Source organism: Curtobacterium sp. 320 (genome assembly GCF_031455235.1).
Classification (GTDB): domain Bacteria; phylum Actinomycetota; class Actinomycetes; order Actinomycetales; family Microbacteriaceae; genus Curtobacterium.
Genome location: NZ_JAVDSI010000008.1, coordinates 1 through 112,333 on the forward strand (window position 1 = coordinate 1; position 112,333 = coordinate 112,333).

The 112,333-nt window shown below is 71.3% G+C and carries 110 protein-coding genes and 1 pseudogene (1 of these 111 cut by a window edge); 70 read left to right on the forward strand and 41 right to left on the reverse strand.

The annotated features are described in order from the left end of the window. Positions 1-103: 103 nt before the first annotated feature. The 5 genes from J2X60_RS11770 to ppk2 form a co-directional block, all read right to left on the reverse strand. Entirely contained in the window at positions 104-868 is a 765-nt protein-coding gene (locus tag J2X60_RS11770) for a carboxymuconolactone decarboxylase family protein (RefSeq protein ID WP_309887673.1), read from the reverse strand. A 98-nt stretch (positions 869-966) separates the two neighbouring features. Next, positions 967-1,590: a hypothetical protein gene (locus J2X60_RS11775; protein ID WP_309887675.1), complete on the reverse strand. Its 624-nt coding sequence runs from the start codon at positions 1,588-1,590 to the stop codon at positions 967-969. Continuing rightward, positions 1,587-2,423 (reverse strand): endonuclease/exonuclease/phosphatase family protein, encoded by an 837-nt coding sequence (locus J2X60_RS11780; protein WP_309887677.1) that lies wholly within the window; start codon positions 2,421-2,423, stop codon positions 1,587-1,589. The genes J2X60_RS11775 and J2X60_RS11780 overlap by 4 nt, the downstream gene beginning before the upstream one ends. Then, the gene (locus J2X60_RS11785) at positions 2,420-3,235 is read right to left on the reverse strand and encodes a glycosyltransferase family 2 protein (protein WP_309887679.1); all 816 of its coding nucleotides are present in this window, start codon (positions 3,233-3,235) and stop codon (positions 2,420-2,422) included. Before J2X60_RS11785 ends, J2X60_RS11780 begins: the two co-directional genes overlap by 4 nt. Positions 3,236-3,307: 72 nt before the next feature. Next, positions 3,308-4,216, reverse strand: coding sequence for a polyphosphate kinase 2 (ppk2, locus tag J2X60_RS11790; RefSeq protein WP_070416884.1), 909 nt, complete (start codon positions 4,214-4,216; stop codon positions 3,308-3,310). Between the two features lie 141 nt (positions 4,217-4,357). Here ppk2 and J2X60_RS11795 point away from each other — a divergent pair, with 141 nt between their 5' ends. The 3 genes from J2X60_RS11795 (at position 4,358) to J2X60_RS11805 (ending at position 8,149) form a co-directional block, all read left to right on the forward strand. After that, on the forward strand, positions 4,358-4,759 hold the full coding sequence (locus J2X60_RS11795) for a hypothetical protein (RefSeq protein ID WP_071295331.1): 402 nt from the start codon (positions 4,358-4,360) through the stop codon (positions 4,757-4,759). 125 nt (positions 4,760-4,884) lie between these two features. Beyond that, positions 4,885-5,772, forward strand: coding sequence for a serine hydrolase domain-containing protein (locus J2X60_RS11800; RefSeq protein ID WP_309887681.1), 888 nt, complete (start codon positions 4,885-4,887; stop codon positions 5,770-5,772). A gap of 415 nt (positions 5,773-6,187) precedes the next feature. Then, positions 6,188-8,149, forward strand: a complete 1,962-nt coding sequence (locus tag J2X60_RS11805; RefSeq protein WP_261645740.1) for a potassium transporter Kup — start codon at positions 6,188-6,190, stop codon at positions 8,147-8,149. A 15-nt stretch (positions 8,150-8,164) separates the two neighbouring features. Here J2X60_RS11805 and J2X60_RS11810 read toward each other — a convergent pair whose 3' ends face one another. Beyond that, the gene (locus J2X60_RS11810) at positions 8,165-8,848 is read right to left on the reverse strand and encodes a cation diffusion facilitator family transporter (RefSeq protein ID WP_071301769.1); all 684 of its coding nucleotides are present in this window, start codon (positions 8,846-8,848) and stop codon (positions 8,165-8,167) included. After that, complete coding sequence (locus J2X60_RS11815; protein ID WP_071295328.1) at positions 8,845-9,198, reverse strand: helix-turn-helix transcriptional regulator; 354 nt, start codon at positions 9,196-9,198, stop codon at positions 8,845-8,847. The genes J2X60_RS11810 and J2X60_RS11815 overlap by 4 nt, the downstream gene beginning before the upstream one ends. A gap of 187 nt (positions 9,199-9,385) precedes the next feature. Between J2X60_RS11815 and J2X60_RS11820 the strand changes: the two genes are divergently transcribed. After that, the gene (locus tag J2X60_RS11820) at positions 9,386-10,225 is read left to right on the forward strand and encodes a glycoside hydrolase family 16 protein (protein ID WP_070416879.1); all 840 of its coding nucleotides are present in this window, start codon (positions 9,386-9,388) and stop codon (positions 10,223-10,225) included. Positions 10,226-10,276: 51 nt separating this feature from the next. Here J2X60_RS11820 and J2X60_RS11825 read toward each other — a convergent pair whose 3' ends face one another. Both J2X60_RS11825 and J2X60_RS11830 read right to left on the reverse strand, forming a co-directional pair. After that, entirely contained in the window at positions 10,277-11,152 is an 876-nt protein-coding gene (locus tag J2X60_RS11825) for a DUF808 family protein (protein WP_309887684.1), read from the reverse strand. A gap of 9 nt (positions 11,153-11,161) precedes the next feature. Continuing rightward, the gene (locus J2X60_RS11830; RefSeq protein ID WP_070416877.1) at positions 11,162-12,130 is read right to left on the reverse strand and encodes a helix-turn-helix transcriptional regulator; all 969 of its coding nucleotides are present in this window, start codon (positions 12,128-12,130) and stop codon (positions 11,162-11,164) included. Positions 12,131-12,296: 166 nt separating this feature from the next. On the opposite strand from J2X60_RS11830, the gene J2X60_RS11835 reads away from it, so the two are divergent. Beyond that, positions 12,297-13,250, forward strand: coding sequence for a manganese catalase family protein (locus J2X60_RS11835; protein WP_092384462.1), 954 nt, complete (start codon positions 12,297-12,299; stop codon positions 13,248-13,250). A 6-nt stretch (positions 13,251-13,256) separates the two neighbouring features. Here the strand turns inward: J2X60_RS11835 and J2X60_RS11840 are convergent, their stop codons facing one another. Both J2X60_RS11840 and J2X60_RS11845 read right to left on the reverse strand, forming a co-directional pair. Continuing rightward, complete coding sequence (locus J2X60_RS11840; RefSeq protein WP_309887687.1) at positions 13,257-13,694, reverse strand: VOC family protein; 438 nt, start codon at positions 13,692-13,694, stop codon at positions 13,257-13,259. Between the two features lie 76 nt (positions 13,695-13,770). Beyond that, positions 13,771-14,499, reverse strand: coding sequence for a GntR family transcriptional regulator (locus tag J2X60_RS11845; protein WP_022907943.1), 729 nt, complete (start codon positions 14,497-14,499; stop codon positions 13,771-13,773). A 254-nt stretch (positions 14,500-14,753) separates the two neighbouring features. Here J2X60_RS11845 and J2X60_RS11850 point away from each other — a divergent pair, with 254 nt between their 5' ends. From J2X60_RS11850 to J2X60_RS11900, 11 genes and pseudogenes are all read left to right on the forward strand, one after another. Continuing rightward, positions 14,754-15,884 (forward strand): ABC transporter permease, encoded by a 1,131-nt coding sequence (locus J2X60_RS11850; protein ID WP_022907944.1) that lies wholly within the window; start codon positions 14,754-14,756, stop codon positions 15,882-15,884. Then, positions 15,884-16,789, forward strand: coding sequence for an ABC transporter permease (locus J2X60_RS11855; protein ID WP_309887690.1), 906 nt, complete (start codon positions 15,884-15,886; stop codon positions 16,787-16,789). The genes J2X60_RS11850 and J2X60_RS11855 overlap by 1 nt, the downstream gene beginning before the upstream one ends. An 85-nt stretch (positions 16,790-16,874) precedes the next feature. Next, complete coding sequence (locus tag J2X60_RS11860; protein WP_309887692.1) at positions 16,875-18,497, forward strand: ABC transporter substrate-binding protein; 1,623 nt, start codon at positions 16,875-16,877, stop codon at positions 18,495-18,497. Between the two features lie 19 nt (positions 18,498-18,516). Next, on the forward strand, positions 18,517-19,365 hold the full coding sequence (locus J2X60_RS11865) for an ABC transporter ATP-binding protein (protein WP_309887694.1): 849 nt from the start codon (positions 18,517-18,519) through the stop codon (positions 19,363-19,365). Then, positions 19,362-20,138, forward strand: coding sequence for an ABC transporter ATP-binding protein (locus tag J2X60_RS11870; protein ID WP_092384453.1), 777 nt, complete (start codon positions 19,362-19,364; stop codon positions 20,136-20,138). Before J2X60_RS11865 ends, J2X60_RS11870 begins: the two co-directional genes overlap by 4 nt. Before the next feature lie 42 nt (positions 20,139-20,180). After that, the gene (locus J2X60_RS11875) at positions 20,181-21,515 is read left to right on the forward strand and encodes an NtaA/DmoA family FMN-dependent monooxygenase (RefSeq protein ID WP_022907949.1); all 1,335 of its coding nucleotides are present in this window, start codon (positions 20,181-20,183) and stop codon (positions 21,513-21,515) included. Beyond that, positions 21,515-22,783 carry an NADH:flavin oxidoreductase/NADH oxidase gene (locus J2X60_RS11880; protein ID WP_309887696.1) on the forward strand — a complete coding sequence of 423 codons (1,269 nt, stop codon included), beginning with the start codon at positions 21,515-21,517 and terminating at the stop codon, positions 22,781-22,783. Before J2X60_RS11875 ends, J2X60_RS11880 begins: the two co-directional genes overlap by 1 nt. After that, positions 22,762-23,937: pseudogene (locus J2X60_RS11885) on the forward strand (NtaA/DmoA family FMN-dependent monooxygenase); the annotation flags it as partial. The gene J2X60_RS11880 and the pseudogene J2X60_RS11885, both read left to right, overlap by 22 nt. Before the next feature lie 159 nt (positions 23,938-24,096). Beyond that, positions 24,097-24,615, forward strand: a complete 519-nt coding sequence (locus J2X60_RS11890; RefSeq protein WP_092384449.1) for an NADPH-dependent FMN reductase — start codon at positions 24,097-24,099, stop codon at positions 24,613-24,615. After that, positions 24,612-25,115, forward strand: coding sequence for a flavin reductase family protein (locus J2X60_RS11895; RefSeq protein ID WP_071295318.1), 504 nt, complete (start codon positions 24,612-24,614; stop codon positions 25,113-25,115). The genes J2X60_RS11890 and J2X60_RS11895 overlap by 4 nt, the downstream gene beginning before the upstream one ends. Before the next feature lie 25 nt (positions 25,116-25,140). Next, positions 25,141-25,410, forward strand: a complete 270-nt coding sequence (locus J2X60_RS11900; RefSeq protein ID WP_309887701.1) for a hypothetical protein — start codon at positions 25,141-25,143, stop codon at positions 25,408-25,410. Between the two features lie 15 nt (positions 25,411-25,425). Here the strand turns inward: J2X60_RS11900 and J2X60_RS11905 are convergent, their stop codons facing one another. Genes J2X60_RS11905 through J2X60_RS11915 form a run of 3 tightly spaced genes read right to left on the reverse strand, consistent with a single transcriptional unit; the run spans position 25,426 to position 26,851 of the window. Then, entirely contained in the window at positions 25,426-25,821 is a 396-nt protein-coding gene (locus J2X60_RS11905; RefSeq protein WP_070416866.1) for an arsenate reductase ArsC, read from the reverse strand. Continuing rightward, positions 25,818-26,234 (reverse strand): VOC family protein, encoded by a 417-nt coding sequence (locus J2X60_RS11910; RefSeq protein WP_175495971.1) that lies wholly within the window; start codon positions 26,232-26,234, stop codon positions 25,818-25,820. The genes J2X60_RS11905 and J2X60_RS11910 overlap by 4 nt, the downstream gene beginning before the upstream one ends. A gap of 17 nt (positions 26,235-26,251) precedes the next feature. Then, positions 26,252-26,851, reverse strand: a complete 600-nt coding sequence (locus J2X60_RS11915; RefSeq protein WP_309887704.1) for a TetR family transcriptional regulator — start codon at positions 26,849-26,851, stop codon at positions 26,252-26,254. 105 nt (positions 26,852-26,956) lie between these two features. Between J2X60_RS11915 and J2X60_RS11920 the strand changes: the two genes are divergently transcribed. Continuing rightward, a complete protein-coding gene (locus tag J2X60_RS11920; RefSeq protein ID WP_309887706.1) occupies positions 26,957-27,904 on the forward strand; it encodes an aldo/keto reductase in 948 nt (315 codons plus the stop codon). A 77-nt stretch (positions 27,905-27,981) separates the two neighbouring features. Here J2X60_RS11920 and J2X60_RS11925 read toward each other — a convergent pair whose 3' ends face one another. Next, the gene (locus J2X60_RS11925) at positions 27,982-28,560 is read right to left on the reverse strand and encodes a TetR family transcriptional regulator (RefSeq protein ID WP_309887708.1); all 579 of its coding nucleotides are present in this window, start codon (positions 28,558-28,560) and stop codon (positions 27,982-27,984) included. Between the two features lie 68 nt (positions 28,561-28,628). Here J2X60_RS11925 and J2X60_RS11930 point away from each other — a divergent pair, with 68 nt between their 5' ends. Continuing rightward, entirely contained in the window at positions 28,629-29,396 is a 768-nt protein-coding gene (locus J2X60_RS11930; RefSeq protein ID WP_309887710.1) for an SDR family NAD(P)-dependent oxidoreductase, read from the forward strand. A 28-nt stretch (positions 29,397-29,424) separates the two neighbouring features. Here the strand turns inward: J2X60_RS11930 and J2X60_RS11935 are convergent, their stop codons facing one another. After that, positions 29,425-30,573, reverse strand: a complete 1,149-nt coding sequence (locus J2X60_RS11935) for an ATP-binding protein (RefSeq protein ID WP_309887712.1) — start codon at positions 30,571-30,573, stop codon at positions 29,425-29,427. Positions 30,574-30,787: 214 nt separating this feature from the next. On the opposite strand from J2X60_RS11935, the gene J2X60_RS11940 reads away from it, so the two are divergent. The 14 genes from J2X60_RS11940 (at position 30,788) to J2X60_RS12005 (ending at position 43,231) form a co-directional block, all read left to right on the forward strand. Beyond that, positions 30,788-31,393 carry a nucleotidyltransferase domain-containing protein gene (locus J2X60_RS11940; RefSeq protein WP_309887714.1) on the forward strand — a complete coding sequence of 202 codons (606 nt, stop codon included), beginning with the start codon at positions 30,788-30,790 and terminating at the stop codon, positions 31,391-31,393. Continuing rightward, on the forward strand, positions 31,390-31,812 hold the full coding sequence (locus J2X60_RS11945) for a hypothetical protein (protein ID WP_309887716.1): 423 nt from the start codon (positions 31,390-31,392) through the stop codon (positions 31,810-31,812). The genes J2X60_RS11940 and J2X60_RS11945 overlap by 4 nt, the downstream gene beginning before the upstream one ends. A 21-nt stretch (positions 31,813-31,833) precedes the next feature. Beyond that, the gene (locus tag J2X60_RS11950; protein WP_070416859.1) at positions 31,834-32,247 is read left to right on the forward strand and encodes a hypothetical protein; all 414 of its coding nucleotides are present in this window, start codon (positions 31,834-31,836) and stop codon (positions 32,245-32,247) included. A gap of 175 nt (positions 32,248-32,422) precedes the next feature. Then, complete coding sequence (locus J2X60_RS11955; protein ID WP_309887718.1) at positions 32,423-33,250, forward strand: ABC transporter ATP-binding protein; 828 nt, start codon at positions 32,423-32,425, stop codon at positions 33,248-33,250. Positions 33,251-33,263: 13 nt separating this feature from the next. Then, positions 33,264-34,109 carry an ABC transporter permease gene (locus J2X60_RS11960; RefSeq protein ID WP_309887720.1) on the forward strand — a complete coding sequence of 282 codons (846 nt, stop codon included), beginning with the start codon at positions 33,264-33,266 and terminating at the stop codon, positions 34,107-34,109. A 227-nt stretch (positions 34,110-34,336) separates the two neighbouring features. Further along, on the forward strand, positions 34,337-35,479 hold the full coding sequence (locus J2X60_RS11965) for an ABC transporter substrate-binding protein (protein ID WP_309887722.1): 1,143 nt from the start codon (positions 34,337-34,339) through the stop codon (positions 35,477-35,479). A gap of 80 nt (positions 35,480-35,559) precedes the next feature. Further along, complete coding sequence (locus tag J2X60_RS11970; protein ID WP_309887724.1) at positions 35,560-36,624, forward strand: LLM class flavin-dependent oxidoreductase; 1,065 nt, start codon at positions 35,560-35,562, stop codon at positions 36,622-36,624. Further along, on the forward strand, positions 36,621-37,328 hold the full coding sequence (locus J2X60_RS11975) for an isochorismatase family cysteine hydrolase (RefSeq protein WP_309887726.1): 708 nt from the start codon (positions 36,621-36,623) through the stop codon (positions 37,326-37,328). Before J2X60_RS11970 ends, J2X60_RS11975 begins: the two co-directional genes overlap by 4 nt. Before the next feature lie 5 nt (positions 37,329-37,333). Continuing rightward, on the forward strand, positions 37,334-38,659 hold the full coding sequence (locus tag J2X60_RS11980) for an NtaA/DmoA family FMN-dependent monooxygenase (RefSeq protein WP_309887935.1): 1,326 nt from the start codon (positions 37,334-37,336) through the stop codon (positions 38,657-38,659). A gap of 1 nt (position 38,660) precedes the next feature. Continuing rightward, complete coding sequence (locus J2X60_RS11985) at positions 38,661-40,382, forward strand: MFS transporter (protein WP_309887728.1); 1,722 nt, start codon at positions 38,661-38,663, stop codon at positions 40,380-40,382. Positions 40,383-40,435: 53 nt separating this feature from the next. Further along, positions 40,436-40,966, forward strand: coding sequence for a flavin reductase family protein (locus J2X60_RS11990; RefSeq protein ID WP_309887730.1), 531 nt, complete (start codon positions 40,436-40,438; stop codon positions 40,964-40,966). Between the two features lie 9 nt (positions 40,967-40,975). Then, on the forward strand, positions 40,976-42,676 hold the full coding sequence (locus J2X60_RS11995) for a DUF4041 domain-containing protein (RefSeq protein ID WP_309887731.1): 1,701 nt from the start codon (positions 40,976-40,978) through the stop codon (positions 42,674-42,676). A gap of 141 nt (positions 42,677-42,817) precedes the next feature. Continuing rightward, on the forward strand, positions 42,818-42,988 hold the full coding sequence (locus tag J2X60_RS12000; protein ID WP_309887733.1) for a hypothetical protein: 171 nt from the start codon (positions 42,818-42,820) through the stop codon (positions 42,986-42,988). 6 nt (positions 42,989-42,994) lie between these two features. After that, positions 42,995-43,231, forward strand: coding sequence for a hypothetical protein (locus J2X60_RS12005; protein ID WP_309887735.1), 237 nt, complete (start codon positions 42,995-42,997; stop codon positions 43,229-43,231). 16 nt (positions 43,232-43,247) lie between these two features. Here J2X60_RS12005 and J2X60_RS12010 read toward each other — a convergent pair whose 3' ends face one another. Beyond that, the gene (locus tag J2X60_RS12010; RefSeq protein ID WP_254790801.1) at positions 43,248-43,820 is read right to left on the reverse strand and encodes a TetR family transcriptional regulator; all 573 of its coding nucleotides are present in this window, start codon (positions 43,818-43,820) and stop codon (positions 43,248-43,250) included. Positions 43,821-43,908: 88 nt separating this feature from the next. Between J2X60_RS12010 and J2X60_RS12015 the strand changes: the two genes are divergently transcribed. Further along, positions 43,909-44,760 (forward strand): SDR family NAD(P)-dependent oxidoreductase, encoded by an 852-nt coding sequence (locus J2X60_RS12015; protein ID WP_309887738.1) that lies wholly within the window; start codon positions 43,909-43,911, stop codon positions 44,758-44,760. 303 nt (positions 44,761-45,063) lie between these two features. Here the strand turns inward: J2X60_RS12015 and J2X60_RS12020 are convergent, their stop codons facing one another. Further along, positions 45,064-45,654: a TetR/AcrR family transcriptional regulator gene (locus J2X60_RS12020; protein WP_070416852.1), complete on the reverse strand. Its 591-nt coding sequence runs from the start codon at positions 45,652-45,654 to the stop codon at positions 45,064-45,066. A gap of 71 nt (positions 45,655-45,725) precedes the next feature. After that, positions 45,726-47,825, reverse strand: a complete 2,100-nt coding sequence (locus J2X60_RS12025) for an MDR family MFS transporter (RefSeq protein ID WP_309887740.1) — start codon at positions 47,823-47,825, stop codon at positions 45,726-45,728. 110 nt (positions 47,826-47,935) lie between these two features. Between J2X60_RS12025 and J2X60_RS12030 the strand changes: the two genes are divergently transcribed. The 3 genes from J2X60_RS12030 (at position 47,936) to J2X60_RS12040 (ending at position 51,875) form a co-directional block, all read left to right on the forward strand. Next, complete coding sequence (locus J2X60_RS12030) at positions 47,936-48,412, forward strand: MarR family transcriptional regulator (RefSeq protein WP_309887741.1); 477 nt, start codon at positions 47,936-47,938, stop codon at positions 48,410-48,412. Between the two features lie 113 nt (positions 48,413-48,525). Next, positions 48,526-50,367: a DEAD/DEAH box helicase gene (locus J2X60_RS12035; protein WP_071303103.1), complete on the forward strand. Its 1,842-nt coding sequence runs from the start codon at positions 48,526-48,528 to the stop codon at positions 50,365-50,367. A 191-nt stretch (positions 50,368-50,558) separates the two neighbouring features. After that, a complete protein-coding gene (locus J2X60_RS12040; protein ID WP_229087022.1) occupies positions 50,559-51,875 on the forward strand; it encodes a fibronectin type III domain-containing protein in 1,317 nt (438 codons plus the stop codon). A gap of 80 nt (positions 51,876-51,955) precedes the next feature. Here the strand turns inward: J2X60_RS12040 and J2X60_RS12045 are convergent, their stop codons facing one another. Next, entirely contained in the window at positions 51,956-52,882 is a 927-nt protein-coding gene (locus J2X60_RS12045; RefSeq protein ID WP_309887744.1) for an NAD-dependent epimerase/dehydratase family protein, read from the reverse strand. 125 nt (positions 52,883-53,007) lie between these two features. On the opposite strand from J2X60_RS12045, the gene J2X60_RS12050 reads away from it, so the two are divergent. From J2X60_RS12050 to J2X60_RS12070, 5 genes are all read left to right on the forward strand, one after another. Beyond that, a complete protein-coding gene (locus J2X60_RS12050) occupies positions 53,008-53,727 on the forward strand; it encodes a TetR/AcrR family transcriptional regulator (RefSeq protein WP_071295306.1) in 720 nt (239 codons plus the stop codon). Between the two features lie 293 nt (positions 53,728-54,020). Next, the gene (locus J2X60_RS12055; RefSeq protein ID WP_396127793.1) at positions 54,021-56,042 is read left to right on the forward strand and encodes a glycosyltransferase; all 2,022 of its coding nucleotides are present in this window, start codon (positions 54,021-54,023) and stop codon (positions 56,040-56,042) included. Then, positions 56,039-56,452 (forward strand): ATP-binding protein, encoded by a 414-nt coding sequence (locus J2X60_RS12060; protein WP_309887746.1) that lies wholly within the window; start codon positions 56,039-56,041, stop codon positions 56,450-56,452. The genes J2X60_RS12055 and J2X60_RS12060 overlap by 4 nt, the downstream gene beginning before the upstream one ends. Then, a complete protein-coding gene (gene opgC, locus J2X60_RS12065) occupies positions 56,449-58,959 on the forward strand; it encodes an OpgC domain-containing protein (RefSeq protein ID WP_309887749.1) in 2,511 nt (836 codons plus the stop codon). Before J2X60_RS12060 ends, opgC begins: the two co-directional genes overlap by 4 nt. A 154-nt stretch (positions 58,960-59,113) precedes the next feature. Beyond that, positions 59,114-59,545 carry a DUF6196 family protein gene (locus J2X60_RS12070; RefSeq protein WP_309887752.1) on the forward strand — a complete coding sequence of 144 codons (432 nt, stop codon included), beginning with the start codon at positions 59,114-59,116 and terminating at the stop codon, positions 59,543-59,545. Between the two features lie 136 nt (positions 59,546-59,681). On the opposite strand, the gene J2X60_RS12075 is transcribed toward J2X60_RS12070, so the two are convergent. Next, on the reverse strand, positions 59,682-60,539 hold the full coding sequence (locus J2X60_RS12075) for a helix-turn-helix domain-containing protein (RefSeq protein ID WP_309887754.1): 858 nt from the start codon (positions 60,537-60,539) through the stop codon (positions 59,682-59,684). Positions 60,540-60,854: 315 nt separating this feature from the next. Between J2X60_RS12075 and J2X60_RS12080 the strand changes: the two genes are divergently transcribed. After that, positions 60,855-63,347 (forward strand): hypothetical protein, encoded by a 2,493-nt coding sequence (locus J2X60_RS12080; protein WP_309887944.1) that lies wholly within the window; start codon positions 60,855-60,857, stop codon positions 63,345-63,347. Between the two features lie 225 nt (positions 63,348-63,572). Here J2X60_RS12080 and J2X60_RS12085 read toward each other — a convergent pair whose 3' ends face one another. Beyond that, positions 63,573-64,148 carry an NTP transferase domain-containing protein gene (locus J2X60_RS12085; protein ID WP_309887756.1) on the reverse strand — a complete coding sequence of 192 codons (576 nt, stop codon included), beginning with the start codon at positions 64,146-64,148 and terminating at the stop codon, positions 63,573-63,575. Next, complete coding sequence (gene pucL / locus J2X60_RS12090; RefSeq protein WP_309887758.1) at positions 64,145-65,089, reverse strand: factor-independent urate hydroxylase; 945 nt, start codon at positions 65,087-65,089, stop codon at positions 64,145-64,147. The genes J2X60_RS12085 and pucL overlap by 4 nt, the downstream gene beginning before the upstream one ends. 284 nt (positions 65,090-65,373) lie before the next feature. On the opposite strand from pucL, the gene J2X60_RS12095 reads away from it, so the two are divergent. Genes J2X60_RS12095 through J2X60_RS12105 form a run of 3 tightly spaced genes read left to right on the forward strand, consistent with a single transcriptional unit; the run spans position 65,374 to position 69,958 of the window. Then, positions 65,374-66,192: an FAD binding domain-containing protein gene (locus tag J2X60_RS12095; protein WP_309778761.1), complete on the forward strand. Its 819-nt coding sequence runs from the start codon at positions 65,374-65,376 to the stop codon at positions 66,190-66,192. Beyond that, positions 66,189-68,966, forward strand: a complete 2,778-nt coding sequence (locus J2X60_RS12100) for a molybdopterin cofactor-binding domain-containing protein (protein ID WP_309887761.1) — start codon at positions 66,189-66,191, stop codon at positions 68,964-68,966. Before J2X60_RS12095 ends, J2X60_RS12100 begins: the two co-directional genes overlap by 4 nt. After that, positions 68,966-69,958 carry an XdhC family protein gene (locus tag J2X60_RS12105; protein WP_309780409.1) on the forward strand — a complete coding sequence of 331 codons (993 nt, stop codon included), beginning with the start codon at positions 68,966-68,968 and terminating at the stop codon, positions 69,956-69,958. Before J2X60_RS12100 ends, J2X60_RS12105 begins: the two co-directional genes overlap by 1 nt. Before the next feature lie 20 nt (positions 69,959-69,978). Here J2X60_RS12105 and J2X60_RS12110 read toward each other — a convergent pair whose 3' ends face one another. After that, on the reverse strand, positions 69,979-71,277 hold the full coding sequence (locus tag J2X60_RS12110) for an amidohydrolase family protein (protein ID WP_309887763.1): 1,299 nt from the start codon (positions 71,275-71,277) through the stop codon (positions 69,979-69,981). 169 nt (positions 71,278-71,446) lie between these two features. Here J2X60_RS12110 and J2X60_RS12115 point away from each other — a divergent pair, with 169 nt between their 5' ends. Further along, positions 71,447-72,844, forward strand: a complete 1,398-nt coding sequence (locus tag J2X60_RS12115) for an amidohydrolase family protein (RefSeq protein WP_309887765.1) — start codon at positions 71,447-71,449, stop codon at positions 72,842-72,844. 9 nt (positions 72,845-72,853) lie between these two features. Here the strand turns inward: J2X60_RS12115 and J2X60_RS12120 are convergent, their stop codons facing one another. Then, a complete protein-coding gene (locus J2X60_RS12120; protein ID WP_309887767.1) occupies positions 72,854-73,807 on the reverse strand; it encodes a PDR/VanB family oxidoreductase in 954 nt (317 codons plus the stop codon). After that, the gene (locus tag J2X60_RS12125) at positions 73,804-74,421 is read right to left on the reverse strand and encodes an XRE family transcriptional regulator (RefSeq protein ID WP_261645714.1); all 618 of its coding nucleotides are present in this window, start codon (positions 74,419-74,421) and stop codon (positions 73,804-73,806) included. Before J2X60_RS12125 ends, J2X60_RS12120 begins: the two co-directional genes overlap by 4 nt. A 187-nt stretch (positions 74,422-74,608) precedes the next feature. On the opposite strand from J2X60_RS12125, the gene J2X60_RS12130 reads away from it, so the two are divergent. The 7 genes from J2X60_RS12130 to J2X60_RS12160 all read left to right on the forward strand — a co-directional run bounded on the left by J2X60_RS12130 (position 74,609) and on the right by J2X60_RS12160 (position 81,742). Continuing rightward, on the forward strand, positions 74,609-75,892 hold the full coding sequence (locus tag J2X60_RS12130) for an amidohydrolase family protein (protein ID WP_309887771.1): 1,284 nt from the start codon (positions 74,609-74,611) through the stop codon (positions 75,890-75,892). Positions 75,893-75,929: 37 nt separating this feature from the next. Then, complete coding sequence (locus J2X60_RS12135) at positions 75,930-76,697, forward strand: ABC transporter ATP-binding protein (RefSeq protein ID WP_309887774.1); 768 nt, start codon at positions 75,930-75,932, stop codon at positions 76,695-76,697. Beyond that, the gene (locus tag J2X60_RS12140; RefSeq protein ID WP_071295296.1) at positions 76,697-77,566 is read left to right on the forward strand and encodes an ABC transporter permease; all 870 of its coding nucleotides are present in this window, start codon (positions 76,697-76,699) and stop codon (positions 77,564-77,566) included. Before J2X60_RS12135 ends, J2X60_RS12140 begins: the two co-directional genes overlap by 1 nt. A 65-nt stretch (positions 77,567-77,631) precedes the next feature. Further along, entirely contained in the window at positions 77,632-78,819 is a 1,188-nt protein-coding gene (locus J2X60_RS12145; RefSeq protein WP_070416834.1) for a nitrate ABC transporter substrate-binding protein, read from the forward strand. Between the two features lie 117 nt (positions 78,820-78,936). Next, positions 78,937-80,301, forward strand: coding sequence for an FAD-binding oxidoreductase (locus tag J2X60_RS12150; RefSeq protein ID WP_309887777.1), 1,365 nt, complete (start codon positions 78,937-78,939; stop codon positions 80,299-80,301). Beyond that, positions 80,298-81,140: a creatininase family protein gene (locus J2X60_RS12155; RefSeq protein ID WP_217637358.1), complete on the forward strand. Its 843-nt coding sequence runs from the start codon at positions 80,298-80,300 to the stop codon at positions 81,138-81,140. Before J2X60_RS12150 ends, J2X60_RS12155 begins: the two co-directional genes overlap by 4 nt. A 29-nt stretch (positions 81,141-81,169) precedes the next feature. Next, positions 81,170-81,742 (forward strand): pyridoxamine 5'-phosphate oxidase family protein, encoded by a 573-nt coding sequence (locus tag J2X60_RS12160; RefSeq protein WP_309887780.1) that lies wholly within the window; start codon positions 81,170-81,172, stop codon positions 81,740-81,742. A 48-nt stretch (positions 81,743-81,790) separates the two neighbouring features. Here the strand turns inward: J2X60_RS12160 and J2X60_RS12165 are convergent, their stop codons facing one another. From J2X60_RS12165 to J2X60_RS12175, 3 genes are all read right to left on the reverse strand, one after another. Then, entirely contained in the window at positions 81,791-83,038 is a 1,248-nt protein-coding gene (locus J2X60_RS12165; RefSeq protein WP_309887782.1) for an MFS transporter, read from the reverse strand. 95 nt (positions 83,039-83,133) lie between these two features. Continuing rightward, entirely contained in the window at positions 83,134-83,763 is a 630-nt protein-coding gene (locus J2X60_RS12170) for a DUF1345 domain-containing protein (RefSeq protein ID WP_309887784.1), read from the reverse strand. Between the two features lie 69 nt (positions 83,764-83,832). Further along, positions 83,833-84,753: a LuxR C-terminal-related transcriptional regulator gene (locus tag J2X60_RS12175; RefSeq protein ID WP_309887785.1), complete on the reverse strand. Its 921-nt coding sequence runs from the start codon at positions 84,751-84,753 to the stop codon at positions 83,833-83,835. A 311-nt stretch (positions 84,754-85,064) separates the two neighbouring features. Here J2X60_RS12175 and J2X60_RS12180 point away from each other — a divergent pair, with 311 nt between their 5' ends. From J2X60_RS12180 to J2X60_RS12225, 10 genes are all read left to right on the forward strand, one after another. Continuing rightward, positions 85,065-86,216, forward strand: a complete 1,152-nt coding sequence (locus J2X60_RS12180; protein ID WP_309778774.1) for a glutathione-independent formaldehyde dehydrogenase — start codon at positions 85,065-85,067, stop codon at positions 86,214-86,216. 2 nt (positions 86,217-86,218) lie between these two features. Next, positions 86,219-86,683, forward strand: a complete 465-nt coding sequence (locus J2X60_RS12185) for a hypothetical protein (protein WP_309778775.1) — start codon at positions 86,219-86,221, stop codon at positions 86,681-86,683. Positions 86,684-86,718: 35 nt separating this feature from the next. Further along, complete coding sequence (locus J2X60_RS12190; RefSeq protein ID WP_309887788.1) at positions 86,719-87,849, forward strand: zinc-dependent alcohol dehydrogenase; 1,131 nt, start codon at positions 86,719-86,721, stop codon at positions 87,847-87,849. A 73-nt stretch (positions 87,850-87,922) separates the two neighbouring features. Then, complete coding sequence (locus J2X60_RS12195; RefSeq protein ID WP_309780410.1) at positions 87,923-88,432, forward strand: AAA family ATPase; 510 nt, start codon at positions 87,923-87,925, stop codon at positions 88,430-88,432. A 23-nt stretch (positions 88,433-88,455) separates the two neighbouring features. Continuing rightward, positions 88,456-88,995: a cysteine hydrolase family protein gene (locus J2X60_RS12200; RefSeq protein WP_309887790.1), complete on the forward strand. Its 540-nt coding sequence runs from the start codon at positions 88,456-88,458 to the stop codon at positions 88,993-88,995. Positions 88,996-89,323: 328 nt separating this feature from the next. Further along, entirely contained in the window at positions 89,324-90,670 is a 1,347-nt protein-coding gene (locus J2X60_RS12205; protein WP_309778778.1) for a TRAP transporter large permease subunit, read from the forward strand. A gap of 31 nt (positions 90,671-90,701) precedes the next feature. After that, positions 90,702-90,971, forward strand: coding sequence for a hypothetical protein (locus J2X60_RS12210; RefSeq protein ID WP_309778779.1), 270 nt, complete (start codon positions 90,702-90,704; stop codon positions 90,969-90,971). Then, complete coding sequence (locus J2X60_RS12215) at positions 90,968-91,582, forward strand: methyltransferase (protein ID WP_309887792.1); 615 nt, start codon at positions 90,968-90,970, stop codon at positions 91,580-91,582. Before J2X60_RS12210 ends, J2X60_RS12215 begins: the two co-directional genes overlap by 4 nt. Before the next feature lie 33 nt (positions 91,583-91,615). Next, entirely contained in the window at positions 91,616-92,371 is a 756-nt protein-coding gene (locus tag J2X60_RS12220; RefSeq protein ID WP_309887795.1) for an IclR family transcriptional regulator, read from the forward strand. A gap of 33 nt (positions 92,372-92,404) precedes the next feature. Continuing rightward, positions 92,405-93,169, forward strand: coding sequence for a DUF1932 domain-containing protein (locus J2X60_RS12225; RefSeq protein WP_309887797.1), 765 nt, complete (start codon positions 92,405-92,407; stop codon positions 93,167-93,169). Between the two features lie 32 nt (positions 93,170-93,201). On the opposite strand, the gene J2X60_RS12230 is transcribed toward J2X60_RS12225, so the two are convergent. The 9 genes from J2X60_RS12230 to J2X60_RS12270 all read right to left on the reverse strand — a co-directional run bounded on the left by J2X60_RS12230 (position 93,202) and on the right by J2X60_RS12270 (position 102,538). After that, a complete protein-coding gene (locus J2X60_RS12230; protein WP_309887799.1) occupies positions 93,202-94,191 on the reverse strand; it encodes a carboxypeptidase-like regulatory domain-containing protein in 990 nt (329 codons plus the stop codon). Positions 94,192-94,307: 116 nt separating this feature from the next. After that, a complete protein-coding gene (locus tag J2X60_RS12235) occupies positions 94,308-95,189 on the reverse strand; it encodes a hypothetical protein (protein WP_309887801.1) in 882 nt (293 codons plus the stop codon). A gap of 85 nt (positions 95,190-95,274) precedes the next feature. Continuing rightward, positions 95,275-95,892, reverse strand: a complete 618-nt coding sequence (locus J2X60_RS12240; protein ID WP_309887803.1) for a response regulator transcription factor — start codon at positions 95,890-95,892, stop codon at positions 95,275-95,277. Then, positions 95,889-97,292, reverse strand: coding sequence for an ATP-binding protein (locus J2X60_RS12245; protein WP_309887805.1), 1,404 nt, complete (start codon positions 97,290-97,292; stop codon positions 95,889-95,891). Before J2X60_RS12245 ends, J2X60_RS12240 begins: the two co-directional genes overlap by 4 nt. 145 nt (positions 97,293-97,437) lie before the next feature. Then, positions 97,438-98,550 carry a Gfo/Idh/MocA family oxidoreductase gene (locus J2X60_RS12250; RefSeq protein ID WP_309887807.1) on the reverse strand — a complete coding sequence of 371 codons (1,113 nt, stop codon included), beginning with the start codon at positions 98,548-98,550 and terminating at the stop codon, positions 97,438-97,440. Next, entirely contained in the window at positions 98,547-99,347 is an 801-nt protein-coding gene (locus J2X60_RS12255; RefSeq protein WP_309887809.1) for a ThuA domain-containing protein, read from the reverse strand. Before J2X60_RS12255 ends, J2X60_RS12250 begins: the two co-directional genes overlap by 4 nt. Positions 99,348-99,405: 58 nt before the next feature. Further along, positions 99,406-100,296: a carbohydrate ABC transporter permease gene (locus J2X60_RS12260; RefSeq protein WP_229086959.1), complete on the reverse strand. Its 891-nt coding sequence runs from the start codon at positions 100,294-100,296 to the stop codon at positions 99,406-99,408. After that, complete coding sequence (locus J2X60_RS12265) at positions 100,293-101,243, reverse strand: carbohydrate ABC transporter permease (RefSeq protein ID WP_396127794.1); 951 nt, start codon at positions 101,241-101,243, stop codon at positions 100,293-100,295. The genes J2X60_RS12260 and J2X60_RS12265 overlap by 4 nt, the downstream gene beginning before the upstream one ends. Before the next feature lie 62 nt (positions 101,244-101,305). After that, positions 101,306-102,538, reverse strand: a complete 1,233-nt coding sequence (locus tag J2X60_RS12270) for a sugar ABC transporter substrate-binding protein (protein WP_309887811.1) — start codon at positions 102,536-102,538, stop codon at positions 101,306-101,308. 155 nt (positions 102,539-102,693) lie between these two features. On the opposite strand from J2X60_RS12270, the gene J2X60_RS12275 reads away from it, so the two are divergent. From J2X60_RS12275 to J2X60_RS12290, 4 genes are all read left to right on the forward strand, one after another. Continuing rightward, entirely contained in the window at positions 102,694-103,710 is a 1,017-nt protein-coding gene (locus J2X60_RS12275; RefSeq protein WP_309778790.1) for a LacI family DNA-binding transcriptional regulator, read from the forward strand. A 248-nt stretch (positions 103,711-103,958) separates the two neighbouring features. Next, on the forward strand, positions 103,959-105,278 hold the full coding sequence (locus tag J2X60_RS12280) for an ABC transporter substrate-binding protein (protein ID WP_309778791.1): 1,320 nt from the start codon (positions 103,959-103,961) through the stop codon (positions 105,276-105,278). Then, entirely contained in the window at positions 105,275-106,246 is a 972-nt protein-coding gene (locus J2X60_RS12285; RefSeq protein ID WP_309887813.1) for a sugar ABC transporter permease, read from the forward strand. Before J2X60_RS12280 ends, J2X60_RS12285 begins: the two co-directional genes overlap by 4 nt. After that, positions 106,246-107,094 carry a carbohydrate ABC transporter permease gene (locus tag J2X60_RS12290; RefSeq protein ID WP_309887816.1) on the forward strand — a complete coding sequence of 283 codons (849 nt, stop codon included), beginning with the start codon at positions 106,246-106,248 and terminating at the stop codon, positions 107,092-107,094. Before J2X60_RS12285 ends, J2X60_RS12290 begins: the two co-directional genes overlap by 1 nt. Before the next feature lie 72 nt (positions 107,095-107,166). Here the strand turns inward: J2X60_RS12290 and J2X60_RS12295 are convergent, their stop codons facing one another. Both J2X60_RS12295 and J2X60_RS12300 read right to left on the reverse strand, forming a co-directional pair. Then, on the reverse strand, positions 107,167-107,322 hold the full coding sequence (locus J2X60_RS12295) for a hypothetical protein (protein WP_309778792.1): 156 nt from the start codon (positions 107,320-107,322) through the stop codon (positions 107,167-107,169). A 160-nt stretch (positions 107,323-107,482) separates the two neighbouring features. Next, positions 107,483-107,929, reverse strand: coding sequence for a MarR family transcriptional regulator (locus J2X60_RS12300; RefSeq protein ID WP_309778793.1), 447 nt, complete (start codon positions 107,927-107,929; stop codon positions 107,483-107,485). 119 nt (positions 107,930-108,048) lie between these two features. Here J2X60_RS12300 and J2X60_RS12305 point away from each other — a divergent pair, with 119 nt between their 5' ends. Next, positions 108,049-109,038, forward strand: a complete 990-nt coding sequence (locus J2X60_RS12305; protein WP_309778794.1) for an AraC family transcriptional regulator — start codon at positions 108,049-108,051, stop codon at positions 109,036-109,038. A gap of 56 nt (positions 109,039-109,094) precedes the next feature. Here J2X60_RS12305 and J2X60_RS12310 read toward each other — a convergent pair whose 3' ends face one another. Further along, positions 109,095-110,129 (reverse strand): LacI family DNA-binding transcriptional regulator, encoded by a 1,035-nt coding sequence (locus tag J2X60_RS12310; protein ID WP_309887818.1) that lies wholly within the window; start codon positions 110,127-110,129, stop codon positions 109,095-109,097. A 148-nt stretch (positions 110,130-110,277) separates the two neighbouring features. On the opposite strand from J2X60_RS12310, the gene J2X60_RS12315 reads away from it, so the two are divergent. After that, on the forward strand, positions 110,278-111,582 hold the full coding sequence (locus tag J2X60_RS12315) for an extracellular solute-binding protein (RefSeq protein WP_309887820.1): 1,305 nt from the start codon (positions 110,278-110,280) through the stop codon (positions 111,580-111,582). A gap of 5 nt (positions 111,583-111,587) precedes the next feature. Continuing rightward, positions 111,588-112,333 carry the 5' portion of a sugar ABC transporter permease gene (locus tag J2X60_RS12320; RefSeq protein ID WP_309778796.1) on the forward strand. Its footprint extends 271 nt past the window's final position, so only the first 746 of its 1,017 coding nucleotides appear in the window; its start codon is at positions 111,588-111,590; its stop codon lies beyond the right edge, outside the window.

Below are 112,333 nucleotides of genomic sequence, written 5' to 3' on the forward strand. Positions count from 1 at the left end.
TGGTCACGACCGAGGCGAACCCCGACGGCACCGACATCTCGGTCTTCGACGGGTTCCGCGAGGCGCTCGCCGCCAACCGCGCCTCCAGTCCGTCACCGGTCCGTCACCGATCCGTCGCGGGCGCCGCGTCGTCGACGACCGCGAGGCCGTTCAGGGTGCGGGGGTACCCGATGAACGGCACCAGGACGGTGAGCACGTCGAGCAGGTCCCGGCGGTGGTTGCCGACGGCGAGGTTCCCGGCGACGTGCCCACGGACCTGTGCGTCGGCGCCACCGAGCGCGACGAGCATCGCGAAGGTGACGAGCTCGCGGGTCCGGAGGTCCAGCCCGCCGCGGGCCACCGTGTCGCCGAAGCAGTTGCCGGAGAGGAACCGCTGGAAGTGCACCGTGTCGGGCGACGCGGCCTCGTACATCCGGTCGACCCGGTCGGCGCCGACGATCCGTCCCTGCACCGCGCGCCCGCGGGCCAGTCGCGTGTCGGGGTCGGTCGTGCGCTGATCAGGCAGGGGGAGCGCGACGCCGCGGGCGACGAGAGCGTCGTGGGTGATCGTGAGGAAGTCGACGGTGCGGGCGAAGCCGACGTAGGCGACGGCCTGGTACACGACCTCCTTCGCCTCGACGGGGGTGACCTCGTTGGCGAGCGCGGCTCCGAGGAGGACGGCGAACTCGGTGTGCGCACCGACGGCGATCGTCGCGCCGAGCTGGACGAGGAGTCGGTCGTGCCGGGTGATCGCGACGTCGCGCAGGGTCTCGTCGAGGGCGAAGTCGGCGAAGGACGCCGCGAACCCCGGGTCGGTCTCGGCGAGGGTCGAGGTGTGGTCCGGGAAGAGCTGGGCGTGCTCGCGCTGGGCTGCTGGGTTCGCTGGCATGCCCTCGACGCTAGGACCGGGGTCGCCTCCGTGGGAGGGGACGCTGGGACACCCTCCGGCAGGGCACCCCTCCGCGAGCGCGAGCGGCCCGCCTGGGCTCAGGACGACGGTCCGGCGGCGACCCGGCGGTCCCGCACGGCCCACGGCAGCAGGAGCCCGGCGAGCACCCCGCCCCCGAGGTCGGCGGCCAGGTCCCCGATGGTGTCCTCGTAGCCGACGTAGATGGTCGGGTCGAGGAAGGTGTGCCCGAGGAACTCGAACATCTCCCAGACGGATCCGATCGCCAGCGACAGCACGCCGGCGACGACGACCGCCTGGACCCGACCGACCCGGTCGCCCGTGCGCAGCACCCCGGTGTCGCTCGCGATCACCCAGAGCACCGCGGTCAACGCGGCGAGCAGCACGAAGTGCACGAACTTGTCCCACAGGAACACCGAGGTGTACCAGCCGAGGACGCTGCTCCACCCGGCGACGAGCGCCAGTGCGCACACGGCGGTGTCGACGGCGGGTCGGAGTCCGAGCACGCGGGGGACGACGACCCCGAGCAGTGCGAGCAGGAGCACGGCGAACGCGATCCAGCCCCACCCGATCGTGGCGACCGGGAGGCTCAGCAGCGTCACCGCACGGACGGCGTCGGCGACCACCTCGGCGCCGCGGGGTCGGCGGAGGAACGTCGCACCGAGCCGGTCGATCACGCGGTGGTCCGCGGTGGTCGTGGTCACGCTGCCTCCCACCGGAGCACGGCCTGCACGGCGGCGTGGTCGGACGGCCACACCCCGCTCGGTCGGCGCGTCGACACGGCCGCCGCCGACACGGAGGCACGCACCCCGTCGGCACCGCGGGCCAGGATCCAGTCGATCCGGCGTCCGCCCCGCCGGGGAGCGCGGTACCCGAGGTGCGTGCCCCACTGCTCGGACGCGTGCGAGGCCGCCGCCGTCCAGGTGTCCGCGAACCCCGCGTCGGTGAGGACCCGGTGCGGAGCACTGCCTGCGGGGGCGTTCGCGTCGCCGAGCACGACGACCGGGAGCCCGGCCTCGTCCGCCCACCGGACGAGGAGCTCCGCCGACCGCCGGCGTGCCAGGGGCGATGCGACGTCGAGGTGCACGGACACGGCGAGGAAGCGCGTGCCGGTGACGCGGTCCTCGAGCTGGAGGCCGACGGCGATCCGGGGGAACAGGGTGCCCCACGACCGGCTCCCGATCCGCTCCGGCCGGCGGGACAGCGCCCGGACGTGCTCGCCGGTGATCCGCAGACGGTCGGTGTCGACGAGCATCCCGACGTGCTCCCCGTCGCCACGGCGCCCGCGACCGCGGAGCACCGCGGTCCACCGGGGCTGCAACCGCTCCGTGAGCCAGCGCTCCTGGTCGGGCAGGACCTCCTGCAGGGCGGCGAGGTGCGGGGACTCGGACCCGAGCAGCTCGAGCACGGCACCGCGGCGGTGCGTCCAGGCGTCGGGGTGGTCGGTCCGACGGTGCGGGACGCGTCGGCGGACGTTGAGGGACAGGACGTGCAGGTCCGGGGCTAACCGCGGCCCGACGAGCGGGGAGTCGCTCACGACGCCGGCACCTCCTCGAGCGGCTCCACGACATCCGGTCCGGGGACGCGCTCGACCACGGCACCGGGCACGGCACGGGGCGTCGCCCAGCAGCGCCGCACGGCCCGGACGACCGGCAGGATCCGGAACCCGCCGAGCGCCAGGGTCCGGAGCGCCTTCCGCGTGCGCACGACCAGGCCGGGCAGATCGCGGACGGGGTCGCCCGACACGGACATCACGAGGGAACGGTCGAGCACCACCGGCCACGCGGGATCGAGCTGCACGGACAGGTCGACGTCGTCGTGGACGTCGGCGTCGTACCGGTGCACGCGGGACCGGACGGCCTCCCAGGCGCGGCGCCGGATGACCAGGTTCGAACCGAACAACGGCGGCCGCCACAGTGCCGCCGTCATCAGGGCGAAGTAGGCGCGCATGTACGCGACGTGCCAGAACGCCCGCTCCAGACGACCGAGCCCGCGGAACTCGCCCGGCCCGGTCACCGCCACGACGCGGTCGTCGTCGAAGTGCCGGAGCGCCCGCTCGAGCCAGTCCGGACCCGGGCAGGAGTCCGAGTCCAGCCGGGCGATCAGGGTCCCCGTCGCCGCGTCGTAGCCCCGGGACGCCGCCGCGGCGATCGCCCGGACGGGTTCGTGCAGCACGCGGGCACCGGCCTGGGAGGCGACGGCCGCGCTGTCGTCCGAACTGCCGTTGTCGACGACGACCACCTCGTCGGGCAGCCGCGTCTGTCGAGCCAAGGCCGCGAGGCACCGGCGGAGCTGGTCCGCGTCGTCGAGGACCGGCACGACGACGGTGACGGTGTCGGGGCGGCGCATGCGACCACCCAACCAGGCCGTGCTCCGACCGTGCCCAGCGCTGCGGGCCGGCACCGCGCCTCCTGGCCGCCCCTACTCCACGTCGACGTCCCGCTTCCCGCGCCGGACGATGAGCGGATCGGGCCGGCCGATCACGTCCACCGCCTTGTCCGGGTAGTCGAACTGCGTCAGGAAGTACCGCATCGCGTTCAGACGAGCGCGCTTCTTGTCGTTCGACCGGACGATCGTCCACGGTGCGTACCGCTTGCTCGTCCGCGCGAACATGGCGGTCTTCGCCTCGGTGTACTCGTCCCACCGGTCGAGCGAGAGCAGGTCGATGTCGGACAGCTTCCATCGCCGCACGGGGTCGAGCTGCCGGATCGCGAACCGCGTGCGCTGCTCGCGGCGGGTGACCGAGAACCAGAACTTCGTGAGGTGGATGCCGGAGTCGACGAGCATCCGCTCGAACTGCGGCACCTGCGTCATGAAGGACTCGTACTCGTCGTCGGAGCAGAACCCCATCACCCGCTCGACACCGGCGCGGTTGTACCAGGAGCGGTCGAACAGGACCATCTCGCCCGCCGACGGCAGGTACTGCACGTAGCGCTGGAAGTACCACTCGCCGCGCTCGCGTTCGCTCGGCTTGCTCAGCGCGACGACGCGGGAGGTCCGGGGGTTGAGGTGCTCCGTGAACCGCTTGATGGTGCCGCCCTTGCCCGCGGCGTCGCGACCCTCGAAGAGGACGACGGCCTTCTGCCCGGTGTCCTCGAGCCAGTACTGGCACTTCAGCAGCTCGATCTGCAGGTGGTACTTCTGGTACTCGTACTCTTCGCGGCCGAGGCGTTCGTCGTAGGGGTAGTCGTCGCGCCAGGTCAGGACCGGGTTGCCGTACGGGTCGATGAGGTCCGGGTCGGCGGTGTGCCCGTCGGCGACGCTGTAGCCCTCGGTCCGGAGCTGCTCGATGTACTCCCGGATGGGCTGCGAGTACTGGGCCTTGTCCACGGGTCCTCCTCGTCGGTGTGCTGCACCCCCATCCTGGCGTGCGTTTCCCGGCTGCGTCCGCAGGGACACCGGACAAACTTCCGTCAGGGCTGTACGTTCACGGTGAGGTCGCTGGACGCGATCGCGGCAGAAGGAGCAAGCATGTCAGGAACAACCCGGTCGGGACGTCCGACCACCGTCACCGTCTCGTTCGTGATCTGGCTGGTGGTCGTCCTCGCGAACATCATCCAGGGCATCATCGGTCTCGTCTCCGGCGGCGGCGCCTCGGCTGCGCAGGGCGTCGGCACGGCTCCGCTCATCGGCGGTGCGATCTTCGCCTTCATCCTCGCGATCATCGAGCTGATCATCGTCTTCAAGATGCGCGACGGCCGCAACTGGGCGCGCATCGTCCTGCTCGTGCTCGCGATCCTGCAGGTCATCGGCGTCGGCGTGGGTGCCGCCTCCGGTGGCAACGCCTTCGGCTGGATCGGTGGCATCGCGGTCATCGTCGCGACCATCCTCATGTTCGTCGGTGGCGCGAACGGCTACTTCCGCCGTCGCTGACGACCGGAGTGCGGGTCGCGACGCGACCCGATGACGGACGGGAGGCGCGGTGCCGGCTGGCACCGCGCCTCCCGTCCGTCTGTGGTCCGGTCCGTCTGCGGTCGTGTCCGCGAGAGGATGGCCGGGTGCGCACCGCGACCGACCTCCTCGACGCCCTCGTCCGTCACGTCGACGCCACCGGCTTCGCCGCCCACGGCCTCCACGTCCTCGTCGGGGACGACGCCGCCGAGCACCACTGGACGCCCGACGTCCGCCGTGAGGTCCACTCCGTCGCCAAGGGGATCGCGGTCCTCGCCACCGGGATCGCCGCCGACGACGGACTCGTCGACGTGGACGTCCCGGTGTCGACCCTCCTGCCCGCCGTCCGCTTCGGGGCGGGCACGGACGCGGTCACGCTCCGGCACCTGCTCACCATGACGAGCGGTGTCGACATGCCGTGGTCCGAGACGGAGCTCACCGACTGGCCGGACCTCGCGGCCGAGTTCCTCGGACGCCCCTCGCGCGGCCGGGTGTTCCAGTACGCGAACGCGAGCACGTACACGGCGATGCGGGTCCTCGAGACCCGGGTCGGCGACGTCGGCGCGTTCGTCGCCCGGCGGTTGTTCGACCCGCTCGGGATCGAGGACGTGCCGTGGGCACGCTGCCCGAACGGGTACGTCGCCGGCGGCGAGGGTCTGACGCTGCGCACCGGCGAACTCGCCCGGATCGGCCGACTGGTGCGCGACCGCGGAGAGTCCGCGGGGCGACGCATCGTGGGCGCACGCTGGTGCGACGCGATGCACACCGACTGGGTCGAGCGCGACGGCACGGGCCCCGGCTACGAGCGGTACGCGATGGCGGGGTGGGACGGCCCCGGCCGGCTCTGGCGGCTGCACGGCGCGTACGGGCAGATGCTGCTCTTCGACGGCGACACGGTCGTCACCGTGACGGCGGACGACCACTTCGGAGCGGACGCCTTCGCGGCGGTCGTCGCGACGGAGCTGGAGTCGGAGGAACGGGCCGACCGGGCCTGAACGCCGCGGGCCGACGGTCGAGAGCCGAGGGTCGAGGGTCGCGGGTCGCGGGCCGAGAACCGGGCGTCAGTGGCGCCGTCGGCTCGAGATCAGTCCGCCGAAGACCAGCACCACCGCCACGCAGAAGACGATCAGTCCCGCGGGGTCGATGCCGTCGAAGTTCATGGTTCCTCCTGGAGTCCTGTCCCGACGGTACGACCGCGATCCTCGACGTGCGCGGTGTCCGGGGACCCCGGGCATTCCGGCCCGCACAGGTTCCTCCGGCCCAGGCGGGTTCGTCCGGGGAACGCACCCGATCCCGCCGGAGTGCGCATGTGCGCCCGCTGCGAGCGCTCCGGCCGAACGGGTGCGATGATGATCCGCGGCCGTCGCCCGACGGCGAAGAAGCCGTCGGACGGACGGTGAAGAGACGGAAGTGACGAGCGTGACCGAGACCCGCTCTCAGACCCCGACGACCGAGACCTCCGATGACGCCGGCACCCACGGCCCCGCGAAGGGCATCGCCGCCCTCGCCCTGGCCGCCCTCGGCGTCGTCTTCGGCGACATCGGCACGAGCCCGCTGTACGCGCTGCGCACCGTGTTCACGATCGACGGCGGCATCGTGCAGGCCAACCAGGAGGACGTCTACGGCGTGATCTCGATGATGTTCTGGAGCATCACGATCATCGTGTCGATCAAGTACGTCCTCGTGCTCATGCGCGCCGACAACAACGGCGAGGGCGGGGTGATGGCGCTCGCCGCACTGGCCCGACGCCTCTACGCGAAGCGCCGCGGGGGAGCGACGATCTTCCTCGTCATCGGGATCGTCGGCGTCTCGCTGTTCTACGGCGACTCCGTCATCACCCCGGCGGTGTCCGTGCTCTCGGCCGTCGAGGGGCTGCAGACCGCCGCTCCGAGCGTCGGCCACCTCATCGTGCCAATCGCGGCGGTCATCCTCGTGGTGCTGTTCGCGGTGCAGCGGGTCGGCACGGGCAAGGTCGGCAACCTGTTCGGCCCCGTGATGCTGCTCTGGTTCGTCGTCATCGCCGCCGCCGGGGTGCCGCACATCCTGGCGCACCCGGGCGTCCTGCAGGGGCTTTCGCCCACGTGGGCCATCGCGTTCCTCATCGCGCACCCGTACATCACGTTCGTCGCGATGGGCGCGGTCGTGCTGGTCATCACCGGCGCCGAGGCGCTCTACGCCGACATGGGCCACTTCGGGCGGACGCCGATCCTCCGCGCCTGGTTCTTCGTCGTCTTCCCGGCCCTCGTGCTGAACTACCTCGGCCAGGCGTCGCTGGTGCTCAACCAGCCCGGGGCGGCGAAGGACCCCTTCTTCCTGCTCTTCCCGAGCGCGTTGCAGATCCCGGTCGTGATCCTCGCGACGATGGCCACCGTCATCGCGAGCCAGGCGGTCATCTCCGGGGCGTTCTCGCTGAGCCGCCAGGCCGTGCAGCTCGGCCTGCTGCCGCCGCTCACCATCCGGCAGACCTCCCGACAGGAGGGCGGCCAGATCTACCTGCCGGCCGTCAACCTCCTGCTGTTCATCGGCGTGATGGCCGTCATGCTCGCGTTCCGTTCCTCGGCGAGCCTCGCCACCGCGTACGGGGTCTCCGTCACCGGTGCGCTCGTCGTCGACACGCTCCTGCTGCTGCTCGTGGTGAAGCCGCTGTGGCACTGGAAGACGTGGAAGCTCGTCGTCGCCGCGGTGGCGTTCGGCGGGCTCGAGCTGACGTTCCTCGCCGGCAACCTGTCGAAGATCCTGCACGGCGGATGGGTCCCGCTGCTGATCGCGCTCGCGGTGATCACGCTCATGACCACGTGGCGTCGTGGCCGGCAGCTCGTGCAGGAGGAGCGCAAGGAGCGCGAGGGGTCCCTCGCCGACTTCATCGAGAAGATCAACACGAAGGGCATCCCGCGCGTGCAGGGTGTCGCGATCTTCCCGCACCCCAACAAGGAGACGACGCCGCTCGCGCTCCGGGCGAACGTGGAGCACAACCACGTGGTGCACCGGACGGTCGTCATCGTGTCCGTCATCACCGCGAACGTGCCCCACGTGCCGCACGCCAAGGCCTTCTTCCGTGACGACCTCGGCTACGAGGACGACGGCATCGACCACATCACGATCAAGTTCGGCTTCTCGGACGACCAGGACCTGCCGAAGGCCCTGCACGCGGCCTGCCTGGCCGAGGTGCTCGACGTCGACCCCGAGGAGATGGCGAACGCGTCGTACTTCATCTCGCGCGGCGCACTCCGGCCGGTGGCGGGGAACCGAGGCATGGTCGGCTGGCGCAAGAAGCTCTTCGTCGGGCTGGCGCACAACGCCGCCGACCCGGCCGCCCGCTTCGGGTTGCCGGCGCACCGCACCGTGACGATGGGCAGCGACGTCGAGATCTGACGGCCGTCGCCCGCGTCAGCAGCAGTCGCAGGCCTCGACCTCGCGCTCGCCGGTGAGCGCGGCGACGGGCTGCTTGCACGCGTCGCCCCGCCAGGCCTCGAGCCCTTCCCGGACCGCGAACACCACGACGACGAGCCCGGCCACCGGGTCCGCCCAGGTCCAGCCGAACAGGGTGTTCAGCAGCAGGCCGACCAGGACGGCGGCGGAGAGGTAGCTGCACACCAGGGTCTGCTTCGAGTCCGCGACGGCCGACGCCGAACCGAGCTCGCGGCCCGTGCGCCGTTCGAGCAGGCTGAGGAACGGCATCACGGCCAGGCTGACCGCGGCGAGCACGATGCCGACCGTGCTGTGCTCCGGCTCGCGCAGTCCGGTGAGCGTCAGCACCGCGTCGACCGAGACGTACAGGGCGAGCCCGAAGAACGAGACGGCGATCACGCGGAGCGCCGTCCGTTCGCGCCGCTCGGGGTCGGGCGCCGCGAACTGCCACGCGACCGCGGCCGCGGAGAGCACCTCGACGATCGAGTCCAGGCCGAAGCCGATCAGGGCGGTGGACGACGCGACCGAGCCGGCGCTGATCGCGACGACGGCCTCGACGACGTTGTACGTGATGGTGGCGGCGACGATCCATCGGATCCGGCGGCGCAGCACCGCGCTCCGGACGGCCGTCGGACGGGGCCCGAGGGGCAGCGCGGCGCTCATGCGCCCGGCCCGCAGCAGAGCGGCACGGCACAGGCGTCGTCGGTGCACGGCGCACCGTCGTCGACCGCCAGCACGACGTCGACGAGCGACTCGAGTGCACGGGCGAGGTGCGCGTCCGCGATCTCGTAGCGGGTCCGGCGGCCTTCCGGGACGGCCACGACGATCCCGCACCCGCGGAGGCACGCCAGGTGGTTCGACACGTTCGCCCGGGTGGTCCCGAGGTCGTCGGCGAGGACGGCGGGGTAGCGGGGGGACTCGAGGAGGCGGAGGAGGATCCGCGCGCGGGTCGGATCGGCGAGGGCGCGGCCGAGGCGGTTCATCACCTCGAGGCGCGGTGCGACGAGCAGCATGCACCCACAGTACAGCGCGGACTGTACTGAACGGGGGTAGACGGGTACGTCGGGTACAGCGAACCTGAACGCCGGGGGATCCAGGCCGGGAATCGACTAACCGACGAGCAGCGACGCCCGATACTCCATCGCACAAGCACCACGGCCATCGCAACACACGCACACCCCCACGCAGGAGGCAGTCAGCATGCGGTCCCCGTCCGTCCTCGTCGCCGCGCTCTCGATCGCACTCGTCGCCGCGACCAGCCTCGCTGCCGGCGCGCCCGCCGGAGCAGCGGCCCTCCCCGCCTCGTCGAAGGCGACCTCGACCGTGCCGGACGGCCGGACGATCCCGAAGACGAACGTCACGACGAACGGCCGGACCTGGAAGCAGACGTTCCGCGCCGGGTTCGACAGTGCCGCGCCGGTCGGCAAGTTCGCGGCGACGTACCCGCGGATCGGTCTCTACGACGGCTTCACGGACACGACCGGCAAGGGGAAGTACGCGCCGTCGAAGGTCCTGAGCGTGAAGGGCGGCGTGCTCGACTTCGCGCTGCACACCGAGAAGGGCCAGCCCCTCGTCGCGGCGATCATGCCCGACGGGTACGCCCCGCACAAGACGGGTCGGGTGTCGATCCGGTACAAGACGACGAAGACCCAGGGCTACAAGTTCTCGACGATCCTCTGGCCGTCGAGCGACGACTGGAACGAGGGCGAGATCGACTGGCCCGAGGCCGACCTCGGTGCCCGCCCCCGCCCGGCCTCGGCGGTCCCGGGCAGCTGGACGCCGCTCGGCATGCGGTTCGAACCGGGCAAGGAGACCTTCGCGCCCTCGGACAGCACCGGCTGGCACGTCGCGACGACCGAGTGGGACAAGGGCATCGTCCGGTTCTACTGGGACGGCAAGCTCGTCTCCTCGACCACCAAGGCGGTGCCGACGACGGCCTTCCGCGTGACCATGCAGGCGGAGACCACCACGAACGGCGGGGCGATCCCGGCGAGCGCGGTCGGGCACGTCAGCGTCGACTGGATCGCGATCTGGAACTGACCGGGCGCCGGCCCCGCTGACCGACGCGGGGACCGGGGCGGCCGCGCCCGCTCAGTGGGTGCGGCCGCGCAGCCGTCCGATGCCCAGCACGACGGCGACGACCACCAGGCCGAGCAGGAGCCCGACCACCGCCGACACCGCGGTGTCCACGATCCACGTGACGACCGGCCCGGTCGCCTCGATGCCGTGCTCGATCGCGTGCAGCAGGTCGTACGGGCCGTGCCAGAACGTCTCCGCCAGGTTCGCGATCACGAGGTGTCCGCCCACCCAGAGCATGGCCACCGTGCCGACGACGCCGATCACACGGAACACGGTCGGCATGCCGCGGACGATCCGCGCGCCCGTCCGTCTCGTGCGACGGACGCTGTTCTTCATCATCTGCAGCCCGATGTCGTCGATCTTCACGAGCAGGGCCACGGCGCCGTAGACCGCCCCGGTCATGACGAGCCCGATGACGATGAGCGCGCCGAGCGTCGGCCAGAACCCGAGGTCGGGGTCCAGTCCGGCGAGGGCGATGAGCATGATCTCGGTGCTGAGGATGAGGTCCGTGCGGATCGCCCCGAACACGAGCTTCGGTTCGGCGACGGTCTCCTCGGACTCGCTGACGTGGTGCGCGCCGAACCACTCGGTGACCTTCTCGGCCCCCTCGAAGCACAGGTAGGTGCCGCCGAGCAGCAGCAACCACGGCAGCACCCACGGCGCGAACGCGGTGAGCAGCAGCGCGAGCGGGATGATGATGACGAACTTGTTGAAGAGGCTGCCGAGCGCGATCCGCCCCACGACCGGCAGCTCGCGCGCGGGCGAGAGCCCCTGCACGTACTGCGGGGTCACCGCGGCGTCGTCGATCACGACGCCAGCGGTCTTGGCGCTGGCCTTGAGGGCCGCGGAGAGCACGTCGTCGACGATGGCGAGCAGACCGACTGACATGCGCTCAGACTAGGGCCTCGGCGCGTCCCGTCGGCGCAGGGTCTGCGAGGGGGACTCCCCGTACACCTCGGCGTAGTACCCGGAGAACCGCCCGAGGTGGTTGAACCCCCACGACAGCGCGACCTCGGCGACCGTCACGCGCTCGGGGTCGCCCGCGAGCAGTTCGGCGCGGACCCCGTGCAGCCGGGCCTCGCGCAGGAACTGCATCGGCCGGACGCCGACGTTCCGCTGGAAGGCCGCCTGCAGTCCCCGTGCGCTCACCCCGGCAGCAGCGCTCACCTGGGCGACCGTGAGCGGCCGGCGGGCGTTCGCGACCATCCACTCCTTGGCGAACCGGATCGTCGACGACCCGACCGCCACCGTGGGCGCCGACGACGGCGTCGCGTCGAACGCCGCCGCCACGGCGTCCGCGATCGACTGGTTCCAGCGTGCGCGGACCGTCTCCGGCGCGGTCGGGTCCAGGAGGCGCGGTGCGGCCTCGCCGATCCGGCTGCGGAGCAGCCGCAGCGCGTCCACCCCCAGCGTGCGGCGGAACGCGAGCTGCCGCGGCTCGTCGTCGCCGCGGCGCGCGGCGGCGATCGACTCGAGGAACGCGCCACCGAACCGGACCGAGTGCTGTCCCGAGGGGAGCCCCTCGAACGTGAAGTCGCGACCGACCGGGTACATCACCGGGATGCCGGGCAGCAGCTGCACCGGGTCGCGGGTCCCGGTGTCGATCGTCATGCCGGGGCCGGTCGCCCACGCCAGGACGTAGTCGTGACCGGGGACGATCGTGCCCCACCGTCGTGCCGCCACGTCCGAGGTGCCCACCACCACGTCCTGGTCGCCGACGGCCCGGAAGCGGAAGGCGAACCCGTCGCGGGCAGCATCGCCGATGTGGATGTCACGGCTGTCGTACACCCGCTCGTACAGCGCCACGGCATCGTCGAGGGAGGACCCCCGGCGATCGACGTGGATCGGCGCGACATCGTGGACCATGTCCGACCAGTGTCGCGCATGTCGTCCCCGATCGGTCACATCGCGACGCAGTTCGCGCACCCGACCACGGACGCGACTGCGTTCGGCGGCTGTTCCGTACGGGCTGCCAGACGCCGCCGAGGACGGTGAGGACAGCGGCGGATCCGTCGCTCGGACGGAGGACCACATGTACTTCCACGCACAGACCTGGATCAACGAGATCGCCGACGGCGAACCGGACCCCGCGGCCGCCAACGCCCTGCAGGAAGGACTCGGCGGGCAGTTCGGCGAGATGCGCACGATGATGCAGTACCTGTTCCAGGCGATGAACTTCCGGGGTCCGGCCGCGAAGCCGTTCCGCGACCTCATCCAGGGCGTCGGGACCGAGGAGATCAGTCACGTCGAGCTCATCGGCACCACGATCTCACGGCTGCTCGACGGTGCTCCCGAGTACTCCGGCACGCCCACCGACCCGCTCGACACTCCCGGGGCGAAGGGGGCGACCCCGCTGCACATCGCGCTCGACACGGGCAACATCCACCACTACCTCGTCGGTGCCCAGGGAGCCCTGCCGGTCGACGCCGCCGGGAACCCGTGGAGCGGCAGCTACGTGTACAACTCCGGCAACCTGCCGCTCGACCTGCTGTACAACCTCATGCTCGAGTCGACCGGCCGCCTGCAGAAGTGCCGGATCTACGAGATGACCGACAACCCGACCGCTCGCAGCACCATCGCGTACCTGATCGTGCGCGACCAGGCGCACGAGAACGCCTACGCGAAGGCGCTCGAGGCCCTCGGCGTCGACTGGGGGAAGCTCCTGCCGATCCCGAAGACCAACGCCGAGGCCTTCCCCGAGGTCAAGGCGCTCGTCGACCTGGGGCTGCAGAGCAAGCAGTACAGCTTCGACCTCGACGGTGCGTCCGAGGCCGCGAAGATCTTCCGCGGCGCCTCCCCGTCGAACGACGGCACCGACCTCGACGCGTCCGAGCAGGCACCCGCCGGGGTGCCGTCGTTCATCGCGCCGGAGCGGCTCGAGGAGTTCGCGCCGGGGCTCGACGCCGATCTGCTCGCACTCATCCAGCAGACCGCGGAGCTCGAGCTCGACCAGGCCGAGACGCCGGTGTACGGCCCCGTCGCCTGACCGGTCTCAGTCGAGGCAGAACTCGTTGCCCTCGACGTCCTGCATGACGATGCACGACTCGTTGACCTCGTCAGCGAGCATGCGGCGGAACTGCGTGGCGCCGAGGGTGACGAGCCGGTCGCTCTCGGCGTCGAGGGCGGCGAGCCGTTCGGCGCCGACGAGCCCGCTGCCGACCCGGACGTCGAGGTGCACGCGGTTCTTCACGACCTTGCCCTCCGGCACGCGCTGGAAGAACAACCGCGGGCCGACTCCGGTCGGGTCCACGCAGGCGAACGCCGAACCGCGGTGCTCCGGGGGCAGCGCCCGGTCGAAGGCGTCCCACGAGTCGAACCCCTCCGGTGGCGGCGGCACCACGTAGCCGAGGACCTCGCACCAGAAGCGCGCCACCCGCTCGGGGTCCGCGCAGTCGAACGTCACCTGCACCTGCCGCACCGTCGCCGTCATGGCGCCACTATACGTCGTGGGCGCCACCACGCGCCGGGCCGCCACCGCCGTCGGGAGGCGCGCCGCGCCTCCTGGGTCAGAGGGTGGAACCCTCGAGCCGCACGCGGTCGCCGCGGTACCGGTCGAAGACGGTCTGGACCGGCACGCCGTCGAGGTCGTGGTACGTGACCTCGCGCACGATGAGGGGCGCGCCGACCTCGGTACCGAGCATCTTCGCCGTGTGGGCGTCGGCCGCCTCGCTGCCGATGGTGACGAGCACCTCGCCGCGCGACGCGTCGAAGAAGTCGCGGAGCACCGTCGTCATGTTGATCGGCCCGGACAGGCTCTCGGGGGAGTGCGTGTAGCGCACCGAGAAGTAGGCGGCGCGGAGCCCGATCACGTCGTCGTCGGTGACGAGCAGGTTCTCGATCATCCGGACGTGGTCCTCGTCGATGCGGAGCCGTTCGCGCACGAGCGGGAAGCTCGGCACGATGCGGTCCTCGAAGCGCTCGACGTAGACGTGCTCGCTGTCGGCGTCGATGTCGGTGAGGGGCACGACGACCCCGCGGTGCGTGACCTTCGTCCCGACGCGCGGCCGGCGCTCGAGGAACCCGGTGTCCCGGAGCTGCGCGAGCGCGGCGCGGACGGACCCGCGGCTGGTGTCGAACAGCGTGACGAGGTCCTCTTCGGCGAGGGGAGCGTCGGGTGCGATGTGCCCCTCGCGGATCGAGGCGGTGATGAGGTCGCGGACCCGTCTCGCCGAGATCTGTCGGCCGCGTGAGGACCCGCCCTTCGCGCGCGGGTGGTCGGACAGCGTGTCGCTCATCGTGACTCCGATCGTCGCAGGATCTCACCGCCACGATGCGGCTCGGGTGCAGTGAGTATACGACGCTCGTCGCGCAGGGCAACGGATTCCTCCGAACCGCGCGAACGGCGTGAACGGTCGGGTGAAGTCGCTCTCACCTGGGCTTTCCTTTCGCCGTTGGTCGCTTAATGATCCGGTTACACCCGGAGCGGTCGGCGGAAACGAACGATCGCGAGCATTGCTGACCACCACCCGATGCGACGGAAGGCCGGCACATGACCGTGAGAGAGCCCGACATCGTCGACGATGCGACCCGTGCGGAGGCCGAGCGTCTCGCCGCCCTCGACACCTCGTTGACGACGAGGCGACGAAGCGTCCGGGAGCGCCTCTGGTTCCTGCGCCCGGCCGGACTGACCGTCGCCAACGTCCTGGTGTTCGTCCTCGTCTCGTTCTTCCTCGTGCAGCTCATCCCCGGTGACCCGGTCGTGTCGGCCACCGGCGGACGCCTGTCCGGCGCCGAGCTCGAGCAGGCGCGGGAGTCCTACGGGCTGACCGGCTCGTGGATCCAGCAGCTCGGCACCTACCTGACGCAGCTCGCCCACCTCGACTTCGGCACGTCGATCGCCACCGGCCGACCGGTCGCGCAGGACCTCGCGACCCGGGTCCCGGCGACGCTCGAGCTCGTGTTCTGGGGGCTGCTCCTCGCCTCGGCGGTGTCGCTCGTGACCGCGCACTTCATCGTCACGCACCGCCGCAACCGCTTCGCGAAGCTGCTCACCGCCTACGCCCGGTCGGCGGGCGCGCTGCCCGAGTACGTCATCGGCATCGCGTTCCTCTTCGTCTTCTACGCCGAGCTGCACTGGGCCCCGGCGCCGAGCGGCCGCCTCGACCCGCTGCTCATCGCGCCGCCCACCGTGACGAACTTCCCGATGGTGGACGCGCTCATCGCCGGGGACCCGGCAGCCTTCGCGTCGTACGCGCAGCACCTCGTGCTGCCCGTCGTCGTGATGGTCGTCGCGCACTCCCCGCTGCTCATCAAGATGCTCATCGTCAACCTGGACCAGGCGATCGACGACCCCGCCACCCGGTTCCGGGTGGCGTCCGGAGCGTCCCGCCGGACGGTCCTCGCGAGCATCTACCGCCGGGCGCTCCCCTCGGCGGTCGCCACGCTCGGCATGCTGTTCGGCCTGTTCCTCGGCGGCGCGGTGGTCCTCGAGTCGCTCTTCGGTCTCGGCGGACTCGGGCAGTACGCCGTGGACGCGGTGAACGCCTCCGACGTCTTCGCGCTGCGGTCGTTCCTCCTCGTCACCGCGGCGATGTGCCTCGTCATCTACCTCGTCACGGACATCGTCACGATGCTCCTCGACTCGAGGCGGCGCGCCGGCGTCGCCGGGAAGGACGCCTGATGGCGCTCGACACCCCCACCGCGCTGCCCGAGCCGACGACCACCGGAGCGGGGAGCACCCGCTCGACGCAGGACGGTCGCGTCGGTCGGCCGGCCGGGCGCACCGGCTTCGTCCTGCGGCTCGTCCCCTTCGCCGTGCTCGTCGTGCTCGCGGTCGTCGGGCCGTTCCTGGTGAACCACCCGGCCACGTCGGTGGTCGGCGGGCAGTCGGAGGCCCCGTCGGGGGAGTTCTGGTTCGGCACGGACGCGAACGGCCTCGACGTCTACTCCCGGGTGATGACCGCGTTCCGCCTCGACATCGTGATCGCGATCTGCATCACGGTCATCGCCACCGTCGTCGCCATCGTGATCGGGCTCGTCTCGGGCATGTACCAGGGCGACCGCACCGTGCTCGGGTTCGTGGCCCGACTGCTGGGCCGCGCCGTCGACCTCGTGCAGTCGATCCCGGTGATGATCGCCGGACTCGTGATCGTGTCGTTCTTCGGACGCAACGCCGTGGTGATCACGCTCGCCCTCGCGATCGTCCTCATCCCGTTCCAGGCGCGGCTGATGCGCACCGAGGTCCTCCGCACGCGGTCGGACGGCTACGTCGACGCCGCCCGGATGTCCGGCGAGTCCGAACTGCGCCTGCTCCTCCGGCACGTGCTGCCGAACTCCGCCCGGACGACGATCGAGAACACCTCGACGATCTTCGGGATGGCGATCATCTTCTGCGCCGCCCTCGGCTTCCTCGGCGTCGGCATCCCGACACCGACCGCGGAGTGGGGCACCATGCTCGCCGCCGGTGCCCCGGACGCCGCGGTGGGGCGGTGGTGGCCGGTGCTCTTCCCGGCAGCCGCCCTCGGCCTCTCCGTCTGGTCCGCCTCGGTCCTGGTCGCGGCCTTCGTCGGCCGATCGCGGGTCTGACGGCGACCACCCGCCCCACGCGCCCCCTCCTCCCCACCCACACCGTCCCTCCCGTCCCATCCCCTTCCCCAGGAGACCCCTGCCCATGCTGAACATGAAACGCACCATCGCCGCCGCCGCGATCGCGGTCGTCGGCGCCCTCGGTCTCGCGGCCTGCAGTGCCGGCGGGAACGCCGCCTCCAGCGCCTTCGTCATCGTCACCGCGGCCCAGCCGCAGAGCTTCTCGTACGAGACCAGCGCCACCGGGTACGAGGCCGCCGAGTTCTTCAAGAACACCGGAGCCTCGCTCATCCGCAACGAGTACGTCGACGGCACCGGCGGTCAGGCCGAGCACGAGGACTACAACAAGTTCGCCCCGGTCCTCGCGAAGAGCTACGACGTCTCGGACGACGGCCTCACCTACACCTTCCACCTCGACACGGACGCGAAGTCGACGGCGGGCAACGCACTCACCGCCGACGACGTGATCTGGAGCATCCAGCGCAAGTTCGCCGTCGAGACGAGCATCGTGCCGTTCATCAGCGCCCCGTTCATCACGAAGCCGGACCAGTTCGCGAAGGTCGACGACGAGACCGTCACCCTCACGCTCGACAAGGCGAGCTACGGCTACACGGCCCTGTCCCTGCTCGCGAACGTCGGCTACAACATCTACGACGCGAAGGTCCTCAAGGAGCACACCACGTCGAGCGACCCGTGGGCCGTGAAGTGGTCGGGCACGCACCCGAACTTCGGCTTCGGGGCCTACAAGGTGGACACCTACACGCCCGGTGAGCAGACGATCTACACCGCGAACGCCGGGTACGCCGAAGGCAAGCCGTCGATCGCCCGGATCGTCCAGCGCGTGGTCGCGGACGCCGGCCAGCGCGCCAACCTGGTGAAGTCCGGCGACGCGCAGATCGCGGCGCAGCTCCGTCCTGCCGACCAGGTCGAGCTCAAGGACGCCGACGCCGCGCAGGTGTTCGACGTGCCGACGAACGCGTACGTGTACATGCCCCTCCTCACCACGAAGGGCACGTTCAAGGACGTCGCCGTCCGCCGCGCACTCGCCGCGGCGATCCCCTACGACAAGATCAACGAGAACGTCTACCACGGTCGGGCCGACTCCATCTCGAGCATCCTCTCCGACGCCGACCCGGGCTTCGACGGCAGCGGGCTCACGGCCAACGAGACCGATCCGGCCGAGGCGAAGAAGATCCTGGCCGACGCCGGGTACACCGACCCGGTGCAGTTCACCCTCACCGTGAACAACTCCGTCCCGGACCTGCAGGAGACCGCCGTCCAGATCCAGACCGCGGTGAAGGACGCCGGCTTCGACATGACCATCGACACGGTCAACTCGTCGACCTTCCAGGCCGGACTCGCCGCGAAGACGTTCGAGGCGTCCCTCGGTCGCGACTACGCGGTCGTGCAGTCGCCGCCCTACGTCCTGTCGCTCTTCTACACGCCGGGCTCCGCCATCAACTGGCCGGACTTCGACAACGCCGAGCTCAACCAGGCCATCGCGGACGGCAACGCCGCGGGCGACCCGACCGGGGCCGAGGCGGGCAAGTACTGGAACGCCGCGCAGAAGGTCCTGCAGGACCAGATGCCGACGATCTACATCAACTACGTGCAGCCGCTCAACGCCTTCGCGAAGGACGTCGACGGGTACGTGTTCCGCTCCGACAACGTCATCGACTACTCGCAGCTGCAGCTCGCCTCGAGCTGAGCGACGACAGGGAGACACCATGAACGACCAGTCGGCCCCGGTCCTCCGGGTCACGGACCTCAACGTCACCTACGGCACGAACCACGCCGTCCGCCACGCCGACCTCGTGGTCCGGCGCGGGGAACGCGTCGCGGTCGTGGGTGAGTCGGGCTCCGGCAAGACGAGTCTCGCGGGCGCCATCGCCGGGTTCCTCGACGCCGGGACCGTCGAGGTCGCGACCCTCGAGCTCGCCGGCAGCTCGATCGAGCGGACCGGGCCGGCCGGTCGGATCCCGGTCCGGACCCCCGGGCTGTCGATGATCTTCCAGGACGCGATGTCGTCCCTCGACCCGGTGTGGACGATCGGCAGCCAGCTGGTCGCCGTGCTCCGGGCCACCGAGCGGGTGTCGAAGCGACGTGCCACCGCCGACGCCCTCGAACGGCTCCGTGCCGTGGGCATCACCGACCCGGACCGGGTCATGGGTGCCGAGCCGCACGAGCTCTCCGGGGGGATGCGGCAGCGCGTGATGATGGCCATCGCGCTCGCCTCGAAGCCCGCACTGCTCATCGCCGACGAACCCACGAGCGCGCTCGACGCATCGCTCGCCGTCGGTGCGATGCAACTCATGGTCGACCTCGCCGAGCAGGAGGGGACGGCGGTGCTCGTGATCACGCACGACATCGAGCTCTGCCGGCGCTTCACCGACTTCGTCGTCGTCATGTACCAGGGCGAGATCGTCGAGCAGCTGCCGTCCTCGCGACTCGACGAGGCCACCCACCCGTACACCCGTGGACTGCTCGAGTGCGTGCCGACCCTGGCGTCCGCACGGCTCGACGAACTGCCGACGCTCGAGTCGGTCCGCGCCCGACTGGAAGGAACGGCGGCATGACCGGCATCCGCATCGAGGCCACCGGGGTCGCCCGGCGCTACGGCCGCAAGACCGCCGTCCGGGACGTCTCGTTCGTCCTCGGCGCGAGCCAGCGCGTCGGCATCGTGGGGGAGTCCGGCTCGGGCAAGTCCACGATGGCGAAGATCGTCACCGGACTCGAGCGGGCCTCCGCCGGCACGATCACCGTGGACGACCGGGACCTCCGGTCGATCATGTCGACGCGTGCCGGTCGGCTCGAGTACCGACGACGGGTGCAGCTCGTCGCCCAGGACACCACCTCGACGTTCGACCCGCGACACCGCATCCGCGAGTCGCTCCGGACACCGGCGCAGATCCTCGGCGGGCACGACGTCGCCGGTGCGGACGCCGCGATCGGCGAGATCACCACGGAGCTCGGCATCGACCCGAGCTGGGTCGACCGGTACCCGTCCGAACTCTCCGGCGGCCAGCGTCAGCGGATGTCGATCGCCCGGGCGCTGGTCGTCCGGCCCGACCTGCTCGTGTGCGACGAGGCCGTCTCGGCGCTCGACGTCTCGGTGCAGGGCGTCGTCCTCAACCTGCTCAAGCGCTACTCGAACGACCACGGCGCCGGCCTCATGTTCGTGTCGCACGGGCTGCCGGCGACCGCGTTCATCACGGGCGAGCTCGTCGTCATGAACCAGGGCGAGGTGGTCGAGTCCGGCCGCACGCTCGAAGTCCTCGAACACCCCAGACACCCGTACACGCAGAAGCTCGTCGACGCCCACCTGGCCGTCGAGGAGCCCGTGGCGTAGTCCCTCCCGGACGCGCCCGCCCTCCCACACGAAAGGCTCCACATGTTCCACCTCGGATGGTTCCTCGGCAACGGCTTCGGCATCCAGGCCTGGTCCGACACGAACGGCGACGGTCCCTGGACCGGCACGAACGTGACCGACTGGATGAAGCCCGACATCTACATCGACCTCGCGAAGAACCTCGAGCGCGGCGGCTTCGACTACATCCTCATCGAGGACACCGCGATGGTCGAGGACTCGTACCGCGGCACCGCCGACACCTCGCTACGGCGCGGGTTCATGGCGCCGAAGAACGACCCCATGCCGCTCGTCCCGCTCATGACGCAGGCCACGAAGCACATCGGCATCGTCCCGACGTTCTCCACGATCCAGTACCCGCCGTACCTCGCCGCACGCCTCGGCACGACGCTCGACCACCTCACCGAGGGGCGCATCGGCATGAACGTCGTGACGAGCGTCACCGACCGCGTCGCCCAGAACTACGGCTACGAGCAGCACCTCGACCACGACGAGCGCTACCGGATGGCGATCGAGTGGGCCGACGTCGTGAAGGCCCTGCAGGGGTCCTGGGAACCGGGGGCCGTGGTCGCCGACCCGGTGGCGGGCGTCTACGCCGACCACACGAAGGTGCACCCGATCGACCACCGCGGCGAGTTCTTCCGCTCGCGCGGGCCGCTCAACACGATCCCGGGGCCGCAGGGCGTCGTCCCGATCTGCTCGGCCGGTGGATCGGAGATGGGCCGGCAGCTCGCCGCGCTCCACGACGACACGATGATCGCCCTGTCGAAGACGCCCGAGAGCGCGAAGGCGTACCGCGACGACATGCGCGCCCGGGTCGCCGCCGCCGGCCGGAACCCGGACGACGTGAAGTTCCTGTTCATCGTCACGCCGACCATCGCCGCCACCGACGCCGAGGCGCAGGCCGCGTCGGAGGCCGCCCGGCTCGCGATGTCGTCGGACAAGGCGATCGAGTACAACCTCTGGAACATGTCGTACACGTCCGGTGGTCGCATCGACTTCGGGGCGATCGACCCGGACACCCGGGTCGAGGACATCGACATCTCGAAGCAGAACGGCGAGTACACCTCGATCGAGAAGCTCTTCGAGGGCCAGCAGGGCCGCACGCTGCGCGAGGTCGTCGCCTCGTCGCACCAGGTGAACGACCTCGGGTTCGTCGGCTCGCCGGACACCGTCGCGGCGAAGATGGGCGAGTTCATGGAGCACGTCGGCGGCGACGGCTTCCTCGTCTACATGCCGACGACCCGCCTCAACATGGCGATGGTGGCCGACGGCCTCTCCCCGGCCCTGCGCCGCCGGGGGCTCATCCGCGACGAGTACACCGGCACGACGCTCCGCGAGAACCTGCGGGCGTTCTGATGCCGGGCGCCCCGGCGCTGTTCGAGGCGATCGAGCTGCGCGGCACCCGGTTCCGCAACCGGCTCTGGGTGCCCGCGCTGACGATGTTCACGGTGGAGGCACGGGACGGCATGCCGACCCCGTTCCACCACGTGCACCTCGGTGGGCTCGCGCTCGGCGGCGCCGGGGCGATCGTGGCGGAGTGCACCGCCGTCACCCCGGAGGGCCGGGTCACGCCGTACGACCTCGGGCTCTGGGACGACGCGCAGCGCGACGCCTGGCGCCCGACCACCGCGTTCGTCCGCGACCAGGGCGTCCGCATCGGCATCCAGCTGAGCCACGGCGGTCGCAAGTCGTCCACCGGGCGGAGCTGGGACCGGGTCCGCGGCACCGTGCCCGTGGCGGACGGCGGGTGGCCCGTCGTGGGACCGTCCACCGTGCCGTACACCGGGTACGCGGCTCCGCGGGAACTCAGCACCGACGAGGTCCGCGGGATCCACCGGGCGTTCGTCGCGGCGGGCGTCCGGGCGCGCGACGCGGGGTTCGAGTTCGTCGAGCTGCACGCCGCGCACGGGTTCCTGCTGCACCAGTTCCTGTCCCCGCTCGCCAACACGCGCGACGACGAGTACGGCGGCTCGCTCCACGGACGCGCCCGCCTCCTGCTCGACGTCGTCCGCGACCTGCGCGCCGCCCTCGGTGACGGGTTCCCGATCCTGGTGCGCTTCTCGGCGACCGACTGGGTCCCCGGGGGCTGGACCGAGCAGGACACGGCGACCACGGCCTCCTGGGCGGTGGCGGCCGGCGCGGACCTGTTCGACGTGTCCACCGGCGGGATGGTCCCGGACGCCGAGATCCCGGTGTTCCCGGGTTACCAGGTCGGGCACGCGGAACGGCTGCGGGCCGCCACCGGTGCACCGGTCGGCGCGGTGGGGCTGGTCACCACCGCCGACCAGGCCGAGGCGGTCGTCGCCGAGGGCCGGGCGGACGTCGTGTTCGTCGGCCGTGAGTTCCTGCGCGACCCGCGCTTCGGACTCCGCGCCGCCGCCGAGCTCGGCGCCTCCATCGACTACCACCCGCTGCCGTACCACCGGGCGCAGCACCGTCCGGCACCACACCACCTCCCACGGAAGGCACACCCATGTTCCACCTCGGTTGGTTCCTCGGCTACGGCTTCGGCGTCTACGGCTGGAACGGGCAGTGGTCCGGCAACGTCCGCCACGACGTCGCCAACCCGCAGCTCTTCGTCGACGCCGCCACCTCGCTCGAGCGGGCCGGGTTCGACTTCATGATGCTCGAGGACTCATCCGTCCTCCCCGACGTGTTCGGCTCCTCGTTCGAGCACTCGCTGCGCTCCGCGATCGTGCGGCACGACCCCATGCCGCTGGTCCCGCTGCTCGCCGCCGCGACGAAGCACCTCGGCATCATCGCGACCGCCGCGACGCCCTTCTACCCGCCGTTCCTCGCGGCCCGGCTGATGTCCACGCTCGACCACCTGACGCACGGCCGTGTCGGCATCAACCTCGTCACGGCCTCACCGCACGCGGCCGCGCAGAACTACGGCTACGACCAGCACTTCGAGCACGACGAGCGGTACGCGATGGCCGACGAGTGGATCGACGCGGTCCGGGCGCTCTGGGACACGTGGGACGCCGACGCCCTCGTGCTCGACGAGGCGACCGGCGTCTTCGCCGACCACACGAAGGTGCGGTACGCCGACTTCGCGGGGAAGTACTACCGCACCCGTGGGCCGCTCAACACGGTCGCCAGCCCCCAGGGACACCCGGTGGTCTGCCAGGCCGGCGGCTCCCCGGCGGGTCGCGACCTCGGCGCGCGCAACGCCGACACGCTCATCGCCTCGGCACCGGGCGTCGACGCCATGCGCGAGTACGTCGACGACATGCATCGACGGATGGTCGGGTTCGGCCGCGAGGAGACGGACGCGAAGATCCTGTTCCTCGTCGAGCCCGTGCTCGCCGACACCGACGACGAGGCCGAGGCGAAACAGGCCCGACAGCTCGCCGCCACCCGGGAGAACATCGACGCGCAGCTGGCGAACCTGTCGTACACGTCCGGGTTCGACTTCGCGCAGTTCGACCTCGACGAACCGCTCCCGGCGGACCTCAAGGGCAAGAGCAACGGGCACCAGAGCGTCATCGAGGCGTTCCTGGCGAAGGCCGACGGCAAGACGCTCCGCGAGGCCCTCCCCGCGCAGCGCGACACCACGGGATCGGTCCGGCTCGTCGGCAGCCCCGAGACGGTCGCCGACCAGATGGAGGAGGCGATCGCCGCCTCGGGCGCCGACGGCTTCCTGGTCGGACTCCCGGTGACCCGGAAGAACCTGACCGAGGTCTGCGACGGACTCGCGCCGGTGCTCCGGCGCCGCGGTCTGATCAGGGACGGCTACGAGCACGAGACGTTCCGCGAGAACCTGCTCGCGTTCTGACACGCGAGTTGCCGGGAGGCGCGGCTCGACTCCGCCCCTGACCTGCGGTTTCCGCGTGGCCACCACCAGGGCGGCTCGCGCAATGAACGGTAACGGCACCTTCACGACGGGGTAACCGCCACGGCGTTGGATGAGATCCGAGAGAGAGGAACGGTCGCCATGATCACCACCGTCGTCGCCGGCAACCCCAAGCCCGGCTCGCACACGCTCGAGGCCGCGACGATCGTCGCCGAACGACTCACCGGGTCCGCGCCCGACCACGTCGTCGACGTCATCGCCCTCGGCCCGGGGATCCTCGGCTGGGGCGACCCCGGAGTGCAGGCCGCGGTCGCGACCGTCGCCGCGTCCGACCTCGTCGTGGTCGCCTCGCCCACGTTCAAGGCCACCTACACGGGCGTCCTGAAGCTGTTCCTCGACCAGTTCGCGACGGCCGACGGGCTCGCCGGGGTGACCGCCGTCCCGCTCATGCTCGGCGCCGGTCCCGCGCACCACATGGCCCCCGAGGTGTTCCTCAAGCCCGTGCTCGTCGAGCTCGGCGCCACCGTGCCCGTGCAGGGCCTGTACCTGAACGACAAGCACTACACCGACGAGTCGTCGACCGAGGGCTGGCTCGCCCGCTGGCGGGACGTCGTCCTCGCCGCCGCATCCGCACCGACCAAGGAAGGCACCAGCGCATGATCAAGCCCTACACCGCCGAGTCCGCGGACCCGACGCTCCTCCGGCAGGCGTTCTCCGGGTTCCCCTGCGGCGTCGCCGCACTCTCCGCGATCGTCGACGGCGCCCCGACCGTGCTCGTCGCGTCGTCCTTCACCGTCGGCGTCTCGCAGGACCCACCGCTCGTGATGTTCGCCGTGCAGCACTCGTCGTCCACGTGGCCGGCGCTCGCCGGAGCGGAGTCGATCGGCGTCTCGGTGCTCGGCGAACGGCACGAGAACGTCACGCGGCAGCTCGCCTCGCGCGACAAGTCCGTGCGCTTCGTCGGCGTGGACACGACGGTGTCCGACACGGGCGCGGTGTTCCTCGAGGGGGCACCGATCTGGATGGAGTGCTCGGTGGAGCACACGTACCCGGCGGGCGACCACGACATCGTCGTGCTCCGCGTGAACGGTCTGATGTCCGACTTCGCGCACAGCCCGTTGGTCTGGCACCGGTCGTCGTTCGCGAAGCTGAGCGCCTGACGCGTGACGTCCGTATGCTCGCCGCATGGCTGACTTCACCGCTGAGCAGGCCGCCGTCGTGCGGATCGAACGTGCCGAGGAAGGCCGCTGGGACCTCACGGTGATCAGCGACTCGGGCGTCCGGATGGGACACGGCGAGTACCTCTTCGACGAGGCGGACGACGACGCGGCGGGGGAGCAGGCAGCGGCCCTCGACTTCGTCCGCGGCTACGGCTTCCGCTTCGAACCGGACGCCGTGGTCGCCGACGGGCCCGATGCGTACTGGGCACCGCTTCTGGCGCTCGGCGAGCGGTAGCGTCGGGGTCCCTGCTCAGAGGGTCGCGATCAGCTGCTCGACCCGCGCGCGGATGGCGTCCCGGACGGGGCGGACGCGCTCGATCGGCTGCCCGGCCGGGTCGTCGAGCTCCCAGTCCTCGTAGCGCTTCCCGGGGAACACCGGGCACGCGTCGCCGCAGCCCATCGTGATGACGACGTCGGACTCCCGCACGGTGTCGGTCTCGAGCACGGCGGGGACGGCAGTCGCGATGTCGATGCCCTCCTCCGCCATGGCCTCGACCGCGACGGCGTTGACGCGGTCGGCCGGTTCGCTGCCGGCCGAGAACACCCGGACGCGGTCGCCCGCGAGGTGCTGCAGGTAGCCGGCGGCCATCTGGGACCGGCCGGCGTTGTGCACGCACACGAAGAGCACGGTGGGGCGGTCGGTCACGCGAGTGCCGCCGCCTCGAAGCCGATCAGCCAGGTGACGCCGAAGACGTCCCGCACGGTGCCGTCCCAGTCGCCCCACGGACGTTCCTGCAGCGGGTCCACGACGGTGCCGTCCGAGGCGAGGTCGTCGAACCAGCCGCGGAGCACGTCGGGTTCGGCGGCGCCGAGCAGTGAGAAGAGCAGCCCGGTCGCCGAGAACGAGGTCTCGCCGGTCGGGGCGTCGGCGGCGAACAGCGTGATGCCGCCGCCGGTGAGCTGCCCGTGCGCGACCGCGTCGGCGGGGCCGTCGGTGCGCGAGAAGTCCGCGAAGGTGGCGATGCTGAGCTCGCCGCCGAAGACGTCCTGCCAGCGCCCGAGTGCCTGGAGCGCGGTGCCGTCGAACTGGAAGTAGGGCGAGGGCCCGTTCACGTTCATGCCCCGGACCCTACCGCTCAGACCGCCGCGGCGAGCGTGTCGAACGTCCGGCGCAGCAGGGCCGGAGCGTCCTCGTCGGTGACGGACCAGGTGGCGATCGCGACGTCGAAGCACCCGAGCGCGGCCTGCACGAGGACGGCCGCACCGAGCTCGGCGCCGCCGGGGTCCCCGGCGCGCAGCCGCTCGGTCAGGATCGGCGTCAGGACGTCCGCCCAGGCGAGGTGCTTCTCGAGGTTGCGGGCGCGGAGCGACGGCGTCGACGTCATGACGCGGACCGACCGCCGACCGGACTCGGGGTCCTCGTCGGCGCGGACCATCATGCCGACGAACGCCTCGCGCAGCGCGGTCCAGGCCGGTTCGTCGTCCGGACGCTCCCGGAGCGCCTCCGCGAGCGAACCCCGGTGTCGCAGTGGATCGCCGATGACGGCGTCCTCCTTCGCCGGGAAGTACCGGTGGAAGCTCCGCGCCGAGATGCCGACCTCGGCCGCGATCTGCTCGACGGTGACGGCGTCGAACCCGTCGCGGTCGAACCGGGCGACGGCGACCGCTGCGATCCGCGCGCGCACGGCTTCACGCGTGATGTCCCGCAGTCCGGTCCGCGCGCTCGTCTCACCCACGACGGCATCGTACCGAGGGAGGCGGAACATGACCAAGTTGTCAGAGACTGACAGAACGGGCGTACAGTGTCATCTGCATCGCCAGACACGACGGAAGGACGGCACATGCAGCAGCGCACTCTCGGGACCCAGGGCCTCACGGTCGGATCCATCGGCTACGGCGCGATGGGGACGGTCTTCGCGTACGGGCCCGCCGACGACACCGAGTCCATCGCGGCGATCCGTCGCGCGCACGACCTCGGCGTCACCCACTTCGACACCGCCGAGATGTACGGGTGGGGTGCCGGGGAACGACTCCTCGGTGCGGCCCTGGCGCCCATCCGCGACGAGGTCACCATCGCCACCAAGTTCGGCTTCACTGCGGACGACTGGGCGCCCGACTCCCGCCCCGAGCACATCCGCGAGGTCGTCGACCAGAGCCTGCGGAACCTCGGCACCGACTCGATCGACCTCCTCTACCAGCACGTCCACGACCCGGCGGTGCCGATCGAGGACGTCGTCGGCGTGATGGCGGAGTACGTGCAGGCCGGCAAGGTCAAGTACCTCGGGCTCTCGAACACCGACGGCGACCAGCTCCGTCGGGCCCACGCCGTGCACCCGATCTCGGCGTTCCAGACCGAGTACTCCGTGTTCGCCCGGGAGTCCGAGGAACTCTTCCCGCTCGTCGACGAGCTCGGCATCGGGCTCGTGGCCTACTCGCCGCTCGCGCGCGGGTTCCTCGGCGGGGCCGTCCAGCCGCGGTCCGCCTACCCCGAGGACGACATCCGGCACATGCTCGAGTGGTGGGCGCCGGAGCACTTCGACCAGAACGTCGCGGTCGTCCGGGCGCTGACCGCGATCGCCGACGAACACGGCGTCTCGCTCTCGCAGCTGTCCCTCGCGTGGATCCTGGCGCAGCGGGACGACGTCGTCCCGATCCCGGGGTCGAAGAACCCCGACCGGGTCGCGCAGAACGTCGCGGCGGCCGGTGTCGTCCTCGCGGCCGACGACCTGGCGCGCATCGACGCGCTCTCGCGCGACGTGCGCGGCAAGCGCATCGAGAGCCGGGTCTGACGGGCGTCGGTGGGCAGTGGGCGCGACCGGTGACGGACGGGAGGCGCGGTGCGGGCCCGCATCGCGCCTCCCGTCCGTCAGCCGAACAGCGCGAGGGCCTCGTCGACGACGTCCTCGGGGCGGCCCTCGCCGTGCGTCGCCCACCATGTGAGCGCCGTGCTCGCCGCCGCCGCGAGGGCGTGCGCGCGGACCCGCGTCGCGAGGTCGTCGACCGACCCGCCGTCCCGCTCGGCCACGAACCGCTCGATCACCCCGGTGAGCGCCGTGGACGCGGCCTCCCCGCCGCGCTCGAGGGAGGGGTTCGCGCGGATGACCCGCAGGCGGTGGCGGGTGATCTCGATCGAGTCGTCCGGGAACGTGGCACCGACCCGGTACGCGGCGCGGAGCGCGACCCACGCGGGCTCGGAGGCCGGGCGGAGGCGGAGCTCGTCGGTGAAGCGCACCGCGAACTCGTCGAGGCCGCCCCACACGAGCGAGGCCTTGCTCGGGAAGAGCCGGAACAACGAGCGGCGGCTGACCCCGGCGGCCGTCGCGACGTCGTCCATCGAGACGGCGTCGAAGCCCTGCTCGTCGAAGAGCCGCAGGGCCACGAGCGACACCGCAGCGGGGTCGATCGTCCGCGGGCGTCCGGTCGGCCGGTCGCTCGTCGAGCTCATGGATTCCTTTCGGCACTGAGTGCTACAACTGTGGTGGCGCAGCGAGCGCCTGTCAGTGAGGAGACGACATGACCGACACCACCGCCGGACGGTTCACCGGCAGGACCATCATCGTCACCGGAGCGGGTTCCGGCATCGGACGCGCCACGGCGACGCGCATCGCGAACGAGGGCGGACGGGTGATCGCCACCGACGTCGTCGCCGAACGGCTCGATGTGCTGCGCGCCGAACTCGTCGACGCCGCCGGCCTCGACGTCGAGACCGTCGTCGGCGACGTCGCCGCGCCGGAGACGATCGACGCGCTCCTCGCCGCCGCGGGCGACCGGGTCGACGGGCTCGCGAACGTCGCCGGCATCATGGACGCGTTCCTCCCGCCGAGCGAGGTCGACGACGCCACCTGGGACCGCGTCTTCAGCGTGAACGTCACCGGGCCGATGCGGCTCACCCGAGCGGTCCTGCCGTTGATGATCGCCGCCGGACGCGGTGCGGTCGTGAACGTGGCGTCCGAGGCAGCTCTCCGGGCGTCGGCCGCGGGTGCTGCGTACACGGCGTCGAAGCATGCGATCGCCGGGTTCACGAAGAGCGTCGCGTTCTTCCACGGGCCGCAGGGCATCCGCGCCAACGCCGTCGCGCCCGGTGCGGTGGCGACGAACATCGAGGCGCCGATGCGCAGCGAGTACGCGGCCGGACGGGTGGGGCCGATCATGCAGACGACGATCCCGCCGGTGGCGCAGCCCGAGCAACTCGCGGCGGCGATCACGTGGTTGCTCAGCGACGACTCGGCCAACGTGAACGGCGCGGTGCTGCCGAGCGACGGCGGGCGGTCGGTGGTCTGAGCGGGGCGGTCGGCGTCGAGGGCGGTGGCTACGTCTCGCTGTCGCGGACGAACGCTGCGAAGCCCGGGATCGTGAACTCGAGCGTGCCGCGGTCGGCGGGCTGGATGAGTCCCTTGTCGATCAGTCGTGCACGGGGCGTGGAGAGCTGGTTGCTGCCCGTGTTCAGCGACGCCGCGATCGCAGCGCGCGACACCGGCCCGTCCCCGTGTTCAGCGATGGCTGCGAGCATGCGTCGTTCCGACGGAGAGCATGCAGACCATCGTGCTCGGAACAAGGCATCGAGGTCCGCCTGCATCGCGTCGCGTCCGTGCTCGACCGCCCTGAGCTCGATGGCGCTTCCCGGATCGGGCCGTCCTGCAGCCGTCCAGGCCGCATCCGCGATGAGTTGGACGAAGTAGGGGTATCCCTGCGCGATCGCGAGCGCACGGTCGACCGCGGGCTGCGTCCAGTGGACCCCGAGTGCGCGAGCGGGTCCGATGAGTGCGATCTCCTCGGCCTCGCGGTGGAGCGGCCCGAGCGGGCGGTACGCAAGCCGTTCGCTGAACGTGACGATCCCGGCGATGGTCTCGGGTGCGTTCGGGAGCCCTGCAGCGAACACGGCCGCCGGGACGTCCGCGCCTTCGGCTTGGAGATGCTGCCAGGCGTACACCAGCGTCCGGAGGCCCGAGGGATCTGCGGACTGGATCTCGTCGATCAGGATCACCAGTGGTCGTTCTGCGACGGCTGCCCGGATCACTGCCTCGAGAGCGCGCGCTCCGGACTGGTCCGGACGGTCACCGTCGGTCGGTGGTCGGAACGTGCTGGTCGCGGTCGCGATGCCGGGGACCCCGACCGAGAGCTGCAGTGTCTCGATCCGTTCCCGCAGCCCGGTCCTGACGTGCTCGGCCAAGCCGTCCGTGATGGTGTGGACACTCGCTGCGATCTGCGCGATGAGTCCTTGCTCCTCGCCCGCGGTCACCCACACCGTCGCCGCGCCGCGGGCCGACACGCGCCGCTGGTACTCGCGGAGCAGCGACGTCTTCCCGAATCCTCGGGCGGCGTGGTCGACGCGGATCCGTCCGACGAGCCGCCCGAGGTCGATGAGCGTCGAGAGGCGTTCGTCGACCTCGGCGAGCTGCCGGGCGCGACCGGGCACGATCCGTGCGACTTCTCCGGGCGTGTACGGACTCGGCTGCATGAATCCTCGATCGATTGTTATGAAACTGCTCTTTCATAACAGTGTATCGGCGCGGGTGACGCCGCCTACACTGCCGACATGACCGAGGTCCCCGACGCCCGCTCCGACTGGGGCCGGTTCGCCCCCGACTCCGTCGAGCGGCGGATGCTGAGGTGATTTACCAACAGGGGGCGGAGTGGTAGAAAACTACCGATTGCGGTAGTTTTCTATCACTATGCAGCTCCAACGCCCGTTCGCCTCCGTGACCACTGCGGTCGACGGCGACGTGCTGATGGTGCTCTCCCGAGCGGCCGGACCGATGACGATCGCGGACATCAGTCGGCTCGTGCCCGATCGCTCGTACGCCGGCGTGCGGAACAGTGCCGACCGGCTGACGGAACAGGGCATCGTCAACGGGTTCCGGACCGGACGGACGAAGGCGTTCGCGCTGAACCCCGACCACCTCGCCGCTAGTGCGGTCCGAGCGCTGGCGGACATGCGGCGCGAGCTCCTCGAGCGGCTCACCGTCGGGTGCGACGGCCTCCCACTCCGGTACGGGGCCGTGTTCGGCTCCGGTGCCCGGGGTGAGATGCGGCCGGACAGTGACCTCGACCTCTGCTTCGTCGTCATCGCCGGGCGTCGTCCCGAGGCGGAGGACGCCGTCCACGCGCTGTGCGAACGCGCGCAGAGGTGGACCGGGAACGTCGTGCGTCCCGTGGTCTTCGACGAGAGCGAGATCGACGCTGCGGATCCGCTCCTCGCGTCCGTCGCCAGGGACGGTGTTCCCATCGCAGGTGATGGTCGTTGGCTGTCCCGGAAGCTCCGTACGCTGGCCGGGTGACACCGCGTACCGGCACCACCGCGCAGGGCGACGAGTCGTTCCGCCGGGGCCGACTCGCGAAGGCCACCGAGTTCCTCGACGCTGCCGACACGCTGCGCGAGCTCGGGGGAGAGTCGGGGGTGCTCACCTCGACGTCGCCGTTCGCGAACGCCTTCGTCGTGCAGTGCGTGCTGAGCGGGATCGCCGCGGCGGACGCGATCTGCGTCGCGAGGACCGGCAGGTACTCGCGGACCGGTGCCCACGACGAGGCCGTTCCGGTGCTCCGAGCGGCGGCCGGGCAGGCGGTCGCGAAGCACCTCGAGGTCCTCCTCGCCGTGAAGAACAAGGCCGAGTACAACGCGAAGTCCGTGAGCGACACGGACATCGTGCGCGCGGGGGCGGCGGCCGAGGCACTGGAGTCGGCGGCGCGCTCGAACTGAGCGGCCGCCTACACTGCCGACATGACCGAGGTCCCCGACGCCCGCTCCGACTGGGGCCGGTTCGCCCCCGACTCCGTCGAGCGGCGGATGCTCGACGACACCGGGACCGCACTCGGGCTCGTCCTCCGTCCCCGCACCGTCGTGCTCGACCGTGCCCGGGTCGAGGTCGAGGGCATCGACGCCGACGACCGCGTGGTGGTGCAGCTCGTGGCGAACCAGGGCGCCTACAAGCCGGCCTGGCGCAACAAGGTGATGGCCGACCTGTTCAAGCTGCTGTGGTTGCGGCAGTCCGTCCCCGGGGCCGAGCGGGCCGTCCTCGTCGTCGCCGAACCGGCAGCGCGGGCGCTCGCCGGGTGGGTCTCGGTGGCTGCCGAGGACCTCGGGATCGAGGTGCTCGTCTGGGACGGGCGGACGGCGGCGCCCTCGCAGCGCTGACCCCGTGCAGTCGTTCACACGTTCGCAACACATGTGGCCAGACTCCGTAACACGAGCGTCCTAACCTCATCACCAGCAGCGGATTTCCGCGTCGCAGACGAACCCGAGCTCGCGACGCACGCTCTCCGCCATACGAGACCGAGCCTGCGTGCTCGCCGACGGTATGGAGGAACGGATGACCACAGCAGCGGTCCGGGTGGACGCGGTGCGCAAGGTGTACGGCAGCGGTCCGAGCGCCATGGTGGCCCTCGACGACGTCGAGCTGACGATCGAGCCCGGGAAGTTCGTGTCGCTCATCGGCCCGAGCGGCTGCGGGAAGTCGACGCTGCTGCGGCTCGTCGCCGGCCTCGAGCCCGCCGACCGCGGCGACGTGCAGGTCCACGGCGTCACCCCGGCGCAGGCGTGCGCGGCGAAGCTCATCGGCCTCGTGCCCCAGACGCCGGCGCTGCTGCCCTGGCTCACCGTGCTGCAGAACGTCTCCCTCGCCGGACGGGTCAACCCCGGTGCCGGTCGTCGGCGCGCCGCGATCGAGGACCTCGCGGAGCGCGGTGCGGACAGCGGCCCGGACATGCGCCAGCTGCTCCGGATGGCCGGGCTCGGCGAGGCGGAGGACAAGCTGCCCGCCCAGCTCTCCGGTGGCATGCAGCAGCGTGCGGCGATCGTCCGGGCGTTCGGCCTGCGCCCCGACGTGCTGCTCATGGACGAGCCGTTCTCGGCCCTCGACGAGTTCACCCGCGAGGCCCTGCAGGACCAGCTGCTCGACCTCTGGGACGAGCTGCGGACGACGGTGCTCTTCGTCACGCACTCCGTGTCCGAGGCGGTCCGGATGTCGGACACCGTGGTCGTGATGGCGCCGCGTCCCGGGCGCATCGTCGACGTCATCGACATCGACCTGCCGCGACCGCGGAACCAGCGTCTGTTCGAGGAACGGCGCTTCCACGAGTACGAGGACCTCGTCCGCGAGCGGTTGCACAACGCGTGGCGTGCGACGGACGCGGCCTGAGGGAGACGACACGATGACCACCACCAGCACGACCTCCACCGCCTCCGCCACGACCACCACCGCCGAGTCCGAGGCCGCAGCGACCCGTCGGCCGCTCCCCGGTTGGATCCGCCCGACGGTCTGGGCGCCCCTCGTCGTGATGCTCGCCGTCCTCGCCGTGCTCTGGCAGATCGGCGCGACGACGATGCCGTACCTGCTGCCGCCGCTGCCCGCGGTGGGGGAGACCCTCGCCACGCAGCTGCCCTACTACCTGCAGAACGCCGGGATCACCCTCGTCGAGTCGCTCGTCGGCCTCGGCATCGGGTTCGTGGCCGCGTTCGTCCTCGCCGTGCTGACGAGCGAGCTGCCGATCGTCCGCCGCGCGGTGATGCCGATCGCGATCGTCCTCAACGTGACGCCGCTCGTCGCGATCGCCCCGGCCCTGGTGGTGGCGTTCGGGTTCGGCCCGCTGCCGAAGCTCGTGATCACTGCGCTCATCTGCTTCTTCCCGATCCTCATCAACACCGCGGCCGGGCTCCGGTCCGTCCCGCAGCCCGTGCTGCAGGTGTACCGGACGATCGACGCGTCCCGCCTCGAGATGCTCGTGCACCTGCGGATCCCGAACGCCCTGCCGTTCGTCTTCGCGGCGCTCCGCATCGTGTTCCCGCTGTCGATCATCGGCGCGGTCGTGGCGGAACTCTCCGCCTCCGGGTCGACGGGCGGGCTCGGCACGGTGATCAGCACGGCGTCGTCGATGAACCAGCTCGCAGTGGTGTACGCCGCGATCGCGATCCTCGCGGTGATGGGCGTGGTCCTGCTCGGACTCATCTCGCTCGTCGAGCGGCGGGTCCTCCGCTGGCACCGCACCGCGAACGAGTGACGGCGACCGCCGCCCGACGCACCGACCCGCCACCGCACCGCCCCGCGACCGCACCGCCCGGCCACCGCACGCCGCCCCGCGGCCCAGCAGCACCACCCGTCGGCGCGAGCCTGCCCACGCGAGGCCAGCCGCGCCTCCAGGCCGACACCCGACGACCACCCCGACCCACACCCCGCGCCCGCCCCGCCCCCGCCCTGCACCACCCATCCCTTCCCACAGGAGTGACCATGCAGCACCGCACCCACCCGCACCGCACCCGCCCGCACCGCACCACGGCCGCGCTCGCGGCCCTCGCCGCCACCGCCGCCGTGGCCCTCGCCCTCACCGGCTGCAGCACCGGCTCGAGCGCGGGCACCGGCTCGTCCGAGGGCAGCGCCATCTCCGCCGAACGGTGCAAGGAGAACAAGGCCGCCGGCCCCATCACCTACCTGTCCGGCTACCAGTACCAGTCCTCGGCGTCGATCCTCGAGTACATCGCGGCCGACGAACTGGGCTACTTCAAGGACCTCTGCCTCGACGTCACCCTCAAGCCCGGGTCGGGCGACACCGCGCAGAACACCAAGCTCCTCGCGAGCGGCCAGGCGACCGTGTCGGCCGTCGCGGAGCAGGACCTCATCCAGGCCCGGGCGAACGGCATCGACATCACCGGCATCTCGTCCTACTCGAACGCCGGGCTCGACATCCTGATGACGAACAAGGACATCACGAAGCTCCCGCAGCTCGACGGGAAGGTCGTCGGCCACAAGGGCTACGTCCCCGCCTCCGTCCGGGCGATGATGGAGAAGGCCGGTGTGGACTGGGACTCGCTCACCCTGGTGAAGGAGGGCTACGACCCCTCGGTCCTGCCGCGCAAGCAGAACGGTCTCGAGGCCCTCACCGGCTTCGTGTCGAACGAGCCGAACCTGCTCAAGGCCGCGGGCGACGACGTCACCGTGTGGCAGCCCGTCGACTACGGGATCCCCTCGTCGATCGGCGCGATGGCCGTGAACCCCGCGTTCGCGAAGGCCCACCCGACCGCCGTCGAGGACGTCCTGCGCGCCGCCCTGCACGCGTACGACTTCTGCGCGTCGAGTGCCGCGAAGACCAAGCAGTGCGTCGGGTACGCCGCGAAGCTCTCCGGCGCGACCTACGACGAGGCGCAGAACGCGAAGATCTGGACGACCGAGACGAAGGTCATCGCGGACAACCCGACGCCGGGCCAGCCGCTCGGGGGGATCGACCCCGAGAACGTGTCGAAGCTCGTCGACATGCTGCACCAGTTCGACATCGTGAAGAGCTCGGTGACCGCGGACGACGCGAAGAGGTGGTTCACGAACGAGTACATCGACGCGATCACGAAGGACGGCGAGACCGTCTGGCCCGCGCCGTGACCACGGTGGGTCGCGCGGACGCGCGACCCACCCGGCACGACGTGACACGCACCGAGCAACGACCAGAGAGGCGGCGCACCATGCCCGCGAAGGAGTACGGGATCTTCCTCCCGATCGGCAACGGCGGATGGATGCTCTCCACCACCGCACCCCACCCCGAGGCGACCTACGCCTGGAACAAGCGCGCAGCCCTGCACGCCGAAGCGATCGGCCTCGACTTCGTGATGTCGATGGCGAAGTGGCGCGGCTTCGGCGGGAGCACCGACCACTGGGGACGCTCCCTCGAGTCGATGACGATGATGGCCGGGATCGCCGAGGCGACCGAGCGCGTGAAGATCTGGGCGACCATGCACGCGAACGTCCACAACCCGGCTGTCGCGGCGAAGATGTACACGACGCTGCAGGACCTCTCCGGGGGTCGGGCGGGCATGAACATCGTCAACGGGGCCTACGCGGCCGAGTTCGAGCAGTTCGGGATCTGGGACGCCGGCCTCAGCCACGCCGACCGCTACCGGATGACCGAGCTCTGGACCGAAGCGGTCACCCGCCTCTGGACCGAGGACAGCGTCACGATGCACACGCCCTACTTCGACCTCGACGCCTGCGAGTCCCGCCCGCACCCGGCCAGCAGACCGACGATCATCAGCGCCGGCAAGTCCGAGGCCGCTCGCGCGTTCCAGGCGAAGTACGCCGACGGTGCGTTCCTCGCGGCGGACAGCCTCGACGAGATGCGCGACCTGTCCCGCGACGTCCACGACCGCGCGGCCGACGAGGGTCGGGTGTGCCGGACCTACTCGATGCTCACCGTCGTGCAGGACGAGACCGACGAGGCCGCGCAGCGGAAGGTGCGTGAGTGGGGTGCCGGCGTCGACCGCGAGGCACTGGCCTCGATGCGGGCGTCGTGGGGCGTCCCCGCCGAGCAGGCCCGTGCGTGGGCGGACGGTGCTGCGGGTGAGGACGCGTTCCAGACCGCGTACGTCGCCGGTTCCGCCGAGACCGTCACGGAGCACATCGAGTACATCGTCGACCGGGGCGAGCTCGACGGCCTCATGCTGATCTTCCCCGAGTACGACCAGGACATGGTGCGCTTCGGCGAGACCGTCCTGCCGGCACTCCGCCAGCACGACGCGGCGGTCGTCCGGTGACCGGCGGCAGCAGCGGGCTCGACCCGCGACTCGCCCGGTTGCTGGACGGACCCTCGTCGTCCGGTGCTGGTGGCCGCACGCCGGCGCTCGTCGTCGTCGACGTGCAGCGCGACTTCGGTGAACCCGCGCGCATCGCCGGCTACGGGCTCGACGACCGTGCGTTCGCCGCGGTGGACGCCGCGATCGTCCGGATCGGCGCCCTCGTCGACGAGGCGCGAGCCACCGGCGTCCCCGTCGTCTGGGTCGAGCTCGGCAGCGACCCGTCCGCCCCGTGGCACAGCAGCACGTGGCTGCGCGGCGGTGCGCTCGACGGACCGATGCCGGAGGACGAGCCCTGCCGCATCGGCACCGCCGGCGCTGAGTGGTACCGCACCGCGCCGGCGCCTGGTGAGACCCGCGTCGTCAAGCGCGGCTACAGCGGGTTCCTCGGCACGGACCTGGAGGCGCGGCTCACCACCGCCGGGATCGGCTGGCTGACCGTCGTGGGACTCACGTCCGAGTGCTGCGTCTTCGCGACGGCGCAGGACGCGATGCAGCTCGGCTGGCCCGTCGTGGTGCCGTCGGACGCCACCGCCGCCTACGACATCGACGTGCACGACGCCGCGCTCACGATGATCGAGCTCAACGTCGGTGTCGTCACGGACGCTGCCGAGACCACCGCGCTGTGGCAGGCGTGGGCGGCGTCGCCAGTGGGTGCCCCGTGAGCGGCATGCACATCGCCTACGACCTGTCCTTCACCCACACCGAGGGGCGCTGGGCCGCACCCGGCAGCTGGGTCGGCCAGGACTTCCCCGACGTCCGCATGTACATGGAGGTGGCCCGCACGGCCGAGCGCGCCGGGGTCGACATGCTGTTCTTCGGCGACGGCTCCGGTGTCCCGAGCACGTGGCGCGGCAGCATCGACCCGGCGGTCGAGTGGGGGATCCAGTGGCCCCGGCAGGACATGTCGCCGGTCATCGCGGCGATGTCGACGGTGACCGAGCACATCGGGTTCGGACTCACCTACTCGTCGACCTTCACGCACCCGTTCTCCACCGCACGGCTGCTCAACTCGCTCGACCACGTCACGGGCGGCCGGATGGCGTTCAACGTCGTCGCGTCCTCGCGGGGTGCGGACGCCGCGAACTACGGCTCCGACCACCTGATCGACCACGACCTCCGGTACGAGCGGATGGAGGAGTTCATCGGCGTCTGCCGTGCGCTCTGGGACTCCGTGGCGCCGGACGCGATCGTCCGCGACCGGGCGACCGGGCGGTTCGCCGACCCGTCGCGCGTGCACCCCATCGACCACGACGGCCGGTTCTTCAAGGTGCGGGGGCCGCTCGCCAGCGTCCCGAGTCCGCAGCGCCACCCGGTCGTCGTGCAGGCGGGCAACTCGCCGCGGGGCATCGCCGCGAGCGCGTCGTTCGCCGACCTCGTGTTCGGGTTCGGGGCGAGCGTCGCCGGGCAGCTCCGGCACCGGAACGCACTCGACGCGGCACTGACGGACGCCGGACGGGACCCCGCCGCGGTCGGGATCCTCTGGGCGACCCAGGTGATCGTCGGCGCGACGCTCGCCGAAGCCCAGGCCCGACGGGACTCGCTCCTGTCGTTCTGGAACCGTGAGGCCGTCGGGACCTTCATCTCGCACAACGCCGGGTACGACTTCTCGACGCTGCCGGCCTCCTTCCGGCTCGGGGACCTGCGCGACGAGATCGTCGCCGCCCAGGCGAGCCCGGCCGGACTCGTCGGCAGCCTGGTCGCCGAGTTCGGGGAGGACCACACGATGGACCGCGACGACTTCTTCGAGCACGGGTGGCGCGCGGCGACCGGCCTCGACCACATGCTCGTCGGCGACGCCGCGGGGGTGGCCGACGCGCTCCAGGAGAACTTCGCCGCGACCGGTGGGCGGGGCGGCTACATGCTGTCCAGTCCGCTCGGGATGCCGTCCGGGTTCGCCGACCTCAGCGAGCTGCTCGTGCCGGAGCTCCGCTGCCGCGGGGCCCTCGCGCCGCGGTACCCGGGGGCCACGCTCCGCGAGAACCTGGCGGTGTGAGGTGACCCCGGCCCGTCGGTGGCTCGCGCTCGGCGGGCTCTGCCTCGGCTTCTTCATGCTGCTGCTCGACGGCACGATCGTGTCGGTCGCCCTGCCCGACCTCGGGCGTGACCTCGGCGCCGACGCGTCGACGTCGGTGTGGGTGAACAGCGCCTACCTCTTCGCGTTCGCCGTCCCGCTGCTCGTGGCGGGCCGGCTCGGCGACCGGTTCGGACACCGGCGCGTGTACCTCGTCGGGCTCGCGGTCTTCACTATCGCCTCGGTCGGGTGCGCGGCCGCGCCCGGGATCGGCGCCCTCGTCGGCTGGCGTGCGGTCCAGGGCCTCGGCGCGGCGCTGCTCACCCCGCAGTGCCTGACCGTGATCCGGTCGCTGTTCGAACCGCCGAGGCTCGCCGTCGCGCTCGCCGTCTGGAGCGCCGGCGGCGGGGCAGCGACGGTCGCCGGGCCGATCGTCGGCGGGCTGCTCGTCGAGGCGTGGGGGTGGCCGTCGGTGTTCCTCGTGAACGTGCCCGTCGGGATCGTCACGGCGATCGCGGTCCTCCGCTTCGTGCCCGTCTCCCGGCGCATCGCGGTCCCGCTGCCCCTGTTCGCCGTCGTCGGCGTGACCGTGGGGGTCCTCGGCGTGGTCGTCGGCGTGCAGGGCACGGACACCGGGCTGCTCGCCGACCCGGTCGCCCGTGGCGGTGCGGTCCTGCTCGGCGCCGCGGTGGTGGCGGCCGTCCTCGTCCGGCAGCGGCGAGCCGGCGACCGCGCCCTCGTGCCGCTCGCCCTCTTCCGCGACCGCGGTTTCGTCACCGGGTCGTGGGGCGCCACGGCCGCGTCGTTCTGCGTCGGGTCCGCCCCGATCCCGCTCATGCTCGAACTGCAGCAGACCCGCGGGCTGAGTGCGGGATCGGCGGCCCTCGTGCTCGTGCCGATGGGGGTCGCGTGCCTCGCCTCGGCGCCGTTCGTCGGCCGCATGACGAACACCGCCGGGCCCCGGGCGACCGCGACGGTCGGAGCCGTCCTGCTCGTCGTGTCGGTGGCACTGACCGCGGTGCTCGTCGGTGCCGCGGCGCCCCTCTGGACGATCGCCGCGGCCTTCACCGGGTTCGGGATCGCGAACGCGTTCGTCTGGTCGCCGTTCTCCCTCGCCGCGGTCCTCGGTGCGGGTCCCGCGACGGTCGGGGCGGCATCGAGCGTCTTCAACACCGTGAAGCAGCTCGGCGCCGTGCTCGGCAGCACCGCGACGGCCGTGCTGCTCGCCACCGCGGGTGACGCGGTCGCGCTCGGTGCGCTCGCGCTCGTCGCCTGCGGTGCCGTGGTCGCCGCGCGTGCGCTGTCCGGCCGTCCGGGTGCCCCGGTCGTCCTGACCGGCGTGATCGTCCACGGTGCGGGGGTCGGGCACGACCTGGGGTTCCCCACCGCGAACCTGCGGCCCGAGGACGAGTCTGCTGCTCCCGTCCCCGCCGACGGGGTCTACGTCGGATGGCTCGCGGCTCCCGTCGGCGCTCCGCCACGGCAGGCCCTCGTGTCGATCGGCAGCAACAGCACCTTCCCCGACCGACCGCGCACGGTCGAGATCCACGTGCTCGACTTCGACGGCGACCTGTACGGCTCGGTCGTCGAGCTCACCGTCGGCCGGCGCATCCGACGCCAGCGCACGTTCCGCGGGCCGGACGCGCTCGTCGCCGCGATGCGGTCCGACGAGCGTCGGGCCCGTGCGGTGCTCGCCCGCTCCTGACCGATCGTCCCTGACCGTTCACCCCTGACCGTTCGTTCCCCGAGGAGGACCCCGTGCACGACCACTTCATCGAGGACCCGCTCGACATCCGTGAGGCCATCGCCGAGGTGCCATCTGTCGTGGCCGCGATCGCCGCGTGCGTCGACGGTTCCCCCGTGGTCATGGTGGCGACGTCCTTCACCGTCGGCGTCTCCTACGACCCGCCGTTGGCGACGATCGCCGTGCAGCACTCGTCCACGACGTGGCCCGACCTCGCAGCAGCGCCGACGCTCGGCATCTCGGTGCTCGGCGACGGACACGGGCCGCACACGGCGCAGTTGGCGTCCCGGGACCGTGCGCGACGCTTGCACGGCATCGAGTACGCCACCGCCGGGTCCGGTGCGGTCTTCCTCGACGGTGCCCACTCGTGGTTCGAGTGCTCGGTCGAGGGTGTCCACCGTGCGGGCGACCACGACATCGTGGTGCTCCGTGTTCTCCGGGTCGCGCGGGATGCCGCCCGGTCTGCGCTCGTCTGGCACCGGCCGGCGCGCTCGGCCGATCACCCCCGGACGGGGGCGCGTGCCGGAGTGAGCACTCCTCCGTAAGATGAAACAATGTCAGCAGCGCCCGCAGGTTGGTACGACGACCGTGACCCAAGGTTCGTCCGCTACTGGGACGGGCAGGCCTGGACCGAGCACGTTCAGCTCAAGCGGTCAACGCAGGGGGACCCCGGTGCCCGTATTCCGGACGCTGACGATACGGCCGCGCCTCGGACCCGTCGGGACGCTCGAGCGGCCGATCGGTCGAGGCGAACAGAATCTCCCGGAGACGGGCCCAAACCGATCGACAAGCTGTCGAAACGTGAGGCGCGAGAGCGGTTGCGCGCCGCGGAGGAGCGAATCGAGGCTGGCGAAGCAGTCGTTGCACGCTACAAGATGCGCGCTTTCGACGATGTTGACGAATACCGGGCCGAGCAGGAACGCCAGATCACCACCCTTCGAGCCCAACTCGCGACTGAGCAAGCGGAAGCGCGCGACCTGTTGGCGAAGGAGCTTGCATCGGCTCGCGAGCGATTTGCGGCTGAAGAGGCGGTGGAGCGGCGCAAATCCGAAGAAGCGGTCACCAGCGCCGAGGACCGTGTCCGCGAGGCTGTTCGACAGGTTGCTGACGCCAAAGCTGCTCAGGAAAGGCTCAACGCGGACATCAGCGTTCGAAGAGCCGAACTCGTGGACCTCGACGCAGCAGTGGAACTACAAGAGGTCGGGCTCTTCGATTTCGACAACCCCGCCGCATCGTCGACGGAACTGGCAGCGAAGCTGGAGGCACTGCGCTACCGCATCAAGAACGCCGTCCGCGACAAGAGAGCGGTGACGACGGCGCCACGCTTCACGTTCAACAGCTCAGAAGCGCAGGGTCGAAAATTCATGACGGACATGGCGAAGGTGCTGCTGCGGGCGTACAACGCGGAAGCCGAAAACGCCGTGAAGGCGACTCGCGCAGGCAACCTGCACGTCGCCCAGACGCGACTGAGTAGGGCTGCGGAGCAGATCGCCAAGAGCGGCACGATGATCGACCTCCGCATCGAGCCGAGCTACCACCGGATGCGGCTTGAGGAAATTGCTCTTGCTAATGAGCACCTCCGGACCGTGCAAGCAGAGAAAGAGCGTGAACGGGAGCGTCGAGCGGACCTCCGCGAGCAGCAACGAGCTGCTGCTGAGTTACAAGCCGAGCACGACCGCCTGGAGAAAGAACGTCAGCACTACTTGTCCACGCTCGCGGCCTTGCAAGCCAACGGTGACACTGAAGGTGCCGCTCGTGTTCGGGCCAGACTGGAGGATGTCGATCGCGCAATCACCGACGTGGACTACCGAGCAGCGAATGTGCGAGCCGGTTACGTCTACGTCATCTCCAACGTCGGCGCGTTCGGAGAACGCATGGTGAAGATCGGCATGACGAGAAGGTTGAAGCCGATGGATCGCGTCATCGAGCTCGGAGATGCATCGGTGCCGTTCCGCTTCGACGTGCACGCGTTGTTCTTCGCTGACGATGCGGTGGGGGTCGAGACGATGCTGCATCAGGCCTTCGCGAAGCAGCGGGTGAACAAGGTCAACCTGCGCCGTGAGTTCTTCTACGTCACGCCGTCGGAGGTTCTCGATGCTCTCAAGAGCCACTCGGTCGAGGTGGTTGAGTACACCGTTGAGCCCGCCGCGGAAGAGTTCCGTACGAGCGAACTTGCGGTGGACGCGTTCACGCCGGCGCTAGTGGAGAACGCGACGATGCGGAATGCAGCGTCAGTCGCTTCCACTGGAGACTGATGTTCGCATTGTGTTGAAGGGAAGTGCTCACCCGCCGATTCTCCCAGCCCCTGTGATGCCTCCGCGAGGTGCCATGAGGAGCTGGCAGGCGCGGGGCGTTGCGTGTCTTTCCGATGGTCCACGAATGAGAACGGAGCCGCATTGAACGCACTCCCACTCGTCCTCGGGCTCGTGCTGGTGGTCGGCGGATTGGCGTGCATCCCGTGGGTGGTGCAGCGGAACCGCAACCACGCGCCCTCCGACCGTGGACGGCTGATCGCAGTCGTGATCGCACTCGTCATGCTCGTCGCCGGCGCGCTGCTCCTCCGGTGAACGTCGTTGACTGACTCGCTGGCGCTCTGGGTCATCGGCGGCGCCTTCGTGCTCCTCGGCTGCGCGACCGCGGTGTCGCCGGAGGCGATGCACGACTTCCTGCAGCGGCAGATGCGCATCGTCCAGGGCAAGAAGGCAGCTGATCGTCACGCCCGGTTGCCCACGGCACTCTTCCGGGCCGTGGGCATCGCCATGCTCTGCGTCGGCATCGTGCTCGGCGTGTTCGCTGCGACGGGCGGCTGAGCGCCGAAGGGCCCGCTCAGCCCCGCACGACCGCCGCCACCGTCGCCACGACGACCTCGCGCCGCCGCGCCGCCCCCACCTCGTCGGTCAGCCGGGCGTACTCCGGCGTCGCACCGCTCCACAGCGCAGCGGTGTGGATCACGATCCCGAGCAGCTCCGCCGCCGAGAACGTCGTCGGCAGCCGACCGTCCCGCTGCGCGTCCTCGATCGCCCGGAGCTTGGCGGCGTTGCTCCGGACGACGGCGTCGATCGGGTGCGAGGTGTCGCCCCGCTCGAGCCGGTACCAGGTCGCCAGGCGCTGCACCCAGGGTCGGTGTGCGTAGGAGTCGTGCAGGCGTCCGGCGTACTCGGGCAGGTCGTCGGCGTCGATCGTGACCTCGTCGAGCGTCTCGGCGACCATCGCGTCGAAGACCGCGTCGAACAGGCCGTCCTTGCTGCCGAAGTAGTGGTAGATCTGCGCCTTGTTGCTCGCGGCGGCGGCGGCGATCCGGTCCACGCGCGCGCCGGCGATCCCGACCGCGGCGAACTCGTCGCGGGCGGCGACGAGGAGTCGGGCGCGGGTGGCGTCGGCGTCGCGGGGCATCGGCATCCGTCCAGGTTATCAACCGGACGGTTGACAAGCGAGTGGCGAAGGTGTTCCATGAGTGCTGTCAACCAACCAGTCAGTTAGGAACACCATGTCTGTCTTCCTCGTCACCGGTGCCTCGCGGGGCCTCGGCCGCTCGATCGTCACCGCAGCCCTCGCCGCCGGTCACCAGGTGGTCGCCGGGGTCCGGGACCTCCACGCCCTCGACGACCTCTCCAGGGCGGAGCTCGTCCCCGTCGCGCTCGACGTCACCGACCCCGACGCCGCTCGTGCAGCCGTCCGCACCGCGGTCGAGCGCTTCGGTCGGCTCGACGTGCTCGTGAACAACGCCGGGTACGCGAACCTCGCCAGCATTGAGGACGTCGACCCCGCCGACTTCCGCGCCCAGGTCGAGACGAACCTGTTCGGCGTGGTGACCCTCAGCCAGGAGGCCGTGCACGTCATGCGCGAGCAGGGCTCCGGGCACATCGTGCAGGTCTCGTCCGTCGGCGGGCGCATGTCGACGCCGGGGCTCGGCGCGTACCAGACCGCGAAGTGGGCCGTCGGCGGGTTCTCCTCGGTGCTCGCGAAGGAGGTCGGCCCCCTCGGCATCCGCGTCACCGTCCTCGAGCCGGGCGGCATGCGCACCGACTGGGCGGGGTCGTCCATGACGGTCGCGCCGGTCCGGCCGGAGTACGAGGCGACCGTCGGGGCGTCCGCACGGATGCACGGGGGCACGAGCATCGGTGCGAGCGACCCGGACCTGGTCGCCGAGGTCGTGCTGCAGGTCGTGGCGATGGACGAGCCGCCGCTCCGCCTGCTCGTCGGCCCGGACGCGTTCGAGCACGGGACGGCCGCCGGCCGCGCGCTCCTGGCCGAGGACGAGCGGCACGAGGCGCTCAGCCGGTCGACGCAGGCGGCCGACGCGACGCCGGAGCAGCTGGACCCGCTGGCACGCGCCTGAGACGCGACCACCTGACGGACGGGAGGCGCGGTGCGAGCCTGCACCGTCCCTCCCGTCAGACGGGCGGTACCGTCTCCACGCGCTGCGCGACAGTCCACGGGCCGGTGGGCGCGTGCACTGTCGGTGAGCGCAAGAACACACCCTGCGTGGTCGCCCCGCGACACGCGCCGTTGCGCGCCGCGGGGCGAGTGGCCGGCCGTCGGGTGCGGCCGGTTCGAGGAGCGTAGGCCGGCTTCGCACCCGGTGGGGGAGTCCTGCGGTATGCCGAACCCGGCGTGCGGGTCCACGCAGGCAGACGTCCGGTCAGGCGGACGCGAGCGCGCCCATCTCGCCGACCACGGCGCGCAGTCGGACCGCGAGCTCGTCCGGGCCGCCGACGGTCTCGCGGTGCGCCACCTCGGACAGCGCGGACATGACGAGGGCCACCGCGGTGCGGGCGGTCTGCTCGTCGGTCCGTGTGCCGACCGTGGCGAGCAGGGACTGCCTGGACTCGGCCATCCACTGCATGACCATCGGGGCCATCTCCGGGCGGAGCACGAGCAGCTCCTTCATCCGACGCCGGTCCTGCGAGAGGGGCACGGTGGCGGCGACGAGGCCGCACAGGTCGTCGATGAAGCGCCCCTCGGCGGTGGCGAACCAGGTCGCGGCGGCCGGCGGGACCTCGACCGTGTCGAGCCCGAGCGCCGCGTGCGCCTTCGAGGAGAAGTAGTTGAAGAAGGTCCGGGGGGAGACGTCGGCGTCGGCGCAGATCTGCTCCACGGTCACCCCGTCGAGGCCGTGCGCCGAGACGAGCGTCAGTGCGGCGTCGTGCAGCGCCGAGCGGGTCTGCTGCTTCTTCCGTTCACGCAGCGAGCACGGCTCCGTCGCCGTCGTCGTCGCGGGGGTGGTGGTCACGGTGGCTCCTGGTGCTGGTGGGGAGGGACGCCCGTCCACGAAGGGGGACAGCGGACGGGCGCCCCGGTCGGTCACCGGCGCTGCGCGGGCTGCGTCGGGGTGGATCCGGTCATCGGGCCGGTGAAGGAGCCCGCCTCGGCGGCGGCCAGGCCGGCGGCCGTCTCGAGCTCGTCCTCCGCCGAGAGCCGGTCGTCGCCGGCGCGCTGCGCACCCGCGGCGTCCGCACGCTCCTGCAGCGCCGAACGCTGACGGAGCGGCGGCACCCGGAAGAACCAGGTGAGGACGAAGGCGAGCAGGATCACACCGAGACCGACCCAGTAGATCGTCACGGACGAGGCGTTGAAGCCCGCCATGAACGGCCGGGTGAGCCGGCTGTCCGCACCGGTCAGGAACGACGTGTCGTTCGTGCTCATGGTGCTCGACCCGGAGCCGCTGCCGTCGGAGACCTGCTTCGCCACGGCCGGGGTGAGCTCGCCCACCCAGTAGGACCGCTGCGCCGCGTCCGACCAGTCGACGACGAGCTTGCCGTCCTGCACCGAGGCGTGGGCCTGGTCGGCTGCCGCGGCGAGGGCCTGGGCCTGCACGGCGGCCGGGGCGCTCGCGGTCGACTGCTGCACCTGGGCGGTGACATCGTCGAGCGAGGCCTGCACGTTCTGCTCGATCGGGGTGACGATCGGCGTCCAGATCTCGTCCATGACGCCCCGGTTCGCGGGCGCGGTGGCCACGGTCGGGTTCGTCGCCGCGTCGAGGGCGGAGCGCAGGTCGGTGCGGTCCGCTGTGGCGTGCAGGATGTTCGACGGCATCGCCGAGAACAGGATCGACAGCAGCACGGCCGTGCCGAGCGTGCCACCGATCTGGCGGAAGAACGTGGCGGACGAGGTGGCGACGCCCATGTCCCGGGCCTCGACCGAGCCCTGCGACGCGAGGGTGAGCGACTGCATGACCGACCCGAGCCCGAGCCCGATGAGGAACATGCCGATCATCAGGAACCAGAGCGGCTTGTCGATGCTCATGAACGTCAGGACGACGTAGCCGGAGGACACCAGCGCCGTGCCGATCACCGGGAAGATCCGGTAGCGGCCGACCCGGGCGACGATCTGGCCGCTCGTGATCGACGCGATCATGAGCCCGCCCACGAGGGGGAGCGTCGCGAAGCCGGACTCGGTCGGGGTCAGGCCGACGACGATCTGCAGGTAGAGGGGGATGGTCAGCATGGCGCCGAACATCGCGAAGCCGACCAGGAACCCGATGACCGTCGCCATCGAGAACGTGCCGGAGCGGAAGAGCTTCAGCGGGATGATCGCGGCGTCGCCCATCTTCGACTCGATGAGCAGCAGCGCGACGAGGCCGACGACGCCGATGACGTAGCAGGCGATCGCGGCGGCCGAGCCCCAGCCCCAGGTGCGGCCCTGTTCGGCCACGAGCAGGAGCGGGACGAGCGTGACGATGACGGCGGTCGCGCCCCACCAGTCGACCTTCGGCTTCGCGGTGTCGCCACCGTGCACCTTCGGCAGGTGCAGGAAGACGAGCACCATGACGAGGGCCGCGATGCCGATCGGCACGTTGATGAGGAGCACCCAGCGCCAGCCGGTGATCCACAGGATCTCGGAGGAACCGGCGAGCAGGCCGCCGATGAGCGGGCCGATCACGGACGAGATGCCGAACACGGCGAGGAAGTAGCCCTGGTACTTGGCACGTTCGCGCGGAGCGAGGATGTCGCCCATGATCGCGAGCGGCAGCGACATCAGCGCACCGGCACCGATGCCCTGCACGGCGCGGAAGCCGGCGAGCATGAGCATCGAGGTCGACATCGACGAGAGCACGGCGCCGAGGATGAACACCACGATGCCGAAGATGTAGAGCGGCCGGCGCCCGAAGATGTCGGAGAGCTTGCCGTAGATCGGCGTCGCGATGGTCGAGGTGATGAGGTACGCGGTCGTCACCCAGGCCTGCTGGTCGAGCCCGTGCAGGTCGTCACCGATCGTCCGGATCGCCGTGCCGAACACCGTCTGGCCGAGCGAGGACAGGAACATGCCCGCCATCAGCCCGTAGATCACGAGGAGGATCTGGCGGTGGGTCATCAGCGGCTGCTGGCCGGGTGCGGCGGAGTCCGTGGGGACCCCGGCTGCGCGTCGGCCGTGCTGCACCGGGACGGGTGCGGTGGCGGTCATCGAGCTCCTTGCTTCGTGCTGTGTTTCCTGCTGTGAAAGTTTGCAGACCGCGCAACGATACATCCATTGCTTCCGACAAGCAACTAAATGTGGCCGCTACGCTGTCCGGCATGACCGAGGACCGGGACGACGCCGAGCGACTGCTGCGCGCGCAGCTCGACCGGCTGTGGGTCCGGCAGACCCTGCGGTCGTCGCTCATCGAGTCGCGCGGGGGACTGGACCCCACGGCGCGTGTGGTCCTGCGGGCGGTCGACCACTTCGGAGCGGTCCGGTCGATGGCGATCGCGGACGCCACGGGGTTGTCGCGCCCGGTGATCAGCCGCCGCGTGGCGTCGCTCGTCGAGTCGGGGTACCTCGGCACCGAGCCGGACCCGGCCGACGGGCGCGCCAGCCTCGTCTCGATCGCCCCGGCCGGCCGGACGCTGCTCGACACGCTCGACGTCGCCGGCGCCGAGGTGTTCGACGACCTCACGGGGGCGTTCGCCACGGGGGAGCTGCACACCCTCGCCGGGCTCCTCGCCCGGCTCAACGACCGCGCCGACGCGGTCCTCGGGATCGGCGCCACGGACCGGCGCGACGCGTCCTGACCACGCGGCACGCGCCGAGACGTGACCGGGAGGCGGCCGGGAGGCGCGGTGCGGGCCCGCCCCGATCCTCCCGTTCGTCACTGCTCGCGCCGTATTCGAGATACCGTTTCCGCATGAGCACGGACACCGCCACCACCACTGAGACCCTCGACGACGGGCCAGTGGTGACCTTCGCCGACCTCGGCCTGAGCGATGCTGTGCTCAAGGCCGTCAAGGACATCGGCTACGAGACCCCCTCCGCCATCCAGGAGGCCACGATCCCGACCCTGCTCGAGGGGCGCGACGTCGTCGGCCTCGCGCAGACCGGAACCGGCAAGACCGCGGCGTTCGCGCTGCCGATCCTGTCCCGCATGGAGGCGGGCAGCAAGGTGCCGCAGGCGCTCGTGCTGTCGCCGACCCGCGAGCTCGCTCTGCAGGTGTGCGAGGCGTTCGAGCAGTTCGCCTCCCACATGAAGCACGTGCACGTCCTGCCCGTCTACGGCGGCCAGGCGTACGGCGTGCAGCTGTCCGCCCTGCGCCGCGGCGTGGACGTCGTCGTCGGCACGCCCGGTCGCATCATGGACCACATCGCCAAGGGCACGCTCGACCTGTCCGAGCTGAAGTACCTCGTGCTCGACGAGGCCGACGAGATGCTCAAGATGGGCTTCGCCGAGGACGTCGAGACGATCCTCGCCGAGACCCCGGACGACAAGCAGGTCGCGCTGTTCTCCGCGACGATGCCGGCCCAGATCCGCCGCATCTCGCAGCAGTACCTCACCGACCCGGCCGAGATCACGGTCAAGACGAAGACGAAGACCGCGGCGAACATCACGCAGCGGTACCTGATGGTGTCGTACCCGCAGAAGGTCGACGCGCTCACCCGCATCCTCGAGGTCGAGGACTTCGAGGGCATGATCATCTTCGTCCGCACGAAGAGCGAGACCGAGACCCTCGCCGAGAAGCTCCGCGCCCGCGGGTACGCCGCAGCGGCCATCAGCGGTGACGTCGCCCAGGCCCAGCGCGAGCGCACGGTGAACCAGCTGAAGTCCGGCAAGCTCGACATCCTCGTCGCCACCGACGTCGCCGCCCGCGGCCTCGACGTCGACCGCATCACGCACGTCGTGAACTACGACATCCCCGTCGACATCGAGTCCTACGTGCACCGCATCGGCCGCACCGGTCGCGCCGGCCGCTCGGGTGACTCGATCAGCTTCGTCACCCCGCGCGAGCGTCGCCTGCTGTCCGCGATCGAGCGGCACACCAAGCAGCCACTCACGCAGATGCAGCTGCCGACGATCGAGGACGTCAACGAGACGCGCCTCACCCGCTTCGACGACGCGATCACCGCGGCGCTCGAGCAGCAGGACCGCATCACCGCGTTCCGCGACATCATCGCCCACTACGTCGAGCACCACGACGTCCCGGCCGACGACGTCGCCGCCGCGCTGGCCGTCGTCGCGCAGGGCGAGGACCCGCTGCTGCTCGACCCGAAGGCCGACGAGCTGCGGAACCGCGTCGACCGCGACGGCCGGAGCAGCGACCGCCGCGACCGTGACGACGACCGCGGCGCCCGTGGCGACCGCGCCGACCGTGGCCCGCGCCGCTCGCAGCCGATGACGGCCTACCGCATCGAGGTCGGGCGTCGGCACCGCGTCGAGCCGCGACAGATCGTCGGGGCCCTCGCGAACGAGGGTGGTCTGCGCCGTGACGACTTCGGGGCGATCCAGATCCGCCCGGACTTCTCGATCGTCGAGCTGCCCGCCGACATGGACGCCGGGGTGCTCGACCGGCTGACGGACACCCGGATCAGCGGGAAGCTCATCGAGATCAAGCCGGACCGCCGTGGTGGTGGCGGCGGGGCACGTCGTTACGACCGCGACGACCGTGGGCCGCGTGCCGGTGGTCGGGACCGTGACGACCGCGGGCCCCGTCGGTACGACCGCGACGACCGTGCGGAGCGCAAGCCGCGTCACTGACGCGCGTATTTTTTCCGGGAGGCGCGGTGCCAGCTGGCACCGCGCCTCCCGTCGTTCCCGGGTTGCGGGATGACGCATGAGGGCCTGCACGGCCCGCACGATCCCGGCGCCGACGGGTCCGCGACGTCCGACCGGTGCTCTGATGTCCGTAGCCGTGGCGCATGGACCACGGGACGAACAGGGGAACGCACGTGTTCAGAGCCGTACTGACCGCCGCAGCCGCGGTGGCGCTCGTCATCGGGGGAGCCGCGCCGGCGACGGCCGCACCCTCGTCGGTGCCCGGCGCACCGACCTCCGTCCGCGTCACCGGAGCCGCGGACAGCGCGACCGTGACCTGGGGACTCCCGAAGTCCGGCGCGAAGGTCACCAGCTGGCGCGTCACCGTCTCGCCCGCGCAGCAGCAGCCTGACGCCGGCGTCGACCGGCTCCCGGCCAGCGCGCGGTCCGATCGGTTCGGCAACCTGACCGCGAGCACCGCGTACACGTTCTCGGTCCGTGCGGTCGGGACCCGGGGCACGGGCAAGGCCGTCTCGGTGCGGTACACCGCGCCCGGGTCGGTCCAGACCGTGCAGTCCCTGTTCGCCCTCGACGGCGCGGGCTCGGTCGTGCGGTTCCCGACCTCCGGCACGTCCGCCCCGACCACGATCGCGCCGAACGCCGCCGGCTTCACGGCGGACGACGTGGGCGACGTGTTCGTGCCGTCGGCGGACCGCACCTCGATCGTGATGTACCCGGCCGGCGGCGCCGCTGCCCGGACCGTGGCGACCGGCCTGCACCTCACGGCGGACCTCCGCTCGGACGTCGCCGGCAACCTCTACTGGGTCGACTCGGTCTCCGGTGCGATCACGAAGCTCCCGGTGTCCGGGGCAGCACCGACGGCGATCATCCCCTCGGCCGGCTCCGGCTGGGCGGTCGGACGCGACGGCACGGTCTCGGCCGTGACCTTCGGGACCCAGGGCGCCGCGACGAAGGTCGTCTCCGTGTCGCCGACGGGCGTCCGGACCACCCGGTCGATCCCCGAGACCGGCTACCGGATCTTCGCGGCGGTCATCGCGGACGGTGGCGGGAACCTCTACGTCAACTACCTCTCGACCGGCGCGTCCGGTGCGAGCGGATGGGTCCTGCTGGCGAAGGGCTCGAGCGAGCTCGTGTCGGCCGAGTCCCGGATCGGCTTCACCTACGCGGCGACGAACGGGCGGGCGCTGGTGTCCGCCAAGTCCGCCGGGTGGTGCGCTGCTCCGAGCGAGGGCAGCCCCGGCGGCTGCACCGCCGACAAGACGATCACCTCGCTGTCCTCGCGGACGGCCGACGGGACGACCACCGAGCAGACCACGAGCGGCGTGACCGCCCAGGGTCGTGGCGTGTGGATCGGTGCGGCGGACGAGGCGGGCGACCTGTTCTTCGACGTGAGCGCCGGCCCGACGACCGGCCTCTGGCGGCTGGACGCCGCAGGCGGCGTGGCGCAGCGGCTGTCCGCCGGACAGTTCTCGCGGTTGCTGGTGATCTGAGGTCGGACCCGACCAGGTGACTGACGGGAGGCGCGGTGCGGGCTCGCACCGCGCCTCCCGTCATGCAGTGCGCAGCCGGTTCAGGCGACGCCCTCGACGGTCCGTCGGCACACCTCGTCCCACGGGGTCGGCTCGATGCCGAAGTGGGCTCGGGCCGCCGAGTCGTCGACCACGTACGGGGCCGTCCACTGGTAGCTCATCTCGGCGATCTCGCGCATCATCGGTGAGACCAGCCCCATCGCGCGGAGCATGCCGGCGGGGAGACGCCGGACGGTGACCGGGGGCTTCCCCGCCGCGGCCAGCACCTCGGTGAGGGCCTGCACCTGCGACCGCGGGGCGTTGCTCGGCACCATCCAGGTGCGTCCGTGGGCGGTCTCGTCCGCCGCGGCCGCGACGAGCATCCGGGCGACGTCGAGCACGTCCGTGAAGGTGTGCGGCAGGTCGGTCCGGCCGATCATCGACACCGCCTTCCCCTGCAGCGCTGCCGGCAGGACGCGGGTGATGTGGCCGTTCTCGCCGATGCCGGCGCCGACGTAGTCCGAGGCGCGGGCCTCGACGGCACGCACCCGGCCCGCTTCGTGCGCCGTGCGTGCGTCGGCCCAGAGCCGTGCCCGCAGGATGCCCTTGTGGTCGGTCGCGGCGTCCGGCAGGGTCTCGCGCATCGGTCCGTCGACGGGTCCGTAGGGGTAGAGGTTCCCGGTGATGGCGTACACCGCGCCGGTCCGCTCGGCGGCGGTGAGCAGCGCGGTCGCGAGCGGCGGCCAGGTCTGCTCCCACTGCGTGTAGTTGCCGGGGTTGGCGCAGTTGTAGAGGGCAGCGGCCCCCTCGGTCGCCCGGGTGAGCGCGTCGGCGTCCGAGGCGTCCAGGGTGAGGTGCTCGACGCCGGAGACACCCGTGTCCCGGCCGGATCGGGTGGCGACGGTGACCCGCTCGCCCCGTTCCGCGAGGAGTGTGGCGACGTGACGGCCCACCGGACCGGCACCGATGACGACGTGGTGCTGCGACATGGCTTCCTGCTTTCGTCTGTTTGCGAGAGCACCGCTCTCGGTTCTCAGCATGCACAAGCCGTCGCCGAATTGCAAGAGCAGTGCTCTTGATTGTGTGCAGTGCTCTCTCGTGTCATGGTGGAGGCATGACGGACAAGGCGCCCACCGCACGATCCCTCGCACGCGAGACCGTGCGGGCCGGCATCCTCGCCGCTGCCCGTGTCCGGCTCACCGAGGAGGGGCCGTCGCAACTGAGCCTCCGCGCCGTCGCCCGAGACGTCGGGATGGTGTCGTCCGCCGTCTACCGGTACTTCCCGAGCCGCGACGACTTGCTCACGGCGCTCCTCATCGCCGACTACGACGAGCTCGGCGGTGCGGTCGAGGCAGCCGAGGCGGCAGCGGGACCGGCACCCGGGGCTCGGTGGGTCGCGGTGTGCCGGGCGATCCGGACGTGGTCGATCGCGCACCCGGGGGACTTCGCGCTCCTGTTCGGCTCGCCGGTGCCCGGGTACGTCGCGCCGCGGTCGACCGTGGACCCGGCGTCGCGGACGACGCTCACGATCGTGCGGGTGGTCGCGGACGCGGTGGCGGACCCGGGGTACCGCGCACCGCTCCCGGCCGGATCGGGTCCGGGGCTCGTGGCTGCGGCGGTCGCGGACGGGGTGGCGTCCCTGCGGGCGTTCGGCACCGAGCTGCCGGAGGAGGTCCTCGTCCGCACGCTGATGGCCTGGACGACGGTGTTCGGCACGGTGTCGTTCGAGTTGTTCGGGCACTTCGTCGGTTCGGTGTCGGACGGTGCGGCGTACTTCGACGAGGTCGTCGCACGGCTGGCCGAGGGACTCGGGTTCGTCGCCGAGTTCGACTGACGGGGTCGCGCTGCGGGCTGCGTCGTCCGTCGGTCGCGGGTCGCGTCGTCCGTCGACCGCGTCCTGTTGTCCCCAGAGCGGGGTGCCGGTCTGACAGAGGGCCCGTTCCTGCGGTAGACAGGTCGTGGGCCCCGGTCGTACCCGACGACTGAGCCCACGCTCGGGACGGCACACCTGGAGTCTCCCCGGACGGACCACCACCCTCGGGCGCGCGCCGCGGCCGGGGGCCGACGGATCAGGGAGGCTCGCTTGCGACGCAGCACGTTCGGCGACGCCGTCGTCGGGGGCACCCGGTGACCGCGCTCGACGTCAGCCGGCAGGACCGCCGCCGTCTCACGACCGGGACACCCCGGAAGCGCCTCGTCGCCGTCCGGACCGTCGCCCTGCTCGCCTCGATCGCCGGCGTGAACTACATCGTCTGGCGCTGGGCCGCCTCGGTGAACTGGCACTCGTGGTGGATCGCCGTCCCGCTGATCCTCGCCGAGACGTACAGCGTGATCGACTCGCTGCTCTTCGCGTTCGGCGCCTGGCGGCTCCGTGAACGCGGGGAACCGCCGGCCCCGCCGCAGGACCCCGTGACCGTCGACGTCTTCATCACGACGTACAACGAGCCCGTCGACCTCGTCGTCCGCACCGCGACGGCGGCGAAGGCGATCACTCACCCGCACACCACGTGGATCCTCGACGACGGCAACCGTCCGGAGATGCGCGCCGCCGCCGAGTCGCTCGGGATCGGCGTGATCACCCGGGGCGCCGACTGGATCGACCGGCCGCGGCACGCCAAGGCGGGGAACCTCAACAACGCCCTGCTCGCGACCCAGGGGGAGTTCCTCCTCATCCTCGACGCCGACCAGGTCCCGGAACCGTCGATCCTCGACCGCACGCTCGGGTACTTCAAGGACTCGCGGATGGCGCTCGTACAGACGCCGCAGTGGTTCGAGAACGTGCCCGAAGCCGACCTGCTCGGTAGCCAGGCGCCCCTGTTCTACGGGCCGATCCAGCAGTCGAAGGACGGGTGGAACGCCGCGTTCTTCTGCGGGTCGAACGCGATCCTCCGGCGCGAGGCGCTCATGCAGCTCGGGGTCACCCGGTACGTGCGCGAGGTCGAGGCGTCGGTCGCGCGGACGATCAAGACCTCCCGGAAGCTCCTCGCCCGTGCACGCGAGACGGAGACCGACCCGCGGGTGCTCGGGGCGCTCGACGAGGCCGAGGCCGTGGTCGACCGCGCCCGCGACCAGGTCCAGCGGGGCGAGCCGCTCGGCGACGTCACCTACGACTTCCAACGGGGCATCGACACGATCTCCTACCGGTTCGCCGCGTCCGACCTCGAATCGGTCCGCAACGACCTGCAGGAGCTCGCGGCGATGTCGACCGACGCGAACACCTTCGCGGGGCTCGACGACGCGGCGCTCGACGTCCTCGGCCGCCGCGATGCCTCACCCGTCGCCGCGATCGAGTCCATCGCCGTGCTCACCCGGGCGCTCGACGTCAACCGTGACGACGAAGCCCAGCCGATCATGCCCCTGGCGACGATCTCGGTGACCGAGGACATGGCGACCGCCATGCGCCTGCACGGCCTCGGCTGGAAGTCGGCCTACCACGACGAGATCCTGGCGAAGGGCCTCGCACCCGAGGACCTGCCGACCATGCTCGTGCAGCGGCTCCGCTGGGCGCAGGGCACCATGCAGGTCTTCTTCCGCGAGAACCCGCTCGTGCAGAAGGGCTTGTCGTGGGGGCAGCGGCTCATGTACTTCTCGACGATGTGGAGCTACCTGTCCGGCTTCGCCGCGATCGTCTACATCGCGGCCCCGGTGCTCTGCCTGTCCTTCGGTGTGGTGCCGGTCCAGGCGTACAGCGTCGACTTCTTCGTCCGGCTCATCCCGTTCCTCGTCCTCAACCAGGTGCTCTTCTGGGTGGTGGCGGCCGGCAGACCGACGTGGCGCGGGCAGCAGTACTCGCTGGCGTTGTTCCCGGTCTGGATCGAGTCCGTCACGAGTGCGTTCGAGAACGTGTTCCGGGGCAAGCCGCTGGGCTTCCGGGTCACCCCGAAGGTCCGTGACGAGTCCGAGCAGAAGCCGCGGTGGGACCTCGTGAAGCCCCAGCTCATCGCGATGGGGGCCCTGGTGGCGGCGCTGATCCTGATCGGCATCCGCTACCTGACCGGCCAGGCGTCCGGCATCGCGCCGCTCGTGAACACCGCGTGGGTCGTGTTCGACCTGTTCATCTTCAGCATCGTCATCCGGGCCGTGCTCTACCGAGGACCGGGCACGGCGCAGTCCGAGCACGAGTCGAGCACGGCCGGGGGACCCCTGTGAGCCCGGCGCGGGTCGAGTTCGACGTCCCGGCGGTGCCGGCGTCCCTCGACGAGGTGCAGGACCGCTTCGCCGCGTGGTGGGACACCCTCGGCATCGACGACGTCCGGCTCCGCTTCGGTCTCGAGACCGCCCTCGCCGAGATCGCCGCGAACATCGTCGAGCACACCCGACGCGCCGACCAGGAAGCCGGCCGGCGCTACACCGTGGAACTCGACGCGACCGACCACGAGCTCGTCGCCGTGCTCACCGACAACGGGCTGCCGGTCGACATCGACCTCGCTGCCGTGACGATGGTCGACGCCGACGAGGAGAGCGGTCGAGGCCTCGCGCTCGCGATCGCCGCGCTCGACCGGCTCGAGCACCGACACGAGGGCGGTCACAACGTCTGGACCCTGGTGTGCGCACGGTGAGCCGGACCGCTGCGCGGCTCGTCGCGTTCCTGGTGGTGCTCGCGACGTTCGCCCTGGGCGGCGCGCTGCCGGCGTCAGCGGTGCAGGCGGCCGCGACGAGCGGTGCGTCGATCGCGCCGTCCGACGGGAAGACGTGGTTCGGACCGGACATCGACTGGGGCGATGACGCTCCGGCCGGGTACGCGGGACGACTCGGCGCGACACCGTCGATGTACGGCGTGGAGATCCAGTACCCGCTCGACCGCAGCGCCCGCAAGGAGTTCCTCCGGGCCACCCGTGCTGCGGCGACGCAGGGCGCCGTCCTCGTGGTGAGCCTCGAGCCCGACCAGTCGCTCCGGTCCCTCACCGCGGCCGACGCCCGCGCGGCGAACGCCCTGCTGGAAGAGGTCCACCGCCAGTACGACACCCAGGTGCTCGTCCGGTTCGCCCCGCAGATGAACGGCACGTGGGTGCGGTGGGGGCAGCAGCCGACGCAGTTCGTCACGGCCTTCCGGGCGCTCGCGACCGCGGTCCACGGCGGCAGCTCGGACGCGCTCATGGTGTGGTCCCCGTCCTACGGTGCGGGCTACCCCTTCGGCGAGTCCGCCGGCCGGCTGCAGGACCTCTCCGCGACCGACGTCTCGAAGCTCGACACGAACGGCGACGGACAGCTCACCGCGGCCGACGACCCCTACGAGCCGTACTGGCCCGGGGACTCCTCGGTCGACTGGGTCGGGCTGTCGATGCTGTACTTCGGCAAGGGCAAGGCGACCGAGGCAGCCGGCCGGGACGTCCCGCTCACCCGGAACGACGTCCCCGAGGCCGGTGAGGTCACCGCTCGCTTCGACGAGACCTGGGGCTACGAGCAGCGACAGCAGGGGAGCTTCTACGAGCGCTTCGCCGTGGCCGACGACCGGCCGATGCTGCTCGACACCGGGGCGCTGTACGACCACTCGCTCCGGGGCGCCGACGAACTCCCGGTGAAGCAGGGCTGGTGGCGACAGGTGATCGCCGCAGTGCAGGACCGCCCGTTGATCCGCGGCGTGACGTTCCTCGAGACGAACCGCCGCGAACCCGAGGCCGGCAACCGCGTGGCCGACTGGCGCGACACCGCCGTGCCCGGCATCGCCGGCTCGTTCCGCACCGACCTCGAGCGCGCGGGCGACTTCGTGTTCGGACCCGTGACGGACGAGGTCACGCCACGGGACGGTGCCGCGGCGACCGACCAGCAGTACGACACCGGCGGCGACCAGATGGCCTGGATCGTCTGGTGTGCCGTCGGCCTCGCGGTCGTGTTCCTGCTGAGCGGCCTGTTCGGTCGGCTGCTGCCGAGCTGGCGCTACCCCGACGACGGCAAGCCCGGGCGCGACCTGCGGCTCGACCTGTTCCGCGGGTTCATCATCCTCGCCGTGGTGATCACCCACATCGAGATCGGCGGACCGTACTCGTACATCACGCTGCACGCCGTCGGCGCGATCACCGGCGCGGAGATGTTCGTGTTCCTGTCCGGCATGGTCCTCGGCATGACCTACCCGTTCGCCATCAAGAAGTTCGGCGAGTGGGCGGCCGCCATCGGGGCGTGGAAACGTGCGCGGAAGCAGTACCTCGTCACGCTCGGGGTGATCCTCGTCGTCTTCGCGCTGAGCTTCGTGCCCTTCTTGAACACCGACGCGATCACCACCTTCACCGACCGGGGGACCGGCACCGGGGGAGTCGGCGCCGAGGGGCGCGTCTACGACCTCTACCCGAACGCGATGCAGCTGCTGGCGTACCCGCCGCCCTGGTACGCGATCCGGCAGTTCCTGCTGCTCGAGATGGGCCCGTGGCCGTTCAACATCATGGGCCTCTTCGTGGTGCTGAGTCTGTTCATCCCGGCGTTCATGTGGGTGATCCGCCGCGGGTTCTGGTGGGCCCTGCTCATCGTCAGCTGGGCGCTCTACGTCTACCAGGCGCTCAACCCGGAGTTCCGGCCGCTGAACTCCCAGTTCGAGGCCGTCTTCCCGCTCCTCACCTGGCAGGTCGTGTTCACCCACGGACTCGTGCTCGGGTACTACCGCCGGCAGATCATCGGCGCACTGACCGGTCGCCTCGGCAAGGTCCTCGTCGGGGTCGGCATCGGCGGGTACGCGCTGTTCCTGGTCTACGTCTGGGCGGGCGACCACTTCGGCTTCACGCCCGTGCCGTTCCCGGCGACGATGTACGACCAGCTGTACAACACCGCCTACCAGCGCGTCGACCTGCAGTGGGGGCGCTTGCTCGACATCGCCTTCTTCGCGATCGTGTCGTACGCGATCCTCACCGTGTTCTGGAAGCCGATCGCGAAGGCCATCGGATGGCTGTGGATCCCGATCGGACAGGCGAGTCTCTACGTGTTCGTCTGGCAGGTGTTCTTCGCGCTGGCGATCGCGTCGATCCCGGGTGTCGACTGGGGCAACGGCTGGATCGGCTTCGCGACCCACACCCTGCTCATCCTGCTGGCCTGGTACATGGTGCGGAAGCGGTTCCTGTTCTCGGTGATCCCGCGCTGACGCGCTGCGGGACGGACAGGAGGCCCGGGGCGGGCCCGCACCGCGCCTCCGGTCCGTCAGCTGGTCGCGGTGCGCCCCGACGAACCACGAGAGCGATGGTCGCGCCCGTCGCCGGGGACGAAGGTGCGCGGTCGTCGATCGCTAGGGTCAGGGGATGGTCAGTGTGAGCGACGAAGCGCCCGACGAAACCGAACGGCGCCTCCGCGGCGTCATCGCCGCAGCCGAGTTCTCGGTGCTGGACGGCGTCTGGGCCTTCCGAGAGTCGCCGATCGACCAGCCGCCGGAGCTCAGGCGCGAGATCCTCGCCGTCGTCCGGGACGAGGATTCGTGGTCCTGGCTCGCTCCGGCCGATGCGTCGGCACCGGAGGGGTTCGCGCTCTTCTCGTTCCACTTCCCCGCGGACGTGGACAACAGTGGTTTCGTCGGCTGGCTCGCCAGTGAGCTCAAACGCCGACTCGGCACCGGTGTCTTCGTCGTCTGCGGTCAGAACAGCGCGCGCGGCGGCGTCTACGACTACTGGGGTTGTCCTGCCCACCTCCGCACGGAAGCCCTCGGCGTCATCACGGGTCTCCGCCGAGGGCGGTAGCCACCGGATCCGTGGCGCTCAGTCTGCTGGCATGGTGCACGGTGCGGGTGCGGTGACCCCGCGCTGACACGCCGTGGGACGAACGGGAGGCGCGGTGCGGGCCCATCGGGTGGACCGTGAAGGTGTTCACGCTGGTTCAGTCCGGCCCGGCCGTCCTCCGGGCGAGCGCGCGGGCGAGCTGCCGGGCGGATGAGAACCCGGAACGCAGTGCACGTTCGGTGGTGGTGAGTCTCTCGACCACTTCGAGCTGTCGCGCTTCGGCGAGTCGGCGGCGCTCGATCTCCCGACGTGGGGAAGCCCCCATCTGCTTGAAGGTGTCCCGAAGCGTCGACTGCGACACCGCGAGCTCCCTGGCCAGACGCTCGACGGTGAAGGCGGGGTCCCGGAACCCGGTCTCGATCGCTGCCTGCGCGGCCATGAACAGGCCGTCCCGGAGCTGACCGATGTCCTTCGAACGTCGCGGTGCACTTTCCTCGAGGGTGGCGGCGAGGAGGTTCTCGAACGAGAGGGTCAGATGCCGGCGCGCGGCGATCGTCGGCGGGGGAGGGGCCTGCAGGAGGCTGTTCGTCATGGTCATCAGCGTCTGGATGGCAGCGCCGGTGGTCGGGAGCGGCTCACCGTACTGGAAGCGGCCCTTCCCCGGCTGGAGGAACGTGGGCTCGAGGTACCAGACGTAGCGCGAGGTCCGCGTGACGGTGCGGGCGGTGGTCGGTGCTTCCCCGCTGAGCAAGATGAGGGTGCCGGGATCGGTCGGGATCACGGTGCCGTCCACGTCGAACTCGAACCCGCCGTCCATCGTCAGCACGAGGTAGGTGCGAGCCGGTGCGGTGGTGAGCGTGTAGCCAGCGGAACGGGACCAGGCATGTCCGACGCCGAAGTACGGATGCGAGAGCGTCTCGGCCACGAGCGTCGGGTCGATCACACCTCGGGGGTGCCATCCGAAGTCATCGCAGCGCTCCGCGGCGGCCAGGCCCATCGCAGGTTCGGTTCCCACGGTTCACTACCTTGCCGCATGTCCGCACAAGGGTCGAGCCCCATGGGGACGTTGCCATCCCAGCTGTGTCCCCCTTTCGGAGCGCATGGTGACGGCGGCACGAACCACTTTCGACGGGACAAGAGCCACTTTCGCCGACGTTCGCGGTCTTGTGTGTGGCGGCCGTGAATCTGACCGAAAACTGAGCGTGCGGCACAGCTGCCGCCGCCCCCGGCCGACCCTCGGCGGGCGTGGACCACAGCATTGGGGATCAGGTTGAAACTGCACTGGCCAAGAGGACGGACCTCCTCCGTCGATTCGGATCGTGCGCGCGTGATGGCGCCGCTGTCATCGCGGCGTCTGCGCGTCGCCGCCGGAGTCGGAGCGCTCGCGCTGACGGCATCCGTGCTCGGAGGGGCGGTCGCGCTCACCGGGTCGTCATCGGCCGACGCTGCACCCGGCAACCCGGGCACCCCGTCGGCGGGGACGACCGTGTACGCGGAGGACTTCCAGAACGTCCCGGACTCCGACACCGTGCAAGGGCTGGAGGACTACACCGGTGCGACCGGGCAGAAGTACACCGCTGACGACGCGTGGCTGACGAACTGCAACGGCCTGATCGCCTCGCAGTCGCAGTCGCCCACCAATGCCGACGCCGTCGCGGCGTGTGTGAACGCCTCGAACGGTGCGAACGGGCAGCTCAACTGGAACAGCACGCAGCAGTTGTCCTACGCGCTCGGTGTGCACACGGGCCAGAGCGCGGCCGAGGCGCAGGGCAACTACGCCGACTCGGCGTACACCGCAGCCAGCCCCGGAGCCGGTCTGACCGAGTTCCAGACCGCGACGAACATCCCGTTCCAGGCGAGCGACCGCTTCATCACGTTCAGCGTCGACGTCGCGGCGATCAACTGCGCATCGGCGGCGCACCCGCTGTTGCAGTTCCAGCTGCTCAACAGCCTCGGCGCGGCGAGCGACGTCGGGGACCAGATCGACGCATGCACCTCGACGAAGACCGTCGACGTGCCCACGTTCGGGGCCGCGACGGCTCGGCCGGTCAACGTCGGAACGTACGCGTCGAACGGAGCGCAGCTGTTCACCGGCAACTCGATCGGCGTCCGGATGATCAACAACCAGGGCTCCGGGAACGGGAACGACCACGCGATCGACAACATCAAGATCCTCGATGTGACCCCGCAGCTGGACAAGTCGTTCAGCCCCGCGCTCACGCGCACCGGCACGACATCGACGCTGACCTTCACGGTGACGAACACCAGTGAGCTCGCGTCGAAGAGCGGTTGGTCCTTCACCGACGACCTCCCCGCCGGCCTCGCGGTAGCGCCCGGTGCGACCGGCGGAACCTGTGACGCGACGACCACGGCGAGCGGTTCGAACATCTCGATCACGAACGGGAACCTCGACGCGGGCGAGGCGTCCTGCACGATCACGGTACCGGTGACGGCGGCCGCCGCCGGCACGTACGACAACTGCCCGACGGTCAACGTCACCACGGTCGGTCTCAACGAGCCGGCGTGCGCGTCGGTGACGTTCGCGGACCCGTCGTTCACCGTCACGAAGACCTCCGACAAGCAGGTCGCCGCCCACGGTGACGGGATCACCTACACGCTCGTCGTGACGAACACCGGCGACGTCGCGTACACCGACGACGCTCCTGCCGCGCTGACGGACGACCTGTCGGACGTCCTCGACGACGCCACCTACGACGACGACGCCACCGAGGGCGCCACCGTCGACGGGGACACGCTCGCGTGGTCCGGGGCACTCGCCGTCGGGCAGACGAAGACCATCACGTACTCCGTCACCGTCAACGCCACGAAGACGGGCGACGACGTCATCGCGAACCGCGTCACCGGCGGCACGAACTGCACGACCGCGGACCCGTGCGAGGTGACGACACTCGTGCACTCGTTCACGTTCGCGAAGACGTCCGATCGCGTCGTGACGACCCCGGGCGGCACGGTCGAGTACACCGTGACGGTGACGAACACCGGCACGGCCCCCTACACCGCGGGCGCCCCGGCGTCGTTCCAGGACGACATGTCCGGTGTCCTCGACGATGCGACGTACAACGGCGACGCGTCCGAAGGTGCGACCCTGACCGGGCAGACCCTGTCCTGGTCCGGCCCGCTCGCGGTCGGCCAGTCGAAGGACATCACGTACTCGGTGACGGTCGACGACCCGGTCAGCGGGGACGGCACGCTCGTCAACGCGGTCACGACGGATGACCCCACGGGTTCCTGCACGAGCGACGGCAGTTGCACGACCACCACGAACGTGGGTACCTACACCGTCACCAAGTCCGTCGACAGGACGGCGGCAGCCGAGGGCGACACGGTGACCTGGACGGTGACGGTCCGGAACACCGGGACGGCCGCGTACACGACGGACTCACCTGCGACGTTCACCGATGACATGTCCGACGTCCTCGACGACGCGACCTACAACCAGGACGCGACGAACGGAGCCACGTTCGCGGGGAAGACGCTGTCGTGGTCCGGGCCGCTCGCGGTCGGGCAGACGCTCGCCGTGACGTACTCCGCGACCGTCGACACGCCGGACACGGGCGACCGGAACCTCCACAACGTCGTGACCTCCGACGGCTGCCGAACCGCCACGAGCTGCGCGACGGACACCCCGATCGACCCGGCACCGCCGGCAGCCTCGGGGGGCACCCCGCCCGGGCTCGCGTTCACCGGTACGGAGCTGGTCGTGCCCGGAGCGGCGCTCGCGCTGCTGCTGCTCGCTCTCGGTGGGGCGGGGCTGTACCAAGGCCGTCGCAGCCGCCGGGCAGCGGGGTCGGAGCGCGCCTGACTCGTGCACGGTCCGGCCGTCGCCCGGCCGGACCGTGCACCACCATCAGGGGGCGCCTGATCCGCGATCCGATCCCCGAGTCGCAGGTCCAGGCCGGATGCTGTTCTCGGTGACCCCGCGCTGACGCGCCGTGGGACGGACGGGAGGCGCGGTGCGGGCCGGCACCGCGCCTCCCGTCCGCCCACTGGTCGCGGTGCGTCCGTCAGCCTCCTGCCGGTCCCGGGTTCAGTGCGGGACGGCGGGGTGGTCCTGGTCGTGACCGTCCCACAGGTCGCCGCACTCGACGGGTTCCGCGCCCGACGACGCGAGCCACGGCCCGGCGCCGTGCGCGGGATCGTGGGACAGCGCGGCGACCAGCGCGGCGCGGTGCTCCGAGCCGACGACCACCGGGTGTCCCGGTACGCCGTGGTGGACCGCACGGCGGAGCGCCGTCGGGTGGCCACCGCCGCCGATCACCCGCCGGACGGCCGACGCGGGGAGGCCGGGCAGGTCGACGAGGGAGACGCACGCCGTCGCCGGACCGGTGACGGCCGCGAGCCCGACGGCGAGCGACGCGCCCGGACCCGCTGCCCAGTCGTCCGCGACGACGACGGTGACCCCGTCCACGGCGGGCACGAGCGCCCGCGCCCGGTTGGCGGCGGCGCCGAGGACGACGACGACCCGGTCGCAGCCGCCCACCAGGAGCGCGTCGACGCCGAGGTGCAGCCAGGGGGTGCCGTCCGGCTCGGCGACCAGCGCCTTCGGCCGCCCCATCCGCGTCCCCGCACCGGCGGCGAGCAGCACGCCCACCACGTCGGTCACACGAACGCCGGCACCGACGTCCACGCGGCTGGGGCCTCGGCGACGCCGTCGCGCACGACGGTGCCGGAGATGAGGCCGTAGGGCCGGTCGGCGGCGAAGAACACCTCGCCGGGGTTGTCCAGGCCGAACGGTGCGAGGTCGACCAGGAAGTGGTGCTTGTTCGGCATCGAGAACCGCACCTCGGCGATCTCCGGGAACGCCTCGATCGCCGAGCGGCCCATCGCGAACAGGGTCTGCTGCAGCGCCAGAGAGTGCAGCTCGGCGAAGGTCGCGAGCATCCGGTCGAGGACGCCCGCGTACACGGCGTCGTAGTCGATGCCCGCCGCCACCGCCTCGGGCGTGTAGCGCCAGCGGGCCGTCACCGAGGTCGCGAGGATCCGGTCGTCGGTCTCGGCGAGCGTCGTGTACCCGTCGCGCGGGAACCCGTGGAACTCGCTGCCCGTCGACTTCAGGACCGTCAGGTCGGTGACCCCGGCGAGCACGTGCACGTCGTCGCCGTCGACCTGCACCACGGCCGTGCGGGTTCCGCGGCCGGCCCGGACGAACGAGTGGTCGTGCTCCCGGCCGTCGACGACGATCCGCTCCCACGTGTACTGCTCGGCGGACAGGGTGGAGCCGTCGTACCAGTCGAAGGCGGTGCTGAAGTGCCGGCCGAGTCGCAGGAGGAACTCCTCCGGCGTGCCCACCCCGTGCTCCTTCGCGAAGGCGTAGACCGTGTTCTTCTGCGTGTCCGTGGCGACGACCTTGGCGTTGTCGCCCTCGGTGTACGAGTCGGCGAGCGCCGCACCGCGCAACTGCGTCGTGACGGTCAGGTCCTCGATCTCGTGCCGGTCGGTGTCGCGCGTCACCCGGACGAGCCGGACCTCGGCCTTGCCGTACTGGTTCGCACCGAGGTGGACGGTCGTGGTGGTGGGGACTGGCTGGACGTCGGTGATCTCCATGGAGGCGACGATGACACCCGCGTGTTTCGGCGGTGGGTCGAACAGGTCACGAGCTCCGTCAGCGGCCACGGCCCGGTCGTGACGCAGCCGTCGAACGCCCGTAACCACACGGAAACACCCGTTCCATAGCGTTGCCGCCACGACGCACCCGATCGAGGAGGGCCCCGTGGCGCACACATCCGCACCCCGGCGGTCCTCGGCGTGGAACCGCGGGATGATCGCGCACGGACGACGGTCCGACGGCGCCACCGACACCCGTCCCACCATCCCGATCGGACCCTGCAATGGACCTCGTCTCCGTCCGCACCGTGCGGACACCGTCGCACCGCGACGACCTCTCCTTCGGTCCCGGTGAGCATCCCCTCGCCGGTGGCACCTGGCTGTACTCGGAGGAGCAGCCGGGCCTGACCGGGCTCGTCGACCTCACTGCGCTGGGGTGGCGCGACACCGAGCGCAGCGCCGGAGGGCTCCGGATCGCCGCGACGTGCACGATCGCGTCGCTGCTGCGCGTGGCGCCCGAGGACGACTGGCGTGCCTGGCCGCTCGTCGACCGGTGTGCCAACGCGTTGCTGGCGTCGTTCAAGGTGTGGAACCAGGCGACGGTCGGCGGCAACGTCGCGGTCGCCCTGCCGGCTGGGGCGATCACCGCGCTGCTCGTGACGCTCGACGCGATCGCGGAGGTCTGGACGCCGGACGGCGGGGAGCGCCGGGTTCCGGTGGCGGACCTGGTCACCGGGCCGCGGACGACCGACCTCGCGCCGGGTGAGGTCATCCGGGCGTTCGACGTGCCACGAGCGGCCCTCGTGGCACGCACCGGGTTCCGCCGGGTGTCCCTCAGCCCGCACGGCCGGACCGGTGCACTCGTCACGGCGCGGTGGTCGGCGTCGGGCTTCGTCCTCGTCGTGACCGGGGCGACCCCGCGGCCACTCGTGCTCCGTCACGCCGGGGTCCCGACCGCCGCGGAGGTCGACGCACGGCTCGAGGCACACGACGCCTGGTACGACGACCCGCACGGATCCCCGGACTGGCGGCGCGCGGTGAGCCGGCGGTTCGCGGCGGAGCTCGTCGCCGAGGCGCTCGGGACGACGGGCGGTGCGGCATGAGGTTCGAGGTCGACGGCGTGACGGTGGACGCCGAACCGCAGCCCGGTCAGGTCCTCCGCACCCTGCTCCGCGAGCACGGGGTGACGTCCGTGAAGAAGGGCTGCGACGCGGGCGACTGCGGTGCGTGCTCGGTGCTCGTCGACGGTGTGCCGGTCCACTCCTGCATCACGCCGGCGCACCGGATGGCGGGGCGTGCCGTCACCACGGCGGCCGGGCTCGGCACGCCGGAGGACCCGCACCCCGTGCAGCGCGCGTTCGCCGAGGCGCCGGGCTTCCAGTGCGGCTTCTGCACCGCCGGGTACGTCGTCACGGCCTCCACGCTCGACGAGGACGCGCTTGCTGACCGGCACCGCGCGTTGAAGGGCAACCTCTGCCGGTGCACCGGGTACCGGGCGATCGAGGACGCCCTGGACGGCGTCGCGAACACGGCGTGCGCGGCGGCCGGTCAGGCGATCGGCACGTCGGTCGCCGCTCCGGCCGCGATGGCGATCGTGACCGGACGCGAGGAGTACACGCTCGACGTGCGGCGGACCGAGGGGCTGCTGCACCTCGCGGTCCTCGGCAGCCCGCACCCGCACGCCCGCATCGTGTCGATCGACACGGCGGAGGCCGAAGCCCTCCCGGGTGTGCACGCCGTCCTCACCCACCACGACGACCCCGGCGTGCTGTTCTCCACCGGTCGGCACGAGTCCCGCCTGGACGACCCGGACGACACCCGGGTGCTCGACCGGGTGCTCCGTTTCCGTGGGCAGCGCGTGGCCGCCGTCGTCGCGGACAGCGTCCGGATCGCCGAGCAGGCCTGCGCCCTCGTGCGGGTGCGCTACGAGGTGCTGCCGAGCGTGCACGACCCGGACGCGGCCCGTGCCGCCGGTGCTCCGCTCCTGCACGGCGACAAGACGACCGAGGAGCACCGGATCGCCGAGCCGGGCCGCAACGTGGTCGCCGCCCTGCACGGCGAGACGGGCGACGTCGACGGAGCCCTGGCGACGGCCGCGGCCACCGTCGAGGGCACCTGGACGACGGGCCGAGTCTCGCACGCCGCGCTCGAGACCCACGCGACCCGCGGGTCCGTCGACCGGGACGGGCGGCTCGTGCTCCGGACCGCGACGCAGGTCCCGTTCCTGGTGCGGGACGAGATCGCGCACGTGTTCGGCCTCGACCCGAGCCGAGTCCGTGTCATCGCGAAGCGCGTCGGCGGTGGGTTCGGCGGGAAGCAGGAGTTGCTGACCGAGGACCTGGTCACCCTCGCGGTGCTGCGGACCGGTCGCGCGGTGCAGTACGAGTTCAGTCGGCGAGACGAGTTCACGATCGCCCCGACCCGGCACCCGATGCGCGTGCGGGTCCGGCTCAGTGCCGACGCTGAGGGGCACCTGACGGCACTGCACGTCGACCAGACCATGGACACCGGCGCGTACGGCAACCACGGGATCGGTGTCATGTTCCATTCCGTCAGCGAGTCCGTCGCCGTCTACCGGTGCCCGTCGAAGCGTGTGGACGCGGAGTCCGTGTACACGAACAACCTGCCGTCCGGGGCGTTCCGCGGGTACGGGCTCGGCCAGGTCGTCTTCGCGATCGAGTCCGCCATGGACGAGCTCGCCCGGGAGCTCCGCATCGACCCGCTCGACCTGCGGCGGCGGAACGTCGTGGTCCCCGGAGACCCCCTGGTGGTCACGGACCCGGACGAGCAGGACGACCTGCGCTGGGAGGGCAGCTACGGACTCGACCAGTGCATCGACCTGGTGGCGGACGCCCTCCGCGCACCGGTGCCCGAGGTCCCCCGGATGGACGGTCCGCCGCTGGACGACTCGGGCGACTGGGCGTTCGGCACCGGGGTCGCCCTCGCGGCGATCGCCACGATGCCGCCGCGTGGGCACCACGCGCACGTGTCGGTCGAGGCCACGGCGGAGGGCCGGTACCGCATCGGCGTCGGCACGGCCGAGTTCGGCAACGGGACGACGACGGTGCACACGCAGCTCGTCGCCACCGCCCTCGGCACCACCACGGACCGGGTCGACGTGCACCAGTCGGACACCGACGCCGCCCGGCACGACACCGGGGCGTTCGGGTCCGCCGGGGTCGTCGTCGCCGGCAAGGCGCTGTACGCCGCGGCGCAGGCACTGCGGGAGGACATGACCGGGCGTGCCCTCGGGATCGTCGCCGCCCGGACGCCCCGGACCGCGTCGGGTCCGCTCGGGCCGGCGGTCTCGATCGGGCCGGACGGCGTCCGCGTCGGGGAGGAGCTCGTCGGGCACGCCGAGTTGCTCGCCGACGGCCCGCTCGTCGCGCACGGCAGCCACGACGGCACGCCACGGTCGCTCGCGTTCACCGTGCACGGCGCCCGGGTGGCGGTGCACCGGCCGACGGGTGAGGTCCGCGTGCTGCACAGCGTGCAGGCGGTGGACGCCGGCACCGTCCTGAACCCGGAACAGCTCCGCGGCCAGGTGGAGGGCGGCGCCGCGCAGGCGATCGGCTCGGCGCTGTACGAGGAGGTCGTGCTGGACGAGACCGGTCGGGTGACGACCGACGCGTTCCGGGCGTACCGGGTGCCGAAGATCTCCGACGTGCCCCGCACCGAGGTGCGCTTCGCCGACACGCACGACCCGCTCGGCCCCCTCGGCGCGAAGTCGATGAGCGAGGCGCCGTACAACCCGGTCGCGCCGGCCGTCGCGAACGCGGTGCGCGACGCCGTCGGCGTCCGCCCCCACCGGCTGCCGATGACGCGCGACCGGGTCTGGGCGATGCTCCAGGACGCGACCGACGACGGGGGTGCGTGATGTTCGAACTGGCACCGCGCCTCCTGGCCGCCCTCGACGCGGGGGACCCCGTGGTCGTCGCGACGGCCGTCGCGATGACGGGCAGCGCGCCGACCGGCGTCGGCTCGTCGATGGCCGTCCTGCCCGGCGGTCAGGTCGTCGGCACCATCTCCGGCGGGTGCGTCGAGGGTGCGCTGTTCGACACGGCGGAACAGGTCCTCGAGACCGGCGAGGCGGTGCTCGAACGCTTCGGGTTCGACGACGACCCGGACGACGTCGACGCGATGTGGGCACCCGCGCTCCGCTGCGGCGGTCGCGTCGAGGTCCTGGTCCGTCGCGTCAGTCCCGACGACGTCGACGTCGTGGACGCGCTCCGGCGCGCGGCGTCCGGGGTGCCGACGTCGCTCGGCCTCTCGCTCGACCCGGCGACGCTCGGCGCGGTCGTGCACGTCCCCGACGGCTGCGGCGGCCGGCTCTTCGTGGAGCGGGCCGACGTGCGGCCGCGGTGCATCGTGGTGGGCGCGGTGGAGTTCGCCGTGGCCCTGACGAACACGGCGGCGGTGCTCGGCTACGCCGTGACGGTCGTCGACCCGCGGCCGGTGTTCCTGACCGACGAGCGCTTCCCGGCCGCCGACGAACGCATCGTGGGCTGGCCGACGCGTGTGGTCGAGGCGTTGCCGGTGGACGCGACCACCGCCGTCGTGGTGCTCTCGCACGACGACCGGTTCGACGCCGCCGTGGTCGACTCGGCGCTCCGACGGGGTGCCGGGTACGTCGGGGCGATGGGCTCCCGCACGACGAACGCACGTCGGATGGCGGAGCTGCGGGCGCTCGGGACGCCGGACACCGACCGGCTGCGGTCCCCGATCGGGCTCGACATCGGTGCGACGACGCCGGCGGAGATGGCGGTCGCGATCATGGCCGAGGTGATCGCGGTCCGGACGGGCGCCGGCGGCGGTGCGCTCGTCGACGGCGCCGGTCCCATCCACCGCCGGGCGGTGTCCGCGAGCTGAGCCGGCGGCGCACGATCGGGTCAGGCGACGGCGGGTGTCCGGGCCAGTCGTTCGGCGAGCCGCGCGGCGATCTCCCGCTCGTCCGCCGCGACGAGCTCCCCGTCGCGCACCACCACGCGCCCACCCACGACGACGTGTCGGGGCCGCCGCCCGGGGGCGGCCCAGAGGAGTCCCGCGACGGGGTCGGCGACTCCCGCGTCCGCCACCCCGGAGACGTCCCACACGCACAGGTCGCCCGCGCTCCCGGCGCCGAGGTGCCCGAGCTCCGGGCGCCCGAGCCCCGCCGCGGAACCCTCCGTCGCCGCGCCGAGCACGTGCCGCGCCGGCAGCTGAGGCCCGACGAGCGCCGACACCTGCATGGCGAGCCGGGCGTCCGCGAGCAGGTGTCCGGCATCGTTGCTGCCGCCGCCGCTCGTGCCGAGGCCGACCGGGACCCCGGCCGCGGCGAGCCGTGCGACGGGAGCGATGCCCCAGCCCATCGGCACGTCGCACCCGGGTGCGTGCGTGGCGGTGACGCCCGCTGCCGCGAGCCGGGCGATCTCGTCGTCGGTGACGTCGCAGAGGTGCGCGATCGTGACGTCCGGCGCGAGCCACCCCCATTCCTCGAGCAGGTCGAGCGGACGACGGCCGTAGCGCTCGAGCGCGATCGCGGTGTCGACCTGTTCGTTGGCCTGGGTCCGCCGGCGGAGTCCGTGTCGCGCCGCCACCTCGCCGAGCGCGCGGAAGGTCGCCTCGCCGTCGGAGTGCACGCCGGCCGGACCGACGGCGACCTGGAGCCCGCCGTCCGGGTCCACGCCGCCGACGGCGTCGTCGTGCAGCAGTCGTGACGCGATCGCGTCCGCCGAGGCCGCCGCGCGGTCCGGGTCGTCCCGTGCCGAGCCGCGGACGAAGACGACCCGACCGCCGAGGCCGCGGACCGCGCCCACGGTGGCCGCGGCGAGCGCGACGGTGTCGTCCGTGGTCGCCTTCGCGGGCCAGTTCAGGTGGTGGTCGGCGATCGTCGTGACGCCGGACAGGAGGCCCTCCGCGGCTCCGGCGGACGCCGCCAGTGCGTACAGTTCGGGGTCGTGCCCCACCCGTCCGTACGCCGCGGCCATGGTCGGGAGCCAGTCCGCCATCGGCACGCCGCGGGTCCCGGGCAGGGTGCGGAACGCGGTCTGGAGGAGGTGGTGGTGCGCGTTGACGAGGCCGGCCGTGACGACGCACCCGGACGCGTCGAGGGTGGTGGCGAGGCCGCTGCCGTCGTCGACGACGACGTCGCCCTCCCGTTCGGTCCGGGGGTCGACGAGGACGCGGAGGGCACCGGTGACGGTCAGCATGGTGGTGTTTCTAGCAGTCCCCTGTTTCCGGGCCGTGACGGGGTGCGCACGGACGGGGTGCGCACGGACGGCGTCGCTGCTCGGTCCCGGCGTTCCAGGACCGTGGGTCGGCACCGCGGGGTAACCGGGCGGAAACACCCGGGGAACACGCGGACCGTAGGTTCGCCCCATGACGCAGACCCTGATCCGCGCCGGATGGGTGCTCACCGCAGCACCCGACGGCGCTGCCACGCCCGCCGCGATCCGCGACGGAGCCGTGCTCCTCGACGGCGACCGGATCGCCGCGGTCGGCACGTACGCCGACCTCGCCGCGGCCCACCCGGACGCGCCGGTGCGCGGCGGTGCGTACGACATCGTCACGCCCGGCTTCGTGAACACCCACGGCCACTTCAGCGAGGGGCTCATCACCGGGATCGGTTCGCAGTACACGCTGTGGGAGTGGCTCACGGCGTTGATCGGGCGCGTCAACCCGGTGATGACCCGGGACAAGGCGTACGCGGGCACGGTGCTGCAGGGCATCCAGCTGCTCCGGAGCGGGGTGACGACGGCGAACGACATGTTCTGCGCCGACCCGGTGCCGGACGAACCGGCGACACCCGGCGTGGTGCAGGCGCTCGAGGACCTCGGGCTGCGCGGGGTCGTGTCGTTCGGCTCCGGCGACGTCGACCGCGACTTCGGCGCGACGCCCATCCTGGAGGAGTTCGAGGCCCTGCGCGAGGCCGCCGCCGCCAGCCGGTACAGCACGTTCCGGGTCGGCGTCTCGTCGATCGGGCGGTACACGGACGACACCTGGCAGGAGCACGTCGACTACGCGGTCGCCGGCGGCCACGGCGTGCACGTGCACTTCCACGAGGTGCGCGAGGAGGTCACCGCGGCCCGGCAGCGCACCGGACGGACGGCCATCGGGCACGCCGAGGCGACGGGCATGTTCCAGGTCCCGGTGATCGCCGCGCACAGCGTCTGGGTGGACCGCGAGGACCGGGAGCGGTACGCGGCCCACGGCGTCGGCGTGGCCCACAACCCGGTCGCGAACGGGATCCTCGCCAGCGGCATCGCCCCGATCGCGGAACTCCGTGCGCTCGGCGTCCCGGTGGGCATCGGGGTCGACGGCCCGGCGTCGAACGACTCCCAGGACTTCCTGCAGGCGATGAAGACGGCCGCGCTGCTCGCTCGGGTGCGGGACCTGCAGGCCACCGCGATGAGCGCCCGCGAGGCCTTCGAGATGGGGACGATCGGCGGCGCCCGTGCCCTGCGCATGGAGGACGAGATCGGCTCGCTGGAGCCGGGCAAGCGCGCGGACCTGGTCGTCCTCGACGGCGACTCCCCGACCCTCGCGAACGTCCACGACCCCTACCAGGCGGTGGTCTTCGTCGCCGGCAGCCGCGAGGTCCGCGACGTCTGGGTGGACGGCGAGCTGAGCGTCGCGGACGGTGACGTCACCCGGGTGGACGTGCGTGAGGCGGTCGAACGGGCGCGTCCGCTCGCTCGACAGCTCGTGGCCGAAGCGGGCCTGGAGCGCCTGTCCGCGCTCACCGGCGGCCCGCTCGACGGCACCGAGCGTCCGTAGTCCGTCCGGTCAGAGTTCGAGGACCAGTCGCGGGCAGCCGCGCCGGGCGCGGGACACGCAGACCATCATGGTGCGGTCGTCGGCCTGCTCCTCGGGGCTGAGCACGGTGTCCCGGTGCTCGACCTCGCCCTCGAGCACGGGGGTCTCGCAGGTGCCGCACGTGCCCTCCCGGCAGGACGAGAGCACGAAGGCGCCGGCGTCCTCCGCGACCTCGAGCAGGGTCCGGTCGGCTGGCACCGTCACGGTGACGCCGGTGACCGTGAGCTCGACCTCGAAGGCCTCGCCGGGGGCGTCGACGTCCGCGGCGGGCTCGAAGCGCTCGACGCGGACGCTGCCCGCCGGCCAGTGCTCGGCGGCGGCCTCGACCGCGTCCATGAGCCCGCGCGGCCCGCAGCAGTACACGACCGCGTCGCGCGGTGCGGCGAGGAGCGCGTCGACGTCGAGCCGGACGCCCTCGTCGGCCGCCGCCACGACGACCCGGTCGGGGTGCGCGGCGACGAGCTCGTGCACGAACGCCATGCGGTCGCGGGACCGCCCCGCGTAGTGGAGCTCCCACGGGGAGCCGGCGCGTTCGGCGGCGGCGATCATCGACCGGATCGGCGTGATCCCGATGCCCCCGGCGACGAAGACCGCGGAGCGCGCCGGGTCGTGGCCGAAGTGGTTCCGCGGCCCGGCCACCACGACCTCGTCGCCGACCGCCAGCCCCTCGTGCACGGCGACCGATCCGCCGCGGCCGTCGGGCTCGCGGAGCACGGCGATGCGCCAGTGCCCGTCGGCCGTCGTCGTGACGAGCGAGTACTGGCGCTCGGTCCCGGGGGAGACCTCGAGGTCGACGTGCGCCCCGGGTTCCCAGTCCGGCAGTGCTGGACCGTCGACCGGGGCCAGGTCGAGTGCGACGACGTCCGTGGCGACCTGCTGGCGGGCGGCGACGCGCAGCCGCCGACGCTCCGGCACGGCGCTCACGCGATCGCTCCGGCGCGCGGGGTCTCCTTGACCACGATCATGTGGAAGCGGGTGCCGTCCGCGCTGCACCACCGGTGGCCGGTGCCGCCGCGGTAGTACGCCGAGTCGCCGGGCCCGAGGTCGAGCGGTTCCCGTCCGCGCAGGTCGAGGTGCACGCGGCCGGCGAGCACGGTGAGGAACTCGTCCTCGTGGTGCTCGAAGTACTCGCCGAGGTCCGTGTTGTCGCCGACCCACTCCAGCGGCTCGAACGCGTGCGGGCCGGCGTGCACGAGCAGCCGGGCCTCGCCGCTCGAGAACGGTCCGCGGGCGCCCTCGCCGGCACGGATGACCTCGGGCAGGCGGACCTCGTGCTCCGGTCGCTCGGGGGCACCGGCGGCGAGCAGTTCGACCTGGGTCGTGCCGAGCGCCGCGGCGATCTTCTCGAGGGACACCATGCTGGCGCGGGAGTGCCCGCGCTCGACCTGGCTGAGGAACGGGTGCGACAGCCCGGTCAGTTCGGCGACCTGGACGAGCGTCAGTCGTGCGGCGCGTCGACGGGCACGGATGTGCTCACCGATCCGCTGGGTCTGGTCGTCGACGACGCGGTCGGTCTCGGTGGTGGTGCCGGTGCTCACGCGCACTCCTCTCGTCCTCGGTGAGGCCGTCCCGACCGGTTTGTCGGAACGCTCGTTCCCGCTCCCGGTCCCGTCGGGGCGGGCGTCACACACGGCAACCGCCTCGAAACGAGAGGGAAACACTGCCGCCCTAGCATCGGAGATGTTGATGCGATCAACATTCTCACACACGATCGAGAGGCTCCGGATGGACTCGTCAGTGCCCCGCCCGATCGCCCTCCTGCGCTCCGCGCTGCTGCCGGACGGCCGGTCGGTCGACGTCGCGATCGACGGCGAGACCGTCTCCACCGTGGCCCCGGCCGGCACCCTCGCGGCGCCGGCGGAGGAGACGATCGACCTCGGCGGCCGGCTGCTCCTGACCGCACCGGCAGAACCGCACGCCCACCTCGACAAGGCCCTCAGCGCCGACGTCATCCGGCCGCCGCTCGGCGACCTCGGTGCCGCGATCGCCTCGTGGACCGCGCACGCGACGACCATGACCGTCGAGGACATCGCCGACCGGGCCCGGACCGCCGCCCTCACCCTGCTCGCCGCCGGCACCACGGCCGTCCGGAGCCACGTCGACGTCCTCAGCGGTCGACACAGCGCGGCGGACCGGCCCGCCACCACGGAGCAGGCCGTGCGCGGCGCCCGTGCCCTCGTGCAGGTCCGCGACGAACTCGCCGGCCTGATGGACATCGAGCTCGTCGCCCTCGCCGGCCCGCTCGCCCCCGACGAGCACGTCGAGGCGGTGCTCGACCTCGGCGTGGACCTGGTCGGCGGCGCCCCGCACCTCGCCGAGGACCCCCTCGCGGACGTCGACCGACTCCTCGCCATCGCCCACCGACGGGGCCTCGGCGTCGACCTGCACGCCGACGAGAGCCTCGACGGCCCGGTGACCCTCGACCACTACGCCCGGGCATCCCGCTCGCTGCGACGGGACCGGCAGTACTCCGCCGGGCACTGCGTCCGGCTCGGCACCCTGGGGCCGGAGCGGCTCGCCGAGGTGGTCGCCGACGTCGCCGCAGCCGACCTCGGGGTGATCACGCTCCCGATCACGAACCTGTACCTGCAGGGTTGGCAGTACCCGGTCGCCACACCGCGGGGACTGACCGCCATCCAGGCGCTCCTCGACGCCGGCGTCCGCGTCGCCGCCGGCGCGGACAACGTCCGCGACCCCTTCAACCCGGTCGGCCGGAGCGACGCCTTCGAGACCGCATCGCTGCTCGTCTCCGCCGGCCACGTGACGCCGGACCAGGCGTACGCGATGGTGAGCGACACCGCCCGGAGCGTGATGGGCCTCCCGGCCGCCGGTCCCGTCCCCGGGCGTCGCGCCGACCTGCTCGCCGTGGCCGCGACGAGCGTCACCGACGCCGTCGCGAACGCCCCCGCCGACCGCATCGTCCTGTCCCGCGGGCGACTCGTCGCCCGCACCGAGGTGCGACGGACCGTCGCCGCGCCGTCCGCAGCCGCGGCCGCCGTCCCCGCCTGACCCCTCCGCCCGCCCGCACCGAGAACCCGAGGTGATCGTGACCACCACCGCCCCGCCACCCGTCGCCACGACGGACACGCTGCTCGACTTCCGCAACGTCGAGATGACCTTCCCGAACGGCACCATCGCCCTGCAGGGCGTCGACCTCACCGTGGACCGCGGCCAGTTCGTCTCGGTCGTCGGCCCGTCCGGCTGCGGCAAGTCCACGCTGCTCCGCATCGCCTCCGGCCTCGAGACCGCGTCGGACGGGTCGGCCGGTGTCGCGGCCGACCGCATCGGCTACGTCTTCCAGGACGCCACGCTCCTGCCCTGGCGCACCGTGCAGGGCAACGTCGAGCTGCTCGCCGAGCTCGGACACGTGCCGAAGGCCAAGCGAGCTGCCAAGGCCGCCCACGCCATCGAGCTCGTCGGCCTGAACGGCTTCGAGACGAACCTGCCGAAGCAGCTGTCCGGCGGCATGCGGATGCGGGTCTCGCTCGCCCGGTCGCTCACCCTCGACCCGGAGCTCTTCCTGTTCGACGAGCCGTTCGGTGCCCTCGACGAGATCACCCGCGAGCGCCTCAACGACGAGCTCCTCCGGCTCTTCGTCGAGCAGCAGTTCGCCGGGCTCTTCATCACGCACTCCGTGTCCGAGGCCGTGTACCTCTCCACCGAGGTGATCGTGATGTCCGGGCGCCCCGGCAGCATCGTCGGCCGGTTCGACGTGCCGTTCCCGATGCCCCGCGACCCCGACATCCGCTTCACACCCGAGTTCGCCGAACTGGTCGGCGAGGTCTCGCACGCGCTCCGGGAAGGACACCGCTGATGGTCACCCTGCAGGAGGCCGCCGAGACCCGCGCGGTCCGGGCCGCCGCCCGTCGCGCCGCTCCTCGGGCCCGCCGCGGCATCGCGTGGTGGCAGCCCGTCGTCGTCCTCGCCGTGCTCGTCGGCATCTGGTACGCCGCGGCCGCGTACTACGACCACGTCCGGGGCCTGGCCTTCCTCGTGCCGTACCCGCACCTCGTGGCGAAGGCGATCGTCGCGCCGACGATGCCGGACGGGTCGCCGTCCACGTTCGGCTCCGACCTCTGGTCCGCCCTCGGACGCACCACCGTCGTCTCGCTCACCGGCCTCGGCTTCGCGATCGTGATCGGTGTCGTCTGGGCGATGGCGATGGCGCAGGCGAAGTGGCTCGAGAACTCGCTGTACCCGTACGCCGTGGTGCTGCAGTGCGTGCCGATCCTCGCCCTCGTGCCGCTCATCGGCGCCCTGTTCGGCTACGAGTTCGTCAGCCGCGTGATCGTCACCGTGATGATCGCGCTGTTCCCGATGGTGTCGAACACGCTGTTCGGACTGCAGTCCGCCGACCGCGCGCAGCGTGAGCTGTTCCAGCTGCAGCGTGCCGGCCGGTTCGCCCAGCTCGTCAAGCTGCAGTTCCCGGCCGCGCTGCCGTCGATCTTCGTCGGCCTGCGCACCTCCGCCGGGCTGAGCGTCATCGGGGCGATCGTCGGCGACCAGTTCTTCCAGCGCGGCAACCCCGGGCTCGGTGTCCTCATCCAGGTGACCGCATCGCGCCTGATGGGCCCCGAGCTGTACGCGACCATCCTGATCGCCTCGCTCTACGGCGTCGCCGTCTTCCTCGTGTTCGGCCTGATCGGCCGCCTGGCCGTCGGCCGCTGGCACGACTTCAGCTGACCCCCCAGAACCCACACCCTTTCCCACCACAGCACCACGAGACCCGCACCACGAACGGAGCCTCCATGCGCACCACCTCCCGCCTCGGCGTCGCAACCGCCGCCCTCGCCGCCACCGCCATCGCCCTCACCGGCTGCGCGGCGGGGTCGTCCGGCAGCACCGGGACGACCGCCGCGACCTCGTCGACCGCCTCCGGGCCGAAGGTCGACCTCGCCGGCGCGTGCCCCGCGACCGTCGTCGTCCAGACCGACTGGAACCCCGAGGGCGAGCACGGCCACCTCTACCAGATGCTCGGCCCGAACCCGGTGATCGACTCCTCCGGCAAGACCGTCACCGGCGACCTATACGCCAACGGCAAGAGCACCGGCGTCAAGCTCGAGATCCGTGCTGGCGGCCCGGCCATCGGCTACACCAAGGTCGCGTCGCAGATGTACCAGGACAAGGACATCACCCTCGGGTACATGTCCACGGACGAGCAGGTGCAGTTCTCCGGCAACCTGCCCACCACGGCCGTGTTCGCCGAGAACGATCAGTCCCCGATGTCGATCATGTGGGACCCGAAGACGTACCCGGAGGTCGACAGCATCAAGAGCCTCGGCAAGGCACTCGAGAAGGACGGCGGCGTCGTCCGCTACTTCAACGGTGCCGCGTACATGACCTACCTGGAGCAGTCCGGGATCCTGCCGAAGAAGGTCCTCGACGGCAGCTACGACGGCACCCCGTCGAAGTTCGTGTCCGCGGGCGGCAAGGACGCCCAGCAGGGCTTCGCGACCGCCGAGCCGTACATCTACCAGAACCAGGTCGCGGCCTGGGGCAAGAAGGTCGACTACGCGCTCGTCTCGAGCACGGGGTGGAACCCCTACCCCGAGGCGATGTCGGTCCGTACCGGTGACCTGAAGAAGCTCGAGCCGTGCCTGCAGAAGCTCGTGCCGGTCATGCAGCAGGCCGACGTGGACTACCTGAAGTCCCCGGGCGCCACGAACGACCTCATCACGAAGCTCGTGCAGCAGTACAACAACGGCTGGACCTACGACTCGAAGGTCGGCGCGTTCGCCGCGGCCCAGATGGTGAAGCTCGGCCTGGCGAAGGACACCGACGGCTACATCGGGTCGATGGACGAACAGCGCATGCAGGACTTCATCGCCAAGGCGACGCCCGTCTTCGCCGGCACCGGTGACGTCAAGAGCGGCCTGAAGCCCTCCGACCTGTACACGAACGAGTTCCTCGACAAGTCCATCGGTCTGGGTTCCTGACACCGGTCGGCTCCCGTCGAACGGGAGCCGACCAACATGCGGACGGGAGGCGCGGTGCCACGCCGCCCCGCGCCTCCCGTCCGTCGTCCCCGCACCACCCACCCACCAGGAGTGAGCATGACCACCGTCACCCCCACCTCCGTCGAGGCGCTGCGCGCCGAGCTCGTCGCACTGCTCGGTGAGCGCGGCGTGAGCGCCGACGAGCGCACGCGGGCCCGCGCATCCGTCGACGAGGCCACCATGAGTCCCATCCTCAGCGAGCAGCTGCCCCTGGGCCTCGCCGACCTCGTCGCGTCGCCGGCCAGCGCCGACGACATCGCCGCCACCCTGCAGGCCGCGGTCCGGCACGGCGTCCCCGTCACCACCCGCGGGAAGGGCACCGGCAACTACGGCCAGGGCATCCCGCTGCACGGCGGCCTGGTCCTCGACACGTCGCGGGCACGCGCCGTCGTCGAGGTCGGCGACGGCTGGATCACCGCCGAGGCCGGTGCGTCCATGGTCGCCCTGGAGCAGGCGGCCGCCGCCACGGGCCAGCAGCTCTGGATGTACCCGTCCACCGCGCAGTCGACCATCGGCGGCTTCCTGTCCGGTGGTTCCGGCGGCACCGGGTCGATCGCGCACGGGTCGAACTGGCAGGGCTTCGTCACGGCGCTCGACGTCGCGCTCCCCGGCGCCGACGAGCTGCTGCACGTCGAGGGCGACGAGGCGCAGCCGTTCGTGCACACCTACGGCACCGCCGGCGTCATCGCCCGCGCCACCGTCCGGCTCGAGCCGCTGCAGGAGTGGCGAGCCGTCTACGCGGCGTTCCCCACCTTCGAGGACGCGCTCGTCGCCGTCCGCACGCTGCGCGGCCTCGACCCGGTGCCGCGGCTCGTGAGCGCTGACCGCGCCGAGATCGCCGCGACGCTGCCGTCCGACCTGGCCGTCCCCGACGACCGGGCGAGCCTGCGAGCGATCATCGACGACGTCGTGCTCGACGAGGCCCGGGCACGCATCGAGGCCGCCGGCGGTGAGGTCCTGGACGTCCGCGAGGGCCTGCAGCAGACCACGAAGGTGTCGATGCTGTCGTACAACCACCCGATCTGGTGGCTGAAGCGGAACACGAGCGACACCGAGTACTTCCACGTCGAGGTCGGCGGTGAGGCGCTCATCGACCGGATCGCCGAGGTCGAGGCCGTCTACCCCGGCGGCATGCTCCACATCGAGGCCGCGCACGTCGGACCGATCGGGATGCTCACCGCGCCGTACACCGGGGCCGAGGACGTCTACGCCGGCTACCCGGTGCTCCGCGGACTCGGCGTCCGGGTGCACAGCCCGCACCAGTACTACGTCGACCACGGCGTCGAGGAGCTCGTGGCGCTGAAGCAGCGCACCGACCCCGTGGGGCTGCTCAACCCCGGGCACGTCATCGACCCGTCGCTCGTGGTCAGCGGTGGCTCCACCGCGTCCGCGCAGCCCGTCGTCCCGGGGTTCGGCAAGTGAGCGCCGGCATCGGCACGGTCCGCTCGCGTCGGCTCGCGGAACTGTCCGGTCCGGCCGTCGCGGCGGGCTTCGGGCCGGACACGATCGTCGTGCAGCCCACCGGCGCCGTCGAGCACCACGGCCCGCACCTGCCGCTCCTGACCGATCACCTGCTCGCCGAGCACATCGGCGGGGCTGCGGTCGAGCAGGCGGCCGCCGAGGGGCTGGACGTCTGGCAGCTCCCGACGCTGTCGTTCACGAAGTCCGACGAGCACAGCTGGGCACCCGGCACGGTGTGGCTCGACAGCGACACGATGTTCGACACCGCGGTCCAGATCGGCCGCGCGGTCGCCCTCACCGGTGCCGGCACCCTGGTGTTCGCCAACGGGCACGGCGGCAACGTCGCCCTGCTGCAGGTCGCCCTGCGCGAGATCCGGAAGCGCTACGGGTTGAAGACGTTCCTCATGCCGACCCTCGCCCGCGTCCCCGGCCCGGACGGCGAGGACGCGGACGAGCTCGGGCTGGGGATCCACGGCGGCGCCGCGGAGACGTCGATGATCCTGCACCTCCGCCCGGACCTGGTCGACATGTCGCTCGCGGAACGCTGGGTGCCGGAGCACATCGCCGGCTTCGAGAAGATCGCGTTCAACGGCGGCCCGGTGTCGTTCGGGTGGTTGTCCGACGACTTCGGGACCCCCGGGGTCGTCGGCGACGCCAGCCGGGCGACGGCGTCGTACGGTGCCGTCCTCTGGGAGCACTCCGTCGCCGAGGCCGTGGCGTCGCTGCACGAGATCGCGCGGTTCGACCCGGCGGTGAGCCGTCCGGCGGTGGCCCGCCCCGCCGACGCTGCGGTCTCGTGACCGTGCCGCGAGGGGTCGACGATGCGCCCGTGCCGACGGACCCGTTGACCCTCGCGGCATCGTGGCTCCCCGCCGCGGCGGACGCCCCGGGTCCGACCATGACCCTCTCCACCGTCGGGCTCGACGGCTACCCCGACGCCCGGACGGTCCTGCTCTCCCGGTTCGACGGGGAGCGCCTGCACTTCCACACCGACTCGCGCAGCCGCAAGGCCGCCGAGCTCGCGGCGGTGCCCCGTGCCGCGGTGACCCTGCACTGGCCCGAGGCCGCGCGCCAGCTCGTCGTGGTCGGTGACGTGGCGCCCGTCTCCGACCACGAGGCCCGTGCGGCCTACGCGGCGAGGACGCGGTACCTGCAGGTGCTCGCGTGGGTCAACGACCACGCGTCCGCTGCGGACACGCCGGCTCGGCGCCGGGAGGCCTGGGCGGCGTTCGGCCGCGAACGGGCCGGCACGGACCTCGAGCCGCCGAGCACGTGGGCGGGGTTCGCGCTGACACCGGTGCGGATGGTGTTCTGGCGCGGGGCGACGGACGCGGCCAGCAACCGGCTCGCCTACCAGCGGCGCGCGGACGGGTCGTGGGCGCGGGAGTCCTGGCCGGGGTGACCGCGCGCTGCGGAACGCCTCGGCGCCCTCGGGCCGGCCGCGGCAACCCTAGCGAACGGTGGCGCTGGGCAGTGGAGACCACGCAGCGACGACGACGGCGGCCGCGAACACGACCGTCACGGCGAGTAGCGCGAAGCCGTCCCCGGTCAGGGTCACGAGGGCACCCCCGCCCACTGCTCCCACCGCTGCGAACGTCCGGTTCGCGCTGCGCATCGTGCCGTTCACCCGGCCGAGGAGGGCATCCGGTGTGACGGTCTGGCGCAGGACCATCTCGTTCGCGTTCTCGCAGCCTGCTGCGGCACCGTGCAGGGCGAAGGCGACGAACAGGACCACGACCGTCGTCGGCCGTACTGCACCGCCGGTACCGAGCGTCACGAGCGTGATGGCCGCCCAGGCGATCGGGTAGGCGGCTCGTGCGGCGATGATCGTCCGGCCGGCACCGAACCGGGTGCCGAGGCGTGTCGCAGCGGTCGCGCCGACGAGCATCGCGATCCCGCTGACGGCGATGACGGCTCCGTACAGCGCTGCGGGGAGTGCGAGCGTGCGGAGCGCGAGGGCCGCGAACACCGTCAGGCCAGCGGCGTTGGCGAGGAACCAGACGTGGGTGGACAGGGCCAGCGGTCTGAGCACGGCGTTGCCGTACGTCCAGCGCAGACCGTCCGCGATGTCACTCCGCAGGTTCGTCCTGGCCGGGCGCGCCGGCTGGTGCTCGACGACGCGGACCCGGGCGATGAGGAACGCATCGACGAAGTAGCTCACCGCGTCGAGCGCGATCGCGACCGGCGCCGTCACGATGCTGACCAGGACCCCGCCGAGCGCCGGGCCTGCCGTCTGCGCCGCCGCGTCGCTCTGGTCCACCCGCGCGTTCGCCGCCAGGAGGAGCGGGCGCGGCACGATCCTGGGGAGGAGCGACTGCGTTGCCGCGAACCCCACGACCGACAGGATGCCGAACAGGAACAGCACCGCCGCAGTCGCGCACAGGTCCAGGAGCCCGGTGAACCACAGCACCGGGATCGCACCGAGGCTCACGCCGCGACCGATGCTCGCCCAGATCAGCAGCGGCTTCCGCCGGAAGCGGTCGACGGTCGCGCCGACGACCAGACCGAACGCGGCGTACGGGAGGAACTGGGCAGCGTTCACGAGACCGAGCTCGAACGGACTGGCGTGCAGCACCGTCACCACGAGGACCGGCACGGCGACCGCGCTCACGGCTGATCCGAACGACGAGACGGTCGCGGCCGACCAGTACGGGAGGAAGCCCGGCACGCGACGCAGCGTGGTCACGTCGTCGCCCATGTCCCAACGCTGGCAGACCGTGACACCGCGAGCAAGGGCGTGGTCTCGTCTCCCCGCACCCGGATCCTCGTGGGCACGGAGCGAACGCGCGCATCTCACCCTCCCTGGGTGAGACCCGTGATGAGGTTGACGGCGACCGCGACCACGAACGTGCCGAAGAAGTAGGACAGCAGCGCGTGGCCCATGGCGATGCGGCGGGAGGGAGTGGACGACTGGACGATGTTGCCCGGGCTGTAGGCCATCCCGATGGAGAACGCGGTGTACGCGAAGTCGCTGTAGGACGGGTCCTCGTCCTGGTCGAAGTCGAAACGGTGCCTGTCGTCGATGTAGTACATGCGCGCGTACTTGAACGCGTAGACGGTGTTCATGACCGCCCAGGCCGCCACGACTCCGACCACTGCGAGGATCGCGGCGGCCGAGCCGACCGCGTCGTGCTGCTGGCTCCGGAAGAGCGCGAAGACCACCAGGACCAGGCTGAGGAACGTCGCGACGATGATGAGCACGTCGACCATCCGTCGCGAGCGATCCTCGTGACGGGCGAGGGAACGGGTGCGTTCGGGGCCGGCCGGCCAGGCCGTCGACCACGCCCAGACGAGGAACACCAGCGCGGCGGTCGACCACCCGAGGAGCGCCGACAGGTCGGGGACACCGAGCAGCCCGGCGATCACCGCGACCGCGACGCCGACGACCACGGCGATGCAGGCCTTCACGGACAGGTGTGACATGACTCTTCCCTTCTGGACGGCGGCCGCTCGCGACGGTCCGGCTTGCGCTTCGGCTGCGCTGCGATCCGGTCAGCCGTGCCGTGATCCGGACAGGGGGACGTAGAGGCCGGCACGCTCGGCCCGGACGGCGGCGAGCGTGCGTGACGTGGCGTCGAGCTTGACCAGGATGTGCTCGAGGTGCGCGGCGACCGTGCGGGGAGCGATCCTCAGCGCCCGGGCGATCTCGACGTTGGAACACCCCTCGATCACGTGTCCGAGCACCTCGAGCTCCCGTGGCGTCAGCCCCCGCCGGTCCGGGGCCGACGACAGCAGCACCACACCGCGGACCACGGCGTGCAGATCGCTGCCGCAGCCCAGTACCGTCACCCGCTCGTAGCGGTCGGGCGACCGACGGCTCCCGAGCGGCCACAGGAACACCGCATGGTCCTGCCCGTCGTCGATCGCGTCCATGGCCGCGTCGATCAGCGCCGAACCGTTGGCCAGGAGTCCGTCGTCCGACAAGCCCGGGAGGCGCATGGCGCCGTGCCCGGGAAGGAGGACCGCCCCTGCTCGGGCCCCGTCGACGAAGGCCGCTGATGCTGCGAGCGTCCGCAGCGGGTCGATCCCCGCCGCGAGGACCGGGACGATGCGAGCGAGGCGTCGGCGGAGGGACCGTGCGGGCGGCTCCGGGCTCTGGAACAGCACGGTCATGAAGCCCACGTGTCGCCCCCGACGCTCGTACAGCGCGACGGACAGCGTCTCGTGGAACCCCGCGGACAGACAAGCGGCCCGACTCTGCAGGTCGCGGGACGACTCGGGAAGGTCCGACATGCTGGTGGGCGGCCGCTCACGATCGAGCCCGGCCATCTCGATGTCGCGTGCCATCTCGGGGCCGCTCATGTAGCGGACGCTCGACTCCGCGAGGTCGGTGCTCGCCACCGAGTTGTAGGCGGTACCGCCCTGTTCGGCCAGCGCCATCCACGCGCCGTCGAACGGGATCTGGGTGCGCACCTCGTCCAACATGGCCTGAGCCCGCTCGTGGACGGAGGACGGGCGCGCAGCGATGTCAGCGAGCTCGATCGCACCGGTGCGTGACACGGGACTCGACCACCTCAGGACCATCGCCAGCAGGAGTGAACGGAACTGTCCGAAAACGTCTTCCCTCGGTCTACCACCGTCGGTCGGTGGGGGTGCGTCCCGAGCCCGCCGGACGCATGGGCATGTCTGCCGATGGTGTGTCCTCGGTGCCAGGCGTGTCATGGCCCTGCCGAGCGGTCGACGGGACCGCGCGTGTTCGAGGCATCCGCACAGAGGAGACGATCATGAGGGCAGTTGTGTACGAGGGGCCGCGCAGCGTCGCGGTGCGAGACGTCCCGGATGCGCGCATCGAGCGCTCCACCGACGTGCTCGTACGGATCACGACGACGAACATCTGCGGGTCGGACCTCCACATGTTCGAGGGCCGCACCAGCTTCGAGACCGGACGGTGGTTCGGTCACGAGAACATGGGTGAGGTGATCGAAGCCGGCGACGGCGTGGACAAGATACGGGTCGGTGACCACGTGGTCCTCCCCTTCAACGTGGCGTGCGGTCACTGCAAGAACTGCGAGCGCGGGTTGACGAACTACTGCCTCACCGCGCAACCCGTGCCGGAGTGGGCGGGAGCGGCGTACGGGTTCGCGGACATGGGACCGTGGGCGGGCGGACAGGCCGAGCTCCTTCGCGTCCCCTGGGCCGACTTCAACTGCCTCCGCCTGGGCGAGGACGCGGAGGAGAAGTCCGCCGACTACGTCATGCTCGCCGACATCTTCCCGACCGGTTACCACGCGACCGAGATGGCTGGGGTGGGGCCGGGGGACCAGACGGTCATCTACGGTGCCGGACCGGTCGGCTTGATGGCTGCTCTGTCCGCCACCATCCGCGGTGCGAGCAAGGTCATGGTGGTGGATCGGCATCCGGACCGCCTCCGCCTGGCTGAGTCGATCGGTGCGATCCCCATCGATGACTCGAAGGTCGATCCGGTGGAAGCCGTGCTGGAGCAGACGATGGGGCTCGGAGCGGACAACGGCTGCGAGTGTGTCGGGTACCAAGCGCACGACCCCGTCGGCGACGAGCAACCGAACCTCACGCTCAATCGACTGGTCCAGTCGGTGCGGTTCACCGGACGGATCGGCACCGTCGGCGTCTTCGTGCCGCAGGACCCGGGCGGACCCGACGAACTGGCGAAGCACGGGCGCATCGCGTTCGACATGGGACTGCACTGGTTCAAGGGCCAGACGATGGGGACCGGGCAGGCGCCCGTGAAGAAGTACAACCGTCAGCTCCGCGATCTCATCGCTGCTGGCAAGGCGAAGCCGTCGTTCATCGTGAGCCACGAGCTGCCGCTCGCTCAGGCGCCGGATGCCTACGAGCACTTCGACAACCGCGATGCCGGGTGGACGAAGGTCGTCCTCAAGCCCGGCGAGGCGGCGTGACCATGGCGGGTCGAACGGCCGCGGTCGTCGGTGTCGGCGTCGCGGGCATCGCGGCGGGCCTCGTCGCCCGGTCGCTCGTGAAGCGGGAACGGGAGTCGGACGGGGACGGAACACACCCGCAGGGGTGGAAGGCGGTCACCGTCCTGGGCTCGGCCGAGCGTTTCGAGAGCGGTGGCTACCCCGAGCCGTTGCAGCGCCTTGCTGGGCTGCTGGAGATCCGGATCGAGCCTGCGTCCGGAGGCAAGGGGTTCGAAGTGCACGCTCGCTTCCGTGACGGCGGCGAGGTCCCGGTGGACGGCGACCCGAACATGCTGTTGCGGGAGGCTCTGCGCGATGCCAAGCAGGTCTTCGAGACGGGCGAGGTGCTGCGTGCGACCCCACGGCCGCACGGACGTCGTCCGAGCACCCTGCTGGGGCGCGCGGTCGACACCGCGGAAGACGAGGCCAGGGGTGGGGGTGTGCTGTGAAGGCGCTGTGCTGGACCGGAGTGAACGAGCTCGCGGTGGAGGACGTGCAAGACCCTCAGATCCTCAACGCGCAGGACATCATCGTGAAGGTGACGCTGAGCACGACCTGCGGATCCGACCTCCACCTCCTCGGCGGATACGTCCCGACCATGCGGGCAGGCGACGTACTGGGGCACGAATTCCTCGGCGAGGTCGTCGAGATCGGGTCGGCGGTCAGGAAGCACGACGTCGGCGAACGTGTCGTGGTCTGCTCGTTCATCAGCTGCGGCAACTGCTGGTACTGCCGCCATGAGCTGTACTCGCTCTGCGACAACGGCAACCCCAACGCGGGCATACCCGAGATGCTCTGGGGCCAGGCACCCGGAGGCTGCTACGGGTACTCGCATGCACTGGGCGGGTGGGCGGGGAGTCATGCCGAGTACATCCGCGTGCCCTTCGCCGACCAGGGCGCGTTCACCGTGCCTGAAGGGGTGAGCGACGAGCGGGCGCTCTTCGCCTCTGATGCCGCTCCGACAGGATGGATGGGAGCGGAGCTCGGCGGCGTCCGTCCAGGAGACACAGTCGGGGTGTGGGGCGCGGGAGGCGTCGGACAGATGGCGGCACGCGCCTCGCTGCTGCTCGGCGCCGAACGCGTCATCGTGATCGACCGCTTCCCGGAGCGACTGGCGCAGGTGGAGCAGGTCATCGGCGCGGAGACCATGAACTACGAGACGAGCGAGGTGACAGCCGAACTCCGTGAGCTCACGGGCGGCCGCGGTCCCGACGTGTGCATCGAGGCGGTCGGGATGGAGGCACACCGCGACGGACCAGACTTCGCGTACGACCAGCTGAAGCAGCAACTGCGACTGCAGACCGACCGGCCCACAGCCGTGCGAGAGGCGATCTTCGCCGCACGCAAGGGCGGCAGCGTCTTCGTCCTGGGCGTGTTCGGGGGCTTCGTCGACAAGTTCCCCCTCGGGGCGGTGATGAACAAGGGCCTCACGCTCCGCTCCGCACAACAGCACGGGCACCGGTACATCCCCATGCTCCTCGAGCGGATGGCCCACGACGAGATCCTCACCGAGCACCTCGCCACCCACGTCATGCCCCTCGAGGAAGGGCCGGGCGGCTACGCCATGTTCAAGGACAAGACGGACGGGTGTGTCAGGGCCGTGTTCCGTCCCTGACCGGCCGCGAGCCGCTCGAGGTTCCTCGCGCGTGGGCCAGACTGTCCGGTCCTAGGCTGGGGCTGTGTCGAAGGTGCTGATCACCGGGATGTCGGGAACCGGGAAGTCGTCCGCGCTGGTGGAGCTCGCGAAGTACGGCTACCGGGCCGTGGACACCGACGACCCGGGATGGCGTGAGTACCGCCCCTTGCCTGACCCACCCGACGAAGCGCACCAGGGCGAGTGGATGTGGGTCGAGGCGAAGATCTCCGGGCTCCTCGACGCGGCGGAAGACCGGTCGCTGTTCGTCCAGGGATGCGTGCGGAACCAGTCCGAGTTCTACGAGCGGTTCGATGCGATCGTGCTCTTGACTGCTCCGCTGGACGTGATGCTCGATCGGGTCACGCGCCGCACGACGAACCCCTACGGGAAGACCGCTCTCGAGCGTCGGATGATCGAGGCGGATCTCGTCGAAGTGCAGCCGCTGCTCCGCGCCGGATGCACGCACGAGCTCAACGCTGCTCGACCGCTGTCCGAGGTGGTGTCCGACTTGATCACCATCGTTTCATCCGCGGAGGGCGGCGTCCGCCGCGCGTTTCCGTGAGTCCGGGCCGCCATACTCGTGACATGACCCGTGCTCTCGTCCTCGTCGACATCCAGCTCGACTACTTCCCCGGTGGTGCGTTCCCACTCGTCGAGCCCGTTGCCGCGGCGACCGCTGCCCGAACCGTCCTCGACGCGTTCCGCAGGTCGGGCGAGCTCGTCATCCACGTCTTCCACGTCAGCACGGACCCCTCGGCCACCTTCTTCCGGCCCGGGACGCCGGGGCTGGAGTTCCACTCGTCCGTCCGACCCACCGCCGGCGAGGTCGTGCTCGAGAAGCACCATCCGAACAGTTTCACCGAGACCGGACTGCAGGGCATGCTGGACGATGCAGGGGTCACCGAGCTGGTGATCGTCGGGATGATGAGCAGCATGTGCATCGACTCGACCACGCGGGCCGCGCACGAGCTCGGCTACACGTGCACCGTCGTGTCCGACGCCTGTGCCGCTCCCGACCTGCGGCACGGGGACACCGTCGTTGTCGGTGCGGTCGTGCACGCCGCGTTCATGGCCGCCCTCGACGGCAGCTTCGCGACGGTGACCGACAGTGCCGTGATCGTCTGAGGGCGCTGGACGACGCGTGCCGATGATGCATGCGAGCAGGGTGGTCGCGAGGTCGTTCCTGGCGATGTCCGACGGGAGCCTGTCCGCGGCGTAGTGGGAGCCAGTCGGGCGCCCCAGCCCGGCCGTTGCTCGCGCCGCTGATGACCGTCCTCCGCCGGGACCCCACTCGGCCGGCATCGGTGACCGCCCGGACGAGCCCGTTCCGGCGTGCCCGGTCCGTCCGTGGCCGCGCCCCCTTGACGCAGTCGCTCCGGCCTGCTTTGCTCTTTCAACAGGTGCAAACAAGTTGCATCAGGTGAAATGACCCTCAACGGAGAGTGAGTCGCACATGGGTTTGGCCGTCTGGGCGTTGATCGCCTACATCGGCACGATCGTGGTCTGGAGCGTCGCGCTCCGCCGTGGGATCGGCGAGGGCATGGTCGTCGGTTTCCTCGTCGTCTGCGCGTTCGGCGGGACGCGGTTCCTCGAGCTGCTCGTGGTCGGGCTGCAGGACGCCTTCAACGAGGAGATCGTGTTCGCCGCGTTGGCCTTCACGTTCATCGGGTTCCTGCTGGCGTCGACCGGCGTGATCGACCGGCAGGTGGAGATCCTCAACTCGATGCTCGGCCGGCTCCCCGGCGGCGCCGGGTACGTCGCGACCGTCGGCTCGGCGCTGTTCGGATCGGTGGCGCACTCCGGATCCGCGAACGCGGCGACCCTCGGCACCGTCACCATCCCGTGGATGAAGCGCTCGCAGTGGCCCGCACCGGTCGCTGCCACCGTCGTGGCGGGGAACGCCGGCAACGGCACGGTGATCCCGCCGAGCGCCTCGTTCTTCATCCTCATCGGCACCGCGACCGTCGCGCCGCTCGTCACGGTCGGCGAACTCCTGCCCGCGATGTTCGTCGCTGCCGCATGGTGCGTGCTGTGGCGCCTCATCGTGATCGCGTACTTCGTCCGTCGGCACCGCATCCAGCGTGTCCCGGCTGCGGACATCCGCCCCTTCCGTCAGTCCTTCCGACACGGGTGGACGTCGCTGCTCGTGTTCCTCGGCATCCTCGTCCCGGTCTTCGTGACCCTCGGTCCGAGCGGTGCGTTCGTGACCGGTGCCCTCGGCGAGGAGGCGGCGGACACGATCAGCATCGTCGTCTGGATCCCCGTGCTCCTCGGGCTGCTGGCCCTGCTCCTCGGTCGGAAGAAGCTGCCGAAGGGTGCCCGCGGCTGGTACGACTTCGTTGCGAAGACCGCCCCGCGCTACCGCGACATCGGGGCGACGCTCGTCTTCGCCTTCGCCGGTGGAGCGGTGCTGACCGAACTCGGACTCGCGGACCAGCTCGCCGCCGTGCTCAACGGGCTGGACGCGTCCCCGGTGGTGATGAGCGTCATCGTCGCCGTCATGGTCGTGCTGGTCGCCGGGCCGCTCAGCTCGACCGCGACCATCGCCACGATCGGCGGGATCGGCTTCAGCGTCCTCGTCGTCGCCGGGGTCGACCCCGTGCTCGCCGCGTGCGTCGTGCTGGTGGCCGCATCGACCGAAGGTGCCTCACCGCCCGGGGCCTCGGCCATCTACATCGCGACCGGGATCGCGGGGGTGAACCCGGTGAAGACCTTCGTCCCGCTGGTCGTCCTGTACGTGATCCCGATCCTGCTCATCGCCGCGCTCATCGGGCCGGGCTGGCTGCCCGTCCCGCACTGAGCCCGGCCCCACCGATCGGAAGGACTGCACCTTGGCAGACTCCACGGGACCCGCGATGGGTCCGACCCGGCAGCGAATCGCCGCCGGCATGACGACGGTGTTCGTCGTCCTGCTCGTCTCGATGCTCGCGCTCGGCACCGTCATGGTGCTGCTGCAGCTCGTGGGCGTCCTGGTCCTGAACGCCGCGCTCGTCTCCGGCGTCGTCTCCGTCCTCGCTCCGTGGACGTTCGGTGTCGGCGGCGCCCTCGGGATCTGGACCCTGCTCCTCGCCTACGCACACGGATGGAAGTCGAACGAATGACCGAGCACACCCACCAGCCCGTGACCCCGGACGTCGTCCAGCGACTCGGCGCACTCCCGGTCGCGAACATCGGCGACGCCATGCAGCGCCTCGGGGTCGTCGAGGCCGAGATCGGAGCCGTCTGGCGCGGAGCGCGGACCGCCGGCACCGCCCGGACCGTCGAGGTCGCGGGTGGCGACAACGCCGGCGTCCACGAAGCGATCGACACCCTCCGTCCCGGTGACGTGCTCGTGGTGAACGGCCACGGTGTCCGCGACCGAGCCCTGGTCGGCGAGCTCATCGCCGAGCGTCTCCGCGCACGGGGCTGCGTCGGACTCGTCATCGACGGCGCCGTCCGTGACGTCGGCGACCTCGAGGAACTCGGCTTCCCGGTGTTCGCCCGCGCTGTCACACCAGCCGGTCCCTACCGGAACGGACCCTTCCGCGTCGGGGTCCCGGTGGCGATCGGCGGTGTCGTCGTCCACCCCGGGGACGTCATCGTCGCCGACGGGGACGGAGTCGCGGTGGTGCCGGCAGCCGAAGCGGCCGCGGTGCTGGACCGCGCGGAGGCCAAGCACGCCGACGAGACCCGGATCCGGAACGAGATCGTCGCCTCGGCGAGGTCCGTGTGACGGTCCAGCAGGGCGGTCCGCCACAATGGCGTCATGGCAACCGACGGGCACACCACCCAGCCGACGGTCCGCAGCGTCGAACGCGCGCTCGACGTGCTCGAACTGCTGGAACGGAGCGACCGTCCGCTGCGTCTGGTCGACCTGAGCCGAGGCACCGGCTTGCACGCCGCGACCGCCCTGCGGATCGTCGGGGTGCTGCAGCGCCGCGGCCTCGTGCAGCAGGAGGGCGGGGAGTACCGGCTCGGAGCGGGGGCGCTCGGTCTGGCGCACGGCTACCTCATCGGGGACCCACTGACGACCCGCGCACGCGCAGTGCTCCAGCAGCTCGCCGACTCGACACACCTGACCACGTCGCTCTACGTCCGGACCGGCCAGGAGCGCATCCTGACCGCGCGGGTGGACGGTCGGGATCCCCTCCGCTACCAGTTGCCGGTCGGTCGACGGCTGCCGCTGGTGGTCGGCGCCGGCAAGACGATCCTCGCGTTCACCTCGCCGGCGGAACGGGACGACATCCTCGCGCACCACGGCGACACGACGGACGGGAACGGACGCACGGTGAGCGCGGAGGAGCTGCGCTCGTCGCTCGACGAGATCCACCGGAACGGCTTCCACGTCTCCATCGCCGAGCGTGACGTCGCCGTCGCCGCGGTCAGCGCGCCGGTCTTCGACCAGCACGGAGCCGTGATCGGATCCGTGTCGGCGTCCGGACCGGCAGAACACAACGACAGAGCGGGACTGGAGGCACTGGTCCCTGAGATCCGTCGGGCCGCGCAGGCGGTCGGTCGGTAGGACGCGAGCCACGGCTCGCAGGAGAGGAACACCATGCGAGTCGGGTTCATCGGCCTCGGCGAGGCCGGAGCCATCTACGCGGCTGCTGTCGTCGCCGCCGGCCACCGCGTCCGCGGTTTCGATCCCGCTCCGACGCCGGCACCGAGCGGCGTCGAGCGGCTCGCTTCGGTCGAGGAGGTCGTCGCCGCGAGCGAGGTGACGATCGTCCTGACCGGAGCCGCACTCAGCCGGTCGATCGCGGAGACCGCTGCGGGGGCGATCAGCCCCGGCGCGGTCTACGCGGACTTCACGACCGCCTCGCCGGAGGACATGGTCGCCGCGGAGGACGGCATCGTCGCAGCCGGAGGTCGCTTCGCGGACGTCGCGATCCTCGGACCGGTGCCGCTCAAGGGTGCCGCGACGGAGACGATCGTGTCGGGCGGTGCCGCGGACGTCGTCGGGGAGCTGCTCACCTCCCTGGGCTCCGAGGTCGAGTACGTCGACGGTCCGGCCGGCACCGCGACCTCCCGGAAGCTGCTCCGGAGCGTGCTCATGAAGAGCCTGGCGACCGTCGTCGTCGAGGCGCTCGAGGCCGGACGCGCCGCGGGGTGCGAGGAGTGGGTGCACGCCCAGATCGCGGCGCAGCTCTCCGGGGACGCGGACGCGAAGATCGAGCGGTACGAGTCGGGCAGCAGGAAGCACGCCGTGCGACGGGCGCACGAGATGCAGTCCGTGTCGGAGTACCTGGAGCGCCTCGGCGTCCGCCCCGAGATGTCCTCCGCCGCTCGCCGCGTGCTCGAGCGACTCGCCGCCGAGTAGCGGTCGCGGTGCACCCGTCGGTGCGCGAGCACTCAGCGCGACGCTGCCTCCGGCACCGTTCCACCCCACCCGTTGAACCCGCCGAACACGACCCTCACCGGGACGGCCTGCGCCCGGTCGGTCACGTACCGGTACACGCCTCCCGGACGGCCGAGCCACAGGACACGCGACGGCGTCGTGGTCGTCGCCGTCGTCCGGAGCTCGACCACGTACTGCCCGGAGGGGATCTGGAACTGGGCCGTCTGCTCGTCGTCGAGCAGCGTCGAGAACCGGGTCGAGAACGACGCCCCGCTCGTCGCCTCCGTCACCACGACGCTCGCGCCACTGAGCTGCGGCGACGGGGTGCGGGACGCCGTGTTGGCGAAGACGGCCAGGTCGTAGTCGCTGTGCGCGTAGTGCTGCGACAGCGTCACCTGCGATGCCGGGAGCGTCCCCCGCTGCTGGTACACCCGCGTCTTCCACACGGCGGGCGACGCCGTGCCGCTGGCGTACGCCTCGATGCGGTACTGACCGGTGCTCAACCCGAGGAACCAGTACCGCCCCGCGCTGTCCGAGGTCGTCCGGAACACCTGCGAGGTGTCCTCGTTCCACGCGTACATCAGCCGTCCGGCAGCGGGACCCGAGGGGCCGACCACCCCACCCTGCACGGTGGCACCACGGACGAGCGGCACGGTCACCGCGACCGTCGTGCCACCGCGGACCGCGATGTCCGAACGGAGTCCGGGGGCGTAGGTCTCCGTCCCGCGCGGCGGGAGTTGCCGTGTGGTGACCGTCACGGTGTCCGGGGCGGGGATGCCGGCGAACGTCGCGGTGCCGTCGACGTCGGTGGTGGCGGTCCCGACCACGGCGTCGAAGCCGATCGCGGCGAGTTCGACGTCCGCCAACCGGATCGGGGTGCCGTCCGGCGTCGCGAGCTGCACGGCGATGGTGCCCGACCCGGCCGCGTTCGCCGGCGGCGCCACACCGATCATTGCGGCCGCTGCCAGCGCCACGATGAGTGTCGTCCCGATGATCTGTCGCATCGCGTTCCCCGATCGCCCGCCAGCCCGGTGTTGCGTGGGACGGTACACGCACGGGAGGCGCGGGGCGGGTCCGACCCGCACCGCGCCTCCCGTGCTTCCCGCGCGCTCCGTCCGCGTCAGCGGACCGCGACCACCAGCGGCTGCGGGTCCACCGGGTCCGGCGGCACCGGCAGGGAGCCACGGACCTGGTTCTGCGCCTGGCACTGGCTCGTGCAGTTCGTCGCACCCTGTGAGAGCTCCACGGCGTCCTCGCCGAGCACCCCGCCCATGCGCCCGCCGGGCTGGACGATCCAGGTCGTCGTGGTCGCGGTCTGCGAGGTCTTCGTCGCGACCTGCGGGCTGTCCTTGCCGAGCAGCATCTGGTGCGCGCCGCTCCCGGAGGCCACCGCGGGGGTGCCGTCGCCGAAGTTGATCTTCCCCGTGTACGGGTTGGTGAAGTAGAAGAGCCCGGCGCCGAGCGTGTGCGTGAACGTCACCGGCTGGGCGAACTCGGTCTCCATCTGGAAGATGCCGCCTTGCGCGCCGTCCTTCGCCTGGACCTTGAGCTTGCCGGCACCGGTGGCGAAGATCGCGACGAGGGTGTCGTCCTTGACCTCGAGCGAGGACAGCTTCGTGCTGGCGAGCTGCGCGGCGGTCAGCGAGGGGACCTTCGACGCGAACACGACGGTGGGCTTCGTCACCATCCGCTGGGTGTCGGGCGCGCCGGTGAGCGTGTAGTCGTACACGCCGAGGTCGGCGATGCGGATGTCGAACCCGTTGTGCTTGCCGCGGACCGCGATGGTGCCCGAGACGGCGACGTCCTTGAGCTTGACGTCCTTCCCGACCGCGGGGTTGGTGGTGGTGCCGTTGACGGTGACGGCGTAGTCGCCGCCGGTCGAGGTCTTGCCGGATGCGTTCGCGGGGGCCACCCCGGCGAGTGCGACCGCTGCGACGACGCCGGCCGTGACCGCGGCGACGATGCCGATGCGCCGTCCGTGGCGCTGGTGCGTGCTGGACATGGTGTGCCTCCTGGTGTGCTGGGGTGCGTACCCCTCGACACCGATCGTCGCCGCCCGACCGGGACCGCACCATCGGACCTTGGTACTAGTACCCGTGGTCCCTGCCCCAGAGCGCCGCGCTCGTGCGGTCGGCCACCCCGATGCGCCGGAAGAGGCTGCCGGCGTGGACCTTCACGGTGCGTTCGGCGATCCCGAGTTCGGTGGCGATCTGCCGGTTCGACAGACCCCGGGCGATCCGGACGAGGACGTCGCGTTCGCGTGGCGGCAGTCGGACGTCGGTGCTCGTGTCCGCCGTGCCCCCGGGGAGCAGGGCCCGGGCGACGCGGGGGTCGATCGGTGTCTCGTCGCGGGCTGCTGCGCGGACGGCGCGGACGACCTCGTCCGGGGCGGCGTCCTTGAGCAGGTACCCGGTCGCCCCGGCCGCGAGGGCAGCGCGGACCCGCCCGTCGTCGGCGAACGTGGTGAGGACGAGCACCCGGACGTCGGGCATCGCCGACCGCAGCGCCGCCGTGGCCGCGACCCCGCCGGCACCGGGCATCGACAGGTCCATCACGACGACGTCCGGGTGGAGCTCCCGCGCGAGCGCGACGCCCTCCTCACCCGTGGCGGCCTCGCCGACGACCTCGCAGTCGTCCGTCGCCGCGAGCACGGCGCCCAGCCCGCTCCGGACGAGGGCGTGGTCGTCGACGACGAGGACCCTCACCGCAGTGCCTCGGTGTCGACCGGTACGGTCAGCCGCCAGGTGGTGCCGGCGCCGGGCGCGGTGTCGAGTTCGAGGGAGCCGCCGGTGTCCTCGGCGATCTCGCGCAGGAGCGTGGTGCCGAGGTGCCCCGGCCGTCCCGGGTCCGTGGCACGCGTCGCATCGAACCCGACCCCGTCGTCCGTGACGGTGACGACGAGCCCACGGTCCACAGCCGCGTCGACGCTCGGGCCGGGCCCGGTGGTACCGACCTGCACGTCGACGACCGAGGCGTGCGCGTGCGTCACGACGTTGGCGACCGCCTCGCGGACGAACCGCACGACGGCGAGCAGGGCTGCCGGCGACGCGTCGACCGACTCCGGCACGTGGACGCTCGTGGTGAGTCCGGCGGCGCGGGCCCGGGCGCACACGTCGTCGAGCGCCGCACCGAGGCCGTCCCGTTCGGGCGCCGCGGGCCGGATCGCGGACATCGAGCCGCGGAGCGAGGACACCGCCCGACGGAGCGCGGCCGCGGCGTCCGTCGTGGCGGGGTCCGCCCCGAGCGACAGGGCGAGGCCCGCGACGTCCTGCACCGGGCCGTCGTGCAGGTCGGCCGCCATCCGTCGGCGTTCGGCGGCCTCGGCGTCGAGCGCACGACCGAGCAGGCGCTCCCGAGCGCGCTGCCCGGACCGGATCCGGAGGAGGAGCCAGAGCAGCAGGGGCACGAGCAGCGCGAGCACGACGGCGACCGTCCCGAACGCGAGCGCGGCGAACGCTCCGCGGAGGTCGGCGGCCCGGGCGACCACGTCGTCGTACCGCTCGTAGGCCTCGAACAGCAGGGCCTGGCCGGACGGGGTGTGGACCGCCTGGTACGCCTCGAGCAGGGGACCGTGCCCGCGCTCGTAGCGGTTCTCGGGCTCGGCGAGGTCGGACACCTCGGCGTCGGACCGGTCGGTGTCGAGCGCCTGGAGGTCCTCGTCGCCCAGCGGGAACCGTTCGCCGACGAGCCGCGGTTCGTCGGACCACAGGACCGTCCCGTCCGCCGCCCAGAGCTTCATCCGGACCGCGGAGCCCGCCCGCAGCTCGCCGGCGACCGCGTCGGCCAGTCGTGCGCGCGCTGCGACCCGTTCGGACTCGGGAGCGTCGGGATCGGCGATCGCGTCCACCAGGGCCGGTTCGACGACGACCCGCGCCAGTGCGGCGGTGTCCGACGTCGCGTCACGGACGGCGAAGCCCTCCGCGATGCGCTGCGAGACGAGCGTGCCCGCCGTGGCGACCGCCGCGCCCCCGACGAGGGCGGCGATGACGACACCGACGAGGACCCGGCCCCACGGCGTCCGTCCGCTGCGACGACGGGGATCGGCCGCGACGAGCAGCAGCGGGGTCCCCGCCGCTGGGGTGTCCGACGACCGTTGTCCACGCACACGGCCACCGTAACGGCGACGGGTCGCCCCCGGTGCGCACGGTGGACGGACAGACGGGAGGCGCGGTGCGGGTCCGACCCGCACCGCGCCCGGCGCGACGGTCGCGTCGCGACCCGCACCGCGCCTCCTGGACCGCCGGCGTCGCTCAGCCGAGCGCGGCCGTGTCCGGCGACCCCGTCGCGAGCGCGCTGCGCACCGACCCCCACGACGCGAGCCGCTCGCGGATGGCTTCGTCCTGCTCGACCTCGAGCGCCGTGGCGTGCGCCTGCTCGAGGACCTCGTCGATGACGATGCGCCGTCCGGTACGGGCGGACGCGATCGCGGCGTCCACCATCGTGAGGCTCATCACGTTGCCGTGCACCTCGCCGTCGGGGCGCTCGCCGGAGCGGACCGCACGGACGAAGGACGCGAGGGCGCCGGCGATCTCGTTGCCGACGCTCGGGGCCGCGTCCGGTGCGCCCGGCGTGCCGTCGAGGTCGCTCCACGGGTCGTGGTCGCCGTCCCACAGCGCCGTGCCCGCGGGTCCGGAGGCGCGCCAGTCGCCGTTCCACGAGGTCTCGGCACCCGGTGCGCACCACGAGCCGTCGTACACGTAGCGGACGTCGTCCTCGAACGTGAAGACCGCGGCGGCCGCGGCGTCGCCCCGGTACCAGGACCACGCCGGGTTCCACGACTCGCAGTACACCGACACCGGGTCCCGCTCGAGCACGTAGCGCGCGGAGTCGAACGCGTGGATCGCCATGTCGAGCAGGAGGACGTCGTCCATCTCCTCGCGGAAGCCGCCGAAGTGCGGGGCCTTGGCGAAGCGCGTGCTCAGCCCGCCGACGCCCCCGAGCCCACGGACGTGCTGCCGGAAGGCGACGAGGTGGTCGTTGTACCGCCGGGACTGCGACACCATGAACAGCTTGCCGGTGGCCTCGGCGGCGGCCGCGAGCGACAGCGCCTCGGCGACCGTCTGCGCCGCGGGCTTCTCGCCCAGGACGGGGAGTCCGGCGCGGAGGGCCTCGAGCGTGACGGGGTGGTGCGCGACCGGGACGGTGATGTCGAGGACGGCCCCGGCACCGGTCTCGGTGGCGAGGGCGGTGAGGTCGGTGCCGACGGGGATCGTCGGGTCGCCGGCGACCGCTGCTCCGGCCCGGGCGGCGTCGAGGTCGAGGTCGACGATGCCGACCAGCTCGACGTCCGGGTCGGCCGCGACGGTGGCGAGCCAGGCGCGGCCCATGCCGCCGGCGCCGACCTGCACGACGCGGAGGGTCATGCCTGTGCCCCTTCGTGCTCCTCGACCGGTGCGTCGTCGAACGGGCCGCGGTAGTGCTGGCCGTCGAAGTACTCGCCGAGGTCGTACCGGCGCAGTGTCGGGATCTCCCGCTCACGCTCCGGCCGCGCCCACTCGGTGGCGTTCGCGATCACGCGTCGGACGTCCTTGTGGTGGTACACGGGGAAGTCCTGGTCGCCGGGGGAGAAGTAGAAGATCTTCCCGAGACCGCGGCGGTAGGTCATGCCGCTCCGGAACACCTCGCCGCCGGTGAAGCCCGAGATGAACACGAGCTCGTCGGGGGTCGGGACGTCGAAGTACTCGCCGTACATCTCCTGCTCGGGGATGACGATCGGGTTCGGGACGCCGCGCGTGATGGGGTGCTGCGGGTTCACGGTCCAGACGAGCTCCTGGTCGTGCTCGCTGCGCCACCGGAGCGTGCAGGTCGTGCCCATCAGCTTCCCGAAGATCTTCGACCAGTGGCCGGAGTGCAGCACGACGAGGCCCATGCCGGACAGGACGTGCTTGTGCAGGCGGTCGACGACGGCGTCGTCCACGTCCTGGTGCGCGGCGTGGCCCCACCAGGTGAGGACGTCGGTCTGGGCGAGGACCTCGTCGGTGAGGCCGTGCTCGGGCTCCTGCATCGTGGCGGTGCGGACGACGGCGTCCGGGAGGTTCTCGCGGATGCCGTCGGCGATGGCGCCGTGCATGCCGTCGGGGTACCGCTCGGCGACGTGCTGCTCGACCTGCTCGTGGACGTTCTCGCCCCAGACGGTGATGCGCAGCGGGGTGGTGGTCATGGTGTGCCTTTCTGGCTGGGGTTCGTGGTCGTCACCGGCAGCCCGGCGTGGGCTGCCGTCACTTGACGGCGCCGCCGAGAGCGCCGGCGGAGATGTACCGCTGGGCGACGATGAGCAGCACGGCCGCCGGCAGCGACGCGAGGACCGACGTCGCCATGACGGGCCCCCAGTCGGTGACGTTCGAACCGATGTAGTTGTAGATGCCGAGCGTGATCGGCCGGACCGCGGTCGTCGACGTCAGGGTGAGCGCGATGAGGAAGTCACCCCAGGCGCCGAGGAACGTGAAGAGCGCCGCCGTGACGATGGCGTTCCGGCTGATGGGCAGGACGATCGAGATGAACGCCCGGAAGTCGTTCGCGCCGTCGACGAGCGCGGCCTCGACCAGGCTCGGCGGGATCGACTCCATGAACGCACGCATGAGCAGCACGGCGAACGGCACCTGGACGGCGCTGTCGGCCAGGATCAGCCCGATGTAGCTGTTCAGCAGCCCGACGTTGTTGAACAGCGTGTAGAGCGCGTTCGCGATGACGATCGCCGGGATCATCTGCGTGATGAGCAGCACGAGCAGGAACACCCGGGTGCCGCGCATCTTGAACCGAGCCAGCCCGTAGGCGGCCGGGGTCGCGATCGCCAGGGTCAGCACGACGGTGCCGAGGCCGATGATCATGCTCGACAGGAAGTTCTGCCCCTGCTGGGCGAACGCGGTCTCGTACCCGCGGAAGGTGGGGGAGAACGGGAACCAGGTCGCAGTGGCGGCCCCGGACGTGGCCTGCAGGCTCGTGTTCACCATCCAGTAGACGGGGAACACCATGATCGCGAGGAACACGCAGCCGAGGATCGTGAGCGGGATGCCCTTGACGCCGCGCTTCGGTCCGGGGACCCGTGCACTGCGCTTCGTGGTGATCGCCCGGGTGGCGGTGACGGTCTGGTTCGCGAGTCCGACGCTCATTCGTCGACCGCCTTCCTGGAGATCGCGATGTAGACCATCGCGAAGACGAACGAGACGACGATGAGCACGTTGCTCACGGCGGCTCCGATGCCGAACTGGAAGTTGATGAAGGACTGGTGGTAGGCGTTCGTGGCCAGGGTCTGCGTGGAGTTCGCCGGGCCGCCACCGGTGAGGCCGAGGATGATGTCCACGACCTTCAGCGTGTAGACGACCCCGAGCACGATCACGACGCTCACCACGCTCCGGATGCTCGGCCAGGTGATGTACCAGAACGCTTTGAAGCCCGTGGCGCCGTCGAGCGCGCCGGCCTCGTACAGCTCCGGCGGCACGGACTGCAGCCCGCTGTAGAGGATCGTCGTGTTGAAGGGGATGCCGAGCCAGACGTTCACGCCGATGACGGCGATGAGGGCGAGGCTCGGGCTGACCAGCCACGGCACCGGGGCGATGCCGACCACGCCGAGGAGCTGGTTGAGCGCGCCGCTGTCCTGGTCGAGGAGCCACTTCCAGACCGCGCTGGACGCGATCAGCGGGAGCAGCCACGGCAGGAGGAGCAGTCCGCGCAAGAACCCCGACAGCGGGAAGTGCCGCCGGAAGAACAGTGCGAGGGCGAGGCCGATCACGAACTGCAGGATGATCGAGCCGGCGGTGAACAGCGCGGTGTTCACGACGCTCGTCGCGAAGACCGAGCTCTCGAACACCTGGATGTAGTTGCCGAGCCCGACCCACGGGGCCTCGCCCGTGAAGAAGGTCTTGGTCGTGTAGTCCTGGAAGGACATGATGATGTTCTTCACGACCGGGTAGCCGAAGAACACGGCCACGAAGAGTGCGGCCGGGATGACGAAGAGCCATCGGGTGATCCCGATCCGCATGCGCGCGCGGCGCTGGCCGGGTCGTGGTGGTGGGACGGACGCCTGGGTCCGTGGTCGGCTCTGTGTCGTGGCGCTCATGCCGGAACCGCTCCTTCCGAGGGTGGGGAGGGAGCCGGCCGGGTGGCCGGCTCCCTCGTGCACTACTGGCTCTGGGACTGCGCCTGCTTGAGCGCTGCCTCGGGGTCGGCCTTGCCCGTCAGGGCGAGCTGGACGGCGGTGTAGATCTTCGTCGCGGCCTTGGGCCAGTCGGGTCCGAGCTCACCGGTGCGGGCACGGGCGGTCTTCACCGTCGTGACGAACGAGGCCACCTGCGGGTGGTCGGACGCCCATGCTGCGCCGGCCTCGAGGTTCGTCGGCACGTTGCCGCTCACCTCGGCGAGGGCCTTCTGCGTCTTCTGCGAGTGGAGGCAGCCGACGAACTTGGCGGCGAGCTGCATCTTGTCCTTGTCGCCGGTCTGCGGGACGGTGAACGCCTCGCCGCCGAGCGGTGCGACGGTCTCCGAGCCGGTGCGGGTCGGGATCGGGACGCTGTCGAACTCGAGGCCCTTCTTCGCGTTCAGGGCCGGCAGCTGCCACGGGCCGTTGATCATCATCGCGGCCTTGCCGGCGAGGAACTGGCTGTTCACGTCGGCCTGGGCCCAGTTGATCGAGCTCTTCGACATCGAGCCGTCGTTCTGCAGGTCCTCGACGAGCTGCAGGGCCTGCGCGGCCTCGGGCGTCGCGATGTCCTTCTCGTCACCGCCGTTCGACCAGAAGAACGGCAGGAACTGCCAGGTGCCCTCGTAGGTGTTGATGTTGCTCATCGCGAAGCCGTACGTGGACCCGGAGGTGAGCTTCTTCGCGGCGGCCTTCAGCTCGTCCCAGGTCTTGGGCGGCTGCACGCCGGCGTCCGCCAGCAGTTTCTTGTTGTAGTAGAGCGCGATGGAGTTCGTGTTCGACTGCAGGCCGTAGAGCTTGCCCTTGTAGGTGCTCGCCGCCTTCACGCCGGGGACGTCGCCCTCGGCGCTGAGGCCGTAGTCGCTGAGGTCGGAGAGTGCCCCGGAGGCCGCGATCTGCTGCACGTCGGGGTTGTCGAGCATGAGCACGTCGGGCAGGGTCCGCGAGGATGCCTGCTGCAGCACCTTCGAGATCAGACCGGCACCGGCGACGTGGTTGATCGTGACCGTCGCGTCGACGTCCTTCGCGCACTGCTTGTACACGGGGTTGTAGGTCGCGTCGTAGTAGTCCTCGATCGTCAGGGCCTTGCTCCCACCGGACGAGGCCGATCCGGAACCGGAGCACCCGGTGAGGACCAGGGGGATCGTGGCGAGCACGGCGACCGCGCCGACGAGGGCGCGGGTCCGGCGCGACGGGGAGGGGAATCTTTGCTTCATTGCAGAGCTCTTCTCTTGACGGATGCAGGGGGCAGGCGCGCAACCACGAATCCGCTGACGTCATCGTCGCTGTGTTCCTTGGGGCGAGAAGCTAACAGAAAAGCGCTTCACCTGTAAAGCGCTTTTTTCGCATCCCGGACGGTAGGCTGAGCGGCATGGCCACGATGCAGCAGGTCGCCGATCGGGCGGGTGTGTCGATCGCCACCGTGTCCTTCGTCGTGAACGGCACGAAGTACGTCACCCCCGCGACGACCGCCCGCGTGCAGGCGGCGATGCGCGAGCTGAAGTTCCGCGGCAACGTCGTCGCTCGGGCGCTCGCGAGCCGCCGCACGCGGATCATCGCGCTGCTGTTCCCGACCACCGGCAACCGCTTCAGCCCGACCACCTCGCAGTTCTTCATGAGCGCTGCCGAGCGGGCGTCCGAGCGCGGCTACCATCTCGTGCTCTGGCCGGTCGACCCCGCCGGCGACGACCTCGACGACCTCGTCTCCGGGGGACTCGTCGACGGTGTGATCCTCATGGAGGTGCGGATGGACGACCCCCGCGTCGCCGTCCTCACCGCGCTCGACGTGCCGTTCACGCTCATCGGCCGCACCCGGGACAGCAGTGGTCTGCCGTTCGTCGACATCGACTTCGAGACCACGATCGAGTCGAGCATCGACCACCTGCAGTCGCTCGGGCACCGGCGGTTCGCGCTCGTGCTCGAGGACCTCGAGGGCACGCCGATGGCCGGCTACGCGCCGCACCTCCGCGCCGAGGCCACCTTCCGGCAGGTGACGGCCGCGCGTGGGCTCGGCGGCACCGTGGTCACCGCGGGTCCGGGGAGCGACGGCGGGCGTGCCGCGGCGAGCGAGATGCTCGCGCTCGACCCCGGCGTGAGCGCCGTGCTCGTGATGAAGGACGACTCCTCCGCTGGGCTGCTCGTCGGCCTGTACGCGGCCGGGCGCCGAGTACCGGAGGACGTCTCGGTGCTCAGCATCGCCTCGTCCGAGGCCAACGCCGACCAGCACTACCCGCGGCTGTCGACGATGGTGGCTCCGGGGCGCGAACTCGGGACCCGTGCGGCGGACGCGCTCATCGACCAGCTCGACGGGAAGTCCGACGAGCTGCCGCACTTCCTGCTGCCCTGCACCCTCCGCACGGCCGAGTCGACGGCACCCGCGCCCGCCTGACCGGCGCGCGGGGCGCGCAGGGCGCTCGCCGAGTCTCGCCTGGGCGGACACGTTCGCGGCTCCGACACCGCGAATGTGTCCGCATGGCCGAGTCTCGGGGCCTCGCCGCGCGGACGCGCCCGCTCCACGGACGGGAGGCGCGAGTCGGCCCCGCACCGCGCCTCCCGTCGCCGCACCCACCGGGCACCCAGGGCGCGTTGGTTGTGTGGACGTACAGGTTCGCACCAGGGGACGTCGAGGAGGACGTGATGGCGATCGACCGCAGGATGTTCCTGCTCGGGGGAGCGGGGGTGCTGCTGCTCGCCGGCTGCTCCACCCGACCCGAGCGCACCACGGTCCAGGAGTGGCCGACTGACCCTCCCGAGGGTGACGTCACGATCAGCTGGTGGGCCGGCCAGGTCGCGTCGAAGGACGGCGGGGACCTGCGGCGTCGGCTCATCGCCGAGTTCCAGAAGGAGCACCCGAACATCCGGGTGCGCATCGTGAGCGCCCCGAGCGACACCGACACGAACCGCACCAGCTTGACCACCCAGATCGCCGCGGGCAGCAGCACCCCGGACGTCTACCTCGGGGACGTCGCGTGGCCCGGGCAGTTCGCGAAGAACAAGCTCGCGACCCCGGTGAACGAGCTCGTCGGTGCGGACTTCTTCGACCAGTTCCCCGAGGGGCTCCGGCAGGCCGCGAGCGTCGACGGCACGTACTACATGTTCCCGCTCTACATCGACGAGTCGTTCTTCCTGTACCGGAAGGACCTGCTCGCCAAGCACTCCCTGCAGGTTCCGGGGTCGTGGGAGGAAGTGCGCGAGACTGCGGCGAAGCTCGTCGACACCGGCGACGTCAGCTACGGGTTCGCGTTCCAGGGCGACGTGTACGAGGGCCTCACCTGCAACGTCACCGAGTTCGTCGCGGACGCCGGCGGCTCGCTGCTCAACGACGACCTGACGAGACCCGAGACCACGAGCTCGGAGACGAAACGTGCGTTCGAGTTCATGCGGTCCCTGATCACCGACGGCGCCAGCCCGCGCGCCACCCTGACGTACCAGGAGCAGGACACGAACGACGCGTTCTCGGGCGGCCGAGCGGCGTTCCTCCGCAACTGGTCGTACGCGTGGGGCATCGCGAACGGGCCGGACAGCCAGGTCGCCGGCAAGGTCGGACTCGCCGCGCGGCCGACCTTCGACGGGCAGGACGAGCACCACTCGACCATCGGCGGGTGGGGCAACTACATCAACCCGCACACGCAGCAGCCCGCAGCGGCGCTGACGTTCGCGAGCTGGATGTCGAGCGAGACGGCGCAGCAGTTCCTCACCCGCGAGGGCGGGGTCCTGCCGGCCCGGAGCGAGTCGCTCACGAGCGAGGACGCGAAGCGCCAGCAGCGCCCGACGTACGACACCGCCGCGGGCATCACGCTCGTGCCCCGTCCGACGTCGACGGCGTACTACCCGAAGGTCTCGCAGGGTGTGTACCAGAACGGCAACAGCATCCTCGGCGGCCAGGCGTCCGTCGACGGCGGCACGAGCACGATGGCGTCGGCCATCGCGCTCGCCCTGAAGGGTGAGGCACTGTGAGCGCCGGCACCGCGACCCGGTCGTCGACTCGTCCAGGAGGCGCGGGTCGCCTCGACCCGCCGTCCCGCCTCAGCGGGCGGTCGCGTCTCGACCGCATCCGTGCGCGGGGCGCGTGGGGCTTCGCGGCCCCGGCACTCCTGGTCGTCGCGGCGGTGACGATCTTCCCGGTGGTCTACTCGATCGTCCTGAGCTTCGCGGACGTCGAGGTCGGCTACGAGGGGTTCACGATCCGGTCGTTCGGTCTCGGCAACTACGCGGCCCTGCTGCAGAGCGCGGACTGGTACCGGGCGCTCGGGTTCACCGTGCTGTACACGGTCGTGACGGTGTTCGTCGAGCTCGTGCTCGGCATGCTCGTGGCCCTCGTGCTCGAGCGGCTCGGGGCGACCCGGGGCTGGATGCTGGCGCTGATGCTCATCCCGTGGTCGCTCGTCACGATCGTGAACGCGCAGCTCTGGAAGTACATCTACGACTCGACCTACGGCGTCGCGACCTGGTTCTTCGGGCTCTTCGGCGAGGCCCCGGTGATCCTCGGCGAACCGGTGCCCGCGATCACCGGGCTGATGGTCGCGGACATCTGGAAGACGACGCCGTTCGTGGCGATCATCCTGCTCGCGGGGCTCGTGCAGATCTCCGAGGACCACTACGAGGCGGCCGAGCTCGACGGCGCGAGCACCTGGCAGACGTTCTGGCGGGTGGTGCTCCCGCAGCTCACGCCGACCCTGACGATCGCGGTGCTGTTCCGCATCCTGCAGGCGTTCGGCGTGTTCGACCTGCCGTTCGTGCTGACGAACGGCGGTCCGGGCACCGCCACCCAGTCGCTCGCGATCATGGGCTACAAGGTGCTCTTCCAGGACATCAACATCGGCCCCGGTGCGGCGATCGCGACGTCCACGGCGATCATCGTCGCGGCGGGGTGTCTGCTGTTCCTCCGGGCGTTCCGGAACCAGGCGAAGGGAGGGGATGCCTGATGCCCCGTCAACGCGTCCGCAAGGGCTGGCGGAAGTGGATCAACACCGTCAACGTCAGTGGTGTCGTCATCGCGGTGCTCACCGCGCTGCCGCTGTACTGGCTCGTGTCGACGTCGCTCAAGCCGGCGTCCGAGATCGGGCAGTCGCCGCCCACCGCCTTCCCGCAGTCGTTCACCCTCGACAACTTCGTGGTGGCCTTCCGCGACAACGCGCTCGGCCAGTACATGGTGAACAGCGTCATCGTGTCGGTGTCGACGACGGTGATCGTGCTCGCGCTGTCGTTCCTCGCCGGGTACGCGCTCGCCGGGCGGTGGATCCGCGGGCGGACGGCGATCATGACCTCGTTGCTCATGCTCTCGGTGTTCCCGGCGATCGCCGTGCTGACCCCGCTGTACCTGCTCGAGCGGAACCTCGGGCTGCTCAACTCCTACCCGGGACTGATCGTGCCGTACGTGGCGTTCAACCTGCCCTTCGCGATCTGGATCATGCGGAACTACCTCGTCGGGATCCCCTCGACGATCGAGGAAGCCTCCGAGATCGACGGCGCCGGAGCCTGGCGCACGGTGCTCTCCGTGATCCTGCCGATGGCGAAGCCGGGGCTCTTCACGGTCGGGGTGTTCACGTTCACGGCGTCGTGGAGCGAGTTCCTGATGGCGCTGACGTTCAACAGCGAGAACTCGTTCCGGACGATCCCGGTCGGGATCGCCCTGTTCGGGACGCAGTTCACCGTGCCGTTCGCCCAGATCTTCGCGGCGAGCGTGGCGGCGACGGTGCCGATCGTCATCCTCGTGCTGGTGTTCCGCCGGTCGATCGTGTCCGGTCTGACGTCGGGCGCGGTGAAGGGCTGAACCGGGCCCGGAACGGGACGGGAGGCGCGTGGCGGACCCGCCACGCGCCTCCCGTCCGATCGCGACCCGTCGTCAGCGGCGACGCGGGTCGCGATCGGTGTCGGTGAAGAAGTCCTCGTAGAGGCCCGCACCGTCTTGCAGCTCGCCGTACTTCCACCGCTTGCGCATCCGACGGAACGTCTCGATGCGCACCGGGTCGACGCCCTGCTGGGATTCGTACTTGCCCATGGTTTCCTCCCCGTCGTCCTCGTACCCCCGATCGGGGGCGTCCCCTCGTGACGGTACGGGCGAGAGCGTTCCGCGTCCGGCAAAGTAGGTCGGGAATTTACCTAAGTGCGCTTGGTGGACAAACGTTCGAGGTGCGCTCGCCAGCGCCCGTACTCTGCCGTCAAGGGGTCGGGGCGCCGAACTCGAGCGCCTGGATGACCCTGTCGATGACCCGGACGTACTTCGCCCGCTCCCGATCCGTGAAGGAGGACAACAGCTCGTGCAGATGCTCGTTCGTGCTGTCCATCGCCGACGCGTACGCACGCTCGGTCTCGGGGGTCAGCTCGATGTACCGGCTCCTGCCGTCGTCCGGGTTCGGGACACGGCACAGGTGTCCCGCCCGTTCGAGCCGATCGACCGTGCCCGTGACTGCCGGGCCACTCAGGCCGAGGTGCGACGCGAGGTCCTTCACCCGCACCTTCCGCTCGGCGGCCTCGGCGCGGGCGACGAACTGCAGCACGGTCAGGTCGGAGCCGGAGACCGACAGGTGTTCGCGGAGTCGACCGCGGAGCGCTCCCATCGCGGCTTCGAGCCGGGTGACGGCGGCCATCAGGTCGATCTCACTCACGCGGTCGCCCCTTCGGTGCGGATCGGTTCCGCGCAACGATACGCCGCGCTCACCCGACCAGCGTATCCAGATAACGAGGGGTGGCACGGAATCCGGACAACCGCAGTGCGGGAGGTCGCATGGCTGACCCGCTGACCGACGACTTCGGCGACGAGCAGACCGCGACACCTGCGACCGTCCGGTTCGAGGTGTCCGGCGGCCGTCCGGAAGACGCCGCGCGCGATCTCGGCGCGGTCTACCGCGGGGAGCGGTGGGACGCGCGAGTGACCGAGGCGCCGTTCGACTACCGGTACACGGCGATCGGCGACGCGGAGGTGACCATCCGCCGGTCCCAGTTGCGCGGCGCCCTCTCCGGGGTGGTGCCGGCCGGTGGCGACTACGTCGTGACCTGGATCAGCTCCGGCACCGCCGAGATCGAACGGTCGGGGGAGCGGTACGTCCTGCCGCTCGACGCCCCGGCGCTCTTCCCGCCGGACCACGACTACGCCTTCCGCACCGCGGACTACGACCAGCGGGTCGTGCACCTCGATCGAGCGTTCGTCCGCCGGGTCGCCGTGACGCGCACCGACGTCGGCGACCACGCGCTGCGCTTCGACGACCGGCACGTGCCGGGGTCCGAGACGGCGCGGCGCTGGCAGGGGGCGTTGACGGCGCTCGCACGGTCGCTGCGCGTCGGCGGCACGGACTCCGTCGCCTGGCAGGCCGCCAAGGTCACCGCTGCCGAGGTCTTCCTCGACATGTTCCCGCCGAAGCTCGACGACCTGCCCGCCGTGCTCGGGCAACCGCGCAACGCCCGGCTCCGTGCCGCGGTCGAGTACGTCCACGACCACGCCGCGGAGCCCGTCACGATCGGCGACCTGTCGGCGGCGTCCGGGTTGAGCGTGCGCTCCGTGCAGGAGTCGTTCCGTCGGGTGTTCGACGTGTCCCCGCTGACGTACCTGCGGCAGGTGCGCCTCGACCGGGTGCGCGCCGAGCTGCTGGACACCGATCCGCTCGCCGGGGCGGTCGGGGACGTCGCGCGCCGGTGGGGGTTCGCGCACCTCGGGCGGTTCTCGGCGGCGTACGCGGAGCGGTTCGGGGAGTACCCGAAGCAGACGCTGCGGCGCTGACGGTCGCGGTCCGCCGCTGACGGTGCGGCGTTGACGGTGCGGTCCGCCGCGCGGTGTCAGCGGTCCGCGGGCACCGGTCCGGTGCTCCGGCGCACGCGCAGGGTCGTCGGCAGCCGGACGTGGTCCGACGTCGGCTCGCCGCGCAGCATCGTGAGGAGCATCTCGACCGCCCGCGAGCCGAGCTCGACGAGGGGCTGTGCGACGGTGGTCAGCGGCGGCGTGGTGGTCGCGGCCTGGGGCACGTCGTCGAACCCGACCACCGACAGGTCCCCGGGCACGTGGAGTCCGAGCTCGGCTGCGGCACGGAGCACACCGACCGCCGACGAGTCGTTCGCCGCGAACACCGCGGTCGGACGGTCCGGTCCGGCGAGCAGGTCGCGGGCGACCTCGGCCGAGCGGTCCTCCTGGTAGCCGCCGTCGCGGACGAGTGACTCGTCCACCGACAGGCCCGCTGCCGCCAGTGCGCGCCGGTAGCCGGCCTCGCGCAGCTGTGCCGACGCCAGGTCCGGACGACCCCGGAGGTGCGCGATCCGGGTGTGCCCGAGCGCGACGAGGTGCTCGACGGCCTGGACGGCCCCGGCCTCGTTGTCGGAGTCGACCGTGGCGTGCCCCTCGGGGCCGGTGTGCGGGTCGATCGCCACGACCGGGATCGACGAAGTCGAGAGCGCCGTGCTCGGGGTCACCACGATCGCGCCGTCGATGAGCGTGCCGGACAACCGCGAGAGCGACCGGCGTTCCCATCCCTTCTGCTCGGCACCGGTCACGAGCCCGGCGTAGGCGAGCAGTTCGTACCCGGTGCCGGTCGTGGCGCCGGACACCCCGCGCAGGAGCTCGGTCGAGAACGGCTCGAACTCGGTGACGAGGATGCCGATGACGTTCGTCCGCGAGCTGCGGAGGCTGCGTGCGACGAGCGAGGTCTCGTAGCCGAGCTGCTCGACGACCTCCTGCACGCGCAGGATCGTCGCGGGGGCGACGCCGTCGCGTTGGTTGATCACCTTCGACACGGTCGGGATCGAGACCCCGGCAGCGCGTGCGACGTCCGCGATGGTGACCCGGCCGGCTCCGGGACGCATGCCGAGGGCCGTGTCCATGTGCACACCGTACCGCTGAGCTGACGCGCAAATTGGTAAAGAAAACGTTATCGATATCGATTGACATGGCTCGATGGCACCTGGCACGCTCTCCGCAGCGGCAGTCGATGTCGCTGATTGTCAACGACGACACTTCAGGAGATCCACGATGACGAGGAAGATCCGTGCCACGGCAGCCATCGCGCTGATCGGGGCGACAGCACTGGTGGCCGCAGGCTGCTCGGCCGGCAACGACGCCGCCGGGGGCGACAGCGGCGACGGGAAGGTCTCGATGACCTTCTGGAACAACTCGACGACCGGGCCGGGCAAGGCCTTCTGGCAGGACACAGTCAAGGCGTTCGAGGCGAAGAACCCGAACGTCACGATCAAGATCCAGGCCATCCAGAACGAGGACCTGGACGGCAAGCTCCAGACCGCCCTCAACTCGAACTCCGCCCCGGACGTGTTCTCGCAGCGCGGCGGCGGCAAGATGGCCGCGATGGTCAACGCCGGCCAGCTGCTGGACATCTCCGACTCGATCGGCTCCGGTGCCAAGAGCGGGATCAGCGACGGCTCGTTCAAGGCCTTCGAACTGAACGGCAAGACCTGGGCGATGCCGACGAACGTCGACCCCGAGGGCATCTGGTACAGCCAGGACCTCTTCAAGGAGGCCGGTATCGAGGGCACGCCGACCACGATGGACGAGCTGAACGCCGACATCCAGAAGCTCAAGGACAAGGGCATCCAGCCGGTCGCCGTCGGTGCGAAGGACGCCTGGCCCGCGGCGCACTGGTACTACAACTTCGCACTGCGGGCCTGCTCGTCGAACGTGCTCAACAAGACCGCGCAGGACCTGAAGTTCGACAACAAGTGCTGGAAGCAGGCCGGTGAGGACACCAAGGCCTTCTTCGACACGAAGCCCTTCAACGACGGCTTCCTGACCACCTCGGCCCAGCAGGGCGCCGGCAGCTCAGCCGGTCTCGTCGCGAACCACAAGGCCGCGATGGAGCTCATGGGCGCCTGGGACCCGGGCGTGATCTCCTCGCTCACCCCGGACGGCAAGCCGCTGCAGGACCTCGGCTTCTTCCCGTTCCCGGAGGTCTCCGGCGGCAAGGGTGCGCCCGGCTCGATGATGGGCGCCGTGGGCGGGCTCTCCTGCTCGGCGAAGGCCCCGAAGAAGGCCTGCACCGACTTCCTCAACTTCGTCACCACGAAGAGCGTGCAGGAGAACTACTACAAGGCGTTCAACTCGATCCCCGCGAACAAGGACGCGCAGTCGGTCGTGACCGAGCCGTACCTGACCACGGTGCTCAAGGCGTACAACGACGCCCCGTTCGTCTCGAACTACCTCGACACGCTCTACGGCCAGAACGTCGGCAACGCGCTCAACACCAGCGTCGTCAACCTGCTCGCCGGCAAGGGGTCCGTCTCGGACATCGTGTCGACCGTCAACCAGGCCGCGGCGAAGGGCTGAGACACATGACCACCTCCGTCGCACCGCGCTCGAACGAAGCGCCGGCCGGGACGGGGCGTCGCACGGGCGGGGCCGACGGTTCGCCGTCGGCCCCGGCCCGCCGGGCCCGCAAGGGCACCGACGTCCGCACCCGGGTCGAGATCGCCGTCCTCGCCGGTCCGGCGGTGATCATGTTCGTCGGGTTCGTCATCCTGCCCGTCGCACTCGCCGCCTACTACGGCTTCTACAAGTGGCAGGGCTACGGCGCCCCGGTCGACTTCGTCGGCCTGCAGAACTACACGGTGATCTTCACCGACCCCGACTTCCGGGCGGTGCTCTGGCACAACCTGTTCATCGTCATCGGCTCGCTCGTCGTGCAGGGTCCGATCGCGATCGTGCTCGCGCTGCTGCTCAACCAGCGCATCCGCGGCCGCGGGCTCATCCGCGTCCTCATCTTCCTGCCGTACGTCATCTCCGAGGTCATCGTCGGCACCGGGTGGAGCCTCATGCTCCAGTCGAGCGGTGCCCTGAACGACCTGCTGCAGAGCATCGGTCTGGGCGGCCTGCGCAACGACTGGCTGTCGAACCCGGACATCGCGCTGTGGACCCTGCTCGGGATCATCTCGTGGAAGTACATCGGCTTCGCGGTGATCCTCTTCCTCGCCGGCCTGCAGAGCATCCCCGAGGAACTGTTCGAGGCCGCGCAGCTCGACGGCGCGAGCTACTGGCAGATCCAGCGACGCATCACGCTGCCGCTCCTCGGACCGACGCT

Excerpts from the sequence above, each read along its gene's own strand:
- J2X60_RS11940 (WP_309887714.1), top strand. The coding sequence starts at position 30,788 with ATGCAGCTCCAACGCCCGTTCGCCTCCGTGACCACTGCGGTCGACGGC.
- J2X60_RS11825 (WP_309887684.1), bottom strand. The coding sequence starts at position 11,152 with ATGTCAGTCGGTCTGCTCGCCATCGTCGACGACGTGCTCTCCGCGGCC.
- J2X60_RS12290 (WP_309887816.1), top strand. The coding sequence starts at position 106,246 with ATGCCCCGTCAACGCGTCCGCAAGGGCTGGCGGAAGTGGATCAACACC.
- J2X60_RS11890 (WP_092384449.1), top strand. The coding sequence starts at position 24,097 with ATGATCACCACCGTCGTCGCCGGCAACCCCAAGCCCGGCTCGCACACG.
- J2X60_RS11785 (WP_309887679.1), bottom strand. The coding sequence starts at position 3,235 with ATGCGCCGCCCCGACACCGTCACCGTCGTCGTGCCGGTCCTCGACGAC.
- J2X60_RS11835 (WP_092384462.1), top strand. The coding sequence starts at position 12,297 with ATGTACTTCCACGCACAGACCTGGATCAACGAGATCGCCGACGGCGAA.
- J2X60_RS11965 (WP_309887722.1), top strand. The coding sequence starts at position 34,337 with ATGCAGCACCGCACCCACCCGCACCGCACCCGCCCGCACCGCACCACG.
- J2X60_RS12225 (WP_309887797.1), top strand. The coding sequence starts at position 92,405 with ATGCGAGTCGGGTTCATCGGCCTCGGCGAGGCCGGAGCCATCTACGCG.
- J2X60_RS11920 (WP_309887706.1), top strand. The coding sequence starts at position 26,957 with ATGCAGCAGCGCACTCTCGGGACCCAGGGCCTCACGGTCGGATCCATC.
- J2X60_RS11955 (WP_309887718.1), top strand. The coding sequence starts at position 32,423 with ATGACCACAGCAGCGGTCCGGGTGGACGCGGTGCGCAAGGTGTACGGC.
- J2X60_RS12145 (WP_070416834.1), top strand. The coding sequence starts at position 77,632 with ATGCGCACCACCTCCCGCCTCGGCGTCGCAACCGCCGCCCTCGCCGCC.
- J2X60_RS12230 (WP_309887799.1), bottom strand. The coding sequence starts at position 94,191 with ATGCGACAGATCATCGGGACGACACTCATCGTGGCGCTGGCAGCGGCC.
- J2X60_RS11810 (WP_071301769.1), bottom strand. The coding sequence starts at position 8,848 with ATGAGCGCCGCGCTGCCCCTCGGGCCCCGTCCGACGGCCGTCCGGAGC.
- J2X60_RS11795 (WP_071295331.1), top strand. The coding sequence starts at position 4,358 with ATGTCAGGAACAACCCGGTCGGGACGTCCGACCACCGTCACCGTCTCG.
- J2X60_RS11925 (WP_309887708.1), bottom strand. The coding sequence starts at position 28,560 with ATGAGCTCGACGAGCGACCGGCCGACCGGACGCCCGCGGACGATCGAC.
- J2X60_RS12165 (WP_309887782.1), bottom strand. The coding sequence starts at position 83,038 with ATGGGCGACGACGTGACCACGCTGCGTCGCGTGCCGGGCTTCCTCCCG.
- J2X60_RS11910 (WP_175495971.1), bottom strand. The coding sequence starts at position 26,234 with ATGAACGTGAACGGGCCCTCGCCCTACTTCCAGTTCGACGGCACCGCG.
- J2X60_RS11995 (WP_309887731.1), top strand. The coding sequence starts at position 40,976 with ATGTCAGCAGCGCCCGCAGGTTGGTACGACGACCGTGACCCAAGGTTC.
- J2X60_RS11815 (WP_071295328.1), bottom strand. The coding sequence starts at position 9,198 with ATGCTGCTCGTCGCACCGCGCCTCGAGGTGATGAACCGCCTCGGCCGC.
- J2X60_RS12255 (WP_309887809.1), bottom strand. The coding sequence starts at position 99,347 with ATGACCACCACCCCGCTGCGCATCACCGTCTGGGGCGAGAACGTCCAC.
- J2X60_RS12215 (WP_309887792.1), top strand. The coding sequence starts at position 90,968 with ATGACCGAGCACACCCACCAGCCCGTGACCCCGGACGTCGTCCAGCGA.
- J2X60_RS11770 (WP_309887673.1), bottom strand. The coding sequence starts at position 868 with ATGCCAGCGAACCCAGCAGCCCAGCGCGAGCACGCCCAGCTCTTCCCG.
- J2X60_RS12310 (WP_309887818.1), bottom strand. The coding sequence starts at position 110,129 with ATGGACACGGCCCTCGGCATGCGTCCCGGAGCCGGCCGGGTCACCATC.
- J2X60_RS11900 (WP_309887701.1), top strand. The coding sequence starts at position 25,141 with ATGGCTGACTTCACCGCTGAGCAGGCCGCCGTCGTGCGGATCGAACGT.
- J2X60_RS12115 (WP_309887765.1), top strand. The coding sequence starts at position 71,447 with ATGACGCAGACCCTGATCCGCGCCGGATGGGTGCTCACCGCAGCACCC.
- J2X60_RS12205 (WP_309778778.1), top strand. The coding sequence starts at position 89,324 with ATGGGTTTGGCCGTCTGGGCGTTGATCGCCTACATCGGCACGATCGTG.
- J2X60_RS12030 (WP_309887741.1), top strand. The coding sequence starts at position 47,936 with ATGACCGAGGACCGGGACGACGCCGAGCGACTGCTGCGCGCGCAGCTC.
- J2X60_RS12150 (WP_309887777.1), top strand. The coding sequence starts at position 78,937 with ATGACCACCGTCACCCCCACCTCCGTCGAGGCGCTGCGCGCCGAGCTC.
- J2X60_RS11865 (WP_309887694.1), top strand. The coding sequence starts at position 18,517 with ATGAACGACCAGTCGGCCCCGGTCCTCCGGGTCACGGACCTCAACGTC.
- J2X60_RS12010 (WP_254790801.1), bottom strand. The coding sequence starts at position 43,820 with ATGCCGATGCCCCGCGACGCCGACGCCACCCGCGCCCGACTCCTCGTC.
- J2X60_RS12045 (WP_309887744.1), bottom strand. The coding sequence starts at position 52,882 with ATGTCGCAGCACCACGTCGTCATCGGTGCCGGTCCGGTGGGCCGTCAC.
- J2X60_RS11845 (WP_022907943.1), bottom strand. The coding sequence starts at position 14,499 with ATGAGCGACACGCTGTCCGACCACCCGCGCGCGAAGGGCGGGTCCTCA.
- J2X60_RS11860 (WP_309887692.1), top strand. The coding sequence starts at position 16,875 with ATGCTGAACATGAAACGCACCATCGCCGCCGCCGCGATCGCGGTCGTC.
- J2X60_RS12105 (WP_309780409.1), top strand. The coding sequence starts at position 68,966 with ATGTTCGAACTGGCACCGCGCCTCCTGGCCGCCCTCGACGCGGGGGAC.
- J2X60_RS11840 (WP_309887687.1), bottom strand. The coding sequence starts at position 13,694 with ATGACGGCGACGGTGCGGCAGGTGCAGGTGACGTTCGACTGCGCGGAC.
- J2X60_RS12305 (WP_309778794.1), top strand. The coding sequence starts at position 108,049 with ATGGCTGACCCGCTGACCGACGACTTCGGCGACGAGCAGACCGCGACA.
- J2X60_RS11870 (WP_092384453.1), top strand. The coding sequence starts at position 19,362 with ATGACCGGCATCCGCATCGAGGCCACCGGGGTCGCCCGGCGCTACGGC.
- J2X60_RS11820 (WP_070416879.1), top strand. The coding sequence starts at position 9,386 with ATGCGGTCCCCGTCCGTCCTCGTCGCCGCGCTCTCGATCGCACTCGTC.
- J2X60_RS12095 (WP_309778761.1), top strand. The coding sequence starts at position 65,374 with ATGGACCTCGTCTCCGTCCGCACCGTGCGGACACCGTCGCACCGCGAC.
- J2X60_RS11830 (WP_070416877.1), bottom strand. The coding sequence starts at position 12,130 with ATGGTCCACGATGTCGCGCCGATCCACGTCGATCGCCGGGGGTCCTCC.
- J2X60_RS12280 (WP_309778791.1), top strand. The coding sequence starts at position 103,959 with ATGGCGATCGACCGCAGGATGTTCCTGCTCGGGGGAGCGGGGGTGCTG.
- J2X60_RS11850 (WP_022907944.1), top strand. The coding sequence starts at position 14,754 with ATGACCGTGAGAGAGCCCGACATCGTCGACGATGCGACCCGTGCGGAG.
- J2X60_RS12050 (WP_071295306.1), top strand. The coding sequence starts at position 53,008 with ATGACGGACAAGGCGCCCACCGCACGATCCCTCGCACGCGAGACCGTG.
- J2X60_RS12035 (WP_071303103.1), top strand. The coding sequence starts at position 48,526 with ATGAGCACGGACACCGCCACCACCACTGAGACCCTCGACGACGGGCCA.
- J2X60_RS11855 (WP_309887690.1), top strand. The coding sequence starts at position 15,884 with ATGGCGCTCGACACCCCCACCGCGCTGCCCGAGCCGACGACCACCGGA.
- J2X60_RS12100 (WP_309887761.1), top strand. The coding sequence starts at position 66,189 with ATGAGGTTCGAGGTCGACGGCGTGACGGTGGACGCCGAACCGCAGCCC.
- J2X60_RS12015 (WP_309887738.1), top strand. The coding sequence starts at position 43,909 with ATGTCTGTCTTCCTCGTCACCGGTGCCTCGCGGGGCCTCGGCCGCTCG.
- J2X60_RS11960 (WP_309887720.1), top strand. The coding sequence starts at position 33,264 with ATGACCACCACCAGCACGACCTCCACCGCCTCCGCCACGACCACCACC.
- J2X60_RS12130 (WP_309887771.1), top strand. The coding sequence starts at position 74,609 with ATGGACTCGTCAGTGCCCCGCCCGATCGCCCTCCTGCGCTCCGCGCTG.
- J2X60_RS12275 (WP_309778790.1), top strand. The coding sequence starts at position 102,694 with ATGGCCACGATGCAGCAGGTCGCCGATCGGGCGGGTGTGTCGATCGCC.
- J2X60_RS11930 (WP_309887710.1), top strand. The coding sequence starts at position 28,629 with ATGACCGACACCACCGCCGGACGGTTCACCGGCAGGACCATCATCGTC.
- J2X60_RS12025 (WP_309887740.1), bottom strand. The coding sequence starts at position 47,825 with ATGACCGCCACCGCACCCGTCCCGGTGCAGCACGGCCGACGCGCAGCC.
- J2X60_RS12250 (WP_309887807.1), bottom strand. The coding sequence starts at position 98,550 with ATGACCCTCCGCGTCGTGCAGGTCGGCGCCGGCGGCATGGGCCGCGCC.
- pucL (WP_309887758.1), bottom strand. The coding sequence starts at position 65,089 with ATGGAGATCACCGACGTCCAGCCAGTCCCCACCACCACGACCGTCCAC.
- J2X60_RS11895 (WP_071295318.1), top strand. The coding sequence starts at position 24,612 with ATGATCAAGCCCTACACCGCCGAGTCCGCGGACCCGACGCTCCTCCGG.
- J2X60_RS11980 (WP_309887935.1), top strand. The coding sequence starts at position 37,334 with ATGCACATCGCCTACGACCTGTCCTTCACCCACACCGAGGGGCGCTGG.
- J2X60_RS12235 (WP_309887801.1), bottom strand. The coding sequence starts at position 95,189 with ATGTCCAGCACGCACCAGCGCCACGGACGGCGCATCGGCATCGTCGCC.
- J2X60_RS11880 (WP_309887696.1), top strand. The coding sequence starts at position 21,515 with ATGCCGGGCGCCCCGGCGCTGTTCGAGGCGATCGAGCTGCGCGGCACC.
- J2X60_RS12110 (WP_309887763.1), bottom strand. The coding sequence starts at position 71,277 with ATGCTGACCGTCACCGGTGCCCTCCGCGTCCTCGTCGACCCCCGGACC.
- J2X60_RS11935 (WP_309887712.1), bottom strand. The coding sequence starts at position 30,573 with ATGCAGCCGAGTCCGTACACGCCCGGAGAAGTCGCACGGATCGTGCCC.
- J2X60_RS12200 (WP_309887790.1), top strand. The coding sequence starts at position 88,456 with ATGACCCGTGCTCTCGTCCTCGTCGACATCCAGCTCGACTACTTCCCC.
- J2X60_RS12070 (WP_309887752.1), top strand. The coding sequence starts at position 59,114 with ATGGTCAGTGTGAGCGACGAAGCGCCCGACGAAACCGAACGGCGCCTC.
- J2X60_RS12185 (WP_309778775.1), top strand. The coding sequence starts at position 86,219 with ATGGCGGGTCGAACGGCCGCGGTCGTCGGTGTCGGCGTCGCGGGCATC.
- J2X60_RS11875 (WP_022907949.1), top strand. The coding sequence starts at position 20,181 with ATGTTCCACCTCGGATGGTTCCTCGGCAACGGCTTCGGCATCCAGGCC.
- J2X60_RS11950 (WP_070416859.1), top strand. The coding sequence starts at position 31,834 with ATGACCGAGGTCCCCGACGCCCGCTCCGACTGGGGCCGGTTCGCCCCC.
- J2X60_RS12170 (WP_309887784.1), bottom strand. The coding sequence starts at position 83,763 with ATGTCACACCTGTCCGTGAAGGCCTGCATCGCCGTGGTCGTCGGCGTC.
- J2X60_RS12260 (WP_229086959.1), bottom strand. The coding sequence starts at position 100,296 with ATGAGCGTCGGACTCGCGAACCAGACCGTCACCGCCACCCGGGCGATC.
- J2X60_RS12140 (WP_071295296.1), top strand. The coding sequence starts at position 76,697 with ATGGTCACCCTGCAGGAGGCCGCCGAGACCCGCGCGGTCCGGGCCGCC.
- J2X60_RS12080 (WP_309887944.1), top strand. The coding sequence starts at position 60,855 with ATGGCGCCGCTGTCATCGCGGCGTCTGCGCGTCGCCGCCGGAGTCGGA.
- J2X60_RS12220 (WP_309887795.1), top strand. The coding sequence starts at position 91,616 with ATGGCAACCGACGGGCACACCACCCAGCCGACGGTCCGCAGCGTCGAA.
- J2X60_RS11970 (WP_309887724.1), top strand. The coding sequence starts at position 35,560 with ATGCCCGCGAAGGAGTACGGGATCTTCCTCCCGATCGGCAACGGCGGA.
- J2X60_RS12315 (WP_309887820.1), top strand. The coding sequence starts at position 110,278 with ATGACGAGGAAGATCCGTGCCACGGCAGCCATCGCGCTGATCGGGGCG.
- J2X60_RS12180 (WP_309778774.1), top strand. The coding sequence starts at position 85,065 with ATGAGGGCAGTTGTGTACGAGGGGCCGCGCAGCGTCGCGGTGCGAGAC.
- J2X60_RS12295 (WP_309778792.1), bottom strand. The coding sequence starts at position 107,322 with ATGGGCAAGTACGAATCCCAGCAGGGCGTCGACCCGGTGCGCATCGAG.
- J2X60_RS12265 (WP_396127794.1), bottom strand. The coding sequence starts at position 101,243 with ATGAGCGCCACGACACAGAGCCGACCACGGACCCAGGCGTCCGTCCCA.
- J2X60_RS12270 (WP_309887811.1), bottom strand. The coding sequence starts at position 102,538 with ATGAAGCAAAGATTCCCCTCCCCGTCGCGCCGGACCCGCGCCCTCGTC.